Source organism: Tatumella sp. UBA2305, from assembly GCF_002345795.1.
GTDB classification, from domain to species: domain Bacteria; phylum Pseudomonadota; class Gammaproteobacteria; order Enterobacterales; family Enterobacteriaceae; genus Tatumella; species Tatumella morbirosei.
The window spans coordinates 57,672-173,014 of record NZ_DDVT01000018.1 but is presented as its reverse complement, the minus strand read 5'-3'; the positions used below and the strand labels follow the sequence as shown (position 1 = coordinate 173,014).

The 115,343-nt window shown below is 48.9% G+C and carries 115 protein-coding genes (2 of these 115 cut by a window edge); 39 read left to right on the top strand and 76 right to left on the bottom strand.

Going from position 1 to position 115,343, the window contains the following annotated elements:
* The 3 genes from argD to ppiA form a co-directional block, all read right to left on the bottom strand.
* On the bottom strand, positions 1-906 hold the 5' portion of the coding sequence (gene argD, locus B3Z23_RS11800) for a bifunctional acetylornithine/succinyldiaminopimelate transaminase (RefSeq protein WP_294910214.1). Its footprint begins 312 nt before the window's first position; 906 of the gene's 1,218 nt are visible here — the first part of the coding sequence; the start codon lies at positions 904-906; its stop codon lies beyond the left edge, outside the window.
* A gap of 83 nt (positions 907-989) precedes the next feature.
* On the bottom strand, positions 990-1,571 hold the full coding sequence (locus B3Z23_RS11795; RefSeq protein WP_038016730.1) for an anthranilate synthase component II: 582 nt from the start codon (positions 1,569-1,571) through the stop codon (positions 990-992).
* A 143-nt stretch (positions 1,572-1,714) separates the two neighbouring features.
* Positions 1,715-2,272: a peptidylprolyl isomerase A gene (gene ppiA, locus B3Z23_RS11790; protein ID WP_294910213.1), complete on the bottom strand. Its 558-nt coding sequence runs from the start codon at positions 2,270-2,272 to the stop codon at positions 1,715-1,717.
* A 259-nt stretch (positions 2,273-2,531) separates the two neighbouring features.
* On the opposite strand from ppiA, the gene tsgA reads away from it, so the two are divergent.
* Entirely contained in the window at positions 2,532-3,710 is a 1,179-nt protein-coding gene (gene tsgA / locus B3Z23_RS11785) for an MFS transporter TsgA (RefSeq protein ID WP_294910211.1), read from the top strand.
* A gap of 125 nt (positions 3,711-3,835) precedes the next feature.
* On the opposite strand, the gene trpS is transcribed toward tsgA, so the two are convergent.
* The 12 genes from trpS to B3Z23_RS11725 all read right to left on the bottom strand — a co-directional run bounded on the left by trpS (position 3,836) and on the right by B3Z23_RS11725 (position 13,953).
* Positions 3,836-4,843, bottom strand: a complete 1,008-nt coding sequence (gene trpS, locus B3Z23_RS11780; protein WP_294910210.1) for a tryptophan--tRNA ligase — start codon at positions 4,841-4,843, stop codon at positions 3,836-3,838.
* An 18-nt stretch (positions 4,844-4,861) separates the two neighbouring features.
* Entirely contained in the window at positions 4,862-5,539 is a 678-nt protein-coding gene (locus B3Z23_RS11775; RefSeq protein WP_294910208.1) for a phosphoglycolate phosphatase, read from the bottom strand.
* Entirely contained in the window at positions 5,523-6,206 is a 684-nt protein-coding gene (gene rpe / locus B3Z23_RS11770) for a ribulose-phosphate 3-epimerase (protein ID WP_038016533.1), read from the bottom strand. The genes B3Z23_RS11775 and rpe overlap by 17 nt, the downstream gene beginning before the upstream one ends.
* Before the next feature lie 63 nt (positions 6,207-6,269).
* Positions 6,270-7,082: an adenine-specific DNA-methyltransferase gene (gene dam, locus B3Z23_RS11765; RefSeq protein ID WP_294910207.1), complete on the bottom strand. Its 813-nt coding sequence runs from the start codon at positions 7,080-7,082 to the stop codon at positions 6,270-6,272.
* A 97-nt stretch (positions 7,083-7,179) separates the two neighbouring features.
* Positions 7,180-8,358 (bottom strand): SPOR domain-containing protein, encoded by a 1,179-nt coding sequence (locus B3Z23_RS11760; RefSeq protein WP_294910206.1) that lies wholly within the window; start codon positions 8,356-8,358, stop codon positions 7,180-7,182.
* Between the two features lie 71 nt (positions 8,359-8,429).
* A complete protein-coding gene (gene aroB / locus B3Z23_RS11755; RefSeq protein WP_294910205.1) occupies positions 8,430-9,518 on the bottom strand; it encodes a 3-dehydroquinate synthase in 1,089 nt (362 codons plus the stop codon).
* A 39-nt stretch (positions 9,519-9,557) separates the two neighbouring features.
* Positions 9,558-10,079: a shikimate kinase AroK gene (gene aroK / locus B3Z23_RS11750; RefSeq protein WP_029685383.1), complete on the bottom strand. Its 522-nt coding sequence runs from the start codon at positions 10,077-10,079 to the stop codon at positions 9,558-9,560.
* A gap of 359 nt (positions 10,080-10,438) precedes the next feature.
* Positions 10,439-11,746: a type IV pilus secretin PilQ gene (pilQ, locus tag B3Z23_RS11745; RefSeq protein ID WP_294910203.1), complete on the bottom strand. Its 1,308-nt coding sequence runs from the start codon at positions 11,744-11,746 to the stop codon at positions 10,439-10,441.
* Positions 11,736-12,116 (bottom strand): hypothetical protein, encoded by a 381-nt coding sequence (locus B3Z23_RS11740; protein ID WP_294910201.1) that lies wholly within the window; start codon positions 12,114-12,116, stop codon positions 11,736-11,738. The genes pilQ and B3Z23_RS11740 overlap by 11 nt, the downstream gene beginning before the upstream one ends.
* A complete protein-coding gene (locus tag B3Z23_RS11735; RefSeq protein ID WP_294910200.1) occupies positions 12,073-12,573 on the bottom strand; it encodes a hypothetical protein in 501 nt (166 codons plus the stop codon). The genes B3Z23_RS11740 and B3Z23_RS11735 overlap by 44 nt, the downstream gene beginning before the upstream one ends.
* Positions 12,563-13,126: a PilN domain-containing protein gene (locus B3Z23_RS11730; RefSeq protein WP_294910198.1), complete on the bottom strand. Its 564-nt coding sequence runs from the start codon at positions 13,124-13,126 to the stop codon at positions 12,563-12,565. Before B3Z23_RS11730 ends, B3Z23_RS11735 begins: the two co-directional genes overlap by 11 nt.
* Positions 13,123-13,953 carry a hypothetical protein gene (locus B3Z23_RS11725; RefSeq protein ID WP_294910196.1) on the bottom strand — a complete coding sequence of 277 codons (831 nt, stop codon included), beginning with the start codon at positions 13,951-13,953 and terminating at the stop codon, positions 13,123-13,125. Before B3Z23_RS11725 ends, B3Z23_RS11730 begins: the two co-directional genes overlap by 4 nt.
* A gap of 119 nt (positions 13,954-14,072) precedes the next feature.
* On the opposite strand from B3Z23_RS11725, the gene mrcA reads away from it, so the two are divergent.
* Positions 14,073-16,625 carry a peptidoglycan glycosyltransferase/peptidoglycan DD-transpeptidase MrcA gene (gene mrcA / locus B3Z23_RS11720; RefSeq protein ID WP_294910194.1) on the top strand — a complete coding sequence of 851 codons (2,553 nt, stop codon included), beginning with the start codon at positions 14,073-14,075 and terminating at the stop codon, positions 16,623-16,625.
* Positions 16,626-16,684: 59 nt separating this feature from the next.
* On the opposite strand, the gene nudE is transcribed toward mrcA, so the two are convergent.
* Positions 16,685-17,245: an ADP compounds hydrolase NudE gene (gene nudE, locus B3Z23_RS11715; protein WP_294910192.1), complete on the bottom strand. Its 561-nt coding sequence runs from the start codon at positions 17,243-17,245 to the stop codon at positions 16,685-16,687.
* 382 nt (positions 17,246-17,627) lie between these two features.
* Between nudE and B3Z23_RS11710 the strand changes: the two genes are divergently transcribed.
* The 4 genes from B3Z23_RS11710 to pckA all read left to right on the top strand — a co-directional run bounded on the left by B3Z23_RS11710 (position 17,628) and on the right by pckA (position 23,292).
* Complete coding sequence (locus B3Z23_RS11710) at positions 17,628-19,760, top strand: IgaA/UmoB family intracellular growth attenuator (protein ID WP_294910191.1); 2,133 nt, start codon at positions 17,628-17,630, stop codon at positions 19,758-19,760.
* A gap of 343 nt (positions 19,761-20,103) precedes the next feature.
* Positions 20,104-20,508, top strand: a complete 405-nt coding sequence (gene hslR, locus B3Z23_RS11705; protein ID WP_294910189.1) for a ribosome-associated heat shock protein Hsp15 — start codon at positions 20,104-20,106, stop codon at positions 20,506-20,508.
* Between the two features lie 24 nt (positions 20,509-20,532).
* Entirely contained in the window at positions 20,533-21,399 is an 867-nt protein-coding gene (gene hslO / locus B3Z23_RS11700; RefSeq protein WP_294910188.1) for an Hsp33 family molecular chaperone HslO, read from the top strand.
* Between the two features lie 267 nt (positions 21,400-21,666).
* A complete protein-coding gene (pckA, locus tag B3Z23_RS11695; protein WP_294910187.1) occupies positions 21,667-23,292 on the top strand; it encodes a phosphoenolpyruvate carboxykinase (ATP) in 1,626 nt (541 codons plus the stop codon).
* A gap of 43 nt (positions 23,293-23,335) precedes the next feature.
* Here pckA and envZ read toward each other — a convergent pair whose 3' ends face one another.
* Complete coding sequence (envZ, locus tag B3Z23_RS11690; RefSeq protein WP_038016510.1) at positions 23,336-24,691, bottom strand: two-component system sensor histidine kinase EnvZ; 1,356 nt, start codon at positions 24,689-24,691, stop codon at positions 23,336-23,338.
* Positions 24,688-25,407 carry a two-component system response regulator OmpR gene (gene ompR, locus B3Z23_RS11685; protein ID WP_025901501.1) on the bottom strand — a complete coding sequence of 240 codons (720 nt, stop codon included), beginning with the start codon at positions 25,405-25,407 and terminating at the stop codon, positions 24,688-24,690. The genes envZ and ompR overlap by 4 nt, the downstream gene beginning before the upstream one ends.
* 329 nt (positions 25,408-25,736) lie before the next feature.
* Between ompR and greB the strand changes: the two genes are divergently transcribed.
* Entirely contained in the window at positions 25,737-26,216 is a 480-nt protein-coding gene (gene greB, locus B3Z23_RS11680) for a transcription elongation factor GreB (RefSeq protein WP_294910185.1), read from the top strand.
* Between the two features lie 98 nt (positions 26,217-26,314).
* Positions 26,315-28,636: a Tex family protein gene (locus B3Z23_RS11675; RefSeq protein WP_294910250.1), complete on the top strand. Its 2,322-nt coding sequence runs from the start codon at positions 26,315-26,317 to the stop codon at positions 28,634-28,636.
* A 90-nt stretch (positions 28,637-28,726) separates the two neighbouring features.
* On the opposite strand, the gene B3Z23_RS11670 is transcribed toward B3Z23_RS11675, so the two are convergent.
* The 3 genes from B3Z23_RS11670 to bioH form a co-directional block, all read right to left on the bottom strand.
* Positions 28,727-29,029: a putative quinol monooxygenase gene (locus tag B3Z23_RS11670; RefSeq protein ID WP_294910184.1), complete on the bottom strand. Its 303-nt coding sequence runs from the start codon at positions 29,027-29,029 to the stop codon at positions 28,727-28,729.
* A gap of 171 nt (positions 29,030-29,200) precedes the next feature.
* A complete protein-coding gene (locus tag B3Z23_RS11665) occupies positions 29,201-29,470 on the bottom strand; it encodes a DUF1471 domain-containing protein (RefSeq protein ID WP_038016501.1) in 270 nt (89 codons plus the stop codon).
* Positions 29,471-29,638: 168 nt separating this feature from the next.
* On the bottom strand, positions 29,639-30,409 hold the full coding sequence (bioH, locus tag B3Z23_RS11660; protein ID WP_294910249.1) for a pimeloyl-ACP methyl ester esterase BioH: 771 nt from the start codon (positions 30,407-30,409) through the stop codon (positions 29,639-29,641).
* Positions 30,410-30,439: 30 nt separating this feature from the next.
* Between bioH and gntX the strand changes: the two genes are divergently transcribed.
* Together gntX and nfuA are read left to right on the top strand one after the other, a co-directional pair.
* Entirely contained in the window at positions 30,440-31,123 is a 684-nt protein-coding gene (gene gntX / locus B3Z23_RS11655) for a DNA utilization protein GntX (protein WP_294910182.1), read from the top strand.
* A gap of 57 nt (positions 31,124-31,180) precedes the next feature.
* On the top strand, positions 31,181-31,756 hold the full coding sequence (gene nfuA / locus B3Z23_RS11650; protein WP_038016496.1) for a Fe-S biogenesis protein NfuA: 576 nt from the start codon (positions 31,181-31,183) through the stop codon (positions 31,754-31,756).
* 48 nt (positions 31,757-31,804) lie between these two features.
* Here nfuA and B3Z23_RS11645 read toward each other — a convergent pair whose 3' ends face one another.
* The 3 genes from B3Z23_RS11645 to glpE are packed head-to-tail and all read right to left on the bottom strand — an operon-like array spanning position 31,805 to position 33,799.
* Entirely contained in the window at positions 31,805-32,563 is a 759-nt protein-coding gene (locus tag B3Z23_RS11645) for a DeoR/GlpR family transcriptional regulator (RefSeq protein ID WP_038016494.1), read from the bottom strand.
* Between the two features lie 46 nt (positions 32,564-32,609).
* Positions 32,610-33,443 carry a rhomboid family intramembrane serine protease GlpG gene (gene glpG, locus B3Z23_RS11640; protein WP_294910179.1) on the bottom strand — a complete coding sequence of 278 codons (834 nt, stop codon included), beginning with the start codon at positions 33,441-33,443 and terminating at the stop codon, positions 32,610-32,612.
* Positions 33,444-33,466: 23 nt separating this feature from the next.
* Complete coding sequence (gene glpE / locus B3Z23_RS11635; protein ID WP_294910177.1) at positions 33,467-33,799, bottom strand: thiosulfate sulfurtransferase GlpE; 333 nt, start codon at positions 33,797-33,799, stop codon at positions 33,467-33,469.
* 235 nt (positions 33,800-34,034) lie between these two features.
* Between glpE and glpD the strand changes: the two genes are divergently transcribed.
* Positions 34,035-35,567: a glycerol-3-phosphate dehydrogenase gene (gene glpD / locus B3Z23_RS11630; protein WP_294910174.1), complete on the top strand. Its 1,533-nt coding sequence runs from the start codon at positions 34,035-34,037 to the stop codon at positions 35,565-35,567.
* A 66-nt stretch (positions 35,568-35,633) separates the two neighbouring features.
* Here glpD and asd read toward each other — a convergent pair whose 3' ends face one another.
* Positions 35,634-36,743, bottom strand: coding sequence for an aspartate-semialdehyde dehydrogenase (gene asd / locus B3Z23_RS11625; RefSeq protein WP_294910172.1), 1,110 nt, complete (start codon positions 36,741-36,743; stop codon positions 35,634-35,636).
* Between the two features lie 300 nt (positions 36,744-37,043).
* Between asd and B3Z23_RS11620 the strand changes: the two genes are divergently transcribed.
* A complete protein-coding gene (locus tag B3Z23_RS11620) occupies positions 37,044-37,637 on the top strand; it encodes a YhgN family NAAT transporter (RefSeq protein WP_038016486.1) in 594 nt (197 codons plus the stop codon).
* A gap of 58 nt (positions 37,638-37,695) precedes the next feature.
* Here the strand turns inward: B3Z23_RS11620 and gntU are convergent, their stop codons facing one another.
* The 4 genes from gntU to B3Z23_RS11600 all read right to left on the bottom strand — a co-directional run bounded on the left by gntU (position 37,696) and on the right by B3Z23_RS11600 (position 41,505).
* Positions 37,696-39,036 (bottom strand): gluconate transporter, encoded by a 1,341-nt coding sequence (gene gntU, locus B3Z23_RS11615; protein ID WP_038016721.1) that lies wholly within the window; start codon positions 39,034-39,036, stop codon positions 37,696-37,698.
* Between the two features lie 12 nt (positions 39,037-39,048).
* The gene (gene gntK / locus B3Z23_RS11610; protein WP_294910169.1) at positions 39,049-39,579 is read right to left on the bottom strand and encodes a gluconokinase; all 531 of its coding nucleotides are present in this window, start codon (positions 39,577-39,579) and stop codon (positions 39,049-39,051) included.
* 132 nt (positions 39,580-39,711) lie between these two features.
* Positions 39,712-40,707 carry a gluconate operon transcriptional repressor GntR gene (gntR, locus tag B3Z23_RS11605; protein ID WP_294910168.1) on the bottom strand — a complete coding sequence of 332 codons (996 nt, stop codon included), beginning with the start codon at positions 40,705-40,707 and terminating at the stop codon, positions 39,712-39,714.
* Between the two features lie 99 nt (positions 40,708-40,806).
* The gene (locus tag B3Z23_RS11600; RefSeq protein WP_294910166.1) at positions 40,807-41,505 is read right to left on the bottom strand and encodes a pirin family protein; all 699 of its coding nucleotides are present in this window, start codon (positions 41,503-41,505) and stop codon (positions 40,807-40,809) included.
* 440 nt (positions 41,506-41,945) lie between these two features.
* Between B3Z23_RS11600 and B3Z23_RS11595 the strand changes: the two genes are divergently transcribed.
* Positions 41,946-42,215, top strand: a complete 270-nt coding sequence (locus tag B3Z23_RS11595; RefSeq protein ID WP_294910164.1) for a DUF2756 domain-containing protein — start codon at positions 41,946-41,948, stop codon at positions 42,213-42,215.
* Positions 42,216-42,249: 34 nt separating this feature from the next.
* Here the strand turns inward: B3Z23_RS11595 and ugpQ are convergent, their stop codons facing one another.
* From ugpQ to ugpB, 5 genes are all read right to left on the bottom strand, one after another.
* The gene (gene ugpQ, locus B3Z23_RS11590) at positions 42,250-42,993 is read right to left on the bottom strand and encodes a glycerophosphodiester phosphodiesterase (RefSeq protein WP_294910163.1); all 744 of its coding nucleotides are present in this window, start codon (positions 42,991-42,993) and stop codon (positions 42,250-42,252) included.
* The gene (locus tag B3Z23_RS11585) at positions 42,993-44,063 is read right to left on the bottom strand and encodes a sn-glycerol-3-phosphate import ATP-binding protein UgpC (protein WP_294910162.1); all 1,071 of its coding nucleotides are present in this window, start codon (positions 44,061-44,063) and stop codon (positions 42,993-42,995) included. The genes ugpQ and B3Z23_RS11585 overlap by 1 nt, the downstream gene beginning before the upstream one ends.
* Before the next feature lie 2 nt (positions 44,064-44,065).
* Positions 44,066-44,911, bottom strand: a complete 846-nt coding sequence (gene ugpE, locus B3Z23_RS11580) for a sn-glycerol-3-phosphate ABC transporter permease UgpE (protein WP_294910160.1) — start codon at positions 44,909-44,911, stop codon at positions 44,066-44,068.
* Positions 44,908-45,795 (bottom strand): sn-glycerol-3-phosphate ABC transporter permease UgpA, encoded by an 888-nt coding sequence (gene ugpA / locus B3Z23_RS11575; RefSeq protein ID WP_294910159.1) that lies wholly within the window; start codon positions 45,793-45,795, stop codon positions 44,908-44,910. The genes ugpE and ugpA overlap by 4 nt, the downstream gene beginning before the upstream one ends.
* A 92-nt stretch (positions 45,796-45,887) precedes the next feature.
* Positions 45,888-47,207, bottom strand: a complete 1,320-nt coding sequence (gene ugpB / locus B3Z23_RS11570) for a sn-glycerol-3-phosphate ABC transporter substrate-binding protein UgpB (RefSeq protein ID WP_294910157.1) — start codon at positions 47,205-47,207, stop codon at positions 45,888-45,890.
* Between the two features lie 177 nt (positions 47,208-47,384).
* Here ugpB and panM point away from each other — a divergent pair, with 177 nt between their 5' ends.
* The gene (gene panM, locus B3Z23_RS11565) at positions 47,385-47,774 is read left to right on the top strand and encodes an aspartate 1-decarboxylase autocleavage activator PanM (RefSeq protein WP_294910155.1); all 390 of its coding nucleotides are present in this window, start codon (positions 47,385-47,387) and stop codon (positions 47,772-47,774) included.
* Positions 47,775-47,833: 59 nt separating this feature from the next.
* On the opposite strand, the gene rpoH is transcribed toward panM, so the two are convergent.
* From rpoH to ftsY, 4 genes are all read right to left on the bottom strand, one after another.
* A complete protein-coding gene (rpoH, locus tag B3Z23_RS11560; RefSeq protein WP_294910153.1) occupies positions 47,834-48,691 on the bottom strand; it encodes an RNA polymerase sigma factor RpoH in 858 nt (285 codons plus the stop codon).
* Positions 48,692-48,940: 249 nt separating this feature from the next.
* Positions 48,941-49,954 carry a permease-like cell division protein FtsX gene (gene ftsX, locus B3Z23_RS11555; protein ID WP_294910151.1) on the bottom strand — a complete coding sequence of 338 codons (1,014 nt, stop codon included), beginning with the start codon at positions 49,952-49,954 and terminating at the stop codon, positions 48,941-48,943.
* Positions 49,951-50,613: a cell division ATP-binding protein FtsE gene (ftsE, locus tag B3Z23_RS11550; RefSeq protein WP_029685343.1), complete on the bottom strand. Its 663-nt coding sequence runs from the start codon at positions 50,611-50,613 to the stop codon at positions 49,951-49,953. Before ftsE ends, ftsX begins: the two co-directional genes overlap by 4 nt.
* Positions 50,614-50,618: 5 nt before the next feature.
* A complete protein-coding gene (gene ftsY / locus B3Z23_RS11545) occupies positions 50,619-52,151 on the bottom strand; it encodes a signal recognition particle-docking protein FtsY (protein ID WP_294910147.1) in 1,533 nt (510 codons plus the stop codon).
* Between the two features lie 243 nt (positions 52,152-52,394).
* Between ftsY and rsmD the strand changes: the two genes are divergently transcribed.
* Together rsmD and B3Z23_RS11535 are read left to right on the top strand one after the other, a co-directional pair.
* Entirely contained in the window at positions 52,395-52,994 is a 600-nt protein-coding gene (rsmD, locus tag B3Z23_RS11540; protein ID WP_294910146.1) for a 16S rRNA (guanine(966)-N(2))-methyltransferase, read from the top strand.
* A 2-nt stretch (positions 52,995-52,996) separates the two neighbouring features.
* Positions 52,997-53,266, top strand: a complete 270-nt coding sequence (locus tag B3Z23_RS11535) for a DUF1145 family protein (protein ID WP_294910143.1) — start codon at positions 52,997-52,999, stop codon at positions 53,264-53,266.
* Between the two features lie 30 nt (positions 53,267-53,296).
* On the opposite strand, the gene B3Z23_RS11530 is transcribed toward B3Z23_RS11535, so the two are convergent.
* Positions 53,297-53,656: a DUF2500 domain-containing protein gene (locus B3Z23_RS11530; RefSeq protein WP_294910142.1), complete on the bottom strand. Its 360-nt coding sequence runs from the start codon at positions 53,654-53,656 to the stop codon at positions 53,297-53,299.
* 167 nt (positions 53,657-53,823) lie between these two features.
* Between B3Z23_RS11530 and B3Z23_RS11525 the strand changes: the two genes are divergently transcribed.
* Positions 53,824-54,453, top strand: coding sequence for a lysoplasmalogenase (locus B3Z23_RS11525; RefSeq protein WP_294910140.1), 630 nt, complete (start codon positions 53,824-53,826; stop codon positions 54,451-54,453).
* Between the two features lie 34 nt (positions 54,454-54,487).
* Here the strand turns inward: B3Z23_RS11525 and tusA are convergent, their stop codons facing one another.
* Positions 54,488-54,733, bottom strand: coding sequence for a sulfurtransferase TusA (tusA, locus tag B3Z23_RS11520; RefSeq protein ID WP_294910138.1), 246 nt, complete (start codon positions 54,731-54,733; stop codon positions 54,488-54,490).
* A 216-nt stretch (positions 54,734-54,949) separates the two neighbouring features.
* Here tusA and B3Z23_RS11515 point away from each other — a divergent pair, with 216 nt between their 5' ends.
* The 4 genes from B3Z23_RS11515 (at position 54,950) to hemB (ending at position 59,242) form a co-directional block, all read left to right on the top strand.
* Positions 54,950-55,615: a 7-cyano-7-deazaguanine/7-aminomethyl-7-deazaguanine transporter gene (locus tag B3Z23_RS11515; RefSeq protein WP_294910136.1), complete on the top strand. Its 666-nt coding sequence runs from the start codon at positions 54,950-54,952 to the stop codon at positions 55,613-55,615.
* A 112-nt stretch (positions 55,616-55,727) separates the two neighbouring features.
* Positions 55,728-56,282, top strand: coding sequence for a DcrB family lipoprotein (locus B3Z23_RS11510; RefSeq protein ID WP_294910134.1), 555 nt, complete (start codon positions 55,728-55,730; stop codon positions 56,280-56,282).
* Positions 56,283-56,630: 348 nt separating this feature from the next.
* The gene (gene proP, locus B3Z23_RS11505) at positions 56,631-58,136 is read left to right on the top strand and encodes a glycine betaine/L-proline transporter ProP (RefSeq protein WP_294910132.1); all 1,506 of its coding nucleotides are present in this window, start codon (positions 56,631-56,633) and stop codon (positions 58,134-58,136) included.
* A 122-nt stretch (positions 58,137-58,258) separates the two neighbouring features.
* On the top strand, positions 58,259-59,242 hold the full coding sequence (gene hemB, locus B3Z23_RS11500; protein WP_038016436.1) for a porphobilinogen synthase: 984 nt from the start codon (positions 58,259-58,261) through the stop codon (positions 59,240-59,242).
* A 59-nt stretch (positions 59,243-59,301) separates the two neighbouring features.
* On the opposite strand, the gene B3Z23_RS11495 is transcribed toward hemB, so the two are convergent.
* From B3Z23_RS11495 to pptA, 3 genes are all read right to left on the bottom strand, one after another.
* Positions 59,302-59,964 carry an epoxyqueuosine reductase QueH gene (locus tag B3Z23_RS11495; protein WP_038016717.1) on the bottom strand — a complete coding sequence of 221 codons (663 nt, stop codon included), beginning with the start codon at positions 59,962-59,964 and terminating at the stop codon, positions 59,302-59,304.
* Positions 59,965-60,184: 220 nt separating this feature from the next.
* Positions 60,185-60,742, bottom strand: coding sequence for an NADPH-dependent FMN reductase (ssuE, locus tag B3Z23_RS11490; protein ID WP_294910129.1), 558 nt, complete (start codon positions 60,740-60,742; stop codon positions 60,185-60,187).
* A gap of 154 nt (positions 60,743-60,896) precedes the next feature.
* Entirely contained in the window at positions 60,897-61,127 is a 231-nt protein-coding gene (gene pptA / locus B3Z23_RS11485) for a tautomerase PptA (protein WP_294910127.1), read from the bottom strand.
* A gap of 284 nt (positions 61,128-61,411) precedes the next feature.
* Between pptA and B3Z23_RS11480 the strand changes: the two genes are divergently transcribed.
* On the top strand, positions 61,412-61,654 hold the full coding sequence (locus B3Z23_RS11480; protein ID WP_294910125.1) for a hypothetical protein: 243 nt from the start codon (positions 61,412-61,414) through the stop codon (positions 61,652-61,654).
* Positions 61,655-61,768: 114 nt separating this feature from the next.
* Here B3Z23_RS11480 and dnaC read toward each other — a convergent pair whose 3' ends face one another.
* Together dnaC and dnaT are read right to left on the bottom strand one after the other, a co-directional pair.
* Positions 61,769-62,509, bottom strand: a complete 741-nt coding sequence (gene dnaC / locus B3Z23_RS11475; protein ID WP_294910123.1) for a DNA replication protein DnaC — start codon at positions 62,507-62,509, stop codon at positions 61,769-61,771.
* A complete protein-coding gene (dnaT, locus tag B3Z23_RS11470; protein WP_294910121.1) occupies positions 62,509-63,054 on the bottom strand; it encodes a primosomal protein DnaT in 546 nt (181 codons plus the stop codon). The genes dnaC and dnaT overlap by 1 nt, the downstream gene beginning before the upstream one ends.
* A gap of 178 nt (positions 63,055-63,232) precedes the next feature.
* Here dnaT and B3Z23_RS11465 point away from each other — a divergent pair, with 178 nt between their 5' ends.
* The 5 genes from B3Z23_RS11465 (at position 63,233) to B3Z23_RS11445 (ending at position 68,501) form a co-directional block, all read left to right on the top strand.
* Complete coding sequence (locus B3Z23_RS11465) at positions 63,233-63,811, top strand: DNA-3-methyladenine glycosylase I (RefSeq protein ID WP_294910119.1); 579 nt, start codon at positions 63,233-63,235, stop codon at positions 63,809-63,811.
* Positions 63,812-63,924: 113 nt separating this feature from the next.
* Positions 63,925-64,968 carry a LacI family DNA-binding transcriptional regulator gene (locus B3Z23_RS11460; protein WP_294910118.1) on the top strand — a complete coding sequence of 348 codons (1,044 nt, stop codon included), beginning with the start codon at positions 63,925-63,927 and terminating at the stop codon, positions 64,966-64,968.
* 264 nt (positions 64,969-65,232) lie between these two features.
* Positions 65,233-66,210: a glyoxylate/hydroxypyruvate reductase GhrB gene (ghrB, locus tag B3Z23_RS11455; protein ID WP_294910117.1), complete on the top strand. Its 978-nt coding sequence runs from the start codon at positions 65,233-65,235 to the stop codon at positions 66,208-66,210.
* Between the two features lie 95 nt (positions 66,211-66,305).
* Positions 66,306-67,559: a valine--pyruvate transaminase gene (locus tag B3Z23_RS11450; RefSeq protein ID WP_294910246.1), complete on the top strand. Its 1,254-nt coding sequence runs from the start codon at positions 66,306-66,308 to the stop codon at positions 67,557-67,559.
* A gap of 30 nt (positions 67,560-67,589) precedes the next feature.
* Entirely contained in the window at positions 67,590-68,501 is a 912-nt protein-coding gene (locus B3Z23_RS11445; RefSeq protein WP_294910116.1) for an EamA family transporter, read from the top strand.
* A 46-nt stretch (positions 68,502-68,547) separates the two neighbouring features.
* Here the strand turns inward: B3Z23_RS11445 and ibpA are convergent, their stop codons facing one another.
* Positions 68,548-68,973, bottom strand: coding sequence for a small heat shock chaperone IbpA (gene ibpA / locus B3Z23_RS11440; protein WP_038016416.1), 426 nt, complete (start codon positions 68,971-68,973; stop codon positions 68,548-68,550).
* A gap of 262 nt (positions 68,974-69,235) precedes the next feature.
* On the opposite strand from ibpA, the gene B3Z23_RS11435 reads away from it, so the two are divergent.
* Positions 69,236-69,601 (top strand): YceK/YidQ family lipoprotein, encoded by a 366-nt coding sequence (locus tag B3Z23_RS11435; RefSeq protein ID WP_294910115.1) that lies wholly within the window; start codon positions 69,236-69,238, stop codon positions 69,599-69,601.
* Here B3Z23_RS11435 and B3Z23_RS11430 read toward each other — a convergent pair.
* The 12 genes from B3Z23_RS11430 to dnaA form a co-directional block, all read right to left on the bottom strand.
* The gene (locus tag B3Z23_RS11430; protein ID WP_294910113.1) at positions 69,582-70,835 is read right to left on the bottom strand and encodes a DUF3748 domain-containing protein; all 1,254 of its coding nucleotides are present in this window, start codon (positions 70,833-70,835) and stop codon (positions 69,582-69,584) included. The genes B3Z23_RS11435 and B3Z23_RS11430 overlap by 20 nt on opposite strands.
* Before the next feature lie 133 nt (positions 70,836-70,968).
* Positions 70,969-71,181, bottom strand: coding sequence for a YdgH/BhsA/McbA-like domain containing protein (locus tag B3Z23_RS11425; protein ID WP_038016414.1), 213 nt, complete (start codon positions 71,179-71,181; stop codon positions 70,969-70,971).
* Between the two features lie 137 nt (positions 71,182-71,318).
* On the bottom strand, positions 71,319-71,531 hold the full coding sequence (locus B3Z23_RS11420; RefSeq protein WP_294910111.1) for a YdgH/BhsA/McbA-like domain containing protein: 213 nt from the start codon (positions 71,529-71,531) through the stop codon (positions 71,319-71,321).
* A gap of 140 nt (positions 71,532-71,671) precedes the next feature.
* Complete coding sequence (locus B3Z23_RS11415) at positions 71,672-71,884, bottom strand: YdgH/BhsA/McbA-like domain containing protein (RefSeq protein WP_294910109.1); 213 nt, start codon at positions 71,882-71,884, stop codon at positions 71,672-71,674.
* Positions 71,885-72,027: 143 nt separating this feature from the next.
* A complete protein-coding gene (locus B3Z23_RS11410; RefSeq protein WP_038016409.1) occupies positions 72,028-72,240 on the bottom strand; it encodes a YdgH/BhsA/McbA-like domain containing protein in 213 nt (70 codons plus the stop codon).
* A 322-nt stretch (positions 72,241-72,562) separates the two neighbouring features.
* The gene (gene yidA, locus B3Z23_RS11405) at positions 72,563-73,378 is read right to left on the bottom strand and encodes a sugar-phosphatase (protein ID WP_294910107.1); all 816 of its coding nucleotides are present in this window, start codon (positions 73,376-73,378) and stop codon (positions 72,563-72,565) included.
* A gap of 147 nt (positions 73,379-73,525) precedes the next feature.
* Positions 73,526-74,308, bottom strand: coding sequence for a transporter substrate-binding domain-containing protein (locus B3Z23_RS11400; RefSeq protein ID WP_294910105.1), 783 nt, complete (start codon positions 74,306-74,308; stop codon positions 73,526-73,528).
* Between the two features lie 21 nt (positions 74,309-74,329).
* A complete protein-coding gene (locus B3Z23_RS11395) occupies positions 74,330-75,433 on the bottom strand; it encodes an NAD(P)/FAD-dependent oxidoreductase (RefSeq protein ID WP_294910103.1) in 1,104 nt (367 codons plus the stop codon).
* Between the two features lie 160 nt (positions 75,434-75,593).
* On the bottom strand, positions 75,594-78,002 hold the full coding sequence (gyrB, locus tag B3Z23_RS11390) for a DNA topoisomerase (ATP-hydrolyzing) subunit B (RefSeq protein WP_294910101.1): 2,409 nt from the start codon (positions 78,000-78,002) through the stop codon (positions 75,594-75,596).
* Positions 78,003-78,020: 18 nt separating this feature from the next.
* A complete protein-coding gene (gene recF / locus B3Z23_RS11385; RefSeq protein WP_294910099.1) occupies positions 78,021-79,106 on the bottom strand; it encodes a DNA replication/repair protein RecF in 1,086 nt (361 codons plus the stop codon).
* Positions 79,107-79,197: 91 nt separating this feature from the next.
* Positions 79,198-80,298, bottom strand: a complete 1,101-nt coding sequence (dnaN, locus tag B3Z23_RS11380) for a DNA polymerase III subunit beta (protein ID WP_294910098.1) — start codon at positions 80,296-80,298, stop codon at positions 79,198-79,200.
* A gap of 4 nt (positions 80,299-80,302) precedes the next feature.
* A complete protein-coding gene (gene dnaA / locus B3Z23_RS11375; protein ID WP_294910096.1) occupies positions 80,303-81,721 on the bottom strand; it encodes a chromosomal replication initiator protein DnaA in 1,419 nt (472 codons plus the stop codon).
* Positions 81,722-82,331: 610 nt separating this feature from the next.
* On the opposite strand from dnaA, the gene rpmH reads away from it, so the two are divergent.
* The 5 genes from rpmH (at position 82,332) to mnmE (ending at position 86,184) form a co-directional block, all read left to right on the top strand.
* Positions 82,332-82,472, top strand: a complete 141-nt coding sequence (gene rpmH / locus B3Z23_RS11370) for a 50S ribosomal protein L34 (protein WP_000831330.1) — start codon at positions 82,332-82,334, stop codon at positions 82,470-82,472.
* 14 nt (positions 82,473-82,486) lie between these two features.
* Positions 82,487-82,846 carry a ribonuclease P protein component gene (rnpA, locus tag B3Z23_RS11365; protein ID WP_038016392.1) on the top strand — a complete coding sequence of 120 codons (360 nt, stop codon included), beginning with the start codon at positions 82,487-82,489 and terminating at the stop codon, positions 82,844-82,846.
* Positions 82,810-83,052 (top strand): membrane protein insertion efficiency factor YidD, encoded by a 243-nt coding sequence (yidD, locus tag B3Z23_RS11360; RefSeq protein ID WP_072055967.1) that lies wholly within the window; start codon positions 82,810-82,812, stop codon positions 83,050-83,052. Before rnpA ends, yidD begins: the two co-directional genes overlap by 37 nt.
* A gap of 18 nt (positions 83,053-83,070) precedes the next feature.
* Positions 83,071-84,714 (top strand): membrane protein insertase YidC, encoded by a 1,644-nt coding sequence (yidC, locus tag B3Z23_RS11355; protein WP_294909549.1) that lies wholly within the window; start codon positions 83,071-83,073, stop codon positions 84,712-84,714.
* 105 nt (positions 84,715-84,819) lie between these two features.
* Entirely contained in the window at positions 84,820-86,184 is a 1,365-nt protein-coding gene (gene mnmE / locus B3Z23_RS11350; RefSeq protein ID WP_294909547.1) for a tRNA uridine-5-carboxymethylaminomethyl(34) synthesis GTPase MnmE, read from the top strand.
* Positions 86,185-86,278: 94 nt separating this feature from the next.
* On the opposite strand, the gene B3Z23_RS11345 is transcribed toward mnmE, so the two are convergent.
* From B3Z23_RS11345 to ligB, 12 genes are all read right to left on the bottom strand, one after another.
* Entirely contained in the window at positions 86,279-87,220 is a 942-nt protein-coding gene (locus B3Z23_RS11345; RefSeq protein WP_294909545.1) for an SPFH domain-containing protein, read from the bottom strand.
* A 28-nt stretch (positions 87,221-87,248) separates the two neighbouring features.
* Positions 87,249-87,689, bottom strand: coding sequence for an NfeD family protein (locus B3Z23_RS11340; protein WP_294909543.1), 441 nt, complete (start codon positions 87,687-87,689; stop codon positions 87,249-87,251).
* A gap of 221 nt (positions 87,690-87,910) precedes the next feature.
* Positions 87,911-90,010, bottom strand: coding sequence for a peptidase domain-containing ABC transporter (locus B3Z23_RS11335; RefSeq protein ID WP_294909542.1), 2,100 nt, complete (start codon positions 90,008-90,010; stop codon positions 87,911-87,913).
* On the bottom strand, positions 90,000-91,295 hold the full coding sequence (locus B3Z23_RS11330; RefSeq protein WP_294909540.1) for an HlyD family secretion protein: 1,296 nt from the start codon (positions 91,293-91,295) through the stop codon (positions 90,000-90,002). The genes B3Z23_RS11335 and B3Z23_RS11330 overlap by 11 nt, the downstream gene beginning before the upstream one ends.
* A gap of 117 nt (positions 91,296-91,412) precedes the next feature.
* Entirely contained in the window at positions 91,413-91,637 is a 225-nt protein-coding gene (locus B3Z23_RS11325) for a hypothetical protein (protein WP_294909538.1), read from the bottom strand.
* A gap of 406 nt (positions 91,638-92,043) precedes the next feature.
* The gene (locus B3Z23_RS11320; protein WP_294910245.1) at positions 92,044-93,234 is read right to left on the bottom strand and encodes an MFS transporter; all 1,191 of its coding nucleotides are present in this window, start codon (positions 93,232-93,234) and stop codon (positions 92,044-92,046) included.
* Positions 93,235-93,410: 176 nt separating this feature from the next.
* Positions 93,411-94,151: a phosphate signaling complex protein PhoU gene (gene phoU / locus B3Z23_RS11315; protein ID WP_294910244.1), complete on the bottom strand. Its 741-nt coding sequence runs from the start codon at positions 94,149-94,151 to the stop codon at positions 93,411-93,413.
* Between the two features lie 78 nt (positions 94,152-94,229).
* Positions 94,230-95,000 (bottom strand): phosphate ABC transporter ATP-binding protein PstB, encoded by a 771-nt coding sequence (gene pstB, locus B3Z23_RS11310; protein WP_038016709.1) that lies wholly within the window; start codon positions 94,998-95,000, stop codon positions 94,230-94,232.
* Positions 95,001-95,053: 53 nt separating this feature from the next.
* Positions 95,054-95,941 (bottom strand): phosphate ABC transporter permease PstA, encoded by an 888-nt coding sequence (gene pstA, locus B3Z23_RS11305; protein ID WP_294909536.1) that lies wholly within the window; start codon positions 95,939-95,941, stop codon positions 95,054-95,056.
* Positions 95,941-96,900: a phosphate ABC transporter permease PstC gene (gene pstC / locus B3Z23_RS11300; RefSeq protein WP_294909534.1), complete on the bottom strand. Its 960-nt coding sequence runs from the start codon at positions 96,898-96,900 to the stop codon at positions 95,941-95,943. Before pstC ends, pstA begins: the two co-directional genes overlap by 1 nt.
* A gap of 75 nt (positions 96,901-96,975) precedes the next feature.
* A complete protein-coding gene (gene pstS / locus B3Z23_RS11295; protein ID WP_294909532.1) occupies positions 96,976-98,019 on the bottom strand; it encodes a phosphate ABC transporter substrate-binding protein PstS in 1,044 nt (347 codons plus the stop codon).
* Between the two features lie 379 nt (positions 98,020-98,398).
* A complete protein-coding gene (gene ligB / locus B3Z23_RS11290) occupies positions 98,399-100,150 on the bottom strand; it encodes an NAD-dependent DNA ligase LigB (RefSeq protein ID WP_294909530.1) in 1,752 nt (583 codons plus the stop codon).
* Positions 100,151-100,389: 239 nt separating this feature from the next.
* Between ligB and gmk the strand changes: the two genes are divergently transcribed.
* The 5 genes from gmk to recG are packed head-to-tail and all read left to right on the top strand — an operon-like array spanning position 100,390 to position 106,274.
* Entirely contained in the window at positions 100,390-101,013 is a 624-nt protein-coding gene (gene gmk / locus B3Z23_RS11285; RefSeq protein ID WP_038016349.1) for a guanylate kinase, read from the top strand.
* Between the two features lie 54 nt (positions 101,014-101,067).
* Positions 101,068-101,343 (top strand): DNA-directed RNA polymerase subunit omega, encoded by a 276-nt coding sequence (rpoZ, locus tag B3Z23_RS11280; RefSeq protein WP_038016347.1) that lies wholly within the window; start codon positions 101,068-101,070, stop codon positions 101,341-101,343.
* Positions 101,344-101,363: 20 nt separating this feature from the next.
* Positions 101,364-103,484, top strand: coding sequence for a bifunctional GTP diphosphokinase/guanosine-3',5'-bis pyrophosphate 3'-pyrophosphohydrolase (spoT, locus tag B3Z23_RS11275; RefSeq protein WP_294909526.1), 2,121 nt, complete (start codon positions 101,364-101,366; stop codon positions 103,482-103,484).
* Positions 103,485-103,488: 4 nt separating this feature from the next.
* Positions 103,489-104,199, top strand: a complete 711-nt coding sequence (gene trmH / locus B3Z23_RS11270; protein ID WP_294909524.1) for a tRNA (guanosine(18)-2'-O)-methyltransferase TrmH — start codon at positions 103,489-103,491, stop codon at positions 104,197-104,199.
* Complete coding sequence (gene recG / locus B3Z23_RS11265) at positions 104,196-106,274, top strand: ATP-dependent DNA helicase RecG (protein WP_294909522.1); 2,079 nt, start codon at positions 104,196-104,198, stop codon at positions 106,272-106,274. The genes trmH and recG overlap by 4 nt, the downstream gene beginning before the upstream one ends.
* A gap of 479 nt (positions 106,275-106,753) precedes the next feature.
* Here the strand turns inward: recG and B3Z23_RS11260 are convergent, their stop codons facing one another.
* From B3Z23_RS11260 to B3Z23_RS11240, 5 genes are all read right to left on the bottom strand, one after another.
* Complete coding sequence (locus B3Z23_RS11260; RefSeq protein WP_294909520.1) at positions 106,754-107,164, bottom strand: structural protein; 411 nt, start codon at positions 107,162-107,164, stop codon at positions 106,754-106,756.
* A gap of 48 nt (positions 107,165-107,212) precedes the next feature.
* Positions 107,213-107,554 (bottom strand): phage holin, lambda family, encoded by a 342-nt coding sequence (locus B3Z23_RS11255; RefSeq protein WP_294909518.1) that lies wholly within the window; start codon positions 107,552-107,554, stop codon positions 107,213-107,215.
* Between the two features lie 250 nt (positions 107,555-107,804).
* Positions 107,805-109,886 (bottom strand): glycosyl hydrolase family 18 protein, encoded by a 2,082-nt coding sequence (locus tag B3Z23_RS11250; protein ID WP_294909516.1) that lies wholly within the window; start codon positions 109,884-109,886, stop codon positions 107,805-107,807.
* A 427-nt stretch (positions 109,887-110,313) separates the two neighbouring features.
* A complete protein-coding gene (locus B3Z23_RS11245; protein ID WP_294909514.1) occupies positions 110,314-110,658 on the bottom strand; it encodes a helix-turn-helix domain-containing protein in 345 nt (114 codons plus the stop codon).
* A gap of 1,032 nt (positions 110,659-111,690) precedes the next feature.
* The gene (locus B3Z23_RS11240) at positions 111,691-113,079 is read right to left on the bottom strand and encodes a uracil-xanthine permease family protein (protein ID WP_294909512.1); all 1,389 of its coding nucleotides are present in this window, start codon (positions 113,077-113,079) and stop codon (positions 111,691-111,693) included.
* Positions 113,080-113,537: 458 nt separating this feature from the next.
* Between B3Z23_RS11240 and B3Z23_RS11235 the strand changes: the two genes are divergently transcribed.
* Positions 113,538-115,211 carry an AsmA family protein gene (locus tag B3Z23_RS11235; RefSeq protein WP_294909510.1) on the top strand — a complete coding sequence of 558 codons (1,674 nt, stop codon included), beginning with the start codon at positions 113,538-113,540 and terminating at the stop codon, positions 115,209-115,211.
* A 54-nt stretch (positions 115,212-115,265) separates the two neighbouring features.
* Here B3Z23_RS11235 and fabY read toward each other — a convergent pair whose 3' ends face one another.
* On the bottom strand, positions 115,266-115,343 hold the 3' end of the coding sequence (fabY, locus tag B3Z23_RS11230) for a fatty acid biosynthesis protein FabY (RefSeq protein WP_294910243.1). It continues 864 nt past the right edge of the window; 78 of the gene's 942 nt are visible here — the last part of the coding sequence; the start codon falls outside the window, past its right edge — the gene reads right to left on this strand; its stop codon occupies positions 115,266-115,268.

Sequence of the window (115,343 nt, the reverse complement as noted above, 5' to 3'; positions counted from 1 at the left end):
TATGGTATCCAATGCAGTTTCAGCAATGGCACACGCCAGAGGGTTACCTCCGTATGTCGTTCCGTGAGTTCCCGGAGACATTGCTGAGGCAATCTCTTCAGTAGTCAGCATTGCGCTGACAGGGAATCCGCCGCCTAATGCTTTGGCAGTGGTCAGAATATCAGGCGTAACTCCATAGTGTTCATAAGCGAAGAGTTTACCACTACGACCCATTCCGCTTTGCACTTCATCCAGGACTAACAATGCCTGATATTGGTCACAGAGCGCACGCAATCCCTGCATAAACTCAGGCGTGGCTGGTGTGATCCCCCCTTCGCCCTGGATGGGTTCCAGCACGACCGCACAGGTATGATCATCCATCACCGCTTTCACTGCCTCCAGGTCATTAAAAGGAACATGTACAATGTCTGCCGGTTTAGGCCCGAAACCATCAGAATACTTCGGCTGACCGCCGACCGATACCGTAAACAAGGTACGACCATGAAAAGCGTGATGGAAAGCGATAATTTTTGTTTTGTAAGGGCTGTGACGCACTGATGAATAGTAACGGGCTAGTTTAAATGCCGCTTCATTCGCTTCAGCACCAGAATTGGCAAAAAAGACCCGCTCAGCAAAAGTTGCGGCAATCAGCTTACTTGCCAGTCGTAAAGCTGGCTCATTGGTGAAAACATTACTGGTGTGCCACAGAGTTTCACCCTGGGTTTTCAACGTTTCAACCAATGCCGGATGGCAGTGGCCTAATGCCGTTACCGCAATCCCGCCGGAAAAATCAACATACTCTTTTCCCTGCTGGTCCCACACGCGGCTGCCTTTACCCCTGACAGGGACAAACTGAGCTGGCGCATAAACAGGCAAAATCACCTGATCAAATGTTTCCCGGTTTACTGCCATCGTCTCTTTTGCCATTGAATATCCCGCCTGATTGTCGTGTCTGTTAAATTAAATAACCAGTCAAAAAATATGCATAAAAAATCAGGTAAAGGCAAACATTAACCGGCCTGATTAACGAAGTTTTTCAATAATTCTACACCCTGCTCACTCATAATGCTTTCAGGATGAAACTGAACTCCCTCGACTGCCAGGGTTTTATGTCGGATTCCCATGATTTCATCAAACTGATGATTGTTTTCGCTCCAGGCAGTGATCTCCAGACAATCCGGAAGTGTTTCAGCCTCTGCAACCAGTGAATGGTAACGGGTAACAGTCAGTGGGTTATTCAGTTGACTGAACACCCCCCGGCCATCGTGGCAAATCAATGAAGTTTTACCATGCATGGGCTGTCGGGCACGAACCACATGGCCTCCAAACGCCATCGCAATCGCCTGATGTCCCAGGCAAACGCCAAGAATGGGTATTTTGCCGGCAAAATGACGGATAGCCGCCACCGAAATACCCGCCTGATCAGGTGTACAAGGTCCCGGGGATATCACCAGGTGAGTGACGGGTAATGCTTCAATATCTGCAAGTGTGAGTGCGTCGTTACGCTCTACCCGGACACTCACTCCTGCCTGGGTAAAATACTGGCAGAGGTTCCAGGTGAAAGAATCATAGTTATCGATCAGAAGTAACATGGCTGGCCTTTCCCGCCCGATAATCATCCAAAGTCTTTCCGGACATATCGCCATTTTCGGCATCCGACGATTCAGCGGCAGGCATCATTTTTAGTGCAGGAAGCCAGTGAGATTAACTGGTAATCTCACTGGCGGATAGCTATTCAGGGTAAAACTTTTGCAGAAATAATCGTCACTGGTTTTGACGGAACGTTCTGATAAGGACCGACATTGGAAGTAGCGACCTGGGAAATACTATCCGCAACATCCATACCTTTGATCACTTTACCAAACACAGCATAACCGAAGTCACGCTGACCATGATCCAGGAAGGCATTGTCAGAAACGTTGATAAAGAACTGGCTGGTCGCACTGTCCGGATCAGCGGTACGTGCCATAGAGATAGTCCCCCTCAGGTTACGTAATCCGTTGTCTGCCTCATTCTTAATCGGCGCTCCTGGTGCTTTTTCTTTCATATCCGCAGTGAAGCCCCCGCCCTGGATCATAAAGCCCGGAATTACCCGATGAAATACTGTGTTGTTATAAAAGCCACTATTGACGTAGCTGATAAAGTTTTTAACGGTGATCGGTGCTTTCTGATCATTCAGTTCCAGCTCAATGTTACCGGCTGAAGTCGTCAGCAACACATGAGTATCAGCCACTGCAGCCGCAGAGGAAAGAGCAAGCAATGCCACTGCTGCCGCCAAAGTACGTTTCAACATAATTACTCCCTGATGGAATTCACACTACGGAAAATGCGCTCAATTGTAGAGAGTTCGTTGGGTAAGAACCAGAGATTTACCGGAGAGAAAACTCCGATATCGCGGAAAAGATCAATGACATGCTGGAATTATGTGAATAAAATCATGTTTCTCATGAAATAAAACCATGATATTTCATTGATTATATATAAAGATCACGATTCACTTTACAATCCCTGGGTGTAATTACCGCCTTTAATTCTTACAAGGGTGTCAAACAATGACAAAGACCAACCTGATTGGCCTGACCTGGATTAGCTTTTTCTCCTATGCGCTTACCGGCGCCCTGGTGATTGTGACCGGAATGGTCATGGATAATATTGCTCAATCGTTTCATGTGCCAGTTGCCAGCATGAGCAATACTTTTACTTTTCTAAATACCGGAATTCTTGCGGCCATTTTCCTCAATGCCTGGCTGATGGAAATCATCCCGTTAAAACGCCAGCTGATTTTCGGCTTTATTCTGATGGTGGTGGCAATTTTCGGTTTAGTGACCGGGCAAAGTCTTGCTGTCTTTTCTGTATGTATGTTTGTACTGGGTATTGTCAGTGGCATTACTATGTCGATAGGGACTTTCCTGATTACTCATCTGTATGAAGGACGGCAACGGGGATCGCGACTGTTGTTCACTGACTCATTCTTCAGCATGGCAGGAACACTGTTTCCTATCATCGCAGGTGTGATTCTGGCAAAAAACCTGCCCTGGTACTGGGTTTACTGCTGCATTGGCCTAATCTATGTGGCTATTTTTATCCTGACACTGATGGTGGAATTCCCTGTATTGGCTAAATCCAGCCAGTTGAAACCGACAGAAAAGGAAAAATGGGGGACTGGCGTATTCCTGCTGGCTCTCGCTGCACTCTGCTATATCCTCGGCCAGCTTGGTTTTATCTCCTGGGTACCGGAATATGCCACCAAAGATCTTGGTGTACCGATTACCGAAGCCGGACAACTGGTAGGTAACTTCTGGACAGCCTATATGGTAGGAATGTGGGTGTTCAGTGTAATTCTGCGCTTTGTTGATATGCAGAAAATCCTGGCAGTGATTACCGGACTCGCCACCGTATTAATGTTCTGGTTTACCCACAGCCAGGCAGTATCAATGCTGCATATTATTATTATGATTCTGGGTTTCAGTTCCAGTGCTATTTACACCACGATCATTACACTTGGCTCTCAGCAGACCAAAGTCGCTTCACCAAAGCTGGTGAACTTCATTCTGACCTGTGGAACCATTGGTACCATGCTGACATTTGTGGTCACCAGTCCGATTGTGAGCCACAGTGGCCCGCATGCAGCACTGTTTACCGCCAACGGTCTGTATGCGGTGGTATTCATCCTGAGTGTGTTGCTGGGCTTTGTCAGTAAACACAAGCTGAATAACAAATCTGCTGCCTGACAGGTTCCACGGTAAGTTACAAAAAGCGCCGGTTCACCGGCGTTTTTTTATGGGTACAGGTAATAAAAAAGGCCACCTTGTGGGTGGCCCTATGCTCAACAGATTACCGGTTGGTGGCTGGTAAGTTACAGAGGACGGGCAACAAACCCTACCGCCTGGTACACCTTATCCAGTGTTTCACGGGCACGAAGGCTGGCCTTCTCTGCACCCTCTTTCATGATGCGATTCAGTAATTGTTCATCATTACGGTACTGTTCAAAACGTTGTTGCAGTTCAGTCAGCATTCCAGAGACTGCATCAGCAACCGCACCTTTAAGATGTCCATACATTTTATCGCTGAATTCTTTCTCCAGTTCAGCCACCGGCTGACCGGTGACTCCTGACAGGATATCCAGCAGGTTTGAGACGCCAGCCTTCTCTTTAATATCATAACGAATCACAGGCGGCTCATCGGAATCAGTCACTGCGCGTTTAATTTTTTTCACTACCGATTTAGGATCTTCAAGCAATCCGATGACGTTATTACGGTTGTCATCTGACTTAGACATTTTCTTTGTCGGCTCCAGCAGCGACATTACGCGGGCACCCGATTTTGGAATAAAGGGTTCAGGAATCCGGAAAATATCACCATACAGAGCATTAAAACGCTGAGCAATATCGCGACTCAGTTCCAGGTGCTGTTTCTGATCTTCCCCGACAGGGACCTGATTGGTTTGGTACAACAGGATATCTGCTGCCATCAATACCGGATAATCAAACAGTCCGGCATTAATGTTCTCAGCATAGCGGGATGACTTATCTTTGAACTGTGTCATACGACTCAGCTCACCAAAATAGGTGTAACAGTTGAGTAACCAGGAGAGCTGGGCATGTTCCGGAACATGGGACTGTACAAAGATTGTTGATTTTTCCGGATCAATCCCGCAAGCCAGATAAAGGGCAAGTGTATCGAGCGTCGCTTTATGCAGTGCCACAGGGTCCTGGCGGACAGTGATCGCGTGCTGGTCAACAATGCAGTAAATGCAGTGATACTCATCCTGCATCTGCACCCATTGACGAAGTGCCCCCATGTAATTACCAATGGTTAATTCACCTGAAGGCTGTGCGCCACTAAAAACAATGGGTTTACTCATAGATTTTATCCTGATTCATTACCGCCCAAGCAGGGGCAAAAGTTGGTCAAACGTTTCCAGCACTACATCCGGCTGGCTGTCTGCAATAGGCTCACCGTAGTTATATCCGTAGGTCATCCCGACACTGCGCACACCTGCTGATTTTGCCGCCTGAATATCATTTCGCGAATCACCAATAAACAGCAACTCATTGGTATTCATCCCGAATTTTCCCAGTACCAGATAGATTGGCGCCGGATGGGGCTTTTTGGCTACCACATCATCACCGCCAATCACCAGCGAAAACAGTGAGTCAATTCCCAGTGATTTGAGTAATGGTGCGACAAAAGGTGTAGGTTTATTGGTGACTACTGCCATAGGAAGATTTTGCTGATGCAATTTTTGCAGAGTCTGGCTGACCCCAGGAAACAGCGCACTACCTTCTTCGGCAGTTTGTGCATAAAAATCATCAAATAACCCACGGCTCCTGAAGATATCTTCACCTGAAGGCTCATGTTGCAATGCATAAGTCAGCGCACGTTTCATCATAATATCAGCACCGTTACCAATCCAGGTTGAAACACGGTCAACCCCGGCAACCGGTAAATTCATATGCTGCAACGTTAAGTCCACTGCTTTCGCCAGTCCCGGAGCACTGTCAGTCAGGGTGCCATCCAGGTCAAAAGCCAGTGCACGAATATCAGTGAAATGAACCATTTGCACTCTCCAGCTCACGGCGCATATCATCAATAATCTTTTTATAGTCCGGGTGACCAAAGATTGCCGACCCTGCTACAAACATATCTGCACCTGCAGCAGCAATCTGGGCAATGTTATCGACCTTAACTCCACCATCAACTTCGAGACGGATATCAAAACCACTATAGTCAATACGTTTGCGGGCTTCACGTAATTTGTTCAGTGTGGATGGCAGAAAACTTTGCCCTCCAAATCCCGGGTTAACCGACATCAGTAAAATTACATCTATCTTGTCCATCACGTAATCAAGATAACTGAGAGATGTTGCCGGATTAAAGACCAGGCCGGCCTTACAGCCGTGTTCTTTAATCAGTTGCAGAGTACGGTCAACATGCAACGTGGCTTCCGGATGGAATGTAATATAGCTGGCACCTGCCTTAGCAAACTGAGGGATCAGGCTGTCTACCGGAGAGACCATCAAATGAACATCAATCGGGGCAGAGATACCATAATCACGTAACGCTTTCAGAACCATCGGCCCCATCGTCAGGTTAGGAACATAATGGTTATCCATGACATCGAAATGGACAACATCCCCCCCTGCAGCAAGCGCTTTCGCGGTATCTTCGCCAAGTCTGGCAAAATCTGCAGACAAGATTGAGGGTGCTATTAAATAGTCTTTCATCCTACTCTCCCGATAGCATTTTTCAGGCTCATTCCCTGAAGAATGACGCTGGTTAGGGTCAGTTTAACGATAAAGCGCCAATATTTCGTTGACTTTGGTTCGGCCATTCACATTACGGCTGATAGAGCGTCGGGCTTTCACCACATGCAGAATGGCCTCTTTATACCATTGTTGCGTCAGTTCCGTATCATGGTTAGAGATTAGCACAGGGACGTCACATTCCCTTGCCAGTTTTTCGGCAAGTTCGGCCAACTGGATCTGCTCAGGCAGGCTAAAACTGTTGGTATGGTAGGCAGTGAAGTTCGCAGTAGCCGATAAAGGCGCATAAGGTGGATCGCAATACACTACCGAACCCGGCATTGCCTGGCTTAATGTAGAATCGTATGACTGACAGATAAAGGTCGCCTTTTGTGAACGTTCAGCGAACCATAACAGTTCTGCCTCCGGAAAATAAGGCTTCTGGTAACGCCCGAAAGGAACATTAAACTCCCCGCGCAGATTGTAACGGCAAAGCCCATTATAGCCATGGCGGTTTAAATACAGAAATAGCAGTGCACGCCGGTAAGGATCGCGACTCTGATTAAATTCTCTACGATGAGCATAATAGGTATCAGAGTCATTCGATTCTGCTGTAAAGAGTTGGCGAGCATCAGCGATAAACGAACTACTGTTGGTTTTGATGATATTGTACAGATTGATTAAATCGCTATTAATATCAGCCAACAGATAACGGGAATAGTCAGTGTTCAGAAAGACTGAACCTGCACCAACAAAAGGTTCGACTAAGCAATCCCCTTCGGGCAGGCATCGACGAATGTCATCAAGCAGGTGATATTTCCCCCCTGCCCACTTCAGGAAAGCGCGGTGTTTTTTCATGCTGTCGTAATAGAGATGTTTTCATTAATGGCTGTGGATAAACCGACAGCAGATCTGCGCTTATAAATGGGGCTGCTATCAGCAGCCCCGGTGAATATCACTTTGCAGCCTCTTTCTTCACCTGACTTAGAGGTTTAACCCAGGGGTTCTGTGCCCGTACCGCCTCTGGCAGAGCACTGATAGCTCGCTTCGCTTCAGCAGATGTTGCATATGAGCCGCTCACCAGAACAAACCAGGGTTTACCATTACGTTCGGTCTGATACACATGATAACTACTCAGTTTCTGCTGTCTGGCCCAGTTGTTCAGAGCATCCTGGCGGGTCGCTCCACTCAACTGCAGAGTATACTCACCCCTTGGTAACTGGCTGGCCGTCTGTGTCGCAGGCTTCTCTGTGCGGGTGACGGAAGACGCAGCAGCAGCCTCACGTTTCACCGGTTTTGCTGTCTGGCTAACAGATTTAGATGATTCTGCCGCCCGGTGCTCCGCTGCTTTCTGTTGATTAGCTTTACGCTGCTGAACAATCCGACGCTGCTCTTCAGTCCTGCGTTGTTCCGCAATTCGGCGGTTTTCACGCTCACGCTCACGCTCAGCGGCTACCGCCTTACGTTCGTTGCTGTGGCTGACACTGCTCTGTGGTGCCCGATGAGCGGCCGTTGGAGTAGAAGCAGCAGGTGCATCGGTTCCTGCGGAAGATGTTGTACTCAGTTTAAGCTTACCTGTGCGTTCTAAGGTTGCCGGCGCTGTGGGCAACGATGTCTGAGATGCATCTCCGGCAGCAGGAATTTGCGTGTTATTGAGTGCACTGCCCATATCACCTGAAACGGTAACACGTTGCTGATCTGCTGTAGGTGCTGCAGGATTTCCCTGTGAAGGAGTCGAGGAAATTGCTGGCATCGAAATATCATGGCCGGATGAGGCATTTGCCGGATTAGCAGCATTACCCTGAGTGACAGTAGTCTCCGGAGTAGAAGATGCCGGAGCCTGAGAGTTAGCGGTGGCTGGCTGACCACTCATTCCTGCAGAGCCGGAAAGATCGATATCTTTACTGGTGCCGGCAGAAGAGTTTGCTGTCGAAGATGGAGCACTACCGGAAGGACTTTTCAGTGCAGACCCAATACCCAGAATTAACATCAGCAGCACCAGAATACCCACCGCAACCATAATATGTTGCTTAGAAACAGGCAATTTTGGCCCTGGAGATGATTTACGGCTTCGCGCAGCAGGGCGATCACTGGCGTCAGGTTTTAACTCATCTTCCGGTTGAAACTCATCCATTAAACCACCTCATACTTAACCGTTTGTCTCTCGCTGTCCATTGCTGTGCAAGAACACTGTATGTCGTATTATTAGTCTGGCTGACAATCATTGATTGCAGCTAAAACAATATCATGTGCAACACCACTTCTCACTTCTGACTCACCAATATTGCGTGGCAGAACCAAACGAAGTTCACCACCCAGTACTTTTTTATCGCGCATCATGTGCGGCAGGTATTCCTCAGCCGCCATTTCACGTGGCCCTTTCACCGGGAGTCCGGCGCGTTCCAGCAAGGTAATAACCCGTTGAGTATCTTCGGCGGCAAAACCATTAACACGTTCTGCCGTTCGGGCAGCCATCACCATCCCGGCAGCAACGGCCTCACCATGTAACCAGTTACCGTAACCCATATGAGCTTCAATGGCATGCCCAAAGGTATGACCCAGATTCAACAACGCTCTGATTCCGGATTCACGTTCATCTGCCACGACGACATTCGCTTTAATCTCACAGCAACGACGGATACACCATGAGAGTGCATTTTCATCCAGGCCCACTAATTCTTCCATGTGCTGTTCCAGCCACACAAAAAATTCTTTATCCAGAATGATACCGTATTTAATCACTTCTGCCAGTCCGGACGAAAGCTCACGTGCTGGCAGGGTTTTCAGGCAATCAGTATCAATAATGACCGACACGGGCTGATAGAATGCGCCGATCATATTTTTACCCAGAGGATGGTTAACTGCGGTTTTCCCGCCGACAGAGGAATCGACCTGAGAAAGTAAGGTCGTCGGCATCTGGATAAAACGAACGCCACGCTGATAACAGGCAGCCGCAAACCCTGTCATATCACCGATGACTCCGCCACCAAGGGCTATCAGAGTGGTATCCCGACCGTGGGGTTTTTCGAGTAATGCTGTGAAGATTTTCTCGAGGACGGTCAAAGTCTTATATTGCTCGCCGTCAGGTAATATCACCTGATCAACGATAACGCCTGCAGCCGAGAGTTTCCGGGTGACAGAACTCAGGTAAAGCGGTGCCAATGTGTCATTGGTCACCACCATCGCATGATCTCCGGTACTAAGTGGCCAGTATGATGCAGGATCATCAAACAAACCTGCAGCTATGCTGATCGGATAACTACGTTCTTCAAGTGAGACCGTGATCTGCTCCATAATGATCGATACCCTGCGACTGAGTCTGCTTAAGACAAATTAATTACTTTCCAGCATATGAATAATCTGGTTTGCGACCACTTTAGCACTTTGCTCATCGGTTCTGATGGTCACATCTGCAATTTCTTCATATAGAGGATTCCGCTCATCGGCCAGTTCTTCCAGTACTTCTCTCGGAGGAGAATCCACCTGAAGCAACGGACGACGTTTATCACGTTGGGTACGTGCCAGCTGCTTTTCTATCGTGGTTTCCAGATACACCACCACGCCGCGGGCCGAAAGCCGATTGCGGGTTTCCCGTGATTTTACTGAGCCACCGCCCGTCGCAAGGACAATTCCCTGTTTTTCAGTGAGCTCATTGATGATTTTTTCTTCGCGATCACGAAAACCATCTTCGCCTTCTACATCAAATACCCAGCCAACATCAGCTCCGGTACGTCGCTCAATTTCCTGATCGGAATCATAAAATTCCATATTGAGTTGCTGAGCTAACTGACGACCAATAGTGCTTTTGCCGGCACCCATAGGCCCAACCAGAAAGATATTTCGTTTCTCTGCCATTTTATCGGTATTACTAAGAATTCGTTGATGATACCCCGCGTTCAGCCTTGCTGACAGGCGGGACAGACACTGAGACCTCATAAGTGTTAATAAGAGTCAGACAAAAAATTATCTCAACACTCAGGGCCATTTGGCAACCAAATAAATGATCTCCGGTGAAGCTTTCTCCCCACGGAGCGATATTTAACCGTCTGATTTGTTCATTTTTGCAACAAACATACGGCAGGCAATAGCCATAACCTGATATTTTATCTGGTCCCGGGCAGCTGCTCCGGGTTTACAAAATCGCTAATCTTTTATGCTAAATAATGGGCTGCGTCAATGTTGATCCCTGTCCGACAGGATAATAGCCGTCTTTATCAGGGAAATATGAGTCTGGGAGTGATAAATATCACAAGTTCCCGCTTAGTTTGTTGACTCACATCACGACGAAATAAACGCCCGGCTACCGGAAGTTCTGCCAACCCGGGGACTTTATTCTGCTGCTGACTTTGATGTTGCTGAAAAATCCCGCCCAGCGCCAAAGTTTGCCCATCCTGAATCGTCACTTTGGTCTCAATCTCCTGTTTATCAATGCTCAAAGGCATACTACTCCCTTTTTGCAAGGCTTTACCGGGCACATTCTGGCTGATATGAATAGTGAGCCGCAGGTTGCCTTCTCCAAGCACTTCCGGCGTAATTTTCATGCCCAGCACAGCTTCTTTAAACTCGATGGTCGCCACATCGTCCTTACCCTGAGAAACGACATAAGGAATCTCCGTCCCTTGTTTAATCGAAGCTGGATTCCCGTGAGATGTGATAAGCCTGGGACTGGCAATGATTTCGACCTGATTCTCCTGCTCAAGCGCACTTAATTCAAGGTTGAGCATCTTTCCATTAAGCCTTGTCAGCGTGATTCCGGCGGTAATAAAAGGTGATTCAGCCTGCAAAGGAATATTCAACGTCGGGGAAGACAAAATGTCATCCACCAGTGTGCTGCCAGTCAGTCCCCAGTTAACCCCCAGTTCGTGCAATTGCTCCTCACTAATGGTGACGATATGGGCGGTGATTTCAACCTGAGGGATTGCAACATCAAATACTTTTATCCATTGCGCGATATCTGCCAGCGAAGACTCAGTATCCTGAACAATTAACATATTTGCCCTACTGTTCAGTGAGATACGACCGTTCGGGGTCAGTAAACCAGAACGGTCATTTTGTAATAGCGAGCGGATCTCATTGACGTCGGTATAACGAAGAATAAAACGTTGAGTCTTCAAAGGAACACGATTCTTCTCTGGCAGATGAGCTGGTTCCTGCTCCAGTTTCTTCGGGGGTACTGGCGAAACACGCAGTATGTTTTGCCTGAGTTCAGCCTGGACACCCGCTATTTCTGCCACCAAAGCAACTGCCTGTGGCCAGTCAATCTGATGTAACCGCACTGATATTTCCCTGTTCACCCCCGGAGCAATCACCAGATTCACCTGCCGAAATTCGGCCAGGTGATAAAAAATCTGGTCCACAGGAGTGGCTTCAAAATCAAGTGATATCATATTGCTACTGGCAGACGTTGCAGAAGCAGAAGCAGAAGCAGAAGCAGAAGCAGAAGCAGAAGCAGAAGCAGAAGCAGAAGCAGAAGCAGAAGCAATACAAGCCAAAAGGCATAAAAACAGTAAGTCAAACTTCATTACGATATCCTTTCGTCAGTGTCATAACCCATGCGGGAAGCCGGCATTCCGGACGATGTCGAAGAATGACCCGCCTCCGGTCAATCTGTTCAACCTGCCATAATGTTCCCGGCAGGAACTGGCCCGGTAACAATAAATAATGCCCCTTCTTTGGGTGGCGCATTATTGCTGCCTGTCTGCCCTGCTGCAGCAGGGTTCCCCGGAGTTGCCATTGTGCTTCGCTGCTCGCATCAGTCTGGCATAGCTGACCATCAGCCAGAGGACGGAAAGGATCACGTTCGCTACACAGTACGCTGACTGAAAACAGACACAGCAAAAACCAGGCATTATTCATGGAGATTAAGCCATATTGCCAACTGTAATCTTTCATCTGACCCTGAACGGTTTTCCAGGGAAAAGCGGCCAGGGTACATGGGCGGATTGAGTTGTGCCATCTGAAGGAAGAGTTCAGGAACGTCAGGCCATCGAAGTTCCAGTTGTAATTCAACAGGCCTGGCGCTATTACGCCAACGTATGACTTTCCTGTGGCTGGCTGAAAGTAATTGTTCCAGGCTACCCGCATCCTTCTGTTGCAGAACTTCACTTTCGGACTGCCACAGAACACGCAGCTGTTCAGGCGTGGCCAACTGAACATACTGTTGGCGCTTTTCGGTCAGGGTCATGCGCTGTTGAAGATATCGTTGTTCACTGTATTGATAACGCCGCCACTCAGGTAAAATAACCATAAAGCAGGCAGAGAGAATGACAGAGGCAGACAGGAAGCTGAAAACCATCCACTGCTGACTGGGTGGCCGGAATAATAAAGACAGGCTGGTATCATTCATCATTGTTTTCCTCAGAAAATTGCATCACTTCCGCCAGGGCAGCTTTTAGTGAAAATCGATATTCTCCGGCAGAAGCCGGCCCTAGCTCCTGAATATCGATACGGGTAAAAAAAGGCAGAGCCCTAAGACAACGACTAAAGATGAATAAACTCGCCAGAGAATCTGTCTGGCCTCTCAACAGCAGGCTACCTTGTTGCTGATTTAAAGAATGTAACCATACTGAGTCAGGCATTAGCACAGGCAGTTGTGATAAGAACGTCCTCCAGTGCATGAAGGTCTTTTGCTGGCGGCGACGATTGCTATTTTGCCGTTGTGATTCAAGTAACCGCTGATTCAGTTGTTGTTGCTGAGCCAGTAACTGAACTGTTTGCTGAATTACTGCCTCCTGCTGGCTCCCCCACAAATCTGAACGAATCCGACAACCTTGCAGGTACTGCCTGATGCCTGCGGAAATCATAGTCACTGTGAGCAACAGCAATGCAATTCCTGACAGCCAAAACTCCTTTCTGCGACGAAGGATTTTTTCCCGCCATGGCAATAAATTCACCCCGGTCATAGCCTGTCCCTCTGACGCAATGCAAGTCCGGCAGCTAAAGTAAAACTACTGTCCTGAACCGCGGATGGGGGATCACGATGAGTGAACAGAGAAAAAAGTTGAAAGGGATGAAATCCTGGTGGCAGTGGCTGTTGCGGGCTGCAGCAAAACAGACGCTCTGTGGCTTCAGGACATTGTTCCAGACATACCGCAGCGGCATCCGTTGATTGTTGGCGAAACTTCCAGCCATCACTGACAACGCCGTTCCGGCAACAGGACCACATCCAGAAAGTTTCACTGCCATGCAGTAAAATCTTGTCGCCGGTTCGTGGAAGCAGTTTCATCACCACGGCCAGGCAGCCCGGCATAAGCTCAAAAACATCAGGGCAAAGACCGGCCCGTTGGAAAAGAGTTATCCATTGCTGTACTACCAACTGACTGGCCATGGTGACAGATACCTGCAGTGGATGAGCCCTGCTGTATTGATAATCCAGAGCCAGAGTTCCATGGCCTTCCGGAAATAACTGACCAGACGCGGTGCGGACATATTGGCCAAGCCGGGGTTCATGAAGCACAGTTGGCGGAACTTTCAGACTTCGCCTCAGCACCAGATGAGGGGGCAACCCTACCCGCAATGAAAAATTTGCCGGCAATCGTTTATGCCACTGGCTCAGAAGCTGAACCAGTTCTTCCTGTGGAAGGGGATTAGCGTCAGTACTATTCTGAACACTGAGAGCATGTTGCCACTGGTCACAGAGTTGCCAACCCCCACGCCTTCTCTGTATGGCCAGTGCGGTGACCTGTTCGGGCTGGATATCCAGCCCAATATTCCAGTGAGAAAAGAACATCGGCGACACCTCCATTGTGTCTGTTCCGTAAAATGACGTATCAAAGCATCCCTCTTGCATTTATACTACGCGCCGATTGTTTATAAACTATCCGGTTGACCTATAGCGGGAAATTTCAGGTGAAGTTCTTAAAGTATTTATTCATTTTTGCAGTGTGTTGCGTTTTGCTGGGGCTCGGCTCGGTTTATGGCCTATACAAGTATATTGAGCCCCAGTTGCCTGACGTAAACACTCTGAAAGACGTTCGCCTGCAAACACCCATGCAGGTGTACAGTGCTGATGGCGAACTTATTGCTCAATTTGGTGAAAAACGACGCGTGCCGCTCAGGCTAAACCAAATCCCACCGGAAATGGTCAAAGCCTTTATTGCCACCGAAGACAGTCGTTTTTATGAACACCATGGTGTTGACCCGGTCGGTATTTTCCGTGCAGCCAGCATTGCGCTAATGACGGGACACGCAACGCAAGGCGCCAGTACAATTACGCAGCAGCTGGCACGTAACTTTTTCCTCACACCAGAAAAAACACTGATGAGGAAAATCAGGGAAGCCTTCCTGGCCATCCGGATTGAACAACTACTCAGCAAAGATGAAATCCTCGAACTTTACCTGAATAAGATCTATCTGGGTTACCGGGCTTACGGTGTCGGCGCTGCAGCTCAGGTTTACTTCGGTAAAAACGTCGACCAGTTAACACTGAGCGAGATGGCGATGATCGCCGGTTTACCTAAAGCACCCTCAACTTTTAACCCGCTCTATTCACCGTCCAGAGCATTAGCGCGACGTAATGTGGTCCTTTCACGTATGTTGGATCAGCACTACATAACCCAACAACAATATGATGAAGCGCGTCAGGAAAAAATTGATGCCAGCTATCATGGCCCGGAAGTCGCATTTACCGCACCTTATATTACCGAGATGGTCCGTCAGGAGATGGTAAAACGCTACGGTGATAATGCTTATACCGATGGTTTTAAAGTCTATACCACTATTACCCGCAAACTGCAGACCGCAGCGCAGGATGCCGTACGTAAAAACGTTATCGACTATGATATGCGCCATGGCTACCGCGGGCCGCAGAAAGTGCTATGGAAAGCGGCCGATCAACCCTGGGATAACACCCGGATTACTGATGAGCTGAATTCTCTTCCGGTGTACGGTCCTTTGTATCCGGCGGTGGTGATGTCTGTAACTCCGGATTCAGCCAGCGTCATTATGAAAGGAGGTTCAACGTTATCTCTGTCTCTGGATGCCGTTCGCTGGGCAAGGCCCTTTAAGTCCGATACTCTGCAAGGTGCCACCCCACGAGCAGTTAATCAGGTACTCCAGCCAGGGCAGCTTATCTGGGTACGTCAGGCCGACAGCCAGTGGATGCTGGCTCAGGTACCCGATGTTAACTCGGCGCTGGTATCACTCAACTCAAAAACCGGCGCAATTATCGCACTGGTCGGCGGGTTTGATTACGGCCAGAGCATGTTTAACCGCGCCACCCAGGCATTGCGTCAGGTGGGTTCTAACATCAAACCTTTCCTGTATACCGCTGCGATGGATAAAGGGCTGACACTGGCAACGATGCTTAATGATGCGCCGATTTCCCGCTGGGATGCCGGTGCCGGTGCTGACTGGCGACCTCACAACTCACCTAATACTTATGACGGACCGATCCGTTTACGCGAAGGGCTTGGGTTATCGAAAAACGTGGTGATGGTCAGAGCCATGCGGGCAATGGGTGTTGACTATGCTGTGAAGTATTTACAACGTCTTGGTTTCCCCGACCAGAATATTGTTCATACCGAATCTCTGGCATTAGGTGCAGCCTCCTTCACCCCTCTGCAAATGGTTCGTGGCTATGCCACATTAACCAACGGCGGATTCCTGATCGATCCCTGGTTCATTCAACGGATAGAGAATGCCGACGGTACTACTGCCTTTGAAGAAAAACCAAAAATTGCCTGCCCGGAGTGTAATATCCCGGTAATTTATGGTGATACGCCAAAATCTGCAGCACTCAATGAAGAAAGCATTGAAAATGTGGCCCCCCCCGGACAGACCTCCTCCACGCCGGCAACATCACCGCAGACCGATCTTGAACAGGCCCCTGACCAGACCACAACAGATCAGCAGTATGCACCTCATGTGATCAGTACACAGCTTTCTTTCCTGATCAAAAGCGCACTGAATTCGAATGTGTTTGGTGAACCAGGCTGGCAGGGTACCGGCTGGCGCGCAGGCAGAGATCTGAAACGAAATGATATCGGCGGTAAAACCGGTACAACCAATAATTCTAAAGATGCATGGTTCTCCGGATTTGGCCCGGATATCGCGACGACAGTATGGATTGGCTTTGATGATGCCAGGCGAGATCTTGGACGCAGTACATTATCTGGTGCGATAAAAGATCAGGCTTCAGGCTATGAAGGCGGTGCGAAGAGTGCCCAACCTGCCTGGGATGATTATATGAAAGTGGCTCTGGACGGTGTACCGTTACGCCCTCTGGTTCCACCCGAAGGGATCACGACCGTCACCATTGACCGAAGTACCGGGAAATTGTCGAAAGGAGGCAGTAACAGCCGCCAGGAATACTTTATTACCGGAACCCAACCCACCGAATATTCGGTCAATGATTCCAGTCCAACGATCATGGATAACGGCCAGAGCCACGATCTGTTCTGAGTATGACGATGAATCAAAAAAGCCGGCAGTGCCGGCTTTTTTGATCAGGTCCGGCATAATTACACGAGTCTTCCCTGTCTGGTAAGCCATTCACGCAGTAAAAATAAGGCACTGACGTTACGGGCTTCGCTGAACTGATCTTTTTCCAGTAAAGACAGCAGATCATTCAACGGCCAGCGATGAAGAATAAGAGGCTCAGGTTCATCTCCCTCCAGTTTTTCCGGATAAAGATCTTCTGCTACGATAATGTTCATCCGACTTGAAAAGTAAGAAGGGGCCATCGTCAGACTGGCCAGTAATTCTGTTTTCCTGGCACCATAACCTACCTCTTCTTTCAGTTCGCGCTGGGCTGCCTGTAAAGGTGTTTCCCCGGGATCAATCAGTCCTTTCGGGAAACCCAATTCATAGCTTTCCAGACCTACGGCATATTCTTCAATCAGCAATACCGAATCCCCGTCCAGGGCCAGGATCATCACAGCCTCACGCGAAGAGGGCTTCATCCGTTCATAAACCCGCCGCTCTCCGTTACTGAATACCAGGGAAACTTCCTGGATAGTAAACAGTCGGGAACGGGCAACCTCACTGACTTTTAATATTTCCGGCTTTTTCAGGAGACCCATTGATAACCTCGAAAAGAGCGTTGTTATGAACGCATTTGTAGTTAAAAGCTATTGAACCACAGCTACCCCTTTAAGCTCAAATTTCTCAGACTGACTCTTCACATCTGTCATCAGGTCAGGCATTATTTTCCGCACCGCTATACCTGAAAAGGTCTGCTATACAATCAGAATAAACCGATACCCTGCAGATACTGTCCATCATAGAATGATTCGGGCATAGCGTATTTATCTATCACCGGAATATACGATCCTCTAATAAAGAAATCATTTCCATTGCATGGATGACTGTCAATGGCAATATTTTCGATAAAAAATGACAATGCTGCATTTTTTCCGGGATAAATCACCTTTGTGAATTTTTCAGGGCCAGGTTGAACACTGCATGAGCATGATGATCACTCTATTGGCATTGGCAATTATATTGACAGTCGCCGCAATAATTTACGTCACGAGGTTCCGGACTTCCCCGGAGAAAATTCTATTACGGACACCCGCCTCGCTCCGTAAGATTTCTTCTGACGAAAAGCAGGCTGTTGTCAGGTATCTGTCCCGTATCCCAGGCCAAACCAGGCCGTTCCTGTCGCTGTTAAACAAGCATAATGCCAGTAAAGATCCCGTTTTAACGTTGCAGAGCAACAGAGTTTACTCGGTTACTCACCCGATAACCCGCTATGGCCTCTCTACTGAATCGCCTCAACAACATCGTTATTATCTGGATACGTTAGAGATTCATCTCCCCCCTCTCTGGGAAAAATTTATTACGGCAGAAAATAGTATTGAGCTCATTCCTGCCGGTAACATCCTGCTGGTCACTGCACTGAACGGGCATCAGCTCACCAGTTATGACCGGGAAGTTTCTGAGCTTCCGGCCCGGCGCGCTGCTCCGGCCAACTCCTCTGCGTCTATCCGTAAAGAGAAAAGCAGTAATATCGAATTGCTGCATATCCGCAAAGAAACCCCGGAAGAACACCAACTCTCAAGACCTGACGGCACCGCTGAAGCTCTGATAATTTGCCTTGCGATGCTGATTTTATTTTTAAGCCAGCTGGTTCCGGCCGGACTCATGGTGTGGCTGGCTCTCCCTGCCCTGTTGATGATCGCCGGAAGCGTCTGGTTTATCTACCGCCCAGCCCGGTTAAGTGATTTTCAGGAAATACACTGCATGAAGGGTACCCCCAAGCGCTGGGGATTATTTGGTGAATCAAACCAGGAACAGAGCAATATTTCTCTGGGCGTGATTGATCTGCAGTACCCTGAATACTGGAAACCTTATATTCATCATGATCTGGGCAAGATCACCGAAATTGATATGAATGCCAGTAAACAGGTCGTGCGCCAGGGACGCTTCCTCTCTTTGCACGATGAGATACGTGAATTTCCACTGGTTCGCTGGCGGAAGAATGCCATTCTGGCGCTGGGTTCCATTCTGACTCTGATTATGATGATAAGCTGGGTTCCGACGGGTACCCCTTTTAAACTCAGTATGGCCTGGCTACAGGGCACCCAGCGAATCGAAGTTACCTCACTCAAACAACTCTCGTCTATGAAACTTCAGGTGGGAGACCTGCTGAATGTCAAAGGCCAGGGAATGTGTTCAGTACCCGGTACTTATCAGGGAAGCAGAATGTACGGCTATATGCCATTTGACTGTTCAGCGATTTACTGGAATAACGCAACCCCCCTGCCGTTACCTCAGTCTGAAACGATAGATGAAACCCTGGCACTGTTGGAAACTATCCGCCGTCAACTGCATCCGGGCTCAGCAGACAGCCTGAAAATCAACCCACAATTGGCTCTGGCTATCGAAAAGTCCGGGATGATACTGCTGGATGATTTTTCCGACATTGTCATCCAGACCAATCAACTATGTGCTCAACCCATGGATTGTACCCGGCTGAAAAATGCCCTGGTCAACCTGGAAAATGCCAGGGACTGGAATGCTCTGGTGACTAAAGCAAAATCAGGACAGCTGAATGGTATTAATGTTCTGCTCCGCCCGGTCAGCGCTTCCACGCTGGAAAACCTGGTCAACAGTGCCGCAGCAACCTTCTTTACCAGCGAAACCCGTAAAGCTATCGAAACTCTGAATAGCCCACCACCTGGGGGCTATCTGCTGATAAGCGATCAGGGTCATCAGTTTGTCAGACAGCCGCAACCGGATGTGCCGTTATTTAATCTGGATGCACCGGAACAGTGGGATGAACTGCAACGCATCTCCGCCATGTTGTTACATACCGCGTTTAGTGCCAGCGGGATAATTACTGCCCTGACCGTTGATGCAAATGGGACCACTCATGTTTCTCTTCATGAAGCTCCCGGTAACGGGGTATTATGGCGTTATCTGCTAACCTCCTTGTTCTTAATCGCTCTGGTGGTATGCCTGGTGGTAAATTGCGTGTTGCTGTTACGTGGTATCCGTAAGGATCATCTGCGTAGTCTCGCCATCCAGCAATATTACGATAAATGTTTCAATCCAACTCTGGGTCACTCCGGGGATACACGTTCATTGTTCTGATCCCCTCTGAATATGTTAATCTGCCGCCCTGTAAACAGTAACACGGTCGGTCAGTGATAGCCTCTCAGTACGTGATTCGCCGCCAGACTGTAAATACACAGCCTGCTGTGTGATAAAATCACCTTGGGGATGTCAGTTATCATCATACGATCTGGTATCGCAAGGTCGCAGATATGATGAACAGGATGTGCTCAGTTTCTTGATTTACCGATATCCACCCATACTTACAGATAGCGCGGGGCAGGTCATTAAGTTTCAGACCAGACCGCCCACTGTTGCCACCCTGGTTATGCGTTGCATAACCGGTAATGTACAGCAGTACGAGGATACGACGGGGGTCAACATGAAACCACAGGATCCCGGCCAGGATGTCCGGCTGGACAAATGGCTTTGGGCAGCTCGTTTTTATAAAACCCGGGCTATTGCCAGAGAGATGATTGAAGGCGGCAAGGTACATTATAACGGTCAGCGAGCGAAACCAGGTAAGCATGTTGAACTGGATGCACAGCTGATTTTGCGCCAGGGAAATGATCAACGTACGGTAATTGTTACCGGGATTAGCGATCGCCGTGGCAGTGCCACAGATGCACAACTGCTGTACCGGGAAACGCCGGAAAGTATTGAAAAACGAGAGGCTCAGGCCTTAGCCCGCAAACAGTTTGCCCTGACGATGCCACATCCGGACCGACGTCCGGATAAAAAAGAGCGCCGTCATTTAATTAAATTTAAATTAACGGGTGATGAATAAAATATTCACCCTGAGAGAGACCTTATGTCAGTACAAGACCAACTCCATCGTTTCTTATTCAACAATGTTGCCGTCCGTGGTGAACTGGTGAATGTGTCACAAACACTGCAGGACATTGTTAAAGACCATGACTATCCACAGCCGGTTCAGGAATTGTTGGCGGAACTGCTGGTCGCGACCAGCCTGATGACTGCAACCCTGAAATTTGAAGGGGACATTACTGTGCAGCTACAGGGAGATGGCCCGCTATCTATGGCAGTGATCAATGGTAATAATCATCAACAGTTGCGTGGTGTGGCCCGGGTTCGTGGCGATATCGCTGCCAACAGTACACTGAAGCAGATGGTCGGCAACGGCTACCTGATTATTACCATTACCCCGGAGAAAGGTGAACGTTATCAGGGGGTCGTCGGGCTGGAAGGTGACACACTGGCCGCCTGTCTGGAAGATTACTTTATGCGCTCCGAACAGTTACCGACCCGGATTATTATTCGGCAGAATGAACAAGGGGCTGGCGGAGTTCTGTTACAGGTACTGCCGGCGCAGGACACGGACGCCAATGATTTTGAGCATCTTGCGACATTAACCGATACCGTTAAAGCCGAAGAGCTGGTTTCGCTTTCCGCGACTGATATGTTGTGGCGTTTGTATCATCAGGAAGAAGTGACAGTCTTCGACCCGGTCGATGTGGTATTCAAATGCACCTGCTCCCGCCAGCGGTGTGGGGAAGTTCTTAAAACCGTTGCCAGCGAAGAAATTGATCAGATTTTGGCTGAAGATGGTCAGATAGATATGCATTGTGATTATTGCGGCGCACATTATATTTATGACGCTGTCGATGTTGCTAATATTCGTAACAATGCCGTGGCGGGTAGCGACTCAATTCATTGATTTCCCGAAAGAGCGTGCCTCGTCGCACGCTCTCCCCGGTCTCTGTTTAACCGTTTGTTGACATGAACTGTTTAAATTAATGCCAACAATTAAATTGAATTACAACCAGCATCACACTTTTCCCCACCCCCACTTTCTGCATTATCTATCCGGTGTAAACTGCCTGGATTCATCAGACAGATGATATTCCATCCGGTATGGATCAGTCTGTCAGTCATCAAACCAGGCACATCCATTTGCAATTTCAGGATTCAAAGGAGCAGTCGTATGTCTTCCAGACACGGGAAGTTACCCGATCTTTCGCCATTAGGTATCACCGCCCCGTCAGAGATTATTTATAACCCTGACTATGACACACTGTTTAATGAGGAAATGAATCCCGGGCTGCAAGGATATGAGCGTGGAATACTGACAAATAATGGGGCAATTGCTGTTGATACCGGGATTTTTACCGGCCGTTCGCCTAAAGATAAGTATATCGTCCGTGATGACACTACCCGCCACAATGTGTGGTGGAGCGACAGCAGTAAAGGAAAAAATGATAACCAACCCCTGTCTCAGGAAACCTGGCAGTCACTAAAAAAGCTGGTCACGTCAGAGCTGTCAGGCAAACGTCTGTTTGTGGTGGATGCTTTTTGCGGAGCAAACCCTGACAGTCGTCTGAGTGTGCGGTTTGTAACCGAAGTGGCCTGGCAGGCGCATTTCGTCAAAAATATGTTTATCCGGCCGACTGAGGCGGAACTGACAGAATTTGAACCCGATTTTGTGGTGCTGAATGGCGCGAAATGCACCAACCCTGACTGGCAGTCTCAGGGCCTCCATTCAGAAAATTTTGTCGCATTTAACCTGACAGAACGCATCCAGTTAATTGGCGGCACCTGGTACGGTGGCGAAATGAAGAAAGGGTTGTTTGCGGTAATGAACTACCTGTTACCTCTGAAAGATATCGCTTCCATGCATTGCTCGGCAAACGTCGGGAGAGAAGGTGATGTGGCCGTATTCTTTGGGCTGTCAGGCACGGGGAAAACGACGTTATCTACCGATCCGGCCAGAGAGCTGATTGGTGATGATGAACATGGCTGGGATGATGATGGCGTATTCAACTTTGAAGGAGGTTGCTACGCCAAGACTATCCACTTGTCCGCAGAAGCTGAACCCGAAATTTATCAGGCTATCCGTCGTGATGCATTGCTGGAAAATGTGGTGGTGCTGGCCAATGGCAGTATTGATTTCAATGACGGCAGCAAAACCGAAAATACCCGGGTCTCTTACCCGATTAACCATATTGATAATATTGTCAGCCCGGTCTCGAAAGCGGGTCATGCCCGTAAAGTTATCTTCCTGACCGCGGATGCTTTTGGGATTTTCCCTCCGGTATCACGTCTGACCCCTGAACAGACTCAGTACCACTTTTTGTCTGGTTTCACCGCAAAACTGGCCGGAACCGAACGGGGAATTGTTAAGCCTTCTCCCACCTTCTCCGCCTGCTTCGGTGCTGCATTTTTAACCCTACACCCGACACGTTACGCTGAGGTGTTACTGAAGCGTATGCAGGCTGCCGGGGCAGAAGCTTACCTGGTCAATACCGGCTGGAACGGTAAAGGCTCACGTCTTTCACTGAAAGATACCCGGGCCATTATCAATGCAATACTGAGTGATGAGTTACAGCAGGTTCCTCTGCATACTCTTCCGGTATTTAACCTGCAGGTTCCTGTCTCTTTGAAAAATGTGGATGACCATGTTTTAGATCCACGCAATAGCTGGGAAAGTGCAGAGAAATGGCAGGAAAACGCAGAAATTCTGGCGCGTAAGTTTATTGATAACTTTGAACAATATACGGATACAGAGACCGGTAAAGAGTTGGTGAAAGCGGGCCCGGTTTTGCATAACTGACCGTAGACTGACGGGATGAACATGCCCGTCAGTCTGTCAGCATTCAATGGCCAGAAGTGGTCGTCTGAGGGAGTTCTGAGGCCGGGACCGGCAACCAGGCTCTGATACGTAATCCACCCTGTTCACTTCTGCCAATTTCCAGTTCTCCGCGATGAGCATCAATAATACGCTGTACTATCGCCAGCCCTAAGCCAGTACCGCTGGTACTGCGTGCACTGTCGCCCCGCACAAAAGGCTGTAACAGATGCTGAATCTGTTCAGGTTCTATTCCCGGACCATTGTCTTCCACCTGGAACCATGCCCTGTTCAGCTCGCGGCCGCTACTGACCCGAATCCAGCCATTTCCGTAGCGGGCGGCATTGACCACCATATTGGCCACCGCACGCTTAACAGATAGCGGATTGATATCCAGCAACAACTCACTGGTCATTACCGCATTATCAATTTCGCGTTCGTAACCACTTTCTGCAGCAACCACCTCGCCCAGCACAGTATTCAGGTCAACCCGCTCAGTCTGCATTTCCTGTCCGGTACGCAGGTAATCGATAAATTGCTCGATAATGGCGTTACACTCTTCAATATCCTTATTAATAGATTCGGATAAATAGCGTTCTTCTTCCCCCATCATCTCGGTCGCCAGACGAATACGGGTCAGCGGAGTCCGTAAATCATGACTGACGCCTGCCATCAGCAGAGTGCGATCATCAGCCAGTTGTTTAATTCCGGCCGCCATCTGATTAAACGCCCGGGTCACTGAACGAACCTCAGAGGCACCATACTCCCGAAGAGGCGGAGGTATAATCCCCTGCCCAACCTGCAGGGCAGCGTGCTCCAGTTCAACCAGTGGCCGGTTTTGCATGCGAATAAACAGCCATGCACCGCAAATCGCCAGTAACATAATCGCGAGGGTATAACGGAACAGCGGGGAGAAATCCCCCTGATGAATCTCGGTCAGAGGTACCCGCACCCAGATATCGGGTGACAACCAGGTTTTCAGCCAGACCACCGGGGAATTTTTATTCACTTCCACCCGGACATCGGTCGGGCCACCCAGTTGCTGAGCCATCTGATCACTGAGAAACTCGTAATGCTGAGCCCAGCGTAACCCTCCTTCCTCCGCGGCCGCATTGGTATACAGTGAAATCCCTAATTCCCGATAAATCTCCCGACGAAAGGCCGGAGGAACTTCGAGTTGCGTCCCATCTTCCAGTTGCAGCTTATCCGTCATCAGCATTCTGACTTCATACGCCAGAACCTTATTGAATTGCTGCAAGCTTGGCAGAATAGCGAAGTTAAGCACTACCAGATAAGTCGTTACCAGGCTGACGAACAGCAAGGTAACGATTAATAGTAAGGTACGTGCAAACGAACTGCGTGGCGAGAAGCGGAATCGCTTCATGCTTTACTGCCGTCCGGAACAAAAACATAGCCCAGGCCCCAGACAGTCTGGATGTAACGTGGGTGTGCCGGATCTTCTTCAACCATGCGACGCAGACGTGAAATCTGAACGTCGATAGAACGTTCCATAGCGCTATACTCACGACCACGGGCCAGATTCATTAACTTGTCACGGGACAAAGGTTCACGTGGATGGCTGACCAGCGCTTTGAGCACTGCAAATTCCCCACTGGTTAATGGCATTGGCTCATCTTCACGGAACATTTCCCGGGTACCGAGGTTCAGTTTAAATTTACCAAACGCAATCACCGCTTCTTCCTGAGAAGGTGCACCCGGCAACTCATTTGCCTGACGGCGTAAGACGGCACGAATTCGGGCCAGCAGTTCACGCGGATTAAACGGCTTAGGAATATAATCATCAGCCCCTATTTCCAGCCCGACAATCCGGTCAACCTCTTCACCCTTGGCGGTCACCATAATAATCGGCATCGGGTTACTCTGACTGCGTAAGCGACGGCAGATAGAAAGACCATCTTCTCCCGGCAACATCAGGTCCAGAACCATCAGGTGGAAAGATTCACGGGTCAGCAGGCGATCCATCTGTTCAGCATTCGCCACACTACGCACCTGAAATCCTTGCTCCGTCAGATATCTTTCCAGCAGTGCCCGCAGTCGCATATCATCATCGACCACTAAAACTTTGTAATTTTCCTGCATTTCTTCACTCCCAAAGGCACAATTGCCTGATGCTGTATTGTTAAAAAAGATATATTACAGTGACAGTTTATAATGGTTTATATTCTGGCCAAAATTGTTACAAAGCATATTAAACAGCAAGTTATGTCTGTTTCGGTCTATGACAGCCAGGGAAATGTATTGAATTTACACAAACTTTTCTTCTGGCTTGTAAAGTTGCTTCCGGGCCATTATTTCTGCCCCACAACCCGTTTTCGGGCTCAGATGAAGAAATTCTGACTTCCACGGACGCGACTCCCTACAAAAGCTGACTATTTACTGACACTTCATTACTGTCCCGGGGATCCCGAATGAGAACGCCACTGATTACACGTGAAGGCTACAATCAATTAAAGCAGGAACTTGACTATTTGTGGCGAGAAGAACGCCCTGAAGTGACAAAGAAAGTCACCTGGGCTGCCAGTCTGGGTGATCGTAGCGAAAATGCTGATTATCAGTATAACAAAAAGCGGCTAAGGGAAATTGACCGACGGGTTCGTTATCTGACAAAAAGTCTTGAAGCATTACGTATCGTTGATTATTCACCTCAGCAACAAGGTCGAGTATTTTTTGGCGCGCTGGTAGAAATTGAGAACGATGAAGGTGATATCCGTCAATTCCGTATCGTGGGTTACGACGAGATCTTCGGCCGTAAAGACTATATCTCCATCGATTCACCGATGGCCAGAGCCCTGTTAAAAAAGGAACCCGGCGATACCGTCAGAGTCGAAACACCTGCTGGCATTGCTGTCTGGTATGTGAATTCCGTTACCTACCCTGACGCCGGGTAGGAATATCTCCCAAAGCGGGCGCGGCCACTGGCATTTTGTCCGCTCAGTCCGTATAACTGTCCGCTATAAATTAACCCCGTAGAAACCTGATGCAAAAGATGAAAAATTCGCTAAGCCAGATTATTGCAAGTGAACTTCAGGTGCGGGCAGAGCAGGTCGATTCTGCCGTGCATCTGTTGGACGAAGGGAATACCGTGCCATTTATTGCACGTTATCGTAAAGAAGTGACCGGTGGCCTGGATGATACACAGCTGAGACAGCTGGAATCCCGACTGGGTTATTTGCGTGAACTCGAAGATCGTCGTCAGACTATCCTCCGGTCCATCGAAGAACAGGGTAAAATGACCCCCGCTCTTGCCACTGCACTGACCAGCACACTGAGTAAAACTGAGCTTGAAGACCTGTACCTTCCATTCAAGCCGAAACGTCGGACCCGTGGGCAGATTGCTATTGAAGCCGGGCTTGAACCTCTGGCCACGCAGTTATGGGAAAATCCTCAGTCTGATCCTGAAACTACCGCCCTGCCGTATGTCGACTCGGATAAAGGAGTCGCAGACAGCCGCGCCGCTCTGGATGGTGCCCGATATATCCTGATGGAAAAATTTGCCGAAGATGCCGTTCTGTTGGCCAAAGTTCGTGACTATCTGGCGAAAAACGCGCATCTGGTTTCACGGGTCGCAGAAGGGAAAGCTGAAGAAGGTATAAAATTCCGCGATTATTTCGACCACCATGAGCCACTTTCTTCAGTCCCATCTCACCGTGCATTAGCCATGTTCCGTGGCCGAAACGAAGGGATACTACAGCTGTCGATTAATCCGGACCCACAAGCGGATGAGCCGCCCCGCGAGAGTTATGGTGAAACGCTGATCGCCAGCCATTTACAGGTCATTTTTAACAAAGCTCCGGCCGACAACTGGCGTAAAGCCGTGATCAGCTGGACCTGGCGCATTAAAGTGTTACTCCATCTGGAAACTGAACTGATGGGTACCCTGCGCGAAAAAGCGGAAGAAGAAGCTATTAATGTTTTCGCCCGCAATATGCATGACCTGCTGATGGCCGCACCTGCCGGGATGCGTGCCACAATGGGGCTCGATCCGGGTTTGCGCACCGGTGTAAAAGTTGCAGTAGTCGATGCTACCGGTAAACTGGTGGCGACCGATACGGTGTATCCACATACCGGACAGACCGCAAAAGCAGCAGCGGCTGTTGCTGCACTCTGCACCCGTCACCAGGTAGAACTGGTCGCTATTGGAAATGGTACCGCCTCCAGAGAGACCGAACGCTTCTTCCTCGATCTTCAGAAGCAATTTCCACAGGTCACCGCGCAGAAGGTGATTGTTAGTGAAGCCGGAGCGTCAGTCTATTCTGCGTCCGAACTCGCCGCTCTGGAATTCCCTGACCTGGATGTTTCATTACGGGGAGCAGTCTCCATCGCTCGCCGGCTTCAGGACCCACTCGCCGAACTGGTTAAAATCGATCCTAAATCGATCGGTGTTGGCCAGTACCAGCACGATGTCAGCCAGAGCCTGCTGGCGAAAAAACTGGACGCAGTGGTCGAAGACTGTGTGAATGCGGTAGGTGTCGACTTGAATACCGCTTCGGTTGCCCTGCTGACCCGTGTTGCGGGCCTGACACGGATGATGGCCCAGAATATTGTCAATTGGCGCGATGAGAATGGCCGTTTCCATAACCGCCAGCAACTCCTGAAAGTCAGCCGGCTGGGGCCAAAAGCGTTTGAACAGTGCGCCGGCTTCCTGCGGATAAACCAGGGGGATAACCCGCTGGATGCTTCCACAGTCCATCCTGAAGCTTACCCTGTGGTAGAACGCATCCTGGCAGCCACTCAGCAGGCTCTGGATGAGTTGATGGGTAACAGTGCTGCAGTGCGATCATTAAGCGCCTCGCAGTTTACTGACTCCCGTTTTGGTCTGCCTACTGTGAATGACATTTTAAAAGAGCTGGAGAAACCCGGCCGCGACCCACGCCCGGAATTTCGTACTGCTACTTTTGCCGAAGGCGTGGATACGATGTCTGACCTGCTGCCAGGTATGGTTCTGGAAGGCTCGGTTACGAATGTCACAAATTTCGGGGCATTTGTAGATATCGGGGTTCATCAGGACGGGCTGGTGCATATCTCTTCACTTTCCGACAAATTTGTCGAAGACCCTCATCAGGTGGTGAAAGCCGGTGATATCGTGAAGGTGAAAGTGCTGGAAATTGATTTACATCGTAAACGTATTGCTTTGACAATGCGTCTGGATGAACAACTATCTGAGCGTCGTAAACCGGTAGCACAAGGAAACACAGCAGGACAATCGCGCCCACAGGCTCGTCAGGATAATGGCAAATCTCGTCAGAAACCTACAGGTAACAGTGCCATGGAAGATGCACTGGCTGCGGCCTTTGGTAAAAAACGTTAGATCTGACCTGACTGTAAAGACTGGCGGACCACAACAACGTGTTCCGCCAGCTCTGCTATTTTCTGCACATTGCGAGGTATATCAGCATGCTTAGTGGTCGGCCCCGGCAACAGGCACTGATTTAATCACTTCAATATCAGCACGCCCACCAATAGCTGCACCGAGTTTTTTAAAGGCCGGTGACTGCTCATGTTCTGCCAGATGTTGTGCGGAAGTCCAACGCTCAAGCATCAGAAATTGTGAGGCATTCGCGAGATTCTGATGAAGGATATAGGCTTCGCAACCTGGCTCCTCCTGCACTTCTCTTTCGGCGATTTTCAATGCTTCAGCAACACCCTGTTCTTCGCCCGCTTTTACGGTAATCAATGCAGTAACAGTAATAACCTGACTCATATCTGACCTTTAGATAGAAAGTGATATACCGGCAACACCGACGGTATAGATTTGATTTTTAAGTATGCAACGCTAAGACAGGGAATGACAACCAGCGAAAGAACAGAGAAGCATTACAGGGTAAAAATCTCACCACACGCAGGCAACTCATGTTGCCTGCGCGAAGAAATATTATTTGTAGACCTCAGCCACTGCACTGATACGACCATGTTCACGTCCGGCGATAACCCTGAAGTATCTGCCACCTTTTTTGTCGGCCTCGGAGGAGAGAATTTTATGAGCATCCATCGGGGAAGTTGCATGATTAGTCGTGGATATCGTACCCAGTGACTCGAGTTTCATCTCATCTACCTGCTTTTGAGTCACTTCTTCAGCGGCAAATGCCGAAAAGGAGAACACACCTGCCACCAGAGCGGTTATTGTATATTTAATAAATTTCATAGGGTAAGCCTCTTAGTTTGTCGTTTAGTCATCTAAACCCACGGCATAGAGGGATAGTTCTGAGTGAACAGAGAATCCATGTGCTGCAGTCCAGTCGGGGTAATTCAGGGACTCACCTAAATTATTAGTGTGCAACCGGTAAACAGGCAACAAACTTACAAACAAAATTCAACAATAACGCAAAAATTCAATAACACTCTGACAAAACAGATCCGGATGTGAAATAAACGGTGCGTGCCCGGCTTTTCCGATAACTACCGACTGACCTTGTCCTGCCAATTGATCCACCTTACCGGCAATGACTCTTGGCACCAGACCATCCAGTGCACCATAAACCCGCAGGAAAGGAACATTTAGCAGGGGTAATTGTTCACGCAGGTCCGTGGTTTGTAATATTTCCAGTCCGGTAGTCAGCACTGACAGATCCGGCAGAGGTTGCGACAAAATGGCCTCACGCAGTAACCGGGTATCCTGCCGTGCCGTTTCGGTGCCAAGGGTTTGTAGTGCCATAAAGCGATCAATGGTTTTTTCAAAATGGTGACTGAGCTGCTGACTAAACCCTTGTAATACCGAAGGTTTGATTCCTGGCCAGTTTTCCTGTTCAGTGAAACAGGGAGAGGAGGCAACAGTAATTAGTCCGCGTACCGGGGTCTCTGCCAGCCCGGCCAACCGGGTCGCCACCAGACCACCCAGCGACCAACCCGCAATCAGCGAATTGTCAGGAATCTGCGCCCGCAGAGTGGCTACTATTTGCTCCAGGCTCAGGGCCGGAAATCCCTGACTGCGCCCGTAACCCGGCAGATCGACCAGATGCAGGCGAAAATGTGCTCTGAGTGGGTCGATCACCGGACGCCATACTTCGGCATTCAATCCCCATCCGTGCAGCAGCACAAGATCCGTTTTTCCCTCTCCACAAGTATGCCAGTAAAGCGACATGATAAATGACCCCTAAATAAACATCAGGATACCATGCTTACTCTGAAGAGTTATTGCTGGTTATGTCATCTGCCACTGGCCCTACCCGCCACGGGTATATGTAGTAGCTGCCAGCGTCGTCTTCCACGCTTGCCGGCATTGTGCCTGCGTTGCGGTTTACCTGCAGCAACGGATAGCGCAGAATGTGGCCGCTGCCTGCAAAAGCCCCCGCCGTGGCAACACCTGGTCTGTGCGGGAGATTATCAACCACCACTGAGCAGGCTGTTACATAAATTTAAATTTTCCGGCTATACCGCACTCTCGGTGATGCTTGCCCGGCTTATTTTGCTAAGCTGGCTTAAGCAACACAGAGAGCATGGACTACACAAACCGGATATCCTGCTATGTTCACCGTTACACAAACAGCGGCTCCGGCAGCGGGGATTCAACCAGTCAGCCTTGCTGGCACAACCATTGGCTCACTGGCTGGGCTGTGAGTTTGATTCAGAGGCTTTACGCCGTACCCGTAAAACCGCTGTGCAGCATCAATTGAATATCTCGCAGAGAAAACAGAATCTTCACAATGCGTTTTGTATTGAAAAACAGCTGGCAGGACGCCATGTTGCATTAGTCGATGATGTTGTGACCAGCGGCAGTACTGCCGGTGAAATTTCACGATTACTGACCCAATCTGCTGTGGCCGATATCCAGGTCTGGTGCCTGTGCCGAACCTTGTAGAGTCACAGTGATGGGCGTATTATAACCCACTGTTTCAGTCAACTATTGAGCAATGCTATGATCCGTATTACTGACACCGCCCAGGAGCATTTCGCTAAGCTTCTCGCCAAACAAGAAGAAGGCACACAAATCCGTGTGTTTGTGATCAATCCGGGGACCCCTGGTGCAGAATGTGGTGTCTCCTATTGCCCTCCGGATGCTGTGGAAAGCACAGATACTGAACTCCGCTTCGACAATCTGATCGCTTATGTTGATGAGCTGAGTGCCCCTTATCTTGAAGAGGCTGAAATCGATTTTGTGACCGATAACCTCGGCTCTCAGCTGACCCTGAAAGCACCGAACGCAAAAATGCGTAAAGTTGCTGATGATGCCCCATTGATTGAACGGGTCGAATATCAGTTACAGGCCCAAATCAACCCGCAACTCGCCAGCCATGGCGGTAAAGTATCGCTGATGGAAATTACCGATGACGGTTATGCTATTCTGCAATTTGGTGGCGGATGTAACGGCTGTTCAATGGTGGATGTCACCCTGAAAGAAGGGATTGAAAAAGAACTGCTGGCCGCGTTCCCTGAACTTAAAGGGGTACGTGACCTGACAGAACACCAGCCAGGTGAGCACTCTTACTATTAAACAGCAAGCAGCCCGCAACGTCTTCCAACGAAACGCGGGCTGTTTTGTTTAGCAAAGTACCAGTTGAACATCACTCTGGATAATGGCCTTCAGCAACTCTTCCGGCGGTTTCTTGTCGGTATACAGACTGTCCAGCATACTAATACTGCCAAGATTAACCATGGCACTACGGCCAAATTTAGAATGGTCGGTAACCAGAATCACATTTCTTGAATTCTCAATGATTGCCCGTTTGGTACGCACTTCGTGATAATCAAATTCCAACAATGCACCATCCATGTCGATCCCGCTAATGCCAAGGATGCCGTAATCAAGACGGAACTGCGAGATGAAGTCCATGGTTGCTTCGCCTATCACCCCCCCGTCCCTTGAACGCACATCACCGCCAGCGATAATCACCCGGAAATCCGGCTTCGCCATCAGTAACAAAGCAACATTCAGGTTATTAGTCACCACCTGCAGATGATTATGATTCAGTAATGCATGGGCCACTGCTTCCGGGGTAGTACCGATATCTATAAACAGTGTTGAACCGTCCGGAATTTGTGCAGCAACCTTCTGAGCTATCCTGGCTTTTTCTTCCGAAAACATCATCTTACGGTCATGCCAGGCCGTGTTTTCTGCACTGGAGGGCAATGCCGCACCGCCGTGGTGGCGCTGAATATGATTCTGTTCAGCCAGATCATTCAGATCGCGACGAATCGTCTGCGGGCTGACAGAAAAATGTTCGACCAGCTCTTCAGTACTCACATATCCCTGACGTTTTACCATTTCAATAATCACGTCATGACGCTGGGTCTGCTTCACATTACACTCCTCTGAAGGTGGGTTATGAGATTCATTATTTTAATTGTCAGCGCTGTTTTATCGCCGCCCGACTGTCCATGTAGGCCATCGCCAGCCCAACCAGCAAACCGGTGAAATGTGCCATATTCGCGATCGACATACCGAACAAACCGTAATAACCCACCACCAGCCACAGAATAGAAAAAACAATCAGCCCTCGCTCCAGATAGACGCCGCTGTCAGGGTCCAGTTCTCCCCGTAACCAGCAATAACCCATCAGGGCATAAACCACTCCGGATAACCCGCCAAACCAGACACCACTGAATTTCGCCTGCATCCAGCCAGTCAGCAAAGCAGAAATCAGGGTAATCACGAACAGTTTGCCTGTCCCGAGCCGTTTCTCAACCGCACCGCCGAGATACCACCACCACAGCAGATTAAACAGAATATGCAGCAACGAGAAATGCAGGAAAGCATGGCTAAACCAGCGCCAGACCTGAAAATACTGGTCAGGTCCGTCGGGCCATGATAACCAGCTCAGTACAGTTTCATCTCCCAGTATCTGCATCAGGATAAACACCACAATACAGATAGCCGACATAGTCATGGTCATAGGACCACCGCGCTCACGGATGGTCCGCCACAGATGACCACGGGGATAACTCATCTGAAACCGGGTATCGCCACTTTTCCAGCTTGCCGCCTGGTAACGGGGATGGTTGGGCTCGCGCAGAAACTGGCTTAATTCATCTTCTGTCACTGCCAGTTGTTCTTCATCATCCAGCCATAAAAGATAGTGTTGCTGCTGTTTTTCGAGGTGCAGACGGATACCGCGGGTCGCCATATAATCGATAAATGCCTGAGCCATGCGCGGGTTCGAAAACTGAGAAATACATTTCATGAAATAGCCCCTGCATAACCTCTTCAGTTCTGACCCGCGTCGCTGCGGATTTGCGACGGGAAGGCGATCCTCCACGCATCAAAACCACCATCGACACTATAAACCTGATCAAACCCCTGATTAATCAGATATTGCGCAGCACCTTTACTACTGTTGCCATGATAGCAAAGGACTAATACCGGCTGATCCATATCTGCATTGGCGATAAAATTGTTCAGTGTGCCATTGGTCAGATGGAAGGCCTCAGCCACATGCGCGGCTTCAAAGCTTTGTGGATCGCGGATATCCACCAGCAGAGCCCCTTGCCGGAACTTTTCACCGGCCTGCTGCACACTGATACACTCGTAAGTTTCCATAATGTCTCTCATTCACCTCATCAGATCACTTCACTGCTGCGTATTGTAACCCGATATTGGCTTTCAATAATCCGTTAAAAAATCGCCACAGGCTTTTTTGTTGTGTCGTTATGTTATCTGTATCACGCAAAATTGTTTTCGTCTGGTTAACTATTGGCATCAATGTTTGTTTTCGACTACTATTACGCTCGAAAACGAACATAAAATTGATTTTCCGAACACCGGGGGATATTACGTGGAAACCAAAGATCTTATCGTCATCGGCGGCGGTATCAACGGCGCCGGTATTGCGGCAGATGCAGCCGGACGCGGCCTGTCGGTATTGATGCTGGAGGCGAGGGATTTTGCATCCGCGACATCCTCTGCCAGTTCAAAATTGATCCACGGTGGTTTACGCTACCTGGAACATTATGAATTCCGTCTGGTCAGTGAGGCCCTTGCCGAGCGTGAAGTATTACTGAAAATGGCACCGCATCTGGCTTTTCCGATGCGCTTCCGACTGCCCCATCGTCCACATTTACGCCCTGCCTGGATGATACGTATGGGTCTGTTTCTGTATGATCATCTGGGTAAACGCACCAGTCTGCCAGCCAGTAAAGGACTCAAATTCGGAAGCGATTCCGTTTTGAAACCCGAAATTACCCGTGGCTTTGAATATTCAGACTGCTGGGTCGACGATGCCAGAATGGTCGTCGTCAACGCACAGGCCGTGACTGAACGCGGTGGTGAAGTAAAAACCCGTACACGCGTGACCCGGGCATGGCGCGAAAATGGCCTTTGGGTGGTTGAAGCCGAAAACACTGACAGCGGAGAAAAATTTCGCTGGCAAGCCAAAGGGCTGGTTAATGCTGCCGGGCCATGGGTCAAAGAATTCTTTGATCACGGGCTGGAGCTGAAGTCACCCTATGGTATTCGTCTGATCAAAGGCAGCCATATTGTAGTTCCCCGGGTCCATACTGATAAACAGGCCTACATCCTGCAAAATGAAGATCACCGGATTGTGTTTGTCATCCCGTGGATGGATGAGTTTTCCATTATCGGTACGACCGATGTCGAATATCATGGCGATCCTAAAGAGGTTGCTATTGACGATAACGAAATTGAATACCTGCTGAAGGTCTTTAATGTGCACTTCCGCCACAACCTGACCCGTCAGGATATTGTCTGGACTTATTCCGGTGTACGTCCGCTGTGTGACGATGAATCTGACTCACCTCAGGCGGTCACCCGTGACTACACACTGGATGTCCATGATGATCAGGGTAAAGCACCACTGTTGTCGGTATTTGGCGGCAAACTGACGACTTACCGTAAGCTGGCAGAACACGCCATGGAAAAACTGGCAAAATACTATCCGGAAGCGGGTCCGGCGTGGACCAAAAACTCTGTACTGCCAGGAGGACATTTTTCCGGAAGCCGCGAAGATTTTGCGGCTGGTTTACGCAGGCGCTATCCATTTATTACCGACGCCATGGCCACCCACTATGCCAGGACTTATGGTAGTAATACTGAGAAATTGCTGGGTAATGCACAACAACTGGAAGATTTAGGTGAGAACTTCGGCCATGAATTCTACGAAGCAGAACTTCGCTATCTGGTCGATCACGAATGGGTCCGAGAACTGGATGACGCTATCTGGCGCAGGACCAAACAGGGCATGTGGCTGACTCAGGACCAGCAGGCCCGGATCACCGAATGGCTACAGGCACAACATCCTGTGGTGGCTGTGCCAGCACCAGCTAAACTACATACAGTGACCGAAATCTGAGTATTGACTCAGAGATCAAAAAGGCGGCTGATTAGCCGCCTTTCTTTATCGCTCAATTTCTGAGGCTTAACCTGCCAACTGACGTAGCATTCTTCTCAGAGGTTCTGCTGCTCCCCACAACAACTGGTCGCCGACAGTAAAGGCCGACAGATATTCAGGCCCCATGTTCAGCTTACGCAAGCGTCCTACCGGAGTGCTTAGCGTCCCGGTCACCGCAGCAGGAGTCAGCTCCCGCATGGTCAGTTCACGGTCATTCGGAATCACTTTAACCCAATCGTTATGTCCTGCCAGCAACTGCTCAATCTCTGCCAGCGGGATATCTTTCTTCAGTTTCAGGGTAAAGGCCTGGCTGTGACAGCGCAGCGCTCCTACACGGACACACAGCCCGTCAACCGGGATAATTTTGTCGGTTGCCAGAATCTTGTTTGTCTCTGCCTGACCTTTCCACTCTTCGCGGCTCTGGCCGTTATCCAGTTGTTTATCAATCCACGGGATAAGACTGCCCGCTAAAGGAACACCAAAGTTATCGGTCGGCAAAGTTCCTGAACGGGTCAGGTCTGTCACTTTGCGTTCAATATCCAGGATCGCAGATGCAGGATCCTGAAGCTCTTTCGCAACATGGTTATGCAGCATGCCCATCTGAGTTAACAGCTCGCGCATATGGCGGGCACCGCCACCAGAGGCGGCCTGATAAGTAGCAACAGATGCCCATTCAACCAGTCCCTGGCTAAACAGCCCGCCCAAAGACATCAGCATCAGACTGACGGTACAGTTACCACCCACAAAGGTTTTAATACCTTTTTCCAGTCCCTGGTGAATGACGTTCTGGTTGACCGGGTCCAGAATAATGATGGCGTCATCCTGCATGCGCAAAGTGGAAGCAGCATCAATCCAGTACCCCTGCCATCCGGATGCACGTAATTTTGGATAGATATCATTGGTGTAGTCTCCACCCTGGCAGGTGATAATAATATCCAGTGCGCGTAATGCTTCAATATTACCCGCATCCTGCAGAACACCATTCTGGCGTCCACCGAATGACGGTGCCGGCTGACCGTGCTGCGAGGTAGAGAAAAAGACCGGATTGATCCCATCAAAGTCACGTTCTTCTGTCATTCTGGACATCAGTACGGAACCCACCATACCTCGCCAGCCAATAAAACCTACATTTTTCATGTTATGCCTGCTTATCCTGTATTCTGAGCCAGATTTTGCCACACCACACTGTCAGGAACATTGACAACGTATCGCAGGATTATACGATCACCGGGCGGATTTATACTGACCAGATGCTTTTTACTGAAAAAAATTAACTAAAATGCCTGTTCTGAGCATCCGGCATAATAATCAGATTTACCTGTGACCCCCAACTCTACAAAATGCACACTGTCTGGCAAGTGAATTAATTCGATGAGCCGGGCTTTTTAAACAATTGAACTTATATTTGTCGTTCAGCTAAAGGATACTCCGCGACTCATGACCGAAATGATTTCCGCCACCATACTACTGCTGCTTATCATGGACCCGCTGGGTAACCTGCCTATTTTTATGTCAGTGCTCAAACATCTTGACCCCCGGCGGCGGAGAATCGTTATTCTGCGTGAGCTGCTCATTGCTCTGGCTATTATGCTGTTGTTCCTGTTTACCGGAGAAAAGATTCTGTCATTCCTTAATCTGCGGGCTGAAACGGTCTCTATCTCCGGAGGCATTATTTTGTTTCTGATCGCGATTAAAATGATTTTCCCGGGACCTGGCAATGACAGCTCTGGACTTCCGGCGGGTGAAGAGCCCTTTCTGGTGCCCCTGGCTATTCCACTGGTTGCCGGCCCCTCATTACTGGCGACCCTGATGCTCATGTCCCATCAGTATCCGGGACAGCCGGGGATGCTGGTGCTGGCACTATTACTCGCCTGGGCGATAACCTCAACTATTCTGCTACTGTCCGGGATATTTTTAAGACTGCTGGGGAGTAAGGGTGTAAATGCACTGGAACGCCTGATGGGATTAATTTTGATCATGCTGGCAACTCAAATGTTCCTTGATGGCATCCGCGCTTACATGAAGTTATAAAAAAACGCCGCAGCAGTTTTACTGTTGCGGCGTTCTTATGACAAATACACCGGTCAGATTAACTAAGCAGCCAGAAGGCCAGCATGCCAATGATACCGCCACTGGTCCCGAGAATGGTTTCCATCAAAGTCCAGGTCTTCAGCGTTTCGGCTTCTGAGGCTCCGGTAAAACGACCAAATAACCAGAATCCTGCGTCATTAACATGGCTGAAAATAATTGAGCCCCCGCCAATACAGATGGAAAGCGCAGCCAGCTGAGCACCACTGTAATGCAAAGGTTCGATCACCGGCATAATGAGCCCAACTGCCGTCAGACAGGCAACAGTGGCAGACCCCTGGATGATCCTGACAGCGCCCGCCAGAATAAAACAGGCTACCGCGACGGGTAAACCAGCACCTGCCACGGCATCACCCAGCGCCGGGCCGACTCCGGAATCGACCAGTACCTGTTTAAATACCCCACCCGCACCTATAACTAACAGAATAATACCGGCCGGCTGCAGTGCTTCACCACAGATCTGCATAATCCTTGATTTCTCCATCCCCTGACGATAAGCCAGACCATAGATGGTGATAAGACAAGCCAGCAGAATTGCAATAAACGGATGGCCGATAAACTCCAGAAAGTTATACACCGGTGTCCCGGCAGCCACAAAATGCGCACCGATAGTTTTCAGCCCCACCAGCACTAACGGAAACAGGATCAGCGACAGGCTGAAACCAAATGACGGGAGCTTATGGGCTTCAACTTCCGGCTGAGTATCTTCCGCAGGCAGGGAAAAGTGAACATGTCGGGATATAAAGCTGCCAAACAACGGACCCGCAATCAGCATGCCCGGTATGGCTGCACATAACCCAATCAGAATCATCCAGCCAAAATCGGCATGCATCTGAGAGGCTAACAACATCGGAGCCGGACCCGGCAATACGAAAGCCGCCGCCGCCGCTACCCCGGCAAACAAAGGAATCACCAGTTTTACCAGATTGCCGCCAGTACGTCTGGCCACGGCAAAAGCGATACTAATCAGCAATACAATGGCGACTTCAAAAAATAACGGTAAGGCACAGATAAATCCTGCAATGCCCATCGCATAATGCGCCCGCTTTTCACCAAAGGTTTTCAACATGCGGATAGCAATCTGATCGACGGCTCCGGTTTCATGAAGAATCTTCCCAAACATTGCTCCCAGGGCGACCACTATGGCCAGAAATCCCAGAGTCCCCCCCATACCCTTTTGCATGGTTTCGGTAATTTTTATCAGTGGCATTCCGGACATTATTCCGGCGCCAACGGAGACTAACATCAAAGCGACGAAAGCATGCATCCTGGCTTTCATCACCAGCAGTAACAGCAGCAGAACCGAACCGGCTGCTGTTAGCACCAGTGTTGCGGTACTTATCATTATTAATCCTTACTGAATTGCGTGTTTGATCGCATCAACCGTGGCAGCAACAACCTCATCCAGCGACTGACGGATATCCACAGTAAGGACATCAGTTTCATCCTCTGTTGGTTCTTCGAGAGTGGCGAATTGTGTTACCAGCATGGCGGGTTTGAAGAAATGTCCCTTACGGGCTTTGAGACGCGACTCGATGGTATCGAAGTCACCTTTCAGATAAACAAATTTCAGATTGCTGTTACCTTCACGAAGAATATCGCGGTAACTTTTTTTCAGTGACGAACACACAATTAACGATACAGCCTGAGTTCGCTGCATAGCAAAAGCCGCATCATTAATGGCCTGCAGCCAGGGCTGACGATCCTGATCATTCAGGGGATGCCCGTCGGCCATTTTCATAATGTTCGCTCTGGGATGCAGAAAGTCACCATCAAGAAACGCGGTTTGCAGCTGGTGAGAGACACGACTGGCGACTACCGACTTTCCGCTGCCGGATACGCCCATCAGAATAAACACATGATGATTTGAAGAAGCTGTACTCATTTTTATGCCCCGACTGTTGATGCAGCAATGTTACCGATAACAATTAATTAAACATTGTCATGACCAGGACATTTACTGGCAACAGCTTTGGCAAATAAAACATCAAACTGTGAACTGAATCATAAAAAATACTTAAATACTGCCACCACAAGCGATACTGAACCCCAGGTCACGCACTTTCTCTGACACCGTTACGCCTTTCAGTCGTTGCAGTAACATCCCGGCGGCTTCCTCGCCTATCTGCTGACGGGGCGTAACTACTGTGGCCAGCGCCGGGGTCACCACACGCGTGATATCGTGGCCATGGAATCCCATGATGGCTATCTGCTGCGGAACAGCAATCCCCTGCCGCTGACACTCAAACATGGCACCGACTGCCAGGTCATCATTGGTACAGCAAAGACTGTCCATCTGCGGAAAACGCTGCAGGGCCTGCTGTAACAAGACAGCTCCGGTGGTAAAAGAGGATGACATCTCAACCATAATACTCATCGGTTCCAGCCCTGCCTCACACATGGCCAACTCATACCCTTGCTGTTTTTGCAGAGTACGCTCATCCAGCCTTGCTCCCAGATAAACGGCTGAACGGTGTCCACGACGAATCAGCATTTCTGTCATCTGTCGTCCCGCTTCCACATTATCGAAACCGACGGCCATATCGAGACACGGCGAGGCAGAATCCATAATTTCAACCACCGGTATTCCGGCAATTTCCAGCATGCGTAATGTCGCCGGAGTATGCGTTCTTTCAGTGAGGATCACGCCATCAATATTCCAGCCCAGTAAAGACCGTAACTGCCGCTCTTCTTTCTGTGCATCGTAGCCAAAGTGCGCAACCAGCGTCTGATATCCTGCGGCATCGGTAATTGTTTCGATACCCCGTAACACATCCGCAAATACATGGTTGGTCAGTGAGGGAAGCAGAACACCAATTGCCCGGCTGGTCGCATTAGACAGCATGTCCGGGACCCGGTTGGGGATATAGCCAAGTTCATCCAGAACAACGGCTATCCTTTCTCCTAATGCGGCCGAAACCTGAGAAGGATTACGTAAATAACGACTGACAGTCATTTTAGTGACCCCCAGTTTATCGGCAACATCCTGAAGTACTGGTCTTTTCTTCTTCATCGTTTGCGAAACTCACACCAGAGAGATTAGGCTGAGTTTAGCATTAATTTGTCACACAAAAATGCCCCGTCGGCAATCACGCGCAACGGGGCTGGCGGGTCACGAAACCGGAGGCAGATCGAAAATCAGAATCTCTGCATCACTATCAGCAGTAATCTCCAGTGCATCTTCATCTCTGACAGCCAAAGCATCGCTGGTGTTTACCTGCTGTCCGTTAATAGTCAGACCGCCTTTGACCACCTGAATCCAGGTATTACGGCCCGCTTCCAGTGGCAACTTGTCCTGTTCGCCTGCCAGCAGTGCCCAGCGTGATAGTGTCATATCCTGCCAGACGATCAGTGACTCTTCCCGGCCATCCGGAGTCAGTACCCATTGACGTCCTTGTTTAGCCGCAAATTTCCGCTGCGCATAACGGGGGTCAATACCAGCGCGTTCCGGGATAATCCAGATCTGATAAAGATGCAACGGATCGGTACTGCTGGGGTTATATTCAGAGTGACGCACTCCGGTACCTGCACTCATTATCTGAAACTCACCCGCCTGAATCTGTTCCTTGTTCCCCATGCTGTCTTTATGTTCAACAGCCCCGGACAAGACATAAGTCAGAATTTCCATATCTTTATGCGGATGGGCGCCAAATCCCTGGCCAGGCGCGATGATATCCTCATTAATCACTCTTAACGCCGAGAACCCCATAAAGTCTGGATCGTGATAACCGGCAAAAGAAAAGGTATGCCAGCTGTTCAGCCAGCCATGTTGTGCGTGACCACGGTCTTCCGCTTTACGTAAATAGATCATCTCATTGCCCTCAGATTTTTTTACCAGTCTGGACCTGAATAGCACGAAAAAATAGCGGAAAAACTTCATGCCTCTGTTCAAAAAAAGTGAAGAGAGTCACTGTGGCCTGGTGATATCTGCTGAATAACAGACAAAAAAAAGCCAGCCTGAAGGCTGGCAAAAAATACTGGAAGCAATGTGAGCAATGTCGTGTCTTCACCAGGTATCTGAGTGAGATGTCTCGTGAAGACAATTGAATAATAATCATTATCATTATCAGTTGTAAAGGCAAATTTCACTTTTTTTGATATTTACTGCGGAAAGTGTTCTGAGGAATCACCATCCGCACTCTTCGGGTAGCGACTGACAGCCAACTCAGACAACATGACCGTCAGGCACTGATTTGCCCGCTGGCGGTGTCAAAACTATAATTTAGTAAGCTGATTAGACCGGAGGTTACAATGAAAAAAGCTCTGCTAACCGCGTTAATAGCGGCTCTGCCGTTGATGGCAGTGGCAGCAATTAACCACAATCCGCTGACAACAAACCGCCCTGCAGGGGTTACTCCAAATATTTCCCAGCAACGGATGCAAAACCAGATGCAAATGCAGCAACAACAACAGCAGATGAAATTGCGTAATGATCAGCAGATGGAATCGCAGGCTCTGCAGCAGAAGATCCAACAGCAGCAACAGAGATCGCAGCAGCGGATTAATAACGCTCAGCCCTGAAAAGTCACGGGCGATTAACTGCCCGTGAAAAGACTCAGCGGAAATCCGGACCTATTTGATCAATGCGGTCGGTACAAATCATATCGACACCCAGGCCAAGTAATTCCCGGGCCCGCTCAGGCTGGTTGACGGTATAAACCAGGATACGTAACCCGGCAGACTTTAGTTGAAGGATACGTTTAGCATCCAGTAACAGATGATTAAGATGAATAGCCACACATCCCAGTTGCTTAGTCAGCGTTTGCCAGTCATCACGCCAGCTATCGAGCAATAATCCGCGTGGCAGTTCAGGAACCGCTTCCTGTGCTGCTGCCAGTGCCTCTTCCGAAAAAGACGAAAGTAATGGTGCAACCTGGCCCTGCCATAATCTTCGGGCGGCCAGAGCCACTTCCCTGCCAGTCGTTCTCTCCTCGCCGGTCGTTGGCTTGATTTCGATATTAGCCATCATCCGATATTCCCTGCAACGCTCAGCCACTTCTTCAAGAGTGGGCAGCGGTTCTGACCGGAACGCCAAACCAAACCAGCTTCCGGCATCCAGCCCGGATAATGTCTGCCACTGCTGATGCCCGGCGATACCCTGGCCATTGGTCGTGCGTTCCAGTGAATCATCATGCAACAGGAATATTTGTCCGTCCCGGGACAACTTTGCATCAAATTCAATCATGGTATGCCCGAAACGGTGGCCGGTATCAATGGCCGCCAGGGTATTTTCCGGCGCTAATTTACCGCCGCCACGATGGGCGACGATATGCGGGTATGGCCAGTGTTGTTCTGTCATTACAGACGTAATCCTGTGGTGGTATTAAACAAATGCCGGGCTTTGTGCGGAAACTCCAGCCAGAGCACTGTCCCTGCCTGCGGCCGTTGTTCATGAGGTAAGCGAATCACCAGCCGGTGACCACCAATGTTACCATGCACTAAATTATCTGCACCGAGGATTTCAAGAGTTTCAACCTGCACAGGCAAACTGTTTTCTGAACGTGGTACGGTCAGAATATGCTCAGGGCGAACACCGAGAGTCAGCTGCTGATTTGCCAGTTCCGCTCTTTGAGTGGACAACATGATTTTATTTTTTGGATCGATCACGAATTCCCGGCCATCGGCACTGACTTTCCCGGGCAGTAAATTCATGGCCGGGGAACCAATAAATCCGGCAACAAAGGTGCTGGCAGGCTTCTCATAAACTTCTGCCGGAGTACCAACCTGTTCAACTACCCCTTTATTCATCACCATAACCCGCTGGGCCAGAGTCATTGCTTCTACCTGGTCATGAGTGACATAAATACTGGTGGTTTTCAGCCGCTGGTGCAGTTGCTGCAACTCGAGTCGCATCTGTACTCTCAGGCGCGCATCCAGATTAGACAACGGCTCATCAAACAAAAACACCGCAGGTTCCCGGACTATTGCACGACCCATCGCGACACGCTGACGCTGGCCGCCGGATAATTCACGTGGATGGCGGGCCAGCAGAGCATCCAGTTCCAGACTGCGGGCGGCACTTAATACGCGCTGACGAATTTGTTCCTTAGCCATACCGCGGATTTTCAACCCATAAGCCATATTCTGCTCAACGGTCATATGCGGGTACAATGCATAATTCTGAAATACCATGGCAATTCCGCGCTCTTTGGGTTCCAGGTGCGTGACGCACTGATCATTAATATAAATGTCACCTGAGCTGATAGTTTCCAGCCCTGCCACCATCCGTAACAGGGTGGATTTTCCGCATCCTGAAGGCCCGACCATCACCATAAACTCTCCTTCATTAATGGTGATATCTAACGGTTGAATAATACGGTTTTTACCATCATAGGATTTGGTAACTGCCTGAAAATGTACACTTGCCATGACTATTTCTCACTCTCGACCAGGCCTTTCACAAAGGCGCGCTGCATAACTATCACCACGATCAACGGCGGGATCAGCGTCAGTAACATCGCTGCCATCACCAGATTCCACTGAGTCACTCCTTCCCCAAATGAAATCATGCTGCGGATCCCGGCGACGGCAGTACTCATTCGTGAATCGCTGGTAATTAATAATGGCCAGAGATACTGGTTCCAGCCATAAATAAAGGTAATGACAAACAGAGCAGCCAGATTGGTTTTCGATAACGGCAGGACAATATCAAAGAAAAATCGCATAGGGCTGGCCCCGTCAATTCGTGCAGCCTCAATCAGCTCATTCGGCAGCGACATAAAGAACTGTCGAAATAAAAAGGTGGCCGTGGCAGAGGCCATCATGGGCAGGATCAGGCCATTGTAACTGTTCAGCATATGCAACTGAGAAACCACTTCCACCGTCGGGAAGATACGAACTTCAACAGGCAACATCAGGGTGATGAAGATCATCCAGAAACAGAACTGACGCAGCGGAAAGCGAAACCAGACTAACGCGAACGCTGAGATGATAGAGATGGCTATTTTGCCCACGGTAATTCCCAGTGCCATCAGAGTACTGTTCAGCAGCATCCTGCCAATGGGCGGGCTGTTAGCACTGACGCCCTGAGTCCAGATAGTCTGAATGTTTTGCCACAGATGGCTGCCCGGAACTAATGACATGGGCGACTGGAAAACCTGATGGTTATCCAGACTCGCGGCAACAAAAGCGATGTAGAGCGGAAACAGAATTGTCAGGATACCGAGCCACAACATGATATGGCTGAAGATATCTAATCCACGGCGATTCTCTATCATTGATAACGAACCTTACGTTCAATAAAACGGAACTGTACGACTGTCAGCAGGATGACAATCACCATCAGAACTACCGACTGAGCTGCCGAGGCACTCAGGTCCAGCCCCGTAAATCCTTCACGGTATATTTTATAAATAAGCGTAGTGGTGGACTGAACCGGTCCCCCCTGGGTGGCGGCATCGATCACCGGGAAAGTATCAAAAAAGGCATACACCAGGTTAACCACCAGCAGGAAAAAGCTGACGGGTGTGATCAGGGGTAATGAGAGATGCATAAACCGCCGAACCGGTCCGGCACCATCCAGCGCAGCCGCCTCAACCAGTGAACGAGGGATCGACTGTAACGCGGCAAAAAAGAACAGGAAGTTATAACTAATTTGTTGCCAGACAGAGGCCAGAACAACCAGAAACATAGCCTGCCCACTGTTCTGCGCATAATTCCAGTTATAACCTATCGACTGTAAAAAGTGGCTAATCACCCCTAATCCCGGGTTAAACAGGAACATCCACAGCACGGCAGCTATGGCCGGGGCGACAGCATATGGCAGCAGTAACAATGTCTGGTAGAACTTCTTCATCCGTAAGACGTAATCAACCAGTGCGGCCAGAAATAAGGAGATTACCAGCCCCAATGCAGCGACCAGCGCACTGAAGATAATCGTGGTTTTAAACGAATCCAGATAATACGGATCCTGGAATAAGGAGGTGAAGTTCGCTAACCCGACAAAATGTGCCGAAAAACCAAAGGGATCGAGATTCTGAACCGAATACCATAGCGCTTCTGCAGCCGGCCAGATAAAGAAGATAACCGTGATGGCAATCTGCGGCAGCAGCAGCAGATAAGGTAACGCACGGTGACGGAAAACAGGACGAGAAGATGACATAAAACCTGACCTCAGGCGGAGATTCCCCGGGCTATCCCCTTGCAGAAATCACCTGAGTGACCCGGCAAGGGGATGTTTTTACTAACGTCGGATTACTGAACCTGCTGCTGGAAACGGCGAAGCAGTTGGTTACCACGCTGAACTGCATTATCCAGTGCTGTTTTCGGAGTCTCTTTCCCGGTCCAGACACTTTCCAGTTCTTCATCCACCACAGTACGTATCTGCGGCATATTGCCGAGACGCAGTCCTTTGGTGAAGGCTAAAGGAGGTTTATTCAGCATTTGCTTCATCGCGATATCCGCACCAGGATTTTTTTCATAAAAGCCCTGTTGGCGGGTTAACTCGTAGGCTGCTGTTGTGGCCGGGAGATAACCGGTTTTCTGATGCCACTCTGCCGCAATTTCTGGCTGCGCGAGGAATTTCAGGAACTCCGCCACCCCTTTGTAAGTAGCATCACTTTGACCACGCATCACCCACAGGCTGGCACCACCGATGATGGCATTCTGTGGCGCATTTTTCACCGTGGCATCATACGGCATCATTCCGACACCGAAATTGAATTTGGCATACTGACGAATATCTGCCAGAGAAGCTGATGACGCCGTCGTCATGCCGCAATCGCCACTGTAAAATTTGGCGGTCGATTCATCCTTGCGTCCAAAATAGGTGAAGCTGCCGGCTTTGTTCATATCTTCCAGCATCTGAATATGACGGATTTGTTCCGGGCCATTGAAGACCAGTTTCGCATCAGTACCATCGAAACCATTATTTTCAGAGGCAAACGGCAGGCCATGCCACGCACTAAACTCTTCCAGCTGAATCCAGCCCTGCCAGCCACTGGCGTATCCACAACTCATGCCTGATTTACGTAATGCCGCGGCATCAGAGGCCAGTTCCTGCCAGGTCTTTGGCGGCTGATCAGGATTGAGTCCGGCTTTACGGAATGCATCCTTGTTGTAATACAGAACGGGGGTTGAACTGTTAAAAGGTTCAGACAACATATGACCGGTTTTAGCATCGGTGTAATAACCGACAATGGTTGGGACAAACTGTTTTTCATCGAACTGAACACCGGCATCTTTAAACACCTGATAGACCGGCTTAATCGCATGAGAGGCCATCATGGTAGCGGTGCCGACTTCATAGACCTGAAGTATGGCAGGAGCATTACCACTGCGTACCGCAGCAATCCCTGCCGCCAGGCTCTGTTCGTAGTTACCTTTGTAAACCGGAACCACTTTGTAATCAGGGTGAGTCTGGTTAAAACGCTGGGCCAGCGAGTCAACCTCAGTCCCTAATCCTCCTTCCATTGAGTGCCAGAAGGGAATTTCAGTGACCGCAAAAGCATTTCCGCTAAGACCTAATGCCAGCATTAATCCTGCGGCATGATGACGAAATTTAAGAACTGGCATAGTTTTTTCCTGTGGCATTATCGTGCGCTATGGGAAGTTCGCGAGGTAAAATGACACGGAAAAATGACAGAGAAATTAATATAAGATGACAGAAAAATTACAACCGAATGACAGACAACGACAATGTGACCCCGAAAAATGCTGGTCACAGAATTCATTGTAAAACCGGATTAAACAATGCGACTGACCATTGAATTACTGCAACATCCCTCACCCGCCGAACAAGCCTGTCTCAGTAAAATTTGGCCGGAAAAAGCTGAAGCATACTTTATGCAACATCAGGGTGATATTCACTGGTATGTGGCGCGATTTAATCAGCGATTACTGGCAGGGTTAGAGTTATATTTACGGCCTTCTGAGGCAGTGATTACCAGGATTATGGTACGGGAAGCCACCCGCCGACGGGGAGTGGGCCGCTATCTGCTTGAAGAGGCTTTGCGCATGAATCCGGATATCCATCGCTGGAAGGCCTTTCCGGATCAACTGCCGTTATCAGAGGCAGCCAGCCAGTTTCTGTATACCTGTGGCTTTAGGCCACAGCAAGACCACTGGTTTTTCAGCCGCTAAATTGCAGGTATAAAAAAGGGCGTCCCGCAGGTCGCCCTCTGTTCACTGCTGCACACTGATCAGGCTTCGATAGCGACACGCAGTTTTTTCATTGCATTTTTCTCCAGCTGGCGAACACGCTCAGCGGAAACACCGTATTTGTCGGCCAGTTCCTGCAATGTGGTTTTGTTGTCATCATCCAGCCAGCGCGCGCGGATGATATGCTGGCTACGTTCATCCAGGCCCTGCATCGCATCACTCAGCTTATCTGCCGCGTGAGACTCCCAGTTATCCTCTTCGATACCATCAGCAAAGTCAGAAGCTTTATCCTGCAGATACAGGACCGGAGCTACCGATTTACCTTCTGCGCTTTCATCATCCGGTGTCGGGTCAAACGTCATATCCTGGGCAGCCATACGTGATTCCATCTCACGAACATCTTTGCTGCTGACGCCAAGTTCACGGGCCACCATTTCCACTTCATCCTGGTTAAACCAGCCGAGGCGTTGTTTGGTTTTCCGCAAGTTGAAGAACAACTTGCGCTGTGCTTTGGTGGTCGCGACTTTCACAATACGCCAGTTTTTCAGGACATATTCGTGAATTTCAGCTTTGATCCAGTGCACGGCAAAAGATACCAGGCGAACACCTACTTCAGGATTGAAACGGCGTACGGCTTTCATCAGGCCGATATTACCTTCCTGAATCAGGTCCGCCTGCGGCAGTCCGTAACCTGCGTAATTACGAGCGATATGAACCACAAAGCGCAGATGAGACAGGATCAGCTTTTTCGCTGCATCCAGATCGCCCTGGTAATGCAGCCGTTCAGCCAGCGCTTTTTCCTCGTCGGCTGTCAGCATCGGGCAACCATTTGCCGCCCGGATATATGCGTCCAGATTACCCAGAGGAGCAATAGCTAATGCTTGCATTTCTTTGGTCATTCAAACCCTCTCAGAATTCGTCAATAATGTTGCCAGATCCTTACAGCCTGCGCCTACATTATGTCAGCCGTGCCAAAAGATCGAAAGCAATGTGTGCTATTAATCATTAAGACACAAAAGTTATCCACAGGTTCACTTTTGATTGTGAATAATTTTTGACAAGGCGCCGGGGTACTGCGGGGAAAAATTCCTCTGCTCCCCAACCTACGGCAACAGAGGAATAGTATAGCAAAAAAATATTTCCCGGGATTACTGCGGTGTAAATCGGCGTAAATGTTGTGCAGTGGCCAGCCACGCCGCCACCCAGCCTACCATGGCAGAAACCAACAGTAATAACAGCGCTTCATCGAATGAAAAGCCTTTCAGATCAAACGAAGCACTGAACACACTGGCAACATGTGACACCACAGACTCCAGACGGAATACCAGTATTTCAGACAGAATCAGCGAAACAAAGGCCCCGGAGAGACCCAGCATCGCTCCACCGTAAACGAATGGCCGCAGGATAAAACCGTCCGTCGCGCCAATGAGCTTTTGCACATTAATGGTATCACGCCTTGCAAAGATACTCAGACGGACACTGTTACCAATCACCAGGAACACAGCCACCACCATCAGCAGGCCAATCATAAACGCCACCTGCCCCACCAGCCCCGTCAGTGCAGAGAGCCTTGCGAACCAGCTGTCATCCATTCGTACTTCATCCACACCACTCACTTTCGCCACTCTGTCACGCAGTGTATTCATGGTGTCAGAATTCTGGAAATTCAGTTTCGGGGTAATAATAGCCACCGCTGGCAACGGATTCTGCTCCAGCATATCCATCGCTCCGCCAAACCCTGACCAGTTTCGGAACTCATTTAACGCTTCTTCACGACTCAGGTAATCCACATGCTGGACACCGTCAGTCTGTTTCAGAGTATTAATCACATTCTGGGCGGCATTATCGTCGAGTGTTTTCGACAGATATACCGTCAGCTGTGGAGCGGGATACCACTCAGTTGCTGCCTGATCGACGTTTTTCCATACGATATAACAGACACTGGGTAACGTCAGAGAGATAGCAATCACGGTGACCGTCAGCAGTGTCGCCAGCGGCTGTCGCAACATATCTGCCAGCATTCCACGCCATGCATAATGCCATTGCTCCTGCCACCCACCACGCAGAGCTTTCTCTTTAGATACCCGTTTTTGCTTCGGTCGGGCTTTGGCCGCCGCCGGTGTCTTCCGCCGGTTGACCTGATTTCCCTTGCCTGGTTTCATGCCACTCCCCCATGCAGGCGTCCCTGACTAAGGGTCATCACACGATAATTTCTGCGGGAAATAAGAGACATATCATGAGTTGCCATCAGTACAGTGACACCAACGCGGTTAAATTCTTCAAATAAACGCAGGATATCTTCAGATAATGCGTGATCAAGGTTACCGGTCGGTTCATCCGCCAGCAATAAGGCTGGCTTATTGACCACCGCTCTGGCTATCCCCACCCGCTGCTGTTCCCCGCCGGAAAGCTGAATTGGAAAACTTTTCGCTTTATCGAGCAGGCCGACTTTATCCAGAGCCGCCGAAACTCTGCGGCGAATATCTTCGCCGCTGGCACCGGAAATAATTAACGGGATTGCGATGTTGTCGTAAACCGTCCGGTCCATCAGCAGATGATGATCCTGAAAGATCATCCCTATTTGCCGACGCAGGAATGGGATCTCGCTGTTACGCAAACGCGTTATGTTATGGCCGCTAAACCAAATTTGCCCGGCACTGGGACGCTCTATTCCGCAGATCAACTTGAGCAATGTACTCTTACCTGCCCCGGAGTGGCCGGTCAGAAAAGCCATTTCGCCCTGGCGCAGATGAAAATCTACCCCCTGAAGCGCCTGGCGTCCCCCCAGATAAGCTTTACTGACCTCTTCAAAGCGAATCATCCAAATTAGTCCTCTCGGGCAAACAATGCCTCTATAAAATCGCCGGCCTTGAAAGGCCGTAAATCATCGATGCCTTCTCCGACACCGATGTATCGGATTGGAATACTAAACTGGTCAGCCACAGAGAAAATCACTCCGCCTTTAGCTGTCCCGTCAAGTTTGGTCAGTGTAATACCGGTCAGGCCAACAGCGTCATTGAATAACCGTGCCTGGCTGATAGCATTCTGCCCGGTGCTGGCGTCAATGGTCAGCATAACTTCATGAGGCGCGCTGTCATCCAGTTTACTCATAACACGGGTAATTTTTTTCAGCTCTTCCATTAAATGGGCTTTATTCTGTAAACGCCCCGCAGTATCGGCGATCAGCACATCAACTCCGCGGGCTTTTGCTGCCTGAATAGCATCAAAAATAACAGAAGCTGAATCTGCTCCGGTGTGCTGTGAGACTACCGGAATGTTGTTGCGCTGCCCCCAGACTTCCAGCTGCTCTACCGCAGCTGCCCGGAATGTATCTCCGGCAGCCAGCATCACCGATTTCCCTTGCGACTGGTACTGACGTGCCAGCTTACCAATGGTGGTGGTTTTACCCACCCCGTTCACACCAACCATCAGAATAACAAACGGAGTTTTTCCTTCAATATCCAGCGGTTGTTCTACCTGGTCCAAAATGGCAGACATTTCCTCCTTCAACAGACCGTATAACGCTTCAGCATCACGGAGCTGTTTGCGGCTGGCATGAGCGGTCAGATTACTGATAATTTTACGGGTAGTTTCAACCCCGACATCAGCAATAAGTAATTGTTCTTCAAGCTCTTCAAAAAGATCGTCATCGATTTTTTTACCACGAAACAGCCCGATAAAACCTGAGCCCAGATTCTGCCGGGTTTTCACCAGACTGCGTTTCAGCCGGGCGAAAAAACCTTCCCGGGTAGGCCTTTCCTGTTCTGTTGCCACCCTGTTTTCAGACAGCTCAGATGGGGCCTCTTCCGGACTAATCTGAGTCAGGTGTGGAGTATTTTCCACCGCAAGCTCATTCCGGGGAGCTGATTCACTACCGGTCACGGATGCTGCCGGTGGCTCAACCACAACAGATGCCGGGGTCAGTTCAGGCAAAGGTGTGCCAGCCTGCGCAATGATATCGCTGGCAGTTACCTGATCGACAGCCACAGGTTCGGCGGGCAGTGAAGGTGTTTCTGGCTCTTCTTCTGCTTTCGGCAAAGGCTGTTCCTGCTCCGGAAGCTCAGCCGTTTCCGGCCCGGCAACAGAGCCGGGCTCGGCGAGCTGCGGTGGAGTAACGACCACCGTTTCCTCAGGCAATGTCGTGGTTTCGTCAGGCAATTCCGGGGCTGTCAGCGACGCCCGGGAAGGCTCTTCCGGGTGGCCGGACGAGGTACCTTCAGCATGATCTGTAGTGTTATGCTCTACAGTAGCGTCCGGCGTTTCTTTTTGTTCTGCGGATTGATTTTTCGGTTCTGCACTGTCTTCATCGCGACCGAAACCCAGCCAGGAGAAAAAGCCCCGTTTTTTTTCTTTTGCCATTATCTAACGACACTCCTTTATACCCGGATCCGTGAACCGTTACAGGTTCCTCAGAGAATAATCCGGGACATATTTATAATTTATCAAATCCCTGACATGTTCAGGTGAGTGCAGGGATCGCGAAAGCATAGTCGGATAGTCTATCATTTTCCTGGTATTGCATTACAGCACCCTTTTTTACCGTTTCTTATCACGTCTGTGCCCGTTAAACTAAGCAACAAATTATTAAGAGTTGTGATTGAGATGAATAAACATTCCCGGGCACCCTCAGGTGCCGGACAAATACGAATTATAGGCGGGCAGTGGCGCGGCAGGAAACTTCCGGTACCGGAAAGCGCCGGGCTTCGTCCCACCACCGACAGAGTCCGTGAAACTCTGTTCAACTGGCTGGCCGCCGATTTACCTCAGTCACGCTGTCTGGATTGTTTTGCAGGTAGTGGCGCTCTGGGAATCGAGGCGCTATCCCGTTATGCAGGACATGTGACTTTGCTAGAGCTGGAACCTTCTGTCGCTCGTCAGTTGACCGCCAATTTACAGATGCTGAAAGCGGCAACGGGTCAGGTCGTTCAGGGGAATACCCTGCAATGGTTAAATCAGCCAGGCCAGCCTTACGATATCGTGTTTATAGACCCGCCTTTTCGCAAAGGGCTGCTGACAGAAACGATAGATCTATTGGAAACCCGGTGCTGGCTGGCCAGTGAAGCCCTGATTTATATCGAGTGTGAAGCTGAACAGGGAGCATTGCAGGTCCCTGACAGCTGGCGGTTATATCGCGAAAAAACGGCAGGTCAGGTAGCCTACCGTCTGTACCACCGTTCCGTGACAGACTCTCCGGGAGAATAACTATGTTGTTAATTGGCGGTCGTGTCCTGATGATTTTTGTCTGGGCCTTTTTACTGATGAACCTGATTCATCCGGCACCTAAACCTCTGAAATATTTTATTGATGTTGCCCTGTTCTTTATGGTGGTGATGCACGGTCTGCAACTGGTGCTGCTGCGTGCCACCCAAAGTAAAGACGGCCCTGCGCTCAGTGGTCTGACCCAAATTAAGATTTTCTTTTTCGGGGTGTTTGAACTACTTGCCTGGCAGAAAAAAAACTATCCTGGCAAGTAATACCGGAGCACAAACCTGGCTGAATACCTGCTAACGGCCACCCAGAGTAAAGCTGACAAAACGGGTCCCCTGCATCTTCAGGGCTCCCGTGGCACCTGCCTCACATTCGTCATACTGAGCCTCTGACATCAGCACCTTAAAGTTTTCGCCAACCGGTGTCCTGCGGAAAGTCACTTCATAGCGTAGTGTCTCTCCGGCAATGACCTGCTGCTGGCGGGTATGACGATCCGGATACGGGAAGCTACGTTTACTGACCACCCTGGCTTGCTGTGTTACCACGGGTGAATCATCATTCACCTGGTTTTCATTCCGTTGTTTAAAAAACTGTCGGCCCGCCAGAAAAGCGATGGCAACGACGACAATAATAATAATCAGGGGGGGTTTACTCATCGTTCCTCCGTGTTACCCACCGGCAGAAATAAAATCTGCATCATTTCACCTGCAATTTTTGTCATTCACAGTAATAATCGTTGGCAGCGGCCGAAAGTCAAACGGAACCCTTAATGCTGTGTGCATTTTGTTCCCGGTCTGGTGTAAAGAAAATAAAGGAAGAAATTATGCTGTGGTCATTTCTTGCAGTGCTGTTTTCTGGCTGGCTGTACATTGATGCCTCTTACCGGGGTCCCCGCTGGCAACGCTGGTTGTTTAAACCGGTAACATTCCTTCTGATGCTGGCCTGGGCATGGCAGGCTCCGACACAATCGGTCAGTGATTATTTACTGACAGGTGGCCTGATCGCTGCCATGGCGAGCGGGTTACTGAGTTTGTTATCCCGCCAACAGATGATGTATGCCTTTGGTGCCAGCTTTCTTTCCTATTTGCTCTACACCATCAACCTGACCCGTGGCATCACCCTGAATATTTACTGGCCGATACCGGTCACATTCCTGGTGATTGGTCTGGTGGTGGCAGCAATTATCTGGAAGCGTCTGGAAGAACTTCGTTGGCCGGTATTCACTATGCTGGCGATGGTATTAGTCATGTGCTGGGTCGCAACACTGCAATATTTCAGCCTGCAAACTGATAAAACACTTTCTATGATGGCCGGGGCTGACTTACTGTTGCTGGCAAATATCTGCTGGTTGATCAGTATATTCCGCTTCCGGTTTGCGGCTGACAGGGTAATTTATGAAGCATTGTTTATCATCGGCCATTTTATGATTATACGTTCGCTGTGGCTTTACTGAGCTATGACTACGGCTGGCCGCAAGGCCGGTCGTTTTATACGCCTTTTTTGATCAGGTAGTGAAAAGGAAGTTGTCCGGTATCCTGAGCCACTAAGGTATGTTCCATAAAACGGCAAAAACCCGGAATGTCACGGGTTGTCGCCGGATCATCGGCAATAATTAGCAGTGTTTCTCCGTCCTGCATAAACCGGATCGTTTTACGCACCATCATCACCGGCTCCGGACAGCGTAAGCCCCGGGCGTCAAGGGTATGCTCGGCGGTACTAAAAAGGTCACTCATAAGCTTCTCTGTGCAACAAGGGAAGCCGCTATTCTAACGCCAGCCCGGAGAGCAGACAAACACCACCGGTGCGGTGAACCTGAGTCACCCTCTTGCATTGTCCTCTGAAGCAGGTAAGATGCGGCCGTTTTCTTGTACAATTTCCTGCGCCGTTTTGCAGCAAACGCTCACGGCAGTATGAATGGGTTCCCTCACCCCAACCTAAAAAGGCCAGAAATGAACGCATTTAATCCCCGACAGCGGCTGTCTGCCCGCATTATTTTATCGGTATTTCATTTACTGATCATTACTTCCAGTAATTATCTGGTGCAGTTGCCGGTCGATATCTTCGGCTTGCATACCACATGGGGTGCCTTCAGCTTCCCGTTTATCTTTCTTGCCACTGACCTGACAGTGCGAATTTTTGGTGCCTCAATGGCAAGACGCATCATTATGCTGGCGATGCTGCCGGCCTTGTTTATCTCTTATATTGTGTCTTGTGTATTTTATCAGGGTGCGTGGCAAGGTTGGGATTCTCTGCAACATATGAACACCGTGGTCGGGCGGATAGCACTGGCCAGTTTTATGGCTTACGTGCTGGGACAGATCCTGGATATCTCAGTGTTTGACCGGCTGCGTCGCTCAACACACTGGTGGCTGGCTCCTGCAGCGTCTATGTTTCTTGGCAATATCAGCGATACACTGGCCTTCTTTTTTATCGCGTTTTATCACAGCAGTGACCTGTTTATGGCTCAACACTGGGTCGAAATTGCACTGGTGGATTACAGCTATAAAGTATTTATCTGTCTGGTATTTTTCCTGCCAGCCTACGGCGTACTGTTGAATGCGATCCTGAAACGGCTTTCCGGTAAAACACAGGACCATTCTCTCAGTTTAGGTTAATGCTGAATGACCCAGGCTGTGACAACGGCTAAGATTTGGTGACAATCCACGGATTGATTTTCTGTTCCGTTTTCGATGTGATCCCCAATGTGGACAATAAAAAGGAATTCAGATGAGAAATTTAGTTAAATACCTCAGTGTCGGATTGTTGGTGATCGGGCTGGCCGCATGTGATCAGAAAAAAGAAGATACTTCAGGGCAGAACGCTGCTGCGAGCCAGCAGGATTTACAAACCGTCACACTGGTTGACGGAAAACTCAGCTTTGCTCTGCCAACCGGAATGACAGATCAGACCGGTAAACTGGGAACCACCAGCAACAATATGCATGTTTACGCGAATAACAACGGCCAGCAGGCAATTATTGTGATTACCGGGGACAGTACCAACGAAGCACTGGATGTTCTGACCCAGCGGCTGGAACAACAGCAACGCAACCGGGATCCACAGCTACAGGTCGTGTCTGATAAAGCTATCACTCTGAGCGGACAGCCTGCACAGCAACTGGACAGTGTCATTTCAGCCAAAAACCAGACCAGTTGGTCGACGGTGGTCATGACCAAAATTGATGGCAAGCTAATCACATTACAGATTTCATTACCTGCCGATAATCAGGCACAGTCGCAGACTACTGCCGAAAATATTGTCAAAACCATTTCGGTCAAGTAATGCCCTGTTGCTGATAAGCCTATCCGTTGCAGCGGGTAGGCTTATCCCTCTCCCTGATCTGGTCATCTTACCCTCGCTGGCTCTCCGGCTAACAAGCTGTACCGTCTGACATTTATTCTTTTGCCTTTCTGCTGCTCTTACCGCTCTGATATAGCCTGATATGACTTTGGTCATAAAAAAAAGTTATACTTAACCGTTCATAACGATGAAGACCCGATTAATTAATGTACCTTCAGTCTGGTCTTCTTCGACAAAAAGCATCTATGCTTAATGTCGCCGGTAATATTTGTACATACCTTTTACCGGGAAATTATACTGATTACTTATGAACTAAATACAGGTATGCATATGAAATTACGTAGGAAGCGTATAAAACCCATTGGGCTTGATGATGTGACTATTATTGATGACGCCCGGTTGCGAAAAGCGATAACAGCAGCAGCGCTTGGCAATGCGATGGAATGGTTTGATTTCGGAGTATATGGGTTTGTCGCCTTTGCTCTGGGTAAAGTTTTTTTCCCGTCGGCATCACCTGGTATTCAGATGATCGCAGCGCTCGCCACGTTCTCTGTCCCCTTCTTAATCCGCCCGTTGGGTGGGCTGTTTTTTGGTATGCTCGGTGACAAATACGGGCGCCAGAAAATTCTGTCGGTCACGATTGTGATCATGTCGATCAGTACCTTCTGTATTGGTTTGATCCCCTCTTATGCCTCCATCGGTATCTGGGCACCGATATTGTTACTGATAGCTAAAATGGCACAGGGTTTCTCGGTCGGCGGTGAATATACCGGAGCGTCGATATTTGTCGCGGAATACTCACCGGACCGTAAGCGCGGATTTATGGGTAGCTGGCTGGATTTTGGCTCTATCATTGGGTTTGTCATGGGGGCTGGGATTGTCGTGCTGATTTCCGCCATCATTGGTGACGAAAAATTCCTCTCCTGGGGCTGGCGACTGCCGTTTTTCCTGGCTTTACCGCTGGGTTTTGTCGGGTTATACCTGCGTAATGCCCTGGAAGAAACTCCTGCATTTCAGCAACATGTCGAGAAACTGGAGCAGGGGGACCGGGAAGGTTTGCAGGATGGTCCAAAAGTCTCTTTTAAAGAAATTGCCACCAAACACTGGAAAAGCCTGCTCTCCTGCGTAGGACTGGTGATTTCCACTAACGTCACCTACTACATGTTGCTGACTTATATGCCCAGTTATCTGACGCATAACCTGCATTATTCTGAAGATCATGGTGTACTGATCATCATCGCCATTATGATTGGCATGTTGTTTGTTCAGCCGGTGATGGGAATGCTCAGTGACCGTTTTGGCCGTCGCCCGTTTGTGATTATCGGCAGTATTCTGCTGCTGATTTTCGCCATCCCTGCCTTTATGCTAATAACCAGTGGCGCGATTGGTTTAATTTTCGCCGGGCTGCTGATTCTGGCCGTAATCCTTAATGCGTTTACCGGGGTGATGGCTTCAACCCTGCCGGCCATGTTCCCGACCCATATCCGTTATAGCGCACTGGCCAGTGCTTTTAATATCTCGATTCTGATTGCCGGCCTGACCCCCACACTGGCCGCCTGGCTGGTCGAAGCCAGCAATAATCTGTTTATGCCGGCTTACTATCTGATGGTGATTGCGGTCATCGGTTTACTGACCGGGATCTTTATGAAGGAAACCGCCAATAAACCTCTGATTGGTGCAACCCCTGCGGCCTCAGACCTGGAAGAAGCCCGCGAGTTATTGCAGGAACATCACGACAATATTGAACAGAAAATCGAAAATATTGATGAAGAAATCGCACAACTTGAAGCGAGGCGTAAGAATCTGGTGCAACAGCATCCGGATATTAACGAGTAATCTGCCCCCTCAGCGTTCCCGACGCTGAGGGGAATATGTAACAATTGGCACAGCGTGTATCGTCTGCACTGGTTAAAAAGAGTAAACTGTCCCTACATTTTTTAATCAGTGCCGGGTAAACCATGTCCGATTTTTCTCTTGTGCAGCGTCCAAGAAGACTGCGTAAAAATTCATCTGTCCGTGAATTGTTTAAAGAAACCTCACTAAGCCTGAATGATCTGGTTCTGCCAATTTTTGTCGAAGAAGGTCTGGATGATTACCAGCCAATTACGGCAATGCCAGGGGTAGTCCGGATTCCGGAAAAGCGGCTGGCCTATGAAATTGAACGTATTGCCAACGCAGGGATCCGTTCTGTCATGACCTTCGGAATTTCTCATCATCTGGACGAAACCGGCAGTGATAGCTGGGCTGAAAATGGCCTTGTGTCACGGATGTCACGTATCTGTAAAGAGACCGTCCCTGAAATGATCGTGATGTCTGATACCTGTTTCTGCGAATATACTTCCCATGGTCACTGTGGCGTCCTGTGTGACGGTATCGTACACAATGATCAGACCCTGACTAATCTGGGTAAACAAGCCGTTGCTGCCGCACATGCTGGCGCTGATTTTATCGCTCCTTCGGCGGCGATGGATGGTCAGGTTAAAGCCATTCGCCAGGCGCTGGATGCCGCCGGATTTACCGATACCGCCATCATGTCTTATTCCACAAAATTTGCGTCGGCGTTCTATGGTCCCTTCCGTGAAGCAGCAGGAACCGCCCTGAAAGGTGACCGTAAAACCTATCAGATGAATCCAATGAATCGCCGTGAAGCCATCCGTGAGTCACTGATTGATGAAGCAGAGGGTGCAGATGCATTGATGGTAAAACCTGCCGGGGCATATCTGGATGTATTACGGGATATTCGCGAACGTACTGATTTGCCACTGGCGGCTTATCAGGTCAGTGGAGAGTATGCGATGATCAAATTCGCCGCACAGGCAGGAGCCATTGATGAACAGAACGTAGTGCTGGAAAGCCTGGGCGCTATCAAACGAGCCGGTGCCGATATCATTATGAGCTATTTCGCACTGGACCTGGCTGAGAAAAAAATCCTGACCCGGTAATCTGACTGTCGAAAACAATAAAGGCGTCTTTACAGACGCCTTTAAGCTTCCAGGGTACGTTATTTGTTTGGATCCGGCTCGTAGTACTGAACACCGATAGTAATACGTTCACGCCCGGTTGCCACACGGTGGCGGTTGGTATCACGCAGCGAGTAAATACAACCGCAGTACTCCTGTTGATAAAAACGTTCACGCTTACTGATATCAATCATCCGCGCTGAACCCCCACCTTTACGCCAGTTGAATTCCCAGTAGAGCATATCCGGATATTTTGCCGCAGCACGTACACCACAGCCATTGATCTGTTTCATATCCTTCCAACGGGAGATCCCCAGCGAAGATGTAATAACAGGGAAACCATGTTCGTGAGCATACAATGCCGTACGTTCGAAGCGCATATCGAAGCACATAGTGCAGCGTTCACCTCGTTCCGGTGACCACTCCATACCCTTTGCCCGCTCAAACCAGTTATCCCGGTCATAGTCAGCGTCAACGAAAGGCACACCAAACTTCTCCGCAAAGCGAATATTTTCTTCCTTTCGCAGTTCATATTCTTTCAGCGGATGGATATTCGGATTATAGAAAAAGATAGTGTATTCAATACCGGAGGCCAGCATGGCTTCCATGACTTCCCCGGAGCAGGGAGCGCAGCAGGAATGCAACAATACTTTATTATGACCACCTGGCAGCGGCAGCGGTTTTCTTTCGATAGCGTCAGACATACTCAGATTTCCAAAACGTAACAACAGCGAAATAGTGTCAGCGGGGCAAAAGCCCGAATGCAAAGTGTACAGCATATTGTTATCGGATTCTTTTCAATACGCCAGTGAGGAGTCACAAAAAAACGATTTTCACAGAAAAAGAGTATAGAAACAGAAGGGGATAAACAGGCTGTCGGGCAACTGACTGACCTTCAACGATAGCCACAGATGCCCGCACAGGTCAGGCGACCAGCCCTGCAAGCATGGGGGTATTCAAACGATTCAGTGAATTCCGGAAGGCCTCCAGCTCATTATTCAGCCGATCAAGAATCACCTGGTCGATCTTTGCCTCTCTGTCGCGTTGAATAATCTGTGAGTCATCCGCAAACACACCGTGTAAAATATCACGCGCTTTCAGAGCACTCAGCACCGGTTTCAGTGCATAATCGATCGCCAGCAGATGGGCGTGACTGCCTGCAGTAGCAACCGGCAGCACCACTTTATTTTCCAGAGCGCGCTCAGGTAACAGGTCCAGAACCGTCTTTAATGCTCCGGAATAGGCTGCTTTGTAAACCGGTGTGGCAATAATCAGACCTTGTGCGCTGGAGAGATCCTCTTTAAACAGAGAGATCGCCGGTGCATCAAACCGCGCCTGAATCAGGTCGTCCGGGTCAAAATGCTGAATATTCCAGGGAAGCACTTCAATCCCCTGAGACTCAAGAATTTTCTGGCTGAGTGTCAGTAATGCCGTAGAGCGCGAAGGAAAGCGTGGACTTCCGGCTAAAGTCACTACCCGCATGACAGTCCCCTTATCAGTATGCTGTTTTCAGAAAAATATGGGGGAATGATGACAGAGCTATACGGACAGAAAAAATAACATATCCGGCAAAGCTATTGCCGGATACAGATATGAACCGTGCATAAGGGATAGTGCACAGCAATCAAAAGATGTCTTACATCTTATAGCCAGGCTTTTTGATCAACTCATCCATCTCAGGGGCTATCTGGGTATCCCATACACTGGCTTTCCACTCTGCCTGCGGGATATATTTGAGCGCAATACTGACAGCAGACTCTTTACTCTGCATATGCTGTTCAAAGACTTCGGTCAGCGCTCTGGACAGGGCTGTTTCTTGCTCATCAGTGAGTTCTCGCGGGAAAGCTTTAATTTCGATATGCGGCATTGCCGGCTCCTGTCTGAATTAATGAAAAATCACCTGGTTGCAGGCCGGTTCTGATAATGACACCAGAACATCCTGCCGGGAAGCCTGTCCCAACATGAAGGTGCTCCATCTCTGTGGGTGAGCCAGTAATTTAACATGTTGTAAAAAACAACTTTTTTCAAAACACCCCCACTTCACCGACGTTTTTTCCACTTTGCACAGGAAAAATATCCACGTCACAACCCCGCGTAACCCACGAAAAAGTTTTCCGCCGGATATGTGAGCAGCTATAGCAGAAGAAAAAAGTGGACGAACATTTCTGTTCCCCGGTGAATCATCGTGAGCAGATTGTCTGCATATTCCCGGGGGAAGGCTTTGTGCTGCCTCATTCTCCGGGATTACAGGCCAGGCCATCGGTAGTGTATATCCTGCTGGCCCCGGGCGGCATCCGCCGGAGGGAAGAGCGTGCCAGGGTGATTTTTTTACTGGCTATCAAAAAAGCTGAATACCATGAAACGATGGGGATACAGGAATTTTTGTGGCACTGATGCAGAGTAAATCTGCAATACAGCTGAAAAATTGCCCCACTTTCGCGGGATTTATCGGGACAGCACTGCAATTTCTGCGACAATCAGCCACCGGGAGTTAACCTTTAACAAAGATTAATATTCGTCTCCGCGTACCCGGTCGCGATAACTCTCCCAGTCAAAACGAACCCACATGCTGTTACCGAGCCGCATCCGGTCCATTACTCGTTCGCCCAGTAAAGCATTCATCCCGTCATGATTCAGATTCGACAGCATACCTGTCGGGCGTTTCGATGAGGAACGACGATCGACTATCTGATTGATTATCACCTTCTCATAGCGTGACTCGGTTTGCATGCCAATCTCATCAATGACCAGCAGGTCAACACTACTCAAATCGTTAATCAGTCCCTCTTCAGTCAACTGACTGTCGCCACTAAAGGTCCCTTTCATATTCGACATCAGGTCAGCGACAGTGACAATGAGCACACTTTTGCCACGCAGAATTAAATCATTACCAATCGCCGCCGCCAGATGGTTTTTACCGGTGCCCGGTCGCCCGGAAAAGACAAAACTGGCAATACTATTGTCAAACTCTGCGGCATATTGTCTTGCCATAGTTAACGCTTTGCTTTGTGCTTCATTTTCAACCCGATAATTGTCAAATGAACAGTTAATGTGTAACTCGCGAATTCCGGATCGTCCCATGATACGCTGCATTTTCATGGCACGGTTTTCACGGACAATGGATTCTGAGCGCAACAATCCCTGCTGCTGGTTCCAGGCCAGTAACTCCTCACCATTAGTGAATTTAGGCCTGACCCCTGCGGGTATCAATCGTTGTAAACGGCTGAACAGATTTTCCGGTGTTTTCATTATTCACCCCTGAAACCATTAGGAATCTGACGGTCAGGTTCCGCCACCTGAGTATGATCGCGGCGTGTCTGAGGATATTTATTCACTCTGCCTGCCTGGAGGGAGCGGGCCAGTTTTTGCTGCCACTGAATATGGTGAAATGTCCGGCCTTCTGCCTGCCAGTAAGAGACAAAGGAAGCCAGCTCTTCATCACTCACAGATTCACCCAGTGCTATCCCCCATACTGCGGCCTGGCGCAAAAAGTCCGGGTCGGGTTGCCATCCGGCAAACATCGGAAATTTTCCGGCGGGTATTCGCAAAGAGACCGGTGACACTTCCTGCTGGTCAAAAAACTGATCATCAAGCGCCACATCCATTGACCGTTGCATCGCAGATTCAGCCGCCAACAACTCCGCCAACCGTTCCGCCGTCAACGCATACATCACCGGAGCATTCTTATCAAATACCGCAAGGGTCCCCTGCCCTGCACTTTCCAGTGCTGAGAGCGGATTCTGGCTGAATTCATCCAGCCCGATGACAGATGAAGCTAAAAGTTTAACCGGCATAACGAAACCTGACTGATTAAATATCCCGTTCCGCACAAACCCCGTATCGCGGAACCACTTCCCTATAGTGTATCAAGTTTGTCGGCATGGATCGCAAAAACATGTGGTGAATATTCCTGCCACTTTCGCTATGCCCGGCTAGAATAGGTGAACTTTGGCAACATTCCGGGAAACGATAATGACAACTCAGCGTTGTTTCTGGGTCAATGATGACCCGCTTTACATTGCCTACCATGACCATGAATGGGGCGTTCCACAGAAAGACCCACAAGTCTTGTTCGAAATGCTGTGTCTTGAAGGTCAGCAGGCGGGCTTATCATGGATAACAGTGTTAAGAAAACGGGAAGCTTATCGCCGGTTATTTCATCAGTTTTCTCCGGTACTCATCGCGAAAATGACCCTGCCAGACATCGAGCAACGGTTGCTGGACCCTTCAATTATCAGACATCGGGGTAAAATTAATGCGATAGTCAGTAATGCACAGGCACTACTGGCAATGGAATCTGCCGGAGAGCCATTCAGCGATTTCCTGTGGGGATTTGTGGAAAACCAGCCTGTCGTCAATCACTACGCCAGCGCACATGATGTTCCGGCAACCAGCCCTGTGGCGATAAAAATGTCCGCAGCACTTAAAAAGCGTGGATTCAAATTTATTGGACCCACCATCTGCTACGCTTTTATGCAGGCTACAGGGATGGTTAACGATCATCAGACCCACTGTTTTTGCCATCCGGACAATGCTTCTGACACACTATAAATCACATCAGATAAATACCACTTTTCACAGCAGGGTCGAATATCTGCTGACGGACAGGCATAATTACCTTGTAAGGCCTGCTTTTCTGCAGGTTAAACCGGAGAAGGAACGGAATGACAAGCAGGCCAGCAAGAGCCACTATCAGTGATGTCGCTAAAGCTGCAGGTACCGGAAAAACCAGCGTATCCCGTTATCTGAATGGCGAGTTACATGTGTTATCCCCTGCACTTAAAGAACGAATAGAGCAGGCTATCGCGACACTGAATTATCGCCCCAGCCAAATGGCTCGCAGTCTGAAAAGAGGTCGGACACGGCTCATCGGGCTGATAATTGCGGATATTACCAATGCTTATTCGGTAGAAATCATGTGTGGTATTGAAGCCGCATGTCGGGATTATGGTTTTACCCTGCTAATGTGTAATACCAATAATGAGGTATCACTGGAGCAATATTATATCCAGTTACTCAGCAGCTACCAGGTCGAAGGGATTATCGTTAATGCCGTTGGCATGCATGAAGAAGAGCTAAGCCGTCTTCAACAATCCCAGCTGCCAATGACGCTGATAGACCGAAAAATTGAAGATTTTGACTGCGATGTCATTGGTCTTGATAACCATGAAGCCTCCGAAAAAGTCACGCGCCATCTGGCTGATAACGGTTATAACGCCCTGTTGTTTATCAGTGAGCCTGTTGGCAGCGTCAATACCCGCCGGGAACGACTTAAAACCTTTTGTCAGACCGTAGCGACTTATCCGGAAGTACAGGGTGAAAATACCGAAATTGCCTTACATCAGGAAGCTGAACTTAACCATTATCTGGATGACTTTTTAAGCAGAAACCGCCACCAGCGCTGCGCGATCATTACGGCTAATGGTTCTTTGACTTTACAGGTGGTTAAGCAGTTACAGACGAAGGGTATTGTCTGCGGTACTGATATCGGGCTGGTCGGTTTTGATGAGATGAACTGGTCATCACTGGTCGGTACTGGAATCACCACTCTCAGGCAACCTACTCATCAGATAGGTTATCGCTCACTGCAAAGCGTCATCAATCGTATCAAACAGGCAGAGTCAGAACGCACCGAACACTTCTTCAGCGGTGAGCTGGTGATCCGCGGATCGAGTCAGCCGCTACCTTCCATCCTGCCCGTTCGGTAACCCGCAGATGACTGTCATAAAATGTGACGATCCTTTAGTAAAGAGCAATACCTTGAAAGCGGAACAAAGGTTAAATTAACGTTCCGAGTGTTTTACCAACGGACAACACACTCCAGGTCTGCTGTGCGGCTATCGGTTTGCTTCCGTGGATAGTGGCTTATACTCTCGCCGGAAGCTGACTGCTGTTATAGCACACAGGATATCTGCTGCAGCCCATAATACGGGCTTTCATGAATCACACCCTGAAAAATCAGGAGAGGCAGAATGAAACCCCCGGTTATCGTATATAAACCTTTACCTGCTGAGCTACAAAGTCTTCTGTCGGAACATTGCCAGATAACCGAAGTCAGTGACCTGAGTGAGAATACCGTGGCACAACACGCGACCGCCTTTTCTCAGGCGGTCGGACTGTTGGGCTCCGGGGCTAAAGTGGACCAGACATTACTCGACAAAATGCCGGCGTTGCGTGTCTGCTCTACCCTGACGGCCGGGTACGACCTGTTCGATGTTGATGCCCTGAATGCACGGCAAATTGCCCTGATGCATACCACAATATTAAGTGAAACAGTTGCCGATACCATTTTCGCACTGATCCTTGCCAGTGCCCGACACATAACCTGGCTGGATAACTGGGTCAAAGCAGGTAAATGGCAAAAAAGTATCACCCCTGAGTTATTCAGTATCGATGTGCATCACAAAACGCTCGGTATTATTGGGATGGGACGAATTGGTATGGCGGTAGCGCAACGAGCGCATCTTGGTTTCAGTATGGATATTCTTTACAATGCGCGAACGAGTCACCCGGACGCAGAACAGCGCTTTTCGGCTCAGTATTGCGGTCTTGAAGAGTTACTGCAAAAAAGCGACTTCGTCTGCATTATTTTACCTCTCTCGGATGAAACACGGCAGTTGATAGGAGCGCAACAGCTGGCACTGATGAAACCCGGGGCGGTACTGGTGAATGCGGGTCGTGGCGCAGTCCTCGATCAACAGGCGCTGACTGATGCCCTGAAAAACAAGCAGATTTATGCCGCAGGCCTGGATGTTTTCGAACGCGAACCCATACCAGCCAACTCAGAACTGCTGACACTCCCCAACGTGGTCACTTTACCGCATGTCGGTTCAGCCACCCATCAGACACGATACGCAATGAAGCGTGAAGGTGTGGAGAATCTGATTGCCGCGCTGGCCGGAAAACTGGATAAGAATTGCGTCAACCCTCAGTCGGTAAAACAGCAATAATGCTTTAATTTTCATATTAAACATCATTATGATTGCGCCCGTCACAGACGGGCGCTATCGTGACTGCACCTGCGATTAACCAACTTTCTCCTGCTATGCATTTTTCTCAGTTCGGCAACAAATTTACCCGTCAGACCGGGATTTCCCGTTTAATGGAAGATATGGGGCGTGGTTTACGCACCCCTGGCACAGTCATGCTCGGCGGAGGTAATCCGGCGAAAATCCCTGAAATGGATGACTATTTTCAGCAATTACTGGCAGAAATGCAGCGAAGTGGTGCGTTAACAGAGGCACTCTGCAACTATGATGGTCCCCGCGGTAAAGATGTCTTGCTGGAGAGCCTTGCGATAACCCTAAAAGAAAGCCATGGCTGGAATATCTCGGCCAGGAATATCGCCCTGACCAACGGCAGTCAGAGCGCGTTTTTCTATCTGTTTAATCTGTTTGCCGGTAAACAAGCGGATGGATCCACACGCAAAGTTTTATTTCCGTTGACACCTGAATACCTCGGCTATGCCGATGCAGGCCTGGAAGAAGATCTGTTCGTTGCCGCCAGACCGACTATCAGTCGTCTGCCGGAAGGACAGTTCAAGTATCACGTGGATATGGAAAACCTTGTTGTCGGGGGTGATATTGGTCTGATGTGCGTTTCACGCCCGACTAACCCGACCGGAAACGTGATTACCGATGAGGAGTTGACCGGTCTGGATCATCTGGCCCGACAACATAATATTCCACTGCTGATCGATAATGCTTACGGGTTGCCGTTTCCCGGCATCATTTTTACCGAAGCCCGGGCACTGTGGAACCCAAATATCATTCTGTGCATGAGTCTTTCTAAACTGGGACTGCCCGGGGCACGCTGTGGAATTATCATAGCCAATGAAAAGACCATCCAGGCGCTCAGCAATATGAACGGTATCATTAGCCTGGCTCCGGGCAGTGTCGGTCCGGCCATTGCTCATGAAATGCTTTGCCGTAAAGATTTGTTGCGGCTATCAGAACAGGTTATCAGGCCCTATTACAAAAACAAAGTCTCTGAAACCATCGCCCTGATCCGTCGTTATATCCCTGAAGAGCGTTGTCTGATTCATAAGCCGGAAGGTGCGATTTTTCTCTGGCTGTGGTTCCATAATCTGCCGGTTTCTACAGAAGAGCTCTACCACCGACTAAAGGCCAGAGGAGTCTTGATGGTACCAGGGCATTTCTTCTTTCCGGGTCTGCCCGGGGAATGGCAGCATACCCGTCAGTGTATGCGAATGAATTATGTCCCTGATAATCAAGAGATAGAACGCGCGGTTGTTATCCTTGCAGAGGAACTGGACCGGGTTTTTTCTGCAGAAGATTAATATTAACCTTCACGGGCCACAGGCTTAATTATGCGATTTAAAGATGTGTTACTGGCATTATGTGTAGTGATTATCTGGGGAATAAATTTCGTCATTATCAAAGTTGGCCTGGAAGGTATCCCGCCTTTCTTACTTGCCACTCTGCGCTTTGCACTGGTCGCGTTTCCCGCCTGTCTGTTTATCCCCCGACCAGCAGTCCCGTTTAAATGGTTGCTGGCTTATGGGCTGACGATAAGCTTTGGGCAGTTTGCATTCCTGTTCCTGTCGATAAAACTCGGCATGCCTGCGGGCCTTGCATCACTGATTCTGCAGGCTCAGGTATTTTTCACCCTGTTGTTTGGCGCCGTTTTTCTTAAAGAGTCACTGCGCTGGTACAACGTTGCCGGCTTACTGATTTCGGTGCTGGGAATGATTTTTCTTGCCGAACACAGCCTTGCTGGAACCACAGGCCATGGAATGCCACTCATTGCTTTGCTGCTGACACTGGCCGCAGCGTTTTGCTGGGGTCTGGGTAATATCACGAATAAAGTAATTATGCGTCACCATCCGGTACCTGCCATGTCGCTGGTTGTCTGGAGCGCCCTTATCCCTGTATTACCTTTTATACTCTGCAGCTGGTTATTTGACGGGCCTGAAGCCATAAAAACCAGCCTGGTCAATTTCTCATCCACTGGAATATTTTCGGTTATCTATCTGTCATTTTTGTCGACAATTGTCGGCTACGGGCTGTGGGGAGGGTTACTGGGCCGTTATGATGCATCGCGGGTCGCCCCTATGGCTCTGCTGGTACCCGTGGCTGGTATACTCAGTGCATCCGTTTTATTGCATGAAACTATGAGTCCTGCCCAGACAACAGGTATTGTCGTGATTATTGCCGGTCTGCTGGTTAATACCTTCGCCGGAAAGGTCCGGCAGCGCAGAACCACCGCTGGCGGTCGATAAAAAAACGCCGCAATTTATGCGGCGTCAGTTATCTTTTAACCCGTTTTTAGCGGGCAGAATCACTGATTTCAATGCGGCGAGGTTTTACTTCTTCGGGAGTAATACGCTCAAGATCGATACTCAGTAATCCATTTTCCAGCCGCGCATCGCGGACTACAATATGGTCTGCTAACTGGAATTTACGTTCGAAATTACGTTCTGCAATACCCTGGTAGAGGTATTTTTTCTCTGGTTGTTCAACAGGATGTGAGCCTTTGACCACCAGCATATTATCGTGAAAGGTAATATCCAGTTCTTGTTGTGAAAAACCAGCCACCGCGATTGTGATCCGGTAGTGGGTGTCATCAACCAGTTCAACATTATACGGAGGATAGCCACCATTCGCCTGGTTAGGATTTGACTCCAGCAGGTTGAATAAACGGTCAAAACCGATGGCTGAACGGTATAGGGGTGACAAATCAAAGTTACGCATAATCAAACTCCTGGATTTCAGCAAGTATGTATAGCCTTCCCTAAGGGACAGGCAGAAAAGTGCAGATACCCCTGGCGGCGATATCCTACAGCGTTACTTATAAAAATGGGGTCGATCGCATTTTTTTCAAGCAAATCGAGTTTTTTTAGGGTAACTAATGAGAATTGTCTTACACTCAAAGAACTATCGCAGTCATTTGAGTTATATCAGCAACGAGTAAAGCTGCCTGAAATATCGGTTATTGAGGATAAAAGGGACGACTATGATTAAAGTAATCAACCGGATTCCGACAACAGGTATCATTTTCTGGTGTACGTTCTCTGTTACCGGCTGTTCCAGTGTGATGTCACATACCGGCCCGGAACAAGGGTACTATTCGGGTACGCGGGCGAATACTGAAATACTGGAAGACCATAATACACGTTGGCCGATTAAAACACTTGCCGTGGTGGATTATCCGTTTTCTGCAGTCATGGATACTCTGCTGGTCCCGTGGGATTACTTCCGTAAAGACAATAAATCAGGCGGGAGCTCGCTGCGTGCCAGAGTCGCTGAAAGCGAAACTCTGGCAAAGACAGATACCATGATGCCTGCCCCTCCGGCTACGGTTAAAAATCAGTCACCATAAACAATTGTCTCCAGCCACTGATATCCCTCATATAAGCGATCTTCAGTCCGTCCGGGGACCAGACTACGGCATCGCCGCAGGGTGCCTGTTCAGTGCGGGGAGTCAGTCTCCGGCAAAGCCCTGAACGAATATCACATGCCATAATGCTGTTATCACATACAAAAGCCACTGAATCATCTTGCGGATGCCAGTTCACCACCGAGGCAATACTTTCGGGCAGACGAGTAACCTGTACAGGTTCTCCCCCTTCAGGCGAGATACTCCACAGCTGGATAATCCCATACTCATCGGCCATCAGAAAAGTGATGAGACTTCCATCTGGTGATGTTCGTAACCAGTGACGGGGCTGTAACGCAATCCCATGAGTGTATGTCAGTCTTCTCTGAACCACGCCCTGTGGGGGAAAAGGTAAACGGTCAGTTAACCCCTGTAACGGAAAAACACCGTTAGTCGTAAATTCTTCAGGGTGTTCTGGCAAATCGACAATAAAGATTTCCGGAACCCTGGCCCCTTCGGCGGAAAGCGTGTCTCCAATAAACACCAGCGCCCTGCGCTGCCATTCACCGCTGGCTTTCCGGTAACCGGAGTTACCTACCCATCCTTCCTCATAGGCCCGGTTGATCTGATCACTTCCGGGTTGAGGATTCACCGTCGTCTGAGTGACCAGGACGCAAAAATGGCTGCCGTTATATTCCCGGGGATGCTGTCCGCTAACAATCACCGGGCGCAAGGGTACTGCTACCCCTACATTACGCATATCTTCTGCCAAAGATCGCTCATGCATCACATGATCATTATAGGTGAAACTGAGGAATTCACCTTCACTATCAAACATATGCACATGAGTCCCGCCGCGTAAAGCGCCCGGGGTATAAGGTGGGGTAATATCGCAGGCATCCAGAGTGATTGCGCGGCCATCCTCGATAATCACCCCACGACGGTGATGAAAATCATAATGCCATAATTTATCCGGATTCTCGGGGCCATGGATGCAGACATAACGTTCAGGGAGCCGGGGGCTGCAACTGATCACCCCGACACAGGCTCCCTGTGAAGCCTGGTACAGGATTTCATTCTGCCCGTTATTAACATTTACCCGCTCGACCGTCAGGCTGTTAAACGTCGCCTCTGGTGGGCGGGTATCAAAAACCAGCCATTGACTGTCCGGAGTCCAGACCTGCGAGTTTGTCAGCTGATGATGGCGAGGGTCAAAAGTTAATTGTTTTTCCTGCATTGCACGCGTCCATTACGGTTCCGGTGGTGAGGAATATGCAATATTCTGTAGCGTTCTGCCAGTGCCATATCCGCAATAAACAAGAAAAGCTACCCTGAGGCAGCTTTTCCGGCGACTTGCACACACTGTTTTATTATTTATTCAGCTCAGCAGACATATACACACGATTGTTATTAATCGCACTGGTAATAGTATATGAAGATGCACCTGCTGCTTTGGCTTTCGCGGCAATCTGAGCCTGAGCACCATCCAGGGTACTACTGGTCGCAGAGACAGACTCTGCGAAAGCACCGAAAGACAGGGCAGATAATGCAGCAGCAGCAATTAATGTAGTCATAGTTTTCATGGTCAAATTCCTTCTTTATGGTTTATTACGCAGGGCACACATTGTCCTGATTTCATACCAGTATTATTCATCACGGCAAATTAATTTTATTTTCTGAGAGTGTTTACCGATCAGAAAATAATATACTGGCGGTTTTATTATTTATTCAGCTCTGCAGACATATACACACGATTGTTATTAACCGCACTGGTAATAGTATATGAAGATGCTCCAGCTGCTTTAGCTTTCGCAGCAATCTTAGCCTGAGCACCATCCAGGGTACTACTGGTCGCAGAGACAGACTCAGCGAAAGCACCGAAAGACAGGGCAGATAATGCTGCCGCAGCAATTAAAGCAGTCATAGTTTTCATGGTCAAATTCCTTCTTTATGGTTTATTACGCAGGGCACACATTGTCCTGATTTAAATCATCTTCGTTATTTATTTCGTTTAATTTTTCTTATTCTGAAAGAGGCTCTCTGTCAGAAAATAATATTGCGGAACATAAACGTTTATTTATTCAGTTCAGCGGTCATATATACATGATTATTATCAGTAGCACTGGTAATAGTGTATGAAGATGCACCCGCAGCTTTAGCTTTCGCGGCAATCTGAGCCTGAGCGCCATCCAGGGTACTGCTGGTCGCAGAGACAGACTCAGCAAAAGCACCAAAAGACAGGGCAGATAATGCTGCCGCAGCGATTAAAGTAGTCATAGTTTTCATGGTCAAATTCCTTCTCTTTGGTTTGTTACGCAGGACATTAATCATCCTGATGCAACTAATAATAACCGTTGTTACTATTACTTTATTAACTAACTGTGCGATCTCTGTCACAAAAAACGGAGGCATCGACTCATAATCAGTGATTATTTATTCAGTTCTGCAGTCATATAAACACGGTTGTTATTAACAGCACTGGTAATGGTATATGAAGAAGCCCCGGCAGCTTTGGCTTTCGCAGCAATCTGTGCCTGAGCACCATCCAGAGTACTGCTGGTCGCAGAGACAGACTCAGCGAAGGCACCGAAAGACAATGCAGATAAGGCAGCGGCAGTGATTAGAGTCGTCATCGTTTTCATGGTTAACACCTCAATAAAGTTTAAAAAGTATCATTAGTTTTGATGAAATAATAATACCCACAGTTACTATTAGCGTGTTAACAGAAAATGCGATCTCAGTTACTATGAGTAACAACACTGGGTGAATATTAGCCATCTGTTGTTAACTAATTAATATTATTGTATTTAATGAGGACACACCGGATGGCTATTGTTACAACGAAGCAACACAATGCTGACCCGTAATGACACCGGAGTGAAAGCCCGTGTAAAAAATCAGTCAGAAAGGTGGAGGACTAACAACTGGGGTAGGACAGGCATCCGGCGATGCCTGTTTTCAGCTTCAGGCAGTGAGCGCCCATTTTTCGATAGCCCGGGCTACACCATCTTCTGCATTAGTCGTGGTTTGATAGCGGGCCTGCTGTTTTACTGAGTCAATAGCATTGCCCATCGCAACGCCACTGCCGGCATAGGCAATCATTGCCAGATCATTTTCATGATCACCAATCGCCATCACTTCATCCGCAGTGAAGCCAAGGAGTTCAGCCAGTTTTCTGACCCCCTCCCCTTTATTCACCTGATTATTCAGGATTTCCAGATAGTACGGCGCACTTTTCAGAATGGTATAATCCTGCATAATTTCCGGTGACAGACGGGCAATCGCGGCATCCAGTAATTCTGGCTCATCAATCATCATCAGCTTTGGAAAACGTAGCGTAGCATCCATCTCCTCAGGTGAACGATAACGCAAAGGAATACCGGTCAGAGAAACCTCATGCACCGTATACTTACTGATATCTTTATTGGGGGTGTAGAGGTGGGTTTTATCCAGTGCCTGAAAATGGACGCCATATTCAACGGACAGTTGCCAGAATTTCAGGTAATCTGCGTGACCCAGCGTGACCTCCGCTACACAGCTTCCATCATCAGCACGCTGGACTAATGCACCGTTATAACTGATGCAAAACTGACCCGGGGTATCCAGTCCAAGCTCGGTGATGTAACGCTTCATCCCAATATGGGGTCTTCCGGAGGCCAGAACCACAATAATCCCCTGTGCCTGAGCCCGGGCAATTGCTGATTTTACTGCCGGTGTAATTTTATGCTCCGGATCCAGTAACGTGCCATCCATATCAAGTGCTATCAGTTTAATTGCCATAACATCCTCATGATTTACCGAATATCATCCGATGCTATCCTGTTTACGTCGAATCTGACAGCGTTCCCCTGGCAACAATCCGTACAGATCACAGTATATGACTGATCAGACTGGATTATTGATTTCCTGCGAATATCATTCGCAGGCTTATTTATGCTGTACTGCAACATTAAAGGTGAACCACTGGTGGCTCAGCTTTGCAAAACTCCCGTCAGAATAGATATCTGTGATCGCCTGATTGACCTGCTGCTGAAGCTGAAGATCTTCGCCTTTCCGGAAACCTATCCCTGTCCCCTGACCGAATAATGCAGTATCTGTCACCTCCCTGTCCTTCAAAGCATAGCCGGCGCCCTGAGGTTTTTTCAGAAATGAGAAAGTGGCCGACACCGCATCATCCAGGCTGGCATCCAGTCTGCCCGCGGTCAGGTCTGTGTAAATCTGGTCAGGTGACTGATAGGTCACCACTTCCACACCCTGTGGCCGCCAGTACTTATCTGCATAGGTTTCAAAAACAGACCCCTGTTGTACCCCCACACGATGACCTTTAAGACTCGCTGCATCTGCCACCAGAGGACTGCTCTTAGCGGCTATCAGATACACGGGGGTGCTGAACAGTGGCAGGGAGAAATCGACAGACTTTTTGCGCTCATTATTTATCGACAGCGATGAAAGGATGATGTCAAACTTTCGGGCCTGCAACGCGGGAATGAGCGAATCAAACGGCAGTGATACAAACGTACAATGCCGGTGAATTCTTTGACAAATCTCCTCGCCCAGTTGCACATCGAAACCGGCCAGATGACCAGAATCATCCATATATTCAAATGGCGGAAAGGTAGGATCGATACCTACAGTGAGGGGAGGAAAAGTCTGTGCGGCATAACAACCGGACATTCCACCAGCGAGCAACAATACTATCCACTTTTTCATTAATCCCCCTCTGGCCTGAAGTTATTCCTGACTAAAACGTTCCGGGCGGAAATCAGCCAGCATCGGGTGCCGCTTACCGGTCACCATTTCTCCTGCCAGCAATTCACCAATAATCAGTGCCAGAGTGGCTCCTGAATGGGTGAATGCAATATAACAACCCGGAAAACCGGGTAACTCACCGAGCACCGGAAAACCATCGGCAGGAACAGGTTTACGGCCCACCTTATAGCTGGCGACTTTTAAAGGCGTTCCCAGGGAAAGTATCTGATCAGCTTCTTCCATCAGACGTGCGGGGATTTGTGGACTGACGGTAAAACTACCGTCGTCCAGCTGGCGGATATCTTCAACATACCAACTATGGTCAAGTGCCAGTGTATGACCGGGATTTGGCCGTAAAGCCACCCGCGGAGTATTGAACACCTTGTCAGGCAGAATATCGGCGGGTTCGCTGATGGCTAGCATTGATAATACTGATCCGTCCGGCAGCGAGTATCCCAGAGACCCAACCACCGCAGGAGTTTCAGCCCCACAAGCGACTAACACACGGTCAAAAGGCAACAACCCGTCTTCCGGGGTAACTACCCCGCAAATCCTCCCTTCCATATCGGCAGATGGCAGCACTTTTCCTGCATGTTGTACCGTTTTACCCCCCAGTGCTGTAAATTCTGCCAATAGAGTGTGAATAAGTTCCGGCAGACTTACCCAGCCTTCTCCCGGGTTGAATAGTGCCGCACCGTTAACCGCCTGTGGGTTCGCCAGCGCTTCAATTGTCGTCAGTTGTTGAGGATCATTTAATAGCTCAGACTGGTAACCATGATCAGTTTCCGCCTTGTGCCATTCAGCCACTTCTTCGGGGGAGGACCAGAACACTCCACCAGAAAATTTGAGCCAGTCGATTGGCGAAAGCCGGTGATACAGCGTCTGATAACGGGCAATCCCCGCCATACGTAACAGGTAATAACTTTCCGGCCAGCAGCCGGAGGCATTTAACCAGGAAAGGGAGCGACCGGAAGCTTGTGAGGCCCATATATCTTCAGTGAACAAAGTGACTTCAGCACCAGCTTTAACCAACTGGTGAGCACAGGAGGCCCCTATAACCCCACCACCAATAACTGCAACTTTCATCCATACCTCCATGGTTTAATGGAATGAGTATTGCCTCCGGTCAATGAGATATGAAATAGGATTTATTAATGGTTACTGGCGGAAAGGCACAAAATACGGGATTCGGAATAAAAAAACCCTCTTTGTCACCAAAGAGGGTCAGATGTTGCGGCAGTACTGATTAAATATCGATATTGGCTGCTTTCAGAGCATTCTCTTCGATAAAAGCTCTGCGTGGTTCAACCGCGTCGCCCATCAGGGTGGTGAACAGCTGATCGGCGGCAATCGCATCTTTAATGGTAACCCGCAGCATACGGCGGCTGTCCGGATCCATTGTGGTTTCCCACAACTGCTCAGGGTTCATCTCGCCTAATCCTTTGTAGCGCTGGACCGACAGGCCTCGACGGGATTCTTTCACCAGCCATTCCACCGCCTGTTCAAAACTGGCCACCGGCTGACGACGTTCACCGCGTTCAATAAACGCATCATCCTCGATCAGGTCACGTAATTTCTCACCCAATGCGTTGATTTTATGGTACTCAGGCCCCTCAATAAATTCATAATCGAGTGGGTAATCTGTATCCACTCCATGCGTTCTGACTCGTAAGACCGGCTCAAAACGCTGATGCTCACGATTTTCCCGCACGTAACCGGAATAGCTACTGCCATGCGCTTCGCGTTCGTTTAAATCACTCACCAGTCCATCCAGCCACTGCTGAACTGTAGCCTGGTCGGTGAGATCGCTCAGAGTCGGACGATACACCAGTCTTTTCAGCATCGTTGCAGGATAACGGCGGGTCATACGCTTGATCATCTTTTCGGTGTAATTAAACATCGATACCAGCTCTTCAAGCGAAGCACCGCTTAAGGCCGGTGCACTGGAATTGGTATGCAGGGTCGCACCATCCAGCGCAATCGCTATCTGGTATTGATCCATCGCGTCATCATCTTTGATGTACTGTTCCTGTTTGCCTTTTTTCACTTTGTACAATGGCGGCTGAGCAATAAACACATGACCACGCTCAATAATCTCCGGCATCTGACGGTAGAAGAAGGTCAACAACAGGGTACGGATGTGTGAACCATCGACGTCCGCATCCGTCATGATAATGATGCTGTGGTAACGCAATTTGTCCGGATTGTATTCATCGCGACCAATACCGCAACCCAGTGCGGTGATCAGTGTGGCGACTTCCTGAGAAGAGAGCATTTTGTCGAAACGCGCTTTTTCGACATTCAGAATTTTACCTTTTAACGGCAGAATCGCCTGGTTTTTACGGTTACGCCCCTGCTTGGCAGATCCGCCAGCAGAGTCCCCTTCCACCAGGTAAACTTCAGAAAATGCAGGATCACGCTCCTGGCAGTCCGCCAGTTTGCCCGGCAAACCAGCCAGGTCCAGGGCACCTTTACGGCGGGTCATTTCACGAGCGCGTCGGGCAGCTTCACGGGCACGGGCCGCATCGATAATTTTTCCGACCACAATTTTGGCATCAGACGGATTTTCCAGCAGGTATTCTGCCAGTAATTCATTCATCTGCGATTCAACCGCAGATTTCACTTCCGAAGAGACCAGTTTATCTTTGGTCTGGGAGGAGAATTTTGGATCCGGTACCTTCACCGACACGACGGCAATCAGTCCTTCACGGGCATCATCACCGGTCGCACTGACTTTAGCTTTTTTGCTGTAACCCTCTTTATCCATATAGGCATTCAGCGTACGGGTCATTGAAGCACGAAAACCGGCCAGGTGTGTTCCACCATCACGCTGAGGGATGTTGTTAGTAAAGCAGTAAATATTTTCCTGGAAGCCATCGTTCCATTGCAGAGCAACCTCCACACCAATACCGTCTTTTTCGGTACTGAAGTAGAACACATTCGGGTGAATTGGCGTTTTATTTTTGTTCAGATATTCTACGAACGCTTTAATTCCGCCCTCATAATGATAATGGTCGCTTTTATCGGAACGTTTGTCGATCAACCGGATAGAGACTCCGGAATTCAGGAACGACAGTTCGCGCAGCCGTTTCGCCAGGATGTCATATTCAAAATCAGTGACATTGGTAAACGTCTGATGACTGGCCCAGAAACGAACCGATGTTCCCGTGGAGTCAGTTTCGCCCACCACATTCAGTGGCGCACTTGGCACACCGTGCAGATAGGTTTGCTGATGGACTTTTCCATCACGACGAATCGTCAGTTCCAGTTTTTCGGATAAGGCATTTACCACCGAAACACCGACACCATGCAGGCCGCCTGACACTTTGTACGAGTTATCATCAAACTTACCGCCGGCATGCAGTACCGTCATGATAACTTCTGCCGCAGAAACACCTTCCTCAGGGTGAATACCGGTAGGAATGCCGCGGCCATCATCCTGAACAGACACGGAGTTATCTGCATGAATAGTAACAATAATTTCCTTGCAGTGGCCCGCAAGTGCTTCGTCGATGGCGTTATCCACAACCTCGAATACCATGTGATGCAACCCGGTGCCGTCATCCGTGTCACCGATGTACATACCGGGGCGTTTACGTACCGCATCAAGTCCTTTCAGAACTTTGATACTTGAGGAGTCATAAGAATTCGACATCAACGTTTCTCGCTCATTTTAATCTTCAGGTTGAACTGCTATTTTACCTTTTTCTACGCTGAACATCTTGCCCTTTTCATCATTCATGTCGATTACGTGATCAACACTTATGGCGCTGACAAAAACCTGTGCCCGGGTCGCTTTCAGACGGTTGGCCAGGATATGACGACGTTCGTCATCCAGCTCAGAGGCAAAATCATCGATCAGGTAAATACAACGTCGTCCGCTTTGACGTGTCAGGTACTCTCCCTGCGCCAGGCGCAGGGCACACATTAATAACTTAAGCTGCCCGCGGGACAGCAAATCTTCTACAGGGGTGCCGACAGCCCGTATACGAAAATCAGATTTATGAGGACCGCTGGCAGTATAGGTCAGCGCTCTGTCCCGCTCAAAATTACGCTCCAGTAACTCAGCATAATCGCTCTCTTTGTCCCAGCCCCTCAGAAAAGAGAAGCTCAGGTCATATTCCGGCAAAAATTGCTGGCAGGTCGCTTTAATTTCGCGGGTGATTTCATCACTGTAAGCCTGCCTCCACTCGCTGATTTGTTGCGCCAGTGGAGCCAGTTCCTGATCCCAGGGCCGCAATTGCCGATAGCTGCTGACCTGGCGCAAGGCCGCATTTCGCTGTTTCATCAGCCGGCGTAAATCACTCCAGGCACTGAAAAATCCGGGATAATTATGAAAGCAGCCCCAGTCGATGTAAGCGCGGCGAAATTTTGGCCCTCCGGTTAGCAACGTAAAACCTTCCGGGGTTATCAACTGCATAGGCAACAGCTGGGCCAGTTCAGCCACTTTATGACCGTCAGTACCATCGACACGGACTTTGCTGTCGCCGGCACGGTCCTTACTTAACCCAATACTGTGCTGCTGGTGAACATCTTCGATGCGACCATGTAACACAAATGATGACTGTTCGTGGCGGATCACGCGGCCAGTCTGAATACTGCGAAATGCCCGGCCATGCCCCAGCGTATACACTGCCTCCAGCACACTGGTTTTACCACTCCCGTTAGGTCCAATCAGAAAGTTCACGCCCTCTGAGAGGGCTAAATCAGCCTGAGCAATATTACGGAAATCTTTAATAATCAGGCGTGTCAGGGCCATAGTCAGTCCGGAGGAGAGGCAAACTCATTCAGGGGAGCAGTCTGCCTGCAGCTCATGCTGCTGCAGTCAGACTGAACATCAGAATTGCGGGCTACAGTCGCATTGGCATAACAACGTAAGCTGCATGCTGGCTGGCGACATCTTCAATTTGCACACTGGAAACCGAATCTGTCAGTAATAGTCTGACATTCTCACATTTCAGGGCGTTTAGTACGTCCAGCACATAGCTGACATTAAAACCAATTTCCAGATCACTCCCCTGGTAACTCACATCCAGAATCTCTTCAGCTTCTTCCTGTTCAGGGTTATTGGCGGTGATACGCAGCTGGTTTTCAGTAATAAATAGCCGGACGCCTCTGAATTTTTCGTTAGACAGAATAGCTGCCCGGGCAAATGCCTGGCGTAGCAGATCACAACCTGCTTCCAGAGTTTTATCCGGATTTTTAGGCAATACCCGGCGATAGTCCGGGAAGCGTCCATCCACCAGTTTAGAGGTGAAGATAAAATCGCCCACATGTGCCCGTATATTGCTGCTGCCGATCTGAACCTGTAACGGGTTATCACCACCATCCAACAGCCGGACCAGTTCCACCACACCTTTGCGAGGTACAATCACTGAATGGTCTGGCAATGACTGGCCTATTGGCATTGAACAGACGGCCAGCCGATGACCATCTGTAGAAACAGTACGCAACTCTTCACCTGCTGTTTCAAACAACATGCCATTAAGGTAATAACGGACGTCCTGATGGGCCATCGAAAACTGCGTTGCTTCAATCAGCCGCTTCAGGGTCGCCTGTGGCAGGGTAAATTCAACCTCACTCTGCCAGTCATCCAGATTTGGAAAATCACCTGCCGGTAACGTCGATAGCGAGAAACGGCTACGGCCAGAGCGTACCAACATTCTGTCATTTTCCAGAATGACATGAATTTCAGCACCCTCAGGAAGTCCCCGGCAGATATCCAGGAATTTACGCGCAGGTACGGTGGTCTCTCCAGCTTCATGTGGCTGGCTGAGAGTGACACGGGCAACCATTTCCATTTCAAGGTCGGTACCTGTCAAAGACAGGGCACCCTCGCTAACCTGCAACAGCAGGTTGCCAAGAATAGGTAATGTCGGACGTCCCCCCAGGGGGCCGCTCACTTGTTGTAATGGTTTGAGCAACTGCTCTCTTTCTACAATAAATTTCATAGCGTCAGGAAGATAATGTTCTGATTAAATTGGAGAAATCTTCTTTTATATCGTGACTTTCTTCACGCAACTGCTCAATCTTTCGGCAGGCATGTAACACCGTAGTGTGGTCACGCCCACCGAAAGCATCGCCTATCTCCGGCAAACTGTGGTTGGTCAACTCTTTGGCCATCGCCATAGCCATCTGCCTTGGTCGTGCAACCGAACGCGAACGGCGTTTTGACAGCAAATCGGCAACTTTAATTTTATAGTATTCTGCGACCGTTTTCTGAATATTATCGATGGTGACCAGCTTTTCCTGTAGAGCCAGCAAATCACGCAGGGCTTCACGCACAAAATCAATAGTGATAGCGCGCCCGGTAAAATTGGCATTAGCAATCACACGGTTAAGAGCCCCTTCCAGCTCGCGGACATTAGAGCGCAGACGTTTGGCAATAAAGAAAGCGACCTCACCTGGCAGACGGATTTTATTCTCATCCGCTTTTTTCATCAGAATGGCAACACGGGTTTCCAGTTCGGGAGGCTCGATAGCTACGGTCAGACCCCAGCCAAAACGCGATTTTAACCGATCTTCCACCCCGTTAATCTCTTTCGGGTAGCGATCAGATGTCAGAATGATTTGCTGATTACCTTCCAGCAAGGCATTAAAAGTATGAAAAAACTCTTCCTGAGACCGCTCTTTATTGGCAAAGAACTGGATATCATCAATCAACAAGGCATCGACTGAACGATAGTAACGTTTAAACTCTTCTATCGCATTGTTTTGCAATGCCTTTACCATATCCTGGACAAAACGTTCGGAGTGCATATAGACAATCCGTGCATTGGGTTTTCTGGCAATAATGCCATTACCGACCGCGTGTAACAGATGCGTTTTGCCTAACCCCGTTCCGCCATACAGAAATAACGGGTTATAGGCGCCGCCAGGATTATCGGCGACCTGACGGGCCGCGGCACGAGCCAGTTGATTCGACTTACCTTCGACAAAATTATCAAAATTATGTCGGCTGTTAACATTCGACCGGTAGGCCACATCAACCGGCGCAGGGGTGTTATCCCAGCTTGGGCGCACTTCGTTACTGCTGGTCGTCGGACGGGCCGGAGGAACAGGTTGTGAGATATGCGGCATGGTCACCGCACTAGCTACTGGTACCGTTGCCGGGGCCGCCGCCGCCGCAGGTCGCGCGCCAACTTCAAACCTAAGTTGCGGGATATCTACACCGCAAAATTCATTCAGCAGACCATTGATACTATTGATGTATTTATCGCGCACCCAGTCGAGTACAAAGCGATTTGGTGCGTACAGAGCCAGGGTGTTGTCGTTTAATTCAGCCTGTAACGGGCGGATCCACATACTGAATTCAGTGGCAGGCAATTGATCCTGCAAACGGGTAAGGCACTGTTGCCAAAGCGTTAGTGACACGGCGGACTCCACTGGTACAAAAAGTAAGACAAGAAACGGTGCTAATCTTTTGAAAACACTAATTATTGATACAGACGTAGAAATCGCCTGCTGCAACGATCTGTAAATCATCACCGCTGGTTAACCTGGAAGGATCATCAGCGGAACGACGGATCATAGCGCAAAGCGGGAAAGAGATCCTCCTTTTCTACACGGATTTTACCCATTTTATCCACAGGATTTTATAATGACAGCGGCGAGGTCACGCTCTGTAATCTTCGGCCAGAAAATCTTTATGTTGATCTCACCGGATTGGTCATTCGCCCCCTGCCATGAAGTTTTTTAGCCGCGATCGCCAGATGATCCTTAACGATCCTTGCTCTTTATAAGGAAGGCCGTATAATTCTCACGCTGTTTGCCGGCCAGATTTCCGGAATCCGGTGGTCATGGCCGAAGTAAACAGCCTTAATCAGGCATAAAGGTGTCATTATTAGCCAAAGTAAATTGACTCAGGACTGTACAGTTATTACAATCCCGCCTCTTTAAATAAAATACACTGAGGCGTCGGTCGGTTTACTGACTCAGCTACGCGTCACCAAGTGAACATTCTCAAGTTTAGGTAGAAATCGCCATGAAACGCACTTTTCAACCGTCTGTACTGAAGCGCAACCGTTCTCACGGCTTCCGTGCTCGTATGGCTACTAAAAATGGTCGTCAGGTTCTGGCACGTCGTCGTGCTAAAGGCCGTGCTCGTCTGACCGTTTCTAAGTAATAAAGCGAACCCTGGTGGGTAAGCTCGCATTTCCCAGGGAGTTACGTTTGTTAACTCCCAATCATTTCACTTTCGTTTTCCAGCAGCCACAACGAGCTGGCACGCCGCAATTAACTATTCTCGGCCGCCAGAATTCGCTGGGGCATCCCCGCATCGGTCTTACCGTCGCTAAGAAACACGTCAAACGCGCTCATGAACGTAACCGGATCAAACGTCTGACCCGGGAAAGTTTTCGACTGCGCCAGCACGAGCTTCCGGCGATGGATTTTGTCATCGTTGCTAAAAAAGGGATTGCGGAACTGGATAACCCTGCATTGACGGAAGTGTTGGAGAAATTATGGCGTCGTCATTGTCGCCTGGCGCGCGGCTCCTGATAGTACTGATTCGTGTTTATCAACGGGCAATAAGTCCTCTGCTGGGGCCTCATTGCCGATTCAATCCAACCTGTTCCCAGTATGGGATCGAAGCCTTACGTCGTTTCGGGGTGATAAAAGGGTGTTGGTTGACGGTGAAACGCGTATTAAAATGCCACCCGTTAAATGCGGGCGGTGACGATCCGGTGCCGCCAAAAAAACACTGATAGCAGAGAAAATTAACGATGGATTCGCAACGCAATCTTTTTTTCATCGCTTTTCTGTTCGTGTCTTTTATGATCTGGCAAGCCTGGCAAACGGACCACAATCCACAGCCACAGCAAACCCAGACCACACAGAATACGAACAGCACCGCAGGTGATGCCGCAAACCAGGGCGTTCCGGCCAGTGGTCAGGGCAAAACGATTACTGTTAAAACAGACGTATTGTCTGTTGAAATTAACACCCGTGGTGGCGATGTAGAACAGGCACAGTTACTCACTTACCCTGATAAGCTGGGTTCTACCCGTCCTTTCCAGTTGCTGGAAACCTCTCCTGATTTTCTGTATCAGGCACAAAGTGGTTTAACCGGCCGTAATGGACCAGACAACCCAGCGAATGGTGCGCGTCCTCTGTATACCACCCCTCAGGACAGCTATCAGCTTGCGGATGGTCAGACTGAACTGCGTGTACCTCTGACCTGGACCGGTGAGAACGGTGTGGTATATACCAAAACGTTTGTCTTCAAGCGTGGCGGCTACGCTGTCGACGTCGACTATCATGTGGATAACAAATCAGCCCAGCCGCTGGAAGTTTCCATGTTTGGTCAGTTGAAACAAACCATCACGTTGCCAAAATCCCGTGATACCGGTAGCAATAACTTCGCACTGCATACTTTCCGTGGTGCAGCGTACTCCACCAGCAATGAAAAGTATGAGAAATATAAGTTTGATACCATTGCTGAAAATGAGAACCTGAACGTTAATACCGATAATGGCTGGGTTGCCATGTTGCAACAGTATTTTGCTACCGCCTGGGTTCCACGGACTTCCGGCAGCAACACACTGTATACCAGTAACCTGGGTAACGGTCTGGCGGCAGTTGGCTATAAATCTTCTCCGGTCACTATTGCTGCCGGTGCAGAACAGAATCTGAACGCCACGCTGTGGGTCGGTCCGGAAATTCAGGACCAGATGGCCGCAGTCTCTCCTCACCTGGATTTGACCGTGGATTATGGATGGTTGTGGTTCATCTCTCAGCCATTGTTCAAACTGCTGAAGTTTATCCACAGCTTTATCGGTAACTGGGGCTTCTCCATTATCGTAATTACCTTTATTGTCCGCGGAATCATGTACCCGCTGACTCGTGCGCAATACACCTCAATGGCTAAAATGCGCATGCTGCAACCAAAAATCCAGGCCATGCGCGAGCGTATGGGCGAGGATAAGCAGCGTATGAGTCAGGAGATGATGGCGCTGTACAAAGAAGAGAAAGTTAACCCACTTGGGGGCTGTCTGCCACTGGTAATCCAGATGCCAATCTTCCTGGCTCTGTATTACATGCTGATGGGCTCTGTTGAACTGCGTCATGCGCCGTTTATCCTGTGGATTCACGATTTGTCTGCGCAAGACCCGTACTACATTCTGCCAATTCTGATGGGCGTCACTATGTTCTTCATCCAGAAGATGTCGCCTACTACCGTTGCTGACCCAATGCAGCAGAAGATCATGACCTTCATGCCGGTTATTTTTACAGTCTTCTTCCTGTGGTTCCCGTCAGGTCTGGTGCTGTATTATATCGTGAGTAACCTGGTCACCATTATTCAGCAACAGCTGATTTACCGTGGTCTGGAAAAACGCGGATTGCACAGTCGTAAGAAAAAAGCCTGATAACTTTTCATGCAGCAACACTACTGCGTGATTTGTGAATATCACTCAGGATATGATAAGGCGGTCTAAAGACCGCCTTTTTTTATTGGTAAAGAGAGAACAGCTATGAGCCACAGCGATACTATCGTCGCCCAGGCAACTCCGCCTGGGCGCGGCGGAGTAGGTATACTCCGGATTTCCGGTCCGAAAGCGGCAGAGGTCGCACAACAGATTTTAGGTAAACTGCCGAAAGCACGTTACGCCGACTACCTGCCGTTTAAAGATGCTGAGGGTACGGTGCTTGATCAGGGCATTGCGCTATGGTTCCCTGGCCCGAACTCTTTTACCGGTGAGGATGTGCTGGAACTACAGGGACACGGTGGCCCGGTCATTCTCGACTTACTGTTAAAACGGATCGTCGCATTACCGGGTCTGCGTATTGCAAAACCCGGAGAGTTCTCCGAGCGTGCTTTTCTGAACGATAAACTGGACCTGGCTCAGGCCGAAGCCATTGCCGATCTGATAGATGCCAGCTCAGAACAAGCAGCGCGCTCTGCCGTTAACTCCTTACAGGGTGTTTTTTCAGATAGGGTTAATCATCTGGTTGAAGCGCTCACCCATCTGCGCATATATGTCGAAGCAGCCATAGACTTTCCGGATGAAGAGATCGATTTCCTGTCCGATGGCAAGATTGAAGCGCAGTTACAACAGGTAATGCAGGATTTAGATAACGTACGCAGTGAAGCCCGTCAGGGCAGCCTGTTACGCGAAGGCATGAAAGTGGTGATTGCCGGTCGTCCCAATGCCGGGAAATCCAGCCTGCTCAATGCTCTGGCTGGCAGAGAAGCGGCTATTGTCACAGACATTGCCGGGACTACCCGCGATGTTCTGCGCGAACATATCCATCTCGATGGAATGCCATTGCATATTATCGATACCGCAGGATTGCGTGAATCCAGTGATGAGGTAGAGAGGATTGGGATTGAACGTGCCTGGCAGGAAATAGCCAAGGCTGATCACGTACTATTTATGGTAGATGGCACCACCACCACTGCTACCGATCCTCTACAGATCTGGCCGGATTTTGTTGCGCGCTTGCCGCCTGCCCTGCCAGTCACAGTAATTCGTAACAAAGCGGATATTACCGGAGAGACCCTCGGTGCTGAGCAGACTGGCGAACATATGCTCATCCGATTATCAGCCCGAACCGGTGCGGGGATTGACCTGCTTCGCAACCATTTAAAACAGAGCATGGGTTTTTCGGGGAATATTGAAGGCGGTTTTATTGCCCGCCGTCGCCATCTTGAAGCCCTGGAAGCCGCAGGTTCTCACCTTGTTCAGGGACAATACCAACTGGTAGGTGCCCGGGCCGGGGAACTGCTTGCAGAAGAGTTACGTCTGGCACAGCAGGCTCTGAGCGAAATTACTGGCGAGTTTACCGCCGATGATCTGCTGGGACGCATTTTTTCCAGTTTCTGCATCGGGAAGTAACCAGTAAACATCACAGATCAGTTAGCCAACGCCCGATCTGACAACCAGCGATGATGACCGCGATATGCTACGGTCATCGTTAACCTGCAGTGTATCAGCGGCTACTGCCATTACCGGACACTGCCTCGGCACCTACCGACATCAGAGCACCGGCATTAAGTAATCCTCCCACTGCCTGCGCGAGGTCTGCTGGCATCGCCACCACTTTTGCATTATCACTCTTCGACAATTCACTGAGTGTCATCACGTAGTTGTTAGCCAGCTGGAAGGACATTGCCTGATGACCGCCGGCAACGTTCAGTGCCGCAGCAAGCTGCTCTGTCGCTTTTTTCTGACCACTGGCCAGTGTTTCTATAGCTTCGGCTTCACGACGCGAAGCCTCCAGTTTAGCCTCAGCATCTAAAATCATTGCCTGCTTTTTCCCTTCCGCTTCGCGGATAGCCGCATTTTTATTACCTTCGGCCCGGGTTTCTGTCGCTTTACGTTCCCGCTCAGCCGCAGCCTGTTGCTCCATAGATTTACGCATCGAGTCAGACGGAGTAATATCCTGAATATCAACCGTTCTCAGGATCAGTCCCCAGTCATTCATCTGCTCTTCCATATTGGCTCGCAGAGTAATTGCCAACTGATCACGATTCGACAGCGTATCATCCAGGTTCATCCCACCGACAGCATTACGGATGGTCGTCATCACCAGGTTTTGTACCGCAGCACTGTAACTGTCTACACCGTAAGCAGCTTTATTCGGATCCGCAATCCTGATAAAGCAGATAGCATTGACTCCGACGGTAGCATTATCTTTGGTGATCCCTTCTATCCCTTTGACTTCAAATAACTGGTCTTTGGCCGACATTTTATAAGCCACAACATCAATAAACGGGATCAGAATATTCAGTCCGGGATTCAGTGTACTGTGATATTTGCCTAATCGTTCCACAATCCATTGGTCGGCCTGAGGAACAATCCTCACACATTTGAAAAAGCTGATTGCCAGTAAAATAATAATTAACGCTAATGCCATAAGTCCTGGTGACATGATTTCCTCCTTAAAAAAATCTGAATAATTAAACGGCTTCGACTTTCACGATATCATCGCTAATCACCGCCACAACCTTAACCCGCGCCTGTCTGGCTAACGGCTGATCACTGAGACAAGGCCACTCCTGACGCCCCTGCACCGGTTTACTCAGTAACAGGACACTGGTTTGGGGAGGTGTCAGGGCTGACGCCAGTACTCCCTGCTGGCCAATTAGAGGCTCCACTATCCAGGGTTCAGGTTTACTGCGTATCCAGCGAACCCAAATCCAGGCACAGATCAGTGATGCCACAACCCATATCAGTAGTTGGCCCGCTATCGGGAATGACGGCAGAATAAAGACCAGCATTGCCGGGACCAGAGCAGCTATCGCCATCCATAGCCCAAAAAAAGTCACGGTGAAAATCTCAATCAATGCAAAAATTGCGGCAATCGCAATCCAGAACCAAAATACTCCGGTTATTTCCATCGGGGCTCCTTTGTCCGGCCACTCAGGCCAGTTAACTTTCCTGTTGTTTTCCGGTATTGATCCACAGAAGATCCTGCGGGTACAAAAATCACACATCATACAGAATCAATAACATATTCCGGCAGAATAAAACACCAGCAATCCATACGGAAATTAGCAATCAGCAAGGGAAAATTCTGCAGACTTTGGCGGAGCACCGCAGTCTGCGTAGTCTGAGAGATTCAGGTTAATTCAATGACCCGATCGGCGGAGGCGATAGTTGAGGGGCGATGGGCGATAAAAATACGGGTGATTTTCAGTTGCCGGATAGAAGCGTTGACACGGGCTTCGTTATCCAGGTCCAGATGGCTGGTCGCCTCATCAAGAAATAACAGCGAAGGCCGACGATATAATGCCCTGGCGATCAGTAAACGCTGTTTTTGTCCACCGGACAGACTCCCACCCAGTTCAGATACCAGAGTTTCATACCCCATTGGCATCTGCATGATTTCCTCATGAATGTGGCTGTTTTTAGCACAGGCAATCACCCATTGGATATCTTTGTCTGCACTGAAACTGGCAATATTTTCTGCAATTGAACCAGCGAACAATTTATCCTCCTGCAGAACACAGGCAATCACATCCCGGTAGTTATTAATTCCCACCCCATTGATATCAATGCCATTACACCGGATTATCCCATGTTCCGCTGACAACAGCCCACTCATCACCTTCATCAGTGTGGTTTTTCCGGCTCCGGATGGCCCCGTAATGGCCACACTTTCTCCCGCCGCAACTGAGAAACTGACATCGGTCAGTACCGGGCGGCTAAGTTTGTCGTACTGATAACTCAGACCCTGCACATCCAGGTCTGCTGCTTCATCAGGCTGACAAAGGCGCCTGGCCGGGTGAAAATCTTCAGCCTCATGCAGTACAATATCGGCGATCCTGTCATTGTGCAGTGCCAGCATCCGTAGCTGCAATAACATATCGATCAGCGAAGATGCCCGTTCAGAGAACTGGCCGCGGTAGGCATTAAAAGCGACAAACATACCAACAGTCATCTGACCATCAATGACCATCGAAGCGCCAAGCCACAAAATAGCCACCTGGTCCAGCGTGGCAATCAGCGAACTCACCCCGCCAAATAACATATCCAGACGATTCATCCTGATACCGGCATTCGTCGTATCAATATTCAGATTCAGCCAGTATTGGGACCGGGTACCTGACAGACCTAACACTTTGAGGGTGCTAATTCCGTACAGCGTCTCCATGAAATGAGAGCTGGATCGTGCACCTTTGACTATATGTTCTTCCTGCGCCTGGCGATAACGCTGATAGGTCGCGAGCCGCAGAACCATATACAACAATGTGAACCCCAGAACAACAAATGTCAGCCAGCCCCCGTACAGGAACATCATAATCATTACACTGAGAGAAACGATCACATCAATGATGCCATTCACCAGACTACTGGTCAGGGTATTGCGGATAGTATCGAGCGATGCGAAGCGTGACTGTATATCACCAGCTTTCCGTTTTTCAAAATAAATCAGAGGAAGGCGTAGCAAGTGATCCATCAGTCCGGTTTTCCATTGGATATCAATCAGTGACTGCATGACCAGAGAACTCCAGGCACGCAGCATGCTGATAAAGGTGCGGAACAGGATGAAAGTCAATAACCCGAGGCATATCAGGCTAAGCAAATCATGGTCCCGCGCAATCAGCACATGGTCCATCACTAGTTGTGTCCCAATGGGGATCAGTATGTTAACGGCTTCAATCACCAGCGAAAGGCAAAAGATTTTCGCCAGAAATCCGGTGAGTCCGGAAATATTTTTCATCATCGACCATAGGCTCACCCCGGACCTGGCTTTCATGGGAGTAAACTCATTCCCCGGCCAGATTTCCAGCGCGACTCCGGTAAAATGTTCTGACATCTCCCGCATTCCCACGACTCTGCGGCCTAGAGCAGGGTCATGAATAATAAAACGCGATCGCCGGACCGCCACCAATACCACAAAATGATTCATATCCCAGTGCAGAAGGGCTGGTCTTTTCAGTTGACATAATTCATCCAGATCCAGCGACAATGGACGCGTATTCATCGCCAGTTGCCCGGCAATATGGATGAGTGTATTGAGTGTGGCTCCGTGAGAGGATATGCCAAAGCGACGTCGCAAATTCAGGAGATCAATATCCATTCCAAAATACCGGCAGACCATGACCAGGCAGGCCAGTCCGCATTCTGCGGCCTCGGTCTGTAATATGGCAGGAACTTTGCGCCACAGGCTGAAACTTATCCGCCGGTTGATATTTTGCAAAAATTCATTGGTCATCGACAGGTCCTTTCAGGCTGCGGCGGATATCGTAGTAAGGAGATAGTATCCATTGATACAACGGTCGTTTTTCGAGAAACAACGTGGTTTTAGCCTTCATTCCATTAGACCAGCTGAGCGTCTTATCAGGGTGAGTTAAGCTATCGCGGTCCAATGCCACCAGCGTCTTATAATATGCCTGACCGGGCGCTGCGGGGTTTGCCGGGGCAATACTGCTGTACATCGATAACTCTTTTATGCTGGCTGGGATTTGCGATACCGACTGAATATGTCCGGGGAACTGCCCAAATTTCTCATACGGATAAGCCTCATAGCGCAGGTTAACCTTATCCCCTGAGGAAACGTAAGGAACACTACTGCCAGGCAACCATAGCACCAACTGAAAATCGGGTTTTCCTCCTGGCATAAGCTGAGCCAGGCTGTCTCCCGGGCTGACCATTTGTCCCTCGGTATACACCATATTTTCAACATTTCCGTCTTCAGGCGCGGTAATAATCAATGTTCCGCTGGCGTTAACTTCAGCCAGTTGGCGTTGTAGTTCGCTACGTTTAACCGCATATTCCGCATACTGATTATCGAAATCTGCCGATTTAGTCGCAATTTCGGTTTCGATATTAATGAGTTGCAGACTTTCCTGAATCAGCTGAGTGTTCAGACTCTGCCATGACGACTGCTGTTGATAGAACAAATAGCGCTGATTGTTAAACTGCTCTTTATTGATAAGCCCTCGCCGCAGGTAATCATCGTAATTCCCCATACTATTTTGCATATCCTTCAGTCCACGACTGGCACTGCTGACTAATTTCTGTGATTGAGCATAGGCTTCACGGTACCGGGTTAATTGTTGACGAAGGCTGTTGAGCGAGGCTTGCTTATTTTGCGCGATTTTTTCCATAATCTGGCTGGTCAGGAAAAGCTGCTGATTAATTGCTTCCGCCCCACGCTGACTCACTTTACCGTTACTGGTGGTCCGGCCGACATCAATTTCATAAATAGGATCATCTTTTTTTACCCGTTGACCAGCCTGTAAAAAAGCCCGGGTAATCAATCCTTGTTGTGGTGAAAACAGAGTAATCGCTTGCTGGCGTGAGATAATTTCACCATCAACTTCAATTCTGCGGGTATATTGTCCAAAAATGATACCGGTGAGGATAAGAAAAAAAAACAGTGCAGATAACACACCTACCAGCCATGAAGGATACCCTGAAACCAGTAATGCCTTACCCAGCCACTTTATTTTTTGATTTTCTAATACTTCCTTTCTGAAAATTGAACGTCCTTCCATGTTTTTCAGCCATCACATTTAAATATTAACAGGTTGCAATGATAAATATCGTTATTAAAACAAACCAAATATAAAAAAGGGTGCTGAGAAAGACAGCACCCTTGTGATTAAGGCTAATTATGCTTTATCGAAGAAGAATTTGTATGAAGCGGTGATAGCCCCATAAACAGATTCAACCACCAGTCCGATACTGTTACCCAGCGCAGTAGCATTTGCTACGGCATTTTTCATTCCAAAGAAATTCAACGCTGTTCCCAACGTTCCTCCAACAGTCCCCAGTGAATCTGCAATTTTGCCAGCACCAGATACGGTTTGCACTTCAGTTTGTGTTAATACTTTCATCAATAGTTCCTTTTATGAAAAATCCCTGGGTAAAACAAAGAATGCCCATCATGGTATATTATTTACCCACAAGAGCAGTCAGGTACAAATATACATTGCAACTTTCTATTTTCAATACTCTGATACACGCTACCCCCGACAAAATAAATAAAAATAGCGCATTAAATATTCCAAAAAATCCAAAATAAAACCTGACAAAACGTAAAAAAACAGTGTAATCAACAGATAAGGAGTATACTCAAAAATAATTATCAGCTAAGTACTTTCCTGTTAAATACAAATTCTTCTGAAATTATCAGAATAATTCAATGAAGGGTGTTTACAGTAAAATGGTTTAAGTCTGTAAGTACGAGGATAGTTTGTGATTAAGCAGACAGAACAGTTCCTGCTCTGCCTGCTCACTTAATTATCCTATTGCACCCAGAGCATCATCTTCACCCTGATGGCGTGGAAGTAAAAACAGGGTGGCAATTATATCCAGTAAATAGATAGAGGCGAGTAGCGTGATTGCCGCGGTAAACGACCATTCAGTCGCCAGCATACCGATCACTAACGGACCAAATCCTCCCACTCCCCGACCGAGGTTAAATAACACATTTTGTGCCGTAGCCCGGGAAGCCACCGGGAAGGTATCGGAAATCAGTGCACCATAACCTCCAATCATCCCATTCACAAACAGCCCCATTACCGCTCCGGCTAATAACATCATTACGGGGTCAGTTAACTGCGCGTAGACAATCACCATCACAACCGCCCCCAGCTGATAAATAATAAAAATTTTCCAACGAGCAAAACGGTCAGCGAGCACACCAAACAACCCAATACCCACAGTCATTCCAATCACCGTCACTGCGGTCCATATTCCGGATTTAGTCAGACTAAAACCGAAGGATGAAGCAAGATAGCTGGGCATCCAGATCATCAGGCCGTAGTAACCAAAATTTTGCACCGAACATAAAATAAAGATCCCTAAACTGGCTTTAGTCGTCGTACTGTCTTTACATAACAGTTTCAGGCGTGAGGCAAAAGAAAGCTGCTGTTCAGTTTCCGGCTGGCGGATAAAAGACTCTGGTTCACTGAGACCATGCCGGATAGCAAAGGAAATTAATGCAGGTATCAGACCCACCAGGAACATACCTCGCCAGCCGATAATATTGAGTAATAACGGGGTAATAAATGCGGCCAGCAGTACACCGGCCTGCCAGCCAATACCGACCCAGGCAGAAGCACGATTACGCTTACTGGCTGGCCAGACCTCAGCAATTAACGCCATGCCGATGCCAAATTCACCACCCAGCCCGACACCGGCCAGAGTCCGGTAAACCAGCAGGTCTGTATATCCCTGTGCAACGGCACACAATCCGGTAAACAGTGAAAACATTAAAATGGTCAGTGTCAGCACCCTGACCCGGCCATACCGGTCACTCAGATGCCCAAAAATAATACCGCCGATCACTGCACCAATCAGTGTCCAGGTTACCAGTGAGCCTGCCTGCGAGTGATCGAGTGATAATGAAATACTAATGGCCGGCAGCATAAAGCCGAGTATGAGTAAATCGAAACCATCCATAGCATAGCCACTCACCGCCGCCAGCATCGCTTTTGCCGGGGTGACTGTTTTTTTGTTTTGCACGTGCCTGCTCCTTGATTTGTCGGAAGACTACCCTCTGACAAAGTATAAAAAGAGCGGCGCTAACAATCCACGGTTATCCGGGCAGGCAGGAGGAACTTTCAGTCTGCCACCCGAAGCAACGGCAGACTGAGAGTGGGAGGTTATTCCGGGGTTGCGTCTTCGGCAGGTTCGTCACCGGCCAGCAGCTTATCCAGCTGATCTCCGCCCAGGTGACGGAAGTCCTGACCTTTGACAAAGTAAAAAATGATCTCACAAATGTTCTGGCAACGATCACCGATCCTTTCGATCGCGCGGGCACAGAACAACGCTGTCAGCACACTCGGGATAGTACGTGGATCTTCCATCATATAAGTCATCAACTGACGGACAATCCCTTCATACTCTTTATCCACTTTCTTATCTTCACGATAGATCTGTACTGCCGCCTCCAGATCCATTCGGGTAAAAGCGTCAAGCACATCATGTAGCATCTGCACCGCATGACGCCCCAGAGACTCAAGGCTTACCAATAATGGCTGATGTTTCTGACCAAACTTTTCCAGGGCTGTACGGCTGATTTTTTCTGCCACATCCCCGATACGCTCAAGCTCAGAAATGGTTTTGATAATGGCCATCACCATCCGGAGATCACTGGCCGTCGGCTGGCGTTTTGCAATAATACGGACGCAATCTTCATCAATATCCACTTCCATCATATTGACTTTATGATCATCGTCTATAACCCGTTGAGCCAGGTCTGAGTCCATATTCTGCATAGCATTGATGGCATCGGTGAGCTGTTGTTCCACCAGACCACCCATAATCATGACCTGAGTACGGATATGCTCCAGCTCAGCATTAAACTGACCGGAGATATGTTTATTTAAATTAAGACTGTCCATCATGTTCTCCAGTATCGCGACCGCACTGGCAGCGAAAAGGGGTGGCAAAATTTAGCGCCGCAGGATGCAGGCTAAACATCAGCCATAGCGGCCGGTAATATAATCTTCGGTTTGTTTGCGTGCAGGTTTAGTAAACAAGGTGTCGGTGTCACTGAACTCAATCAGTTCGCCCAGATACATAAACGCGGTGTGATCAGAACAACGTGCCGCCTGTTGCATGTTATGAGTCACAATCACCACGGTGTAATCCTGTTTCAGCTCGCTGATCAGTTCTTCAATCCGTCCGGTAGAAATGGGATCCAGTGCGGAACAAGGTTCGTCCAGCAGCAGCACTTCCGGACGGATAGCAATACCACGGGCAATACACAATCGCTGCTGTTGGCCACCCGATAAGCTGTACCCACTCTGATTGAGTTTATCTTTGGTCTCGGTCCACAGAGCAGCTTTGGTCAGTGCCCACTGAACACGCTCATCCATTTCAGCCCGCGAAAGTTTTTCAAATAAGCGAACACCGAAGGCAATATTGTCGTAAATCGACATCGGGAACGGTGTTGGCTTTTGAAACACCATGCCAACCCTGGCACGCAGCAATGCGATATCCTGGATATCGAGAATATTATCGCCATCCAGCAGGATTTGACCTTCTGCACGCTGTTCAGGATAGAGCTGGAACATCTTGTTAAACGTACGCAGCAGAGTCGATTTACCGCAGCCTGAGGGACCGATAAAGGCTGTCACCTGATTACGGGCAATATCGAGATTAATGTTTTTAAGCGCGTGGAATTTATTGTAGTAAAAATTCAGATCACGGACCTGGATTTTAGCCGGTGCTGCATTAAGGTTTGCCATACTCATTGTTCGTCTCTCTTATTCCGGCGTCGCCAGTAGCCACGCCGCAAAAATTAGTTTTTACGCTTAGTAAAAATGACCCGCGCCAGGATATTCAGCAGCAATACGCAGAGGGTAATAATCAGCACCCCTGCCCAGGCCAGGCTCTGCCATTGAGAAAACGGACTCATGGCAAACTTATAAATGGTCACCGGCAGGTTAGCCAGCGGCTGCATCATGTCGGTGCTCCAGAACTGATTCGATAACGCCGTAAACAGTAAGGGTGCCGTTTCACCGGCAATACGGGCAATCGCCAGAAGAACCCCGGTAATGATGCCGGACACTGAAGCCTTCAGCGTAATCACCAGAATCATCTTCCACTTGGGGGTACCTAATGCATAGGCCGCTTCGCGCATCGTATCCGGTACCAGTTTCAGCATGTTTTCGGTAGTACGGATAACAATTGGAATTTGCAGCAGTGCCAGTGCCAGTGCACCTGCCCACCCGGAGAAGTGATGCATAAAAGCGACCACCAGGGTGTAGACAAACAAGCCTATGACAATCGATGGCGCTGATAGCAGAATGTCGTTAATGAAACGAATCACTTCCGCCAGCAGAGACTTGCGGCCATATTCCGCCAGGTAAATACCCGCCATAATTCCCAGCGGAGTTCCCACCAGTGTTGACCAGATAATCAGTAAGCCGCTTCCCGCCAGGGCATTTGCCAGTCCGCCACCGTCCATATTCGGCGGTGGAGTCATCTGAGTAAACAGGTCTATGTTTAAACCACCGATCCCCCGTGAGATGGTAGTCCAAAGGATCCACACCAGCCAGAACAGGCCAAAGGCCATCGTCAGCAGTGATAAAAAGATGGCTATCTTATTTTTAATGCCACGTCTGGCCTGCATTTTTCGCCGTGAAGCCTGCAGATCAGCACTGCTTTTGAGATCCATCTGAGTCATTAGCGGGCTCCCTCATTTTTGGCTAAACGCAAAATCATCAGCTTGGAAATGGCCAATACCACAAAAGTAATAAAGAACAGGATCAGGCCAAGTTCCATCAACGCTGCAATATGTAATCCGGATTCCGCTTCAGCAAATTCGTTAGCCAGTGCTGACGTAATACTGTTTCCCGGCATATACAACGACGGGCTGTCGAGCTGGTAGGTATTCCCGATGATAAAGGTCACGGCCATGGTTTCACCCAGGGCACGACCCAGCCCTAACATGACACCACCTATCACGCCATTACGGGTAAATGGCAGTACGACATTCCAGATCACCTCCCAGGTGGTGCATCCCAAACCATAGGCTGATTCTTTCATCATCACCGGGGTTTGTTCGAAAACATCACGCATTACCGAAGCAATATAGGGAATGATCATGATGGCCAGAATAAGTCCGGCCGCCAGAATCCCGATACCAAACGCCGGGCCGGAAAACAGCTGGCCAATAATCGGTACATTAGAAAGCAGATCGCCTACCGGGGTCTGGAAATATTCGGCAAATAATGGAGCGAAAACAAATAATCCCCACATACCGTAAACAATACTGGGGATAGCCGCCAGCAGCTCAATGGCTGTACCTAACGGGCGCCGCAGCCAGCCGGGAGAAAGTTCAGTCAGAAATAACGCGATACCGAAGCTGACAGGCACCGCAATAAGTAAAGCGATGATCGACGTCACCACAGTTCCGTAAATCGGCACCAAAGCCCCGAACTGCTCATTTGGCGCATCCCAGGTTTTATTCCACAGGAACGAGAAACCGAATTTTTGAATACTTGGCCAGGAAGAAATAATCAGGGAAACAATAATTCCGCCCAGCAGCAACAACACTACCAGCGCAGAGATTTTCACCAATGCGCTGAAAATGATATCGCCCTGTTTTCCCGGGGCTTTGAATGTCGGCTTTATTTCCGCCATAAGAGTCTCTGTCTTCACGATTAACAGGGCGGCATCAGCCGCCCGGGGGATACGCAGATTTTACGGAGTATATGCTTACTGATACAGGGCTTTGCCGTTACTGTCTGTGATATTCGCTTTCCATGCTGAACGAATCTGAGTTACGACAGACTCTGGCAGCGCAGCGTAATCCAGGCTTTCGGCTGTTTTGCCACCATTTTTATAGGCCCAGTCAAAGAATTTCAGCACTGCAGCACCTTTGGCGGCATCAGCCTGTTTTTTGTAGACCAGGATAAAGGTGGTTGAAGAAATTGGCCAGGCATCATCACCTTTCTGATAAGTCAGGTCCTGAGCAAAGCTCTGCTGCCAGTCGGCACCTTTGGCTGAGTTACTGAAGCTCTTCTCTGAAGGCAGAATCGATTTACCATCTGCATCCACCAGTTTGGTGTAAGTCAGGTTGTTCTGCTTAGCATAGGCATATTCAACATAACCGATGGAACCAGGCAGACGTTGTACGAATGCTGCAACGCCGTCATTTCCTTTACCGCCCAGACCGGTAGGCCAGTTAACCGTGTTGCCTTTACCAATTTTGCTTTTCCACTCGTCATTCACTTTTGACAGGTAGCTGGTAAACACAAAAGATGTTCCTGAACCATCCGCACGACGCACCACATTAATGTTAGTGGAAGGTAGTTTGATACCTGGGTTCAGTTTCTCGATAGCCGGGTCATTCCATTTTTTGATATTACCCAGATAGATATCACCGACAGTCTTTCCGTCCAGGGTTAGTTCACCGGATTTCACCCCTGGCAGGTTAATCGCCAGAACCACACCACCAATCACGGTTGGGAACTGGAACAGACCATTTTTTTCCAGGTCTGCATCGCTCAGAGGTGCATCAGAAGCACCAAAATCAACGGTTTTAGCAATGATCTGTTTCACACCACCGGAAGAACCGATACCCTGGTAGTTCACCTGGCTACCGTCGGTTTTCTGGTAATCCGCGGCCCAACGGGCATAAACCGGGGCCGGGAATGTACCGCCAGCTCCGGTCAGATTTGTTGCTGCAAAAGCAGAAACAGTACCTACAGCCATTGTTGCTGCCAGTACGCGGGCTACCGTATTACGCATCAGTGTCATATTCCCTCCGGGGGAGTTAATCTCAGGCTCAGTGCCATTTTTAAATGAGTTCGTCTTGCTGCACGAGGCAAAATAGGACAGTTTGGTGACATTAATATGTACGATATATGACAGTTTTATGACAACCAAAAACCTCTCATCAGACTACCGGTTAACAGGGTCTGAACAGTTCTCTTCATTAAGCGACAGCTTTGCAGGCAGGATACACCGATAGCACTTTTTGCAACTATACTAATAGTAACGATTGTTACTATGTCTTCAATACAGCGATAACGAATTGAACTCTCAGGCATTTTAGTCGCTATTTTGTAAAGACTCCACTGAATGGTTGCAAAGGGAATTGCCAGGAGGGGCAGCCGCAAGGCTGCCTTTTTTGCTTTCAGTGCGGCAAAATTTCTGCCGCCACCGGGGTTTCTGACAGCTTTTCAGGTACCGGCTCTGTCCGGCTGTTTACCGACGGTGGCGGTATTCCCTGCTCCGCAAGGAAAGTTATTAATGCCTGCGTTTGTGGGTCCGTGCCAATAGTCACAATTTTCTGCGCCATTCCCCTGCCAATACCAGGTATTTTGAGCCAGTCTGACAGAGATGCGGACGAAAGTGCCTGCCAGTGCCGCCATGACAACTCTTCTGCAGCACGTTCCGGTAACGGCAGCCCAAGACTAAGCCACCAGTGTCTGACCGGTAAGCGTTTCGCCCTCTGGAATTGCTCAATCATTTGCTGCGCTGTTTCGTCACTGAATCCGGCCTGCCCTGCCAGTCCGGAAGCCGTAAACTCCAGCCAGGAAAACAGATGCGTGAAATTCCCGGTAAGCATTAACTGTTGCCAGCGGGAGCGTTGTATTCCCCGAAATCCAAAGACCTTACGGTGACTGAGCCACACCAGTCGTGCTAAAAATTGCTCGTGGCACTGCCTGGATACAAACATACAACTGAGTGAATCATATTTCCTGCTGTCGGGAAAAGACGGGTAAAAGCGTTCGGCCACCCGCCAGATAACCCGGCTGATGACCGGAATGCCCTGTCCTGCCAGGCGGATTTCCACCTCATCTCCGCTAACAATATCCAGTTGCTTCCAGCGCGCAGGCGATCCGAGGCTGATATGCGCCACCCGTTTATCATCCAGCAACAGTGGTTCCACATCCATGATGACCGTTATTTTCCCGGTACGCCCTGTTGCAAAACGTATCCCGGTCACCCGACTACTTTTTTCCGGCGGCGGATACTTCCAGGCGACAGACCAACGGTTTTTACCGGGCAACCACTCTTGCGGTGCCGCAGGCAGACTGTGGACCACTACCCCATCGCTGGCAAATGGAAGCGCTTCATTAAACCAGCGCTCACGCCATTCCGCGACCTGTTGTACATTGTTGACCGGCTGGCTCCAGCGGGCGGTAAGTGGAAACCCCCAGCGATTCAGTTGCTCCAGTCTGGCGGAAATTGAAGGCGGTCCTGCCGGCCAGGCCCAGATGAAAATGCCGGGAAACTCCTCAGGCCGAAGAGGCCCCTGCCTGCGCATCAGACCTGCGATTCTGGCACGATCATTGCGCCCTCCCTGTACCTTTTGAATATGGTGCTGTCGTGGCATAAACAGTTCACCCTGTAACACCACTTCGCTTTCTGATGTGGCGATATGCTGAGGAATGGCCGTTACTGAAGCAGCTTTCACCAACCAGTCCTCCCCCTGCCTGCCGTCGCCCCGACTGGTCACTGCCGCCAGCTTCCCATGACGATACACCAGAGTCACTGCCACGCCGTCAATTTTGGGTTGTACCCAGAGATCTGTTTTCCCGGACATCCATCCTGCCAGTGTGGCCTGGTCCGGCATTTTTCTGACCCCGGTATGGGCGACCGGATGTGGCTGGCGTCCTGAAGTCCTCCAGCGCTCCGGCTCCGGGACTGCCGGTAAGGAAAAACAGCCTTGCCACTCAGCCAAACGCCGGCGTAACTGATCATAGTCGGAATCACTGACCCGGGAAATTCCTTGCCGGTAATAGGCGTCATCCCAGCTCTGTAATTGTTGTGTCAACTGACGGGTTTCCTGGCGGGCCTGACCGATACTCCATGCCGGACACTCAGCCAGACCTGCCAGTGGATAGCTCATTAGAACAACTGCACTGAGTTTCTGCCACATCGGCCACCTCCTGAGAGGCACCCATCGTGTTATGGCTGGTACATCGGTACCATCAGTGATGTTGTTTTATCGGGAATTCATCGGAAAATAGTGGGGATATTACCTGGAACGACCAGACTATTTGCGAACAGCGCTGAAAGAAATATCTGGCTAATTGCATGCAAACGCTGCGCCAGTGCCACAGGGCGTGTATAATAGACAGGATATTGTCCCCGCTCTTTACTCAATTCAAGATAATCATGGCCCAAGGTACACTGTTTATTGTTTCCGCCCCTAGCGGTGCGGGTAAATCCAGCCTGATTCAGGCGCTGTTAAAAACACAGCCCCTGTATGACACTCAGGTCTCTGTTTCCCATACCACCAGGGATATGCGTCCTGGCGAGGTTCAGGGTGATCACTATTTTTTCATCTCTAAGGATGAGTTTCGCGCCATGATCGCTGACGGAGCCTTTCTGGAGTATGCTGAGGTGTTCGGGAATTATTACGGCACGTCCCGTAAAGCAATCGAGCAGGTATTATCTACCGGGGTAGATGTGTTTCTGGATATCGACTGGCAAGGAGCACAGCAAATCCGCCAACACATGCCCACTGCACGGTCAATTTTTGTCCTGCCGCCATCAAAAGATGAATTAGATCGTCGTCTGAGAGGCCGTGGTCAGGACAGCGAACAAGTTATCGAAAAACGTATGGCAAAAGCGGTAGATGAAATGAGTCATTATGCAGAGTACGATTATCTGATTGTTAATGACGATTTTGATCTGGCGCTATCGGATCTGAAAACCATCATTCGTGCAGAACGTCTGCGAATGGGGCGTCAGAAAGCCCGTCATGATGCATTAATCAGCAAATTATTGGCACACTGAAGCAGCTTTCAGTATTATGCCCAGTCATTTCCTCATCTGTGGAGTAGCACACTTATGGCACGCGTAACCGTTCAGGACGCAGTAGAAAAAGTTGGAAACCGTTTTGACCTGGTACTGGTCGCTGCACGTCGTGCGCGTCAGATGCAGGTGGGTGGTAAAGATGCCCTGGTTCCGGAAGAGAACGACAAACCTACCGTTATCGCATTACGTGAAATCGAAGAAGGTTTGATCACCAGCCAGATTCTGGATGTCCGTGATCGTCAGGAACAGCATGAGCAGGAAGCAGCCGAACTTCAGGCCGTCACCGCCATTGCTGAAGGTCGTCGTTAATCTGACTGTGCAGGCCGCCCTTGTATCTGTTTGAAAGCCTCAATCAACTGATTGAAAAATATCTGCCTGAAGACCAAATAAAACGTCTCAGGCAGGCTTACCTTGTTGCTCGTGATGCTCATGAGGGCCAGACCCGTTCCAGCGGTGAACCTTATATTACGCATCCGGTTGCTGTTGCCTGTATCCTGGCAGAAATGAAACTCGACCATGAAACACTGATGGCCGCGTTACTACATGATGTTATTGAAGATACTCCGGCAACCTTTCAGGATATGGAACAGCTGTTTGGTACCAGTGTCGCAGAGCTGGTCGAAGGTGTATCCAAACTGGATAAACTGAAATTCCGTGACAAGAAAGAAGCTCAGGCAGAAAACTTCCGCAAGATGATTATGGCCATGGTGCAGGACATCAGGGTTATTTTGATCAAGCTGGCAGACCGGACACATAATATGCGAACCCTGGGTTCGTTGCGTCCGGACAAACGGCGGCGCATCGCCTTAGAAACGCTTGAGATTTACAGCCCGTTAGCCCACAGGCTAGGGATCCATCATCTGAAAACCGAGCTGGAAGAGCTTGGTTTTGAGGCGTTGTATCCGAATCGTTTCCGCGTCATTAAAGAAGTGGTGAAAGCTGCACGCGGCAACCGTAAAGAGATGATTCAGAAAATCCTGGCCGAAATTGACGGCCGGCTACAGGAAGCCGGTATTAACTGCCGCGTCAGTGGCCGCGAGAAACATCTCTACTCGATTTATCAGAAAATGCATCTTAAAGAGCAGCGTTTTCATTCTATTATGGATATCTATGCCTTTCGCGTGATAGTGAAAGATGTGGACACCTGTTACCGTGTACTGGGACAGATGCACAGTCTGTATAAACCTCGTCCGGGTCGCGTCAAAGATTATATCGCCATTCCCAAAGCTAACGGCTATCAATCACTGCATACCTCTATGATTGGCCCGCACGGTGTGCCGGTAGAAGTACAGATTCGTACCGAAGATATGGATCAGATGGCAGAGATGGGTGTGGCAGCACACTGGGCATATAAACAGCAAGGCGAAAGTGGCTCCACCACAGCTCAGGTCCGCGCGCAACGCTGGCTACAGAGCCTGCTGGAACTACAGCAAAGCGCCGGAAACTCGTTTGAATTTATCGAAAGCGTTAAATCAGATCTGTTCCCTGACGAAATTTATGTGTTTACCCCGGAAGGTCGCATCGTGGAGCTGCCCGCAGGAGCCACTCCGGTCGATTTCGCCTATGCCGTGCATACCGATATCGGCCACGCGTGCGTCGGTGCGCGGGTAGACCGCCAACCCTATCCGCTGTCACAATCACTGACCAGCGGTCAGACGGTAGAAATTATCACCGCCCCGGGTGCCCGACCGAATGCGGCATGGCTAAATTTTGTCGTCAGTTCGAAAGCCCGCGCTAAAATTCGCCAGTTACTGAAAAACCTGAAACGCGAAGAGTCCGTCAGTCTGGGCCGCCGACTATTGAGTCATGCGCTGGGGGGCAGTAAAAAGCTGGCCGAAGTTCCGCAGGAAAATATCCGACAGGAACTGGAGAGGATGAAACTGGCCAGTCTGGACGATCTGCTGGCAGAAATTGGTCTGGGTAACGCCATGAGTGTGGTGGTGGCTAAAAATCTGCTCCCGGGAGAAGCCCCGGAAGCCATGCCGCAGGCATCGTCCAAAAAGCATAAATTGCCGATCAAAGGCGCTGACGGAGTCCTGATTACCTTCGCTAAATGTTGTCGTCCTATCCCTGGTGACCCTATTGTGGCCCACGTGAGTCCGGGTAAAGGGCTGGTAGTGCATCACGACTCCTGCCGAAATATTCGTGGCTACCAGAAAGAGGCCGAGAAATTTATGCCGGTCGAATGGGATGACAGCGGTGTCACTCAGGATTTTGTGACCGAAATTAAAGTCGATATGTTGAATCATCAGGGAGCCCTGGCTAATCTGACCGCGGCAATCAATGCCAGCCAGTCAAATATTCAGAGCCTGAATACCGAGGAACGTGACGGACGGGTCTACAGCGCCTATATGCGTCTCACGGTCCGCGACCGTATACATCTGGCAGATATTATGCGGAAAATCCGTGTCATGCCGGATGTTATAAAAGTACACCGGAATCGTAATTAGAGGCATGAATAACCAACGTTTTTCACGGATCTCGGAAATGCTGGCTCGCCGCCAGCACGACCTGACAGTCTGCATGGAGCAGGTGCACAAACCTCACAATGTTTCGGCAGTGATACGCACAGCAGATGCGGTGGGCATTCATCATGTTCATGCGGTATGGCCCGGCGACCGGATGCGGACAATGGTATCGTCATCGGCCGGCAGTAACAGCTGGGTGAAAGTGATCACTCATCGCACCATCGGGGATGCAGTAAATACTGTCAAAGCCCGGGGAATGCAGGTGCTGGCCACGCATCTGTCCGACAAAGCCATTGATTTCCGTGAGATTGATTATACCCGCCCAACCTGCATTCTGATGGGTCAGGAAAAAACCGGAATTACCCGCGAAGCTCTGGCGCTGGCCGATCAGGATATTATTATCCCGATGCTCGGCATGGTGCAGTCTCTGAACGTGTCGGTCGCTTCAGCACTTATCCTGTATGAAGCACAGCGACAGCGACAGAATGCCGGCATGTACCAGCGAGAGCACTGCCTGCTGGATGAAGAAGAACAACAACGGCTGTTGTTTGAAGGTGGTTATCCGGTGCTGGCGCGGGTGGCGAAACAAAAACGTTTGCCCTATCCTCACATTAATCGTGACGGAGAAATTGAAGCAACTGATGACTGGTGGTCCGCTATGCAAGCCACCGAACGTAGCCGAAAACAGAAACTATGAAAGGCCGCCTGCTCGACGCCATCCCGCTGAATACCCTGACCGGCGTCGGCGCCAGCCAGGCGGCTAAACTCGCCAAACTGGGCCTGCATACTTTGCAGGACCTGCTGCTGCATCTGCCGGTGCGTTATGAAGACCGCACCCGCCTCTATCGGATTAATGATTTGCTGCCCGGTATTTATGCCACAGTCGAAGGTGAAGTATTGTCCACTGAGGTTACGTTTGGCAGACGGCGGATGCTGGTGTGTCAGATCAGTGATGGCAGCGGAATTGTTACCCTGCGATTTTTCAACTTCAATGCCGGCATGAAGAATAATCTGTCGACCGGCAGTCATGTGGTCGCTTACGGTGAAATCAAACGCGGCCAGCGCGGTGCCGAGATTATCCATCCGGAGTACCGGATCACTGGTCAGCAAAATGCCACTGAATTGCAGGATACCCTGACACCCGTCTATCCGACGACCGAAGGGATACGCCAGGCTACGCTGCGTAAACTGACCGATCAGGCACTAGAGCTGCTGGAAAATTGTCCGGTGAGTGAGCTGTTGCCGCCGGAACTCAACAGCGGGATGATGCCACTGCCTGCGGCATTAAAAATTCTTCATCGCCCACCTCCGGAAATGGAACTCGCCGATCTGGAGCATGGAAAACATCCCGCTCAGCAACGGCTGATTACCGAAGAACTGTTAGCCCATAATTTGAGTATGCTTGCAGTTCGTGCCGGTGCTCAGCGTCACCATGCGCTGTCAATCCCTCCCCACCGCCCGCTAACTCAACGTTTTCTTGCCTCATTGCCTTTCAGCCCAACAGGTGCCCAGCAACGTGTTGTCAAAGAGATTGAGCAGGACTTATCCCACGATTATCCGATGCTGCGGCTGGTCCAGGGTGATGTGGGCTCAGGGAAAACCCTGGTGGCTGCGCTGACAGCGCTGAATGTGATTGCCAGTGGTCATCAGGTTGCTCTGATGGCGCCGACAGAACTACTGGCAGAGCAGCATGCCACTAATTTCCGACACTGGCTGGCCCCGCTCGGAATTGAGGCTGGCTGGCTGGCAGGTAAACAAAAAGGAAAAGCACGGCAGGTACAACAGGAAGCGATTGCTTCCGGCGAAGTGCAGATGATTGTCGGAACTCATGCTCTGTTCCAGGAACAAGTGAAATTTCATTCGCTGGCATTGGTGATCATCGATGAACAACACCGGTTCGGGGTACATCAGCGTCTGGCGTTACGCGAGAAAGGCGAGCAACAGGGGTTCCATCCCCATCAGCTGATTATGACAGCTACGCCCATCCCACGTACCCTGGCAATGACAGCTTACGCCGATCTGGATACCTCAACCATTGATGAACTCCCCCCCGGGCGCACACCAGTAACCACGGTGGCCATTCCTGATACCCGGCGGGAAGAGATTATTCGTCGTGTGGAACAGGCTTGTCAGCAGGGACGTCAGGCATACTGGGTATGTACCCTGATTGAGGAGTCTGATCAACTGGAGGCCCAGGCAGCAGAAGCGACCTGTCAGGAGCTACAACTGGCACTGCCTGATATGAAAATTGGCCTGGTCCATGGCCGAATGAAACCTGCAGAAAAACAGACCGTGATGCAGCAGTTTAAAGAAAATCAACTGCAGTTGCTGGTCGCCACAACGGTAATTGAAGTCGGGGTAGATGTTCCTAATGCCAGCCTGATGATTATTGAAAACCCTGAACGACTGGGGCTGGCTCAGTTGCACCAGCTGCGTGGGCGTGTTGGCCGGGGAGCAGTCGCATCCCACTGCGTATTGTTATACAAAGCCCCCCTTAGCCATACTGCCCAAAAACGGCTGCAGGTGTTGCGTGACAGTAATGATGGTTTTGTCATCGCCCAGCAAGACCTGGAAATTCGTGGGCCGGGCGAACTGCTTGGTACCCGGCAAACCGGAAATGCCGAATTTAAAGTTGCTGATTTATTGCGTGATCAGGCAATGATCCCCGGGGTACAGCGCATTGCCCGGCATCTTCACCAGAAATACCCGCAGCAGGCTGCCGCGCTGATTGACCGCTGGCTCCCGGCGACCGAACGCTTTACCAATGTCTGACAGGATTCACTCAAAAGTGAGTGTCTGCTGATAACCAGTGCCATTCAGATGATTTCTGATTAAATTCTAAGCCTGTTGACCTACAGGCAGTTATACCGGACATAACGCTGCTTTTTCCCTTGCCAGCTTGTTCAGTCAAATTTTTGAAAAAATCCTGCATACCTCTATATACCTGCCCATACGTTAAAGCAGAGAAATAATATTTTTATTGCCTTGATTATACTCATCATTAAGGAAATAAATTATTAAAACTCTAAAATATACCTTTATTTCAGGTAGCCAGGCATACACAAAATCTTCATTGATAACCACACTTTGGCAATTCTTTAATACATTGTTGACAATGATTTACTATATACTTTTCATCCTCACCGATAACTTATCGCTTCGGATTATATCTTTTAAATCAATATCTTCTCAGTCATGTCAGCGATAATAAATGAAAAAAAGCATTAACCCTCTATGAAAAAAACATTTTATTATAACATTCCAAGCACCTCATAGAATATATCTTTTGTGTAAGGCTGGCTGCCATTTTCATGAAAAATAATGGCCTTTATTATTGCAATAACCATCTGATTCCGGGAAAGATCCAGGATATAAAACTTGTCTACACCTATAATGCCGGAGATGTTATCAATATAATCATCGGTATTATTTTCATCCGGAGGGGCCCATCGATTAATTATCGAAAAAAGAGTATTCAATCCATATTTTATCTGATAGTTCCTCAAAATAACAATCATCGCCCTGATACCATACTGAGGAGATATAAACTGACAAAATTCTGTATCCGTTCGCTCTGAAGGTTGAACAAGCCCCAGCCATTCATCACCCCATCGTATATTTCCGGGGTTGTTATTTCTAATGCCTCTCGATATTTTTCTCATAATAATCGTATTTCTATAATATTTACGTTAATTTAAATTCAACGGCCATTAATCTATTTTTGTCTTATCATTTATTTGAGTCTTCAACTGAATCACACCCATTATAATCGTCCGAATAGTTGATCCTCCTATAAGCCCGACACAACCGCCAGTAGCAATCGATAACGATTTGTTATTGAAATCGCAAAAATATTCAAATGAAGAAAGAATAGTAAAAGTCAACAAACTACAGAGTAATGACTCAAGGAAAAGAAGCTTCCAACTGCTGTTTATACAGGCCATTCTCAATCCTGAAATAACCGCTGATATGATTATTGCGATACCATCCTCATCAAATGACCACCAGCCCTCAAGAGAACTTATCAAAGCAGAAAAATATTCAATGTACATTTATAGCCTCCATTCCATTGAAATAAAACAGTATATTTACCCAACCATCACTGGATGTAGTTCGATATCACAGCTGGTCATTTACGATAAACGCAGGAATTCATGAAGTCCTTCCTGTCAATATCTGTAATGATAAATAAAAACCATAATCCATAAGTGTTCAGCACTTAAAACAGGACTGTTTTATAAAAAACAGCCTGTTCTATTTTACTGATATATATAAAAAAACAATCACTCTATCTTTAAATGATTATTTCCCTTTTAATAATCTCCACACATCATTTATTCCGGAGTTAAGGTCAGGGCGATCGCCCTTTGTCCACCACTTAGCCCGATAGACTGCTCCTTTCCAACTGACTTTCTCAAAATTCTGCGGATCGGCTCCATAAATGGTGTTCGCATTCCACTCCGGAATCGTTGGATCCGAAATCGGATCCTGAGCCGGATAAACTGTCAGAATGAAGGTATCAGAGGTAGACTGTGCTCCCTGACTATCCTCAACAGTCAGAGTAAACGGATATTTAGTCATTTCAGAAACTACAGGTGCGCTGAAGACGATTGTTTCCGCATTTTCATTCTCTACGTTAATACCATTTGGGATATTCCAGTGAAATTTTAAGACCAGGTCTTCTTCATCTGTAGAATCCGAGCCAGAGAGCTGAATACGGCTCTCCGGGATGACTCCCATATTAATAACAGCAACCGGAGGATGGTTTTCACTATCCCCATTTTCGTCCCCATTCCCTTCATTATCCCCTCCATTGTCCTCGTCATCCTCACTACCATTATCATCAATGTTAATTCCGTAGAAATACAATGGTTCCATCTCGATGATTTCATTAGCGACTTGATATCCAAGTCCTTCCCGTGCGGCATTAACTAATACCCCGTTATCCTGGTCTATCGTCCAGGTAAAAAGTCCGCCAAGTTCTCTTTCAGCAGCATATCGACCCTTCTCTCTCACCGAACGAGGGGTTTCGATTGACATGAATAGTTTGCTATCCGGGTTATAAAGATAGTCAGCATTCGCGACCATATCAGTATAGACATTGAACCCGTTACGCCCTTTCCTGCCCTCTAAATCCAGATAGTTGTAAATCAGGTCATACCACTCAGTACAGCCTGATTCGAAAGTCCCCGTTGTCGGAACAACTTGCGTACCCTGCCAGTCGCTAATAGTCTTACACTGATAAGAACCACTTAATGGCGAGAAACTGTCAATTTTTACTGAGGGTGCATTACGTGAATAAGCCGCATAGCCAATATTAATACGCTCAGAAGGGAAACCTTCTGAAATCAGATAATCCACTATGGTATCAATGCCCAGACCACCCTGTGCTAAGGCATTAAGATTAGTATGATGTGTCAGTGTTTCTGCCCAGGGTACCCCGAAGAAGTCGTAGGTCATGACATTAATGCCATAAAGACCCGCCTTTAATAACTCTTTTACATTCGAACCTTCGAAAGTTTTAATGACTGCAGAGGAAGCGATAGAAACCCTGACGTCGCTACGATTAATTTTTGCCAACTGCCTGATCACTTCAGCAATAAGCAGTGCGTAGTTTTTACCGTCCTCCGGGCCTTGTGGGTTATCAAAACCATTAGCGGCGGGATACTCCCAATCAATATCCACTTCACTGAACATAGGGAATTGCTGGAACAGCTTACACAGACCTAAAGCAAAGCGCTCACGTGAGGACTGATCACGGGACATGTCATGGAACAGATTACTCATGGTCCATCCACCGATGCTCATGGAAAGTACCAGGTTATGCCCAAGATCTTTCGCCTTTTTCTGTAAATCACGTAGTCCGCCGACAATCCCTTTGGTCGTTTCCTGAGTGACTGTTGCGGGGTCCAGATTCCAGCCACTTTCGGTAAATCCACAGTTACGGTAGGACTGAAAGTCACCCCAGGTATCAAGAAAAGTAGGTTCAAAAAGGGTCGCTCCGACTTGTCCTGCAGCGACCTGAATGGTTTGCCCTTTATGCTTATTATCTGCTTCTGCGTTTTGCTCCGCAGCATTACCGACAATCCCCAGGAATCCCAAAATAATTTTATCATACGCTGTCGGTGATATATTCGTCAGGTCATAACCACGCCCACGTTGAGATTTTTCTGCTGTAGGCGTGTCTATCCTGGCATCATATTGTGACCAGTCAGTATAGTATCCAATAACCTTAGGCTTATTCTTGCCTTTATATTGGTTATAAACCGGTTTAGTCACACGTGCTGATGTATAACTGAATTTTTCAGTGTCGGTGGCTGCTATAAATCCATCCATTTTATAACTTGTTTCAGTTGCGCTGTCCGTTTTAATTAATTTAGACATGGTTTTCTGACCTCCAGATTATTAGATTATAAGAAGATTTATTTTGAAAATTTAATCTTCAAAGAACTCAGAGGACATCTCTGCTGAAATCCTGCTGAGGACTAAACCCTAAGGATTTCACAGGGAAAGTTAAACTCACATTCGATTATACTTTTTGTTAATGAATGATAATCACTCTATCGATATGGAGAACCTGATTACATGCAAATTATAGAGCACAACGAACCCTGGAACACAAAAAGTAATTCACATTCAGATTATTATAAGCAGCATAAACCCTTACATAAAAATAAATGTCAACATGGTAAAACTCACGAAAACTCATGATATTTTTTAACCTGGTCATCATATGGATATATTATTCCACCTAAGAAATCTACCCATTTATAAAAACAACTTACAATTCCATCCTTCTGAATACATTAGCTCAACTTAAAAAATAAAAACGCCAGTCAAATATGCCATTTCCCTTTTTTATAACAGCCAGTCTCTTTTCAGCTATCAGGCCCGGACCTTCGTGTTGAGATATCTTAATTGTCACAGGTATACCTATACTCTTCAATTTCGCTCTGACTCTGTAAGCCAGTTGTGATACAGTATTTAAAGAGACTACACATTTTCTTGCTCCCCAGACATAACTTATCATGGTGTTATAATCGGCATCACCTCCTTTCACATTGATAAGCAGGAATTCAAACATTCGATATTCATGTTTTGTCAGAACAACATCACCGCCGTTAAATGACAGGGTGTTTTTTTTCACAATAAGCATAGCTCACCTTTTATGTAATTTACTATCATGATGCGGCAATAGTATTTCAATAACATTTACGGTGAAAGAAATATATAAAATAAAATCCTCAACCTTGACTCATCTCTAATCCTATATAATTTCCATGTAAGTTCAATTTCTGTTAAATTACACTGGGTTATTATCTACCGCCTCCCCCTTTATAAGCTCCTGCCATTGTTTTCAAAAAAACATTAATATCCTTATTGTAAGCAATCAATGAGCTATCTCCATGGTAATCATTAACCTGGATTCTCCCCCTGATTTTATAATCAATAATTATCCCGCAGATGTGCGATATCCTGAGCACTTACACTCACCTTCAAGGAAATTAAACTCAGCCAGGACATCTTTGAAGTCACCAGGATAAGATAAATCACATACTATGTTCAGATGATAAGCGGCTGACGTCAGATAAAACTGGTTAACCGCGGTAAAATAATCTCCTGTTAGTCTCATTAACCCCCCTCATAATAATGTTATTGTTTATAAATAACCTGAATAATGAAAGCTGGCTTAACTTTATCGGACAGACCGTACCACTGTGAATAAATCACATCCGGTATGAAGTGAGACCCGGAGTTGAAAATAACATAACGAATGTTGGTGAATTCCGTACTAACTAAAATTTATAAATATTCCCTCCACAGATACCCTCAATGTCAGTTTAAAAACCTCTGAGTAACTTTCTGAGATATCAGGGCATCTCAACATCACTTTGCCAAACCATAGCCATTGTTTAGTGACGCAATAAGTATTGATAAAGTCCCGGCTCTTTCTGGCCGCGGTAATTTTTTATTATTCCCGAAACTCCGCTGACAAAATCTGGTCATTATTTCTTATTATCAAATGGATAAGCGTTTAAGATTTTTCATAAGAAAATATCCCTAAAATTATTATCCGGACAGTCTTCGTCATGCCCGGGGTAACCTGTTCTAATGACAGGCTATCCCGGGTAGGGAGATGAGCCTCATGACAGTTGTGAGCACTGCCTTATCAGCATCTGAAAAGGAATTACTTTTCGTTGTATGTGTCAGGGAAAATCAGATTCAATATAATTGCGGTAATCCCGCCGGCAGCTATACCCGATGAAAGCAATGTTTTTAACCACTCCGGCGCAAACTGCAGAATTAAAGGCTGCTGAGCAACACCTAAACCAACAGCCAGAGATATGGCAATGATCATAATTGCCCGACGGTCCATTGTCTCACGTGAGACGATACGTACGCCAGAAGCCGCAATAGTTCCAAACATGACCAGAGTTGCGCCCCCCAAAACGGGTTCGGGTATATGTTGAACCAGCCCACTGACAGCCGGGAATAAACCGAGCAGAATCAGCATCAGGGCTACCAGAAATCCGACATAGCGGCTGGCAACTCCGGTCAGTTGAATAACACCATTGTTCTGCCCGAAACAAGAGTTTGGAAACGTGTTGAACAATGCCGATACACAAGAATTCATGCCATTGGCCAGGACCCCGCCTTTCAGACGTTTCATATACAGAGGACCCTTGACCGGTTGTTCTGATACATCAGATGTAGCCGTAATGTCACCAATAGTTTCCAGTGAAGTCACCATAAAGACCAGCATCAAAGGCAGCAGCAAATTCCAGTCGATTCCAAGTCCGTAGTAGAGGGGTTTCGGGATCATGATAAGTTGACTGCCTGAGTCTGGCGCACTGACCGGTAACATATTCAGGCACCATGCCAACAGATAACCAATGGCCATAGCGATAACCAACGATGCAATACGCAGATACGGATTCTTCTGGCGGTTTAATAAAATAATACTTATCAGCACCACTCCCGCCAGCAGAAGGTTTTTTGGCGCACCAAACGTATGATTATTCAGCGCACTGTATCCCCCCCCTATCGACGTCAATCCGACCTGAATCAGTGATAAGCCAATAATCATGACTACAATCCCCGAGACCAGCGGTGTTATTACTCTGCGGGCATAGGGAAGAATGCGTGAAAGCAGCATTTCGGTGCAGGAAGCCAGCATCAGGGTACCAAATAAGGCTGCCATCATGTCCGGCACATCAGTACCACCCTGTTTTAATGCCAATCCTCCCATGATCAACGGCGAAACGAAATTAAAGCTGGTGCCCTGAATGGAGAGTAAACCAGAACCAACCGGTCCCCAGGTCTTAATCTGTAACAACGAAGCAACGCCTGAGGCAAACAGTGACATGCTGATGATATGTCGGGTATCCTGAGCCGGGAGTCCAAGAGCCTGACAAATCAATAATGCAGGCGTAATAACAGCGACAAACATTGCGAGTAAGTGCTGCAATGCAGCAAACAAAGCCTGGGGTAACGGCGGTCGATCATCCAGGCGGTAGACTAATTCACTTCGGGATGAAGTGGCAGATTGTCGGTGAAGCGGTGCATCGGCAGACATGAACAACATTCCTGATTTCAGAAAAAAATCGATTGTAATTATCTGCCGGTTAAAAGCAAACGATTGCCAGATAAACCAGGACAATCCCGCTGTAATGAATGACAGGATATGTTTAGGCGCTGTCCTCTCAGGAGAGTCGATTGTTCACAAAGTGGTTGGATGTTACCTTATATCGTTTATTGATGGCCTAAAGGTCGGTATTATCTCAACCGGCTTTACCCGTGGGTTGAGTTCCGTACAGCAAGCACGTTTGCCGATAATTACGGGCCATCAGGGAACTATCATCCCCGGCACCCACCGGGTGAAAACTTCCTCTTCAGGGAGTTAATCAGGTATCTGCAGTTCAGATACACTTTTTAGTGGCTGATTAACACCACTATGCATGTTCAACATTGAGGTCTGTCAGAAATTCAGGCATAACAGGCAGTCGCTCATTCTCAGGATTCAGGACAGACAAAATGAAATTTATTGGAAAATTTTTCCTGATACTGCTGCTCATCCTGTTGCTGTTACTCGTTGCTGCCTGGTTTGCACTGAAAAGCACCTGGGGCGCAGGCACGCTCAGTCGCTGGATTAGCGACGATACTGCTTATCATCTGTCTATTGGCAGAATAAGGCATTCTTTAAGCTCGCCGTTGGTTGTTACCCTGGAAGATTTTACTTTCGGCAATGACGGACAACCGGCCATGGTAGTTGCCAGTAAAGTGACGCTGGGACTCTCTTTACTGCAATTCAGTGATCCGTCGCATTTTGACAGTCTGCAACTGAGCGACGGTGAAATCGACCTCGGGAACATTCGTCCTGGCACCGGTTTCCCGTTACAGGCCAATCATCTCTATCTGAATAACATCAACGTTGTTCAACCGGATGTCAGTAACAGCTATCAGGCTAATGAAACCACCGCGGAAATTACCCCCTGGAAACCCTCACAGTCCCAAATGCTGGGCAACAATTATAGTTTCCACATTGGCATCGGTCAGTTGATGCTGGGGCAGCAGCATCTGGCAAATATCAGTGCCCGCGGCTCAGTCTCGCCACAGAAACTGATGCTGGATAATGTTAACGGTGATGCTGAACGAGGCACATTCTCAGGTTCGGCTATTCGCGAAGCAGACCGCTGGCAAATCCGCCAACTGAGTCTGCAGAACACCCGGTTCCAAACCTCAAAAAGCCTGCCTGAGTTACTGGCGCCGCTGGAACAACACAATATTCAACCGGGCCAGGTGTCTGTCAGCCATGCCACCATTGTAGGCCCGGAATGGGCCGTGACCGACCTGAATCTGCAACTGGACAACCCGCAAATTCCCGATAGTACATTGCTGGTCGGGGGAGGGAAACTCTCATTACAGGCCAGTGACTTTGTCTGGGGAACCCAGGAATTCACCCAGCCTCAGGTGGCAATAGAACAAACGGCTCAGGGGTTGAATATCAGTAAGTTCACTACCCATTGGGTTAACGGCACCGTAACCGCCAACGGTATGTGGTCCTCTGAAAATCGGCAACTGGCAGTGGACAATCTTTCACTCACCGGGCTGGAATATACGCTGCCAGAGGACTGGCGACAGTTCTGGCAGGCTTCGTTGCCTGACTGGCTGGATTCGGTACTGATTCGTAACTTCACGATTAACAACTCACTGGTTATTGATATCAACCCTGACTTCCCTTTCCAGATGACAGCCTTGCATGCCTCCGGAAATCAGTTATTGCTGGCTCAAAATCACCAATGGGGAATCTGGTCAGGAGACAGCGAGTGGCAGGCCGCTGAAGCTACCTTTAACCGTCAGGATATTCGTGCCCCATGGCTAAAACTCCATGCCGATGCCCGTGGAATTAGTATCAATGACTTCAAAATGCTGGTGAATAAAGGGCCGATGGTAGGTAGTGCGCAGATCTCCCAGCAACCCTCACGTAACTTCAGTGTGAATCTGCGCGGGCAGTCAGTTCCGGTGAACATGTTTGCGGGCTGGGGATGGCCGGTAACCAGCGTGACCGGCCAGGGTAACCTGACTCTGAATGCCACCGGTAGTATTCAGGCTGGCAAACCGTTGGCCCCGACGGTGAATGGTTCACTAAGTATTGCTACGGATGCAGGTACGGTACAACAAACCATGCAAAACGGGAACATTCAGTAACTGTCTCGCGGTGAGATTCTCTGGTATGGAGGGCCGCACCGCGAGCAGGGCGACTTAATCAATCCCTGACCCACCCTGTTCCAGGGTCCGCAGCGGATCGGCAGGCAGAACAATGTAGACACCTTCAAATAC

Excerpts from the sequence above, each read along its gene's own strand:
- B3Z23_RS11795 (WP_038016730.1), bottom strand. The coding sequence starts at position 1,571 with ATGTTACTTCTGATCGATAACTATGATTCTTTCACCTGGAACCTCTGC.
- ppiA (WP_294910213.1), bottom strand. The coding sequence starts at position 2,272 with ATGTTGAAACGTACTTTGGCGGCAGCAGTGGCATTGCTTGCTCTTTCC.
- tsgA (WP_294910211.1), top strand. The coding sequence starts at position 2,532 with ATGACAAAGACCAACCTGATTGGCCTGACCTGGATTAGCTTTTTCTCC.
- trpS (WP_294910210.1), bottom strand. The coding sequence starts at position 4,843 with ATGAGTAAACCCATTGTTTTTAGTGGCGCACAGCCTTCAGGTGAATTA.
- B3Z23_RS11775 (WP_294910208.1), bottom strand. The coding sequence starts at position 5,539 with ATGGTTCATTTCACTGATATTCGTGCACTGGCTTTTGACCTGGATGGC.
- rpe (WP_038016533.1), bottom strand. The coding sequence starts at position 6,206 with ATGAAAGACTATTTAATAGCACCCTCAATCTTGTCTGCAGATTTTGCC.
- dam (WP_294910207.1), bottom strand. The coding sequence starts at position 7,082 with ATGAAAAAACACCGCGCTTTCCTGAAGTGGGCAGGGGGGAAATATCAC.
- B3Z23_RS11760 (WP_294910206.1), bottom strand. The coding sequence starts at position 8,358 with ATGGATGAGTTTCAACCGGAAGATGAGTTAAAACCTGACGCCAGTGAT.
- aroB (WP_294910205.1), bottom strand. The coding sequence starts at position 9,518 with ATGGAGCAGATCACGGTCTCACTTGAAGAACGTAGTTATCCGATCAGC.
- aroK (WP_029685383.1), bottom strand. The coding sequence starts at position 10,079 with ATGGCAGAGAAACGAAATATCTTTCTGGTTGGGCCTATGGGTGCCGGC.
- pilQ (WP_294910203.1), bottom strand. The coding sequence starts at position 11,746 with ATGAAGTTTGACTTACTGTTTTTATGCCTTTTGGCTTGTATTGCTTCT.
- B3Z23_RS11740 (WP_294910201.1), bottom strand. The coding sequence starts at position 12,116 with ATGAAAGATTACAGTTGGCAATATGGCTTAATCTCCATGAATAATGCC.
- B3Z23_RS11735 (WP_294910200.1), bottom strand. The coding sequence starts at position 12,573 with ATGATGAATGATACCAGCCTGTCTTTATTATTCCGGCCACCCAGTCAG.
- B3Z23_RS11730 (WP_294910198.1), bottom strand. The coding sequence starts at position 13,126 with ATGACCGGGGTGAATTTATTGCCATGGCGGGAAAAAATCCTTCGTCGC.
- B3Z23_RS11725 (WP_294910196.1), bottom strand. The coding sequence starts at position 13,953 with ATGTTCTTTTCTCACTGGAATATTGGGCTGGATATCCAGCCCGAACAG.
- nudE (WP_294910192.1), bottom strand. The coding sequence starts at position 17,245 with ATGGGTCTCCTGAAAAAGCCGGAAATATTAAAAGTCAGTGAGGTTGCC.
- B3Z23_RS11710 (WP_294910191.1), top strand. The coding sequence starts at position 17,628 with ATGAGCATGATGATCACTCTATTGGCATTGGCAATTATATTGACAGTC.
- hslR (WP_294910189.1), top strand. The coding sequence starts at position 20,104 with ATGAAACCACAGGATCCCGGCCAGGATGTCCGGCTGGACAAATGGCTT.
- hslO (WP_294910188.1), top strand. The coding sequence starts at position 20,533 with ATGTCAGTACAAGACCAACTCCATCGTTTCTTATTCAACAATGTTGCC.
- pckA (WP_294910187.1), top strand. The coding sequence starts at position 21,667 with ATGTCTTCCAGACACGGGAAGTTACCCGATCTTTCGCCATTAGGTATC.
- envZ (WP_038016510.1), bottom strand. The coding sequence starts at position 24,691 with ATGAAGCGATTCCGCTTCTCGCCACGCAGTTCGTTTGCACGTACCTTA.
- ompR (WP_025901501.1), bottom strand. The coding sequence starts at position 25,407 with ATGCAGGAAAATTACAAAGTTTTAGTGGTCGATGATGATATGCGACTG.
- greB (WP_294910185.1), top strand. The coding sequence starts at position 25,737 with ATGAGAACGCCACTGATTACACGTGAAGGCTACAATCAATTAAAGCAG.
- B3Z23_RS11675 (WP_294910250.1), top strand. The coding sequence starts at position 26,315 with ATGAAAAATTCGCTAAGCCAGATTATTGCAAGTGAACTTCAGGTGCGG.
- B3Z23_RS11670 (WP_294910184.1), bottom strand. The coding sequence starts at position 29,029 with ATGAGTCAGGTTATTACTGTTACTGCATTGATTACCGTAAAAGCGGGC.
- B3Z23_RS11665 (WP_038016501.1), bottom strand. The coding sequence starts at position 29,470 with ATGAAATTTATTAAATATACAATAACCGCTCTGGTGGCAGGTGTGTTC.
- gntX (WP_294910182.1), top strand. The coding sequence starts at position 30,440 with ATGCTTACTCTGAAGAGTTATTGCTGGTTATGTCATCTGCCACTGGCC.
- nfuA (WP_038016496.1), top strand. The coding sequence starts at position 31,181 with ATGATCCGTATTACTGACACCGCCCAGGAGCATTTCGCTAAGCTTCTC.
- glpG (WP_294910179.1), bottom strand. The coding sequence starts at position 33,443 with ATGAAATGTATTTCTCAGTTTTCGAACCCGCGCATGGCTCAGGCATTT.
- glpE (WP_294910177.1), bottom strand. The coding sequence starts at position 33,799 with ATGGAAACTTACGAGTGTATCAGTGTGCAGCAGGCCGGTGAAAAGTTC.
- asd (WP_294910172.1), bottom strand. The coding sequence starts at position 36,743 with ATGAAAAATGTAGGTTTTATTGGCTGGCGAGGTATGGTGGGTTCCGTA.
- B3Z23_RS11620 (WP_038016486.1), top strand. The coding sequence starts at position 37,044 with ATGACCGAAATGATTTCCGCCACCATACTACTGCTGCTTATCATGGAC.
- gntK (WP_294910169.1), bottom strand. The coding sequence starts at position 39,579 with ATGAGTACAGCTTCTTCAAATCATCATGTGTTTATTCTGATGGGCGTA.
- gntR (WP_294910168.1), bottom strand. The coding sequence starts at position 40,707 with ATGAAGAAGAAAAGACCAGTACTTCAGGATGTTGCCGATAAACTGGGG.
- B3Z23_RS11600 (WP_294910166.1), bottom strand. The coding sequence starts at position 41,505 with ATGATCTATTTACGTAAAGCGGAAGACCGTGGTCACGCACAACATGGC.
- B3Z23_RS11595 (WP_294910164.1), top strand. The coding sequence starts at position 41,946 with ATGAAAAAAGCTCTGCTAACCGCGTTAATAGCGGCTCTGCCGTTGATG.
- ugpQ (WP_294910163.1), bottom strand. The coding sequence starts at position 42,993 with ATGACAGAACAACACTGGCCATACCCGCATATCGTCGCCCATCGTGGC.
- B3Z23_RS11585 (WP_294910162.1), bottom strand. The coding sequence starts at position 44,063 with ATGGCAAGTGTACATTTTCAGGCAGTTACCAAATCCTATGATGGTAAA.
- ugpE (WP_294910160.1), bottom strand. The coding sequence starts at position 44,911 with ATGATAGAGAATCGCCGTGGATTAGATATCTTCAGCCATATCATGTTG.
- ugpA (WP_294910159.1), bottom strand. The coding sequence starts at position 45,795 with ATGTCATCTTCTCGTCCTGTTTTCCGTCACCGTGCGTTACCTTATCTG.
- ugpB (WP_294910157.1), bottom strand. The coding sequence starts at position 47,207 with ATGCCAGTTCTTAAATTTCGTCATCATGCCGCAGGATTAATGCTGGCA.
- panM (WP_294910155.1), top strand. The coding sequence starts at position 47,385 with ATGCGACTGACCATTGAATTACTGCAACATCCCTCACCCGCCGAACAA.
- rpoH (WP_294910153.1), bottom strand. The coding sequence starts at position 48,691 with ATGACCAAAGAAATGCAAGCATTAGCTATTGCTCCTCTGGGTAATCTG.
- ftsX (WP_294910151.1), bottom strand. The coding sequence starts at position 49,954 with ATGAAACCAGGCAAGGGAAATCAGGTCAACCGGCGGAAGACACCGGCG.
- ftsE (WP_029685343.1), bottom strand. The coding sequence starts at position 50,613 with ATGATTCGCTTTGAAGAGGTCAGTAAAGCTTATCTGGGGGGACGCCAG.
- ftsY (WP_294910147.1), bottom strand. The coding sequence starts at position 52,151 with ATGGCAAAAGAAAAAAAACGGGGCTTTTTCTCCTGGCTGGGTTTCGGT.
- rsmD (WP_294910146.1), top strand. The coding sequence starts at position 52,395 with ATGAATAAACATTCCCGGGCACCCTCAGGTGCCGGACAAATACGAATT.
- B3Z23_RS11535 (WP_294910143.1), top strand. The coding sequence starts at position 52,997 with ATGTTGTTAATTGGCGGTCGTGTCCTGATGATTTTTGTCTGGGCCTTT.
- B3Z23_RS11530 (WP_294910142.1), bottom strand. The coding sequence starts at position 53,656 with ATGAGTAAACCCCCCCTGATTATTATTATTGTCGTCGTTGCCATCGCT.
- B3Z23_RS11525 (WP_294910140.1), top strand. The coding sequence starts at position 53,824 with ATGCTGTGGTCATTTCTTGCAGTGCTGTTTTCTGGCTGGCTGTACATT.
- tusA (WP_294910138.1), bottom strand. The coding sequence starts at position 54,733 with ATGAGTGACCTTTTTAGTACCGCCGAGCATACCCTTGACGCCCGGGGC.
- B3Z23_RS11515 (WP_294910136.1), top strand. The coding sequence starts at position 54,950 with ATGAACGCATTTAATCCCCGACAGCGGCTGTCTGCCCGCATTATTTTA.
- B3Z23_RS11510 (WP_294910134.1), top strand. The coding sequence starts at position 55,728 with ATGAGAAATTTAGTTAAATACCTCAGTGTCGGATTGTTGGTGATCGGG.
- proP (WP_294910132.1), top strand. The coding sequence starts at position 56,631 with ATGAAATTACGTAGGAAGCGTATAAAACCCATTGGGCTTGATGATGTG.
- hemB (WP_038016436.1), top strand. The coding sequence starts at position 58,259 with ATGTCCGATTTTTCTCTTGTGCAGCGTCCAAGAAGACTGCGTAAAAAT.
- B3Z23_RS11495 (WP_038016717.1), bottom strand. The coding sequence starts at position 59,964 with ATGTCTGACGCTATCGAAAGAAAACCGCTGCCGCTGCCAGGTGGTCAT.
- ssuE (WP_294910129.1), bottom strand. The coding sequence starts at position 60,742 with ATGCGGGTAGTGACTTTAGCCGGAAGTCCACGCTTTCCTTCGCGCTCT.
- pptA (WP_294910127.1), bottom strand. The coding sequence starts at position 61,127 with ATGCCGCATATCGAAATTAAAGCTTTCCCGCGAGAACTCACTGATGAG.
- dnaC (WP_294910123.1), bottom strand. The coding sequence starts at position 62,509 with ATGAAAACACCGGAAAATCTGTTCAGCCGTTTACAACGATTGATACCC.
- dnaT (WP_294910121.1), bottom strand. The coding sequence starts at position 63,054 with ATGCCGGTTAAACTTTTAGCTTCATCTGTCATCGGGCTGGATGAATTC.
- B3Z23_RS11465 (WP_294910119.1), top strand. The coding sequence starts at position 63,233 with ATGACAACTCAGCGTTGTTTCTGGGTCAATGATGACCCGCTTTACATT.
- B3Z23_RS11460 (WP_294910118.1), top strand. The coding sequence starts at position 63,925 with ATGACAAGCAGGCCAGCAAGAGCCACTATCAGTGATGTCGCTAAAGCT.
- ghrB (WP_294910117.1), top strand. The coding sequence starts at position 65,233 with ATGAAACCCCCGGTTATCGTATATAAACCTTTACCTGCTGAGCTACAA.
- B3Z23_RS11450 (WP_294910246.1), top strand. The coding sequence starts at position 66,306 with ATGCATTTTTCTCAGTTCGGCAACAAATTTACCCGTCAGACCGGGATT.
- B3Z23_RS11445 (WP_294910116.1), top strand. The coding sequence starts at position 67,590 with ATGCGATTTAAAGATGTGTTACTGGCATTATGTGTAGTGATTATCTGG.
- ibpA (WP_038016416.1), bottom strand. The coding sequence starts at position 68,973 with ATGCGTAACTTTGATTTGTCACCCCTATACCGTTCAGCCATCGGTTTT.
- B3Z23_RS11435 (WP_294910115.1), top strand. The coding sequence starts at position 69,236 with ATGATTAAAGTAATCAACCGGATTCCGACAACAGGTATCATTTTCTGG.
- B3Z23_RS11430 (WP_294910113.1), bottom strand. The coding sequence starts at position 70,835 with ATGCAGGAAAAACAATTAACTTTTGACCCTCGCCATCATCAGCTGACA.
- B3Z23_RS11425 (WP_038016414.1), bottom strand. The coding sequence starts at position 71,181 with ATGAAAACTATGACTACATTAATTGCTGCTGCTGCATTATCTGCCCTG.
- B3Z23_RS11420 (WP_294910111.1), bottom strand. The coding sequence starts at position 71,531 with ATGAAAACTATGACTGCTTTAATTGCTGCGGCAGCATTATCTGCCCTG.
- B3Z23_RS11415 (WP_294910109.1), bottom strand. The coding sequence starts at position 71,884 with ATGAAAACTATGACTACTTTAATCGCTGCGGCAGCATTATCTGCCCTG.
- B3Z23_RS11410 (WP_038016409.1), bottom strand. The coding sequence starts at position 72,240 with ATGAAAACGATGACGACTCTAATCACTGCCGCTGCCTTATCTGCATTG.
- yidA (WP_294910107.1), bottom strand. The coding sequence starts at position 73,378 with ATGGCAATTAAACTGATAGCACTTGATATGGATGGCACGTTACTGGAT.
- B3Z23_RS11400 (WP_294910105.1), bottom strand. The coding sequence starts at position 74,308 with ATGAAAAAGTGGATAGTATTGTTGCTCGCTGGTGGAATGTCCGGTTGT.
- B3Z23_RS11395 (WP_294910103.1), bottom strand. The coding sequence starts at position 75,433 with ATGAAAGTTGCAGTTATTGGTGGTGGGGTTATAGGGGCCTCCTGTGCT.
- gyrB (WP_294910101.1), bottom strand. The coding sequence starts at position 78,002 with ATGTCGAATTCTTATGACTCCTCAAGTATCAAAGTTCTGAAAGGACTT.
- recF (WP_294910099.1), bottom strand. The coding sequence starts at position 79,106 with ATGGCCCTGACACGCCTGATTATTAAAGATTTCCGTAATATTGCTCAG.
- dnaN (WP_294910098.1), bottom strand. The coding sequence starts at position 80,298 with ATGAAATTTATTGTAGAAAGAGAGCAGTTGCTCAAACCATTACAACAA.
- rpmH (WP_000831330.1), top strand. The coding sequence starts at position 82,332 with ATGAAACGCACTTTTCAACCGTCTGTACTGAAGCGCAACCGTTCTCAC.
- yidD (WP_072055967.1), top strand. The coding sequence starts at position 82,810 with ATGGCGTCGTCATTGTCGCCTGGCGCGCGGCTCCTGATAGTACTGATT.
- yidC (WP_294909549.1), top strand. The coding sequence starts at position 83,071 with ATGGATTCGCAACGCAATCTTTTTTTCATCGCTTTTCTGTTCGTGTCT.
- mnmE (WP_294909547.1), top strand. The coding sequence starts at position 84,820 with ATGAGCCACAGCGATACTATCGTCGCCCAGGCAACTCCGCCTGGGCGC.
- B3Z23_RS11345 (WP_294909545.1), bottom strand. The coding sequence starts at position 87,220 with ATGTCACCAGGACTTATGGCATTAGCGTTAATTATTATTTTACTGGCA.
- B3Z23_RS11340 (WP_294909543.1), bottom strand. The coding sequence starts at position 87,689 with ATGGAAATAACCGGAGTATTTTGGTTCTGGATTGCGATTGCCGCAATT.
- B3Z23_RS11335 (WP_294909542.1), bottom strand. The coding sequence starts at position 90,010 with ATGACCAATGAATTTTTGCAAAATATCAACCGGCGGATAAGTTTCAGC.
- B3Z23_RS11330 (WP_294909540.1), bottom strand. The coding sequence starts at position 91,295 with ATGGAAGGACGTTCAATTTTCAGAAAGGAAGTATTAGAAAATCAAAAA.
- B3Z23_RS11325 (WP_294909538.1), bottom strand. The coding sequence starts at position 91,637 with ATGAAAGTATTAACACAAACTGAAGTGCAAACCGTATCTGGTGCTGGC.
- B3Z23_RS11320 (WP_294910245.1), bottom strand. The coding sequence starts at position 93,234 with ATGCTGGCGGCGGTGAGTGGCTATGCTATGGATGGTTTCGATTTACTC.
- phoU (WP_294910244.1), bottom strand. The coding sequence starts at position 94,151 with ATGGACAGTCTTAATTTAAATAAACATATCTCCGGTCAGTTTAATGCT.
- pstB (WP_038016709.1), bottom strand. The coding sequence starts at position 95,000 with ATGGCAAACCTTAATGCAGCACCGGCTAAAATCCAGGTCCGTGATCTG.
- pstA (WP_294909536.1), bottom strand. The coding sequence starts at position 95,941 with ATGACTCAGATGGATCTCAAAAGCAGTGCTGATCTGCAGGCTTCACGG.
- pstC (WP_294909534.1), bottom strand. The coding sequence starts at position 96,900 with ATGGCGGAAATAAAGCCGACATTCAAAGCCCCGGGAAAACAGGGCGAT.
- pstS (WP_294909532.1), bottom strand. The coding sequence starts at position 98,019 with ATGACACTGATGCGTAATACGGTAGCCCGCGTACTGGCAGCAACAATG.
- ligB (WP_294909530.1), bottom strand. The coding sequence starts at position 100,150 with ATGTGGCAGAAACTCAGTGCAGTTGTTCTAATGAGCTATCCACTGGCA.
- gmk (WP_038016349.1), top strand. The coding sequence starts at position 100,390 with ATGGCCCAAGGTACACTGTTTATTGTTTCCGCCCCTAGCGGTGCGGGT.
- rpoZ (WP_038016347.1), top strand. The coding sequence starts at position 101,068 with ATGGCACGCGTAACCGTTCAGGACGCAGTAGAAAAAGTTGGAAACCGT.
- trmH (WP_294909524.1), top strand. The coding sequence starts at position 103,489 with ATGAATAACCAACGTTTTTCACGGATCTCGGAAATGCTGGCTCGCCGC.
- recG (WP_294909522.1), top strand. The coding sequence starts at position 104,196 with ATGAAAGGCCGCCTGCTCGACGCCATCCCGCTGAATACCCTGACCGGC.
- B3Z23_RS11260 (WP_294909520.1), bottom strand. The coding sequence starts at position 107,164 with ATGAGAAAAATATCGAGAGGCATTAGAAATAACAACCCCGGAAATATA.
- B3Z23_RS11255 (WP_294909518.1), bottom strand. The coding sequence starts at position 107,554 with ATGTACATTGAATATTTTTCTGCTTTGATAAGTTCTCTTGAGGGCTGG.
- B3Z23_RS11250 (WP_294909516.1), bottom strand. The coding sequence starts at position 109,886 with ATGTCTAAATTAATTAAAACGGACAGCGCAACTGAAACAAGTTATAAA.
- B3Z23_RS11245 (WP_294909514.1), bottom strand. The coding sequence starts at position 110,658 with ATGCTTATTGTGAAAAAAAACACCCTGTCATTTAACGGCGGTGATGTT.
- B3Z23_RS11240 (WP_294909512.1), bottom strand. The coding sequence starts at position 113,079 with ATGTCTGCCGATGCACCGCTTCACCGACAATCTGCCACTTCATCCCGA.
- B3Z23_RS11235 (WP_294909510.1), top strand. The coding sequence starts at position 113,538 with ATGAAATTTATTGGAAAATTTTTCCTGATACTGCTGCTCATCCTGTTG.